Consider the following 115,343-nt stretch of genomic DNA (forward strand, 5'->3'; position numbering starts at 1 on the left):
CTTGATGAACTCGTCGATCCGGCCGTCGTCGGCGTTGTCGACCTTGAGCTGGAAGCCCCACGCCTGGAGGGAGATCGGCTTGTCCAGCCCCTCGTACGGGCTGAGCATGAGCTTCTCCTTGCCCTGCACCTTGGCCTTGAGCTTCTCCACCTGGTCGGCGGGCAGGTCCGGGCGGTAGGTGATCCAGACGGTGCCGTGCTCCAGGCTGTGCACCGCGTGCTCGTTGGCGATCGGGGCGTCGTAGACGTCGCCCATGCAGTTCTGCCAGGCCTGGTTGTGCGGGCCGGCGACCGGCGGGGACACGTCGTACTTGATCGTGCCCGGCTGGTGGTTGCCGCCCTTGACCAGGTTCTTGTCCTTCTTGCGGAAGTCGACCATGCCGTTGATGGCGTCGGCCCGCTTCTGCCACGGCTGCGAGCCCTGGTAGACCGCCCACGCCCCGACACCGATGATGCCGGCGGCCAACACGCCCACCGCGACGAAGAGGGCGATCGGACCCCACGAGCGACCCTGGCTCACCTTCACCGGGGTGACCGGCTTGCGGCCCTTGCCGCCGGTCTGCCGGGGGGTGCCCTTGCCGGCCCCGGCCTTGCCGCCGGCGGGCTTGTCGGCAGCGGCGGGCCGGCCGGCGGCCGGCTTCTTGCCGGTGCTGACCACGGTCGGACGGCGCTCCGGGCCGCCCGGGGTGCTGATGCTCATCGTGCCTCGTCAGGTCGGTCGGTCAGGGGAGCCGCGGGGCCGGTTCACATGCTGGGTCGCCGCCGCGGGGACCGAGTCTACCCCCGATAACATGGTTCGGTGACTCCCGCAGAACTCGCCGAGGTCGTCCTCGCCGCAGCCCACGCCGTCTTCGTAGACCGGGGACTGGATCGCTCCGCGCTGCCCGCGCAGACCACCGTCGAGCGGCCCCGCAACCCCGAGCACGGCGACTACGCCTCGACGCTGGCGCTGCAGCTCAGCAAGAAGGTCGGCGTGCCCTCGCGGGAGCTGGCCGCCGCCCTGGCCGACCAGCTGGGCCGGGCGCCGGGGGTCAAGTCGGTGGAGATCGCCGGCCCGGGCTTCCTCAACATCCGGCTCGACGCGGCCGCCGCCGGCCAGCTCGCCAAGGTCATCGTCGAGGCCGGCCCGGAGTACGGCCGCAGCGACGCCCTCGCCGGCCAGCGGATCAACCTGGAGTTCGTCTCGGCGAACCCGACCGGCCCGGTGCACATCGGCGGGGTTCGCTGGGCGGCCGTCGGTGACGCGCTCAGCCGGCTGCTCCGCGCCACCGGCGCCGACGTCGGCACCGAGTACTACTTCAACGACGCCGGCTCCCAGATCGACCGGTTCGCCCGCTCGCTGCTCGCGGCCGCCCAGGGCCAGCCGGCGCCGGAGGACGGCTACGGCGGCGCGTACATCGCGGAGATCGCGGCCGAGGTGGTCAAGCGCCGGCCCGAGGTGCTCGACCTCGACGAGGCCGCGGCCCAGGAGGTGTTCCGGGTCGAGGGCGTCCAGCTGATGTTCGCCGAGATCAAGTCGTCGCTGCGCGACTTCGGCGTCGAGTTCGACACCTACTTCAACGAGAAGGACCTGCACGACCGGGGCGAGCTGGACAAGGCGCTCGACCGGCTGCGGGAACAGGGCCACCTCTACGAGTCCGAGGGCGCCACCTGGCTGCGCACCACCGACTTCGGCGACGACAAGGACCGGGTGCTGCGCAAGTCCAACGGCGAGTGGACCTACTTCGCCGCCGACTGCGCCTACTACCTGGACAAGCGCGAGCGCGGCTTCGAGCGCGTGGTGATCATGCTGGGCGCCGACCACCACGGCTACATCGGCCGGATGAAGGCCATGGCCGCCTGCTTCGGCGACGACCCGGACCGCAACCTGGAGATCCTCATCGGCCAGCTGGTCAACCTCCTCCGCGACGGCGCCCCGGTGCGGATGAGCAAGCGGGCCGGCACCGTGGTCACCCTGGAGGACCTGGTCGACGCGATCGGCGTGGACGCCTCCCGCTACGCGCTGGCCCGCTACTCCAGCGACTCGCCGATCGACATCGACGTGGAGCTGTGGACCCGGGCCACCCGCGACAACCCGGTCTACTACGTGCAGTACGTGGCCGCCCGCACCGCCAGCGTGGGCCGCAACGCCGCCGAGGTCGGGCTGACCCGGGGCGAGTCCGCCGCCTTCCACGCCGAGCTGCTCTCCCACGAGAAGGAGAACGAGCTGCTCAAGGCGCTCGCCGAGTTCCCCGCCGTGGTGTCCTCGGCGGCCGAGCTGCGGGGCCCGCACCTGGTCGCCCGCTACCTGGAGCGGCTGGCCGCCGCCTACCACCGGTTCTACGACAACTGCCGGATCCTGCCGCGCGGCGACGAGGAGGTCACCGACCTGCACCGGGCCCGGCTCTGGCTCAACGACGCCACCCGGGTGGTCATCGCCAACGGCCTGCGCCTGCTCGGCGTCTCCGCCCCGGAGCGGATGTAATGCGGGCGCACGAGGCCGGTGCCCTGCACGGCGACATCGGCAACCGGTCACCGGCCTGGCTGCGTACCCCGGTTGACGTCAACGACCTGGTCCCGCAGCTGTGGCCGCGCAACGTGGCGCGCGGCGCGGCCGGCGCGCTGGCGGTCGCCGGCCTGGACGTCCGCGACCTGGCCGCCGAGTTCGGCACCCCGGTGTACGTGCTCGACGAGGACGACCTGCGCGCCCGCGCCCGCGAGTTCCGCGACGCCTTCCCGGACGCCGACGTCTACTACGCCGGCAAGGCGTTCCTCTGCCGCGCCGTGGTGCGGATGATCGCCGAGGAGGGCCTGTTCCTCGACGTCTGCACCGGGGGCGAGCTGGCCACCGCGCTGTCGGCCGGGATGGAGCCCGCGCGGATCGGCTTCCACGGCAACAACAAGTCCGTGGCCGAGCTGACCCGTGCCGTGGACGCCGGGGTGGGCCGGATCATCGTCGACTCGTTCGCCGAGATCGACCGGCTCACGGCGCTGGCCCGCGAGCGCGGCGTACGCCCGAAGGTGCTGGTCCGGGTGACCGTCGGCGTGGAGGCGCACACCCACGAGTTCATCGCCACCGCGCACGAGGACCAGAAGTTCGGCTTCTCCCTGGCGGGCGGGGCGGCCGCGGCGGCCGCCTTCAAGATCCTCGACGAGGACGTGCTGGAGCTGCGCGGGCTGCACTCGCACATCGGTTCGCAGATCTTCGACGCCAGCGGCTTCGAGGTCTCCGCCCGCCGGGTGCTGGCCCTCCAGGCGCAGATCCGCGACGCGCGCGGGGTCGAGCTGCCCGAGCTGGACCTGGGCGGCGGCTTCGGCATCGCGTACACCACCCAGGACGACCCGGCCGCGCCGCACGAGCTGGCCAAGCGGCTGCGCAAGATCGTCGACGGGGAGTGCGCGGCGGAGAACCTGGCCGTGCCGCACCTGTCCATCGAGCCGGGCCGCGCCATCGTCGGTCCCGCCGTGTTCACCCTCTACGAGGTGGGCACGGTGAAGGACGTCGACGGGATCCGCACCTACGTGAGCGTGGACGGGGGGATGAGCGACAACATCCGCACCGCGCTCTACGACGCGTCCTACTCGGCGACGCTGGCCAACCGGGTCTCCGGGGCGGAGCCGATGCTCGCCCGCGTGGTGGGAAAGCACTGTGAGTCCGGGGACATCGTGGTGAAGGATGAATTCCTGCCCGCCGACGTGCAGCCCGGAGATCTTGTCGCGGTGCCCGGCACCGGGGCCTACTGCCGGAGCATGGCCAGCAACTACAACCATGTCCCGCGGCCCCCGGTCGTCGCCGTCCGCGACGGTCGGGCGCGGCTGATCGTCCGCCGGGAGACCGAAGACGACCTGCTCGCATTGGATGTCGGATGACCTCACCCGTTCGCTTGGCGCTGCTCGGCTGCGGCACGGTCGGCAGCGACGTGGTGCGGCTGCTGCACGAGCAGTCGGCCGACCTCGCCGCCCGGATCGGCGCCCCGCTGGAGATCGCCGGCATCGCCGTCCGCCGGCTCGGCCGCGACCGCGGCGACCTGCCGGTCGACCCCGCCCTGTTCACCACCGACCCACTCGGCCTGATCAAGCGGGACGACGTGGACGTCGTGGTGGAGGTCGTCGGCGGGATCGAGCCGGCCCGGACCTGGCTGGTCGAGGCCCTGCGCGCCGGCAAGAGCGTGGTCACCGCCAACAAGGCGCTGCTCGCCGAGGACGGCGCGACGCTGCACGACGCGGCCGCCGAGGGCGGGGCGGACCTCTACTACGAGGCCAGCGTCGCCGGGGCCATCCCGCTGCTGCGGCCGCTGCGGGAGTCGCTGCACGGCGACCGGATCAACCGGGTCACCGGCATCGTCAACGGCACCACCAACTTCATCCTCTCCGCCATGGACGCCACCGGCGCCGGCTTCGCCGAGGCCTTGGAGGAGGCCACCGAGCTGGGGTACGCCGAGGCCGACCCGACGGCCGACGTGGAGGGCTTCGACGCCGCCGCCAAGGCCGCCATCCTGGCCTCGCTGGCGTTCCACACCCGGGTCACCGCCGCCGACGTGCACCGGGAGGGCATCACCGAGGTGACCGCCGCCGACGTGGCCAGCGCCAAGGCCATGGGCTGCACCATCAAGCTGCTCTGCATCGCCGCCCGGGGCGCCGACGCGGCCGGCCGCGAGACGGTGAGCGTCCGGGTGCACCCCGCGATGATCCCGCTGACCCACCCGCTGGCCAGCGTCGGCGACGCGTTCAACGCGGTCTTCGTGGAGGCCGAGGCGGCCGGGCAGCTCATGTTCTACGGCCGGGGCGCCGGTGGCGCGCCGACCGCCAGCGCCGTCCTCGGCGACGTGGTGGCGGTCGCCCGCAACCGCCTCGCCGGGGTGCACGCGGCCAGCGAGTCGGCGTACGCGGACCTGCCGGTGCGGCCGATGGGCGAGGCGCTGACCCGCTACCACATCAGCCTCGACGTGGCCGACCGCCCGGGTGTGCTGGAGGCGGTGGCCGGGGTCTTCGCCCGGCACGAGGTCTCCATCGCCACCGTGCGGCAGGGCCCGGCCGGTGGCGGCTCCGACGCCGAGCTGGTCATCGTCACCCACGTGGCGACGGACGCCGCGCTCGCGGCCACCGTCGGCGAGCTGCGCGGGCTGGACATCGTCCGCTCGGTGACGAGCGTGCTGCGGGTCGAGGGCGGGGCGTAGCCGCGCGTCCCGCCTGATGGTTAACCGGAGGTGTGCCGGCGGCCGGTCGGGAAGGCTGGTCCACGCTGGTAGGGGCCCCGCGCCGGCCGGGGCGGCAGAGGCGAGGAGTGCGACATGTGGCGGGGTCTGATCGAGGCGTACCGGGACCGGCTGCCCGTCACCGACGCCACTCCCGTCGTCACCCTGCACGAGGGGAACACGCCGCTGCTGCCGGCGCCGGTGCTCTCCGCCCGGGTGGGCGCCGACGTGTGGCTCAAGGTCGAGGGGGCGAACCCGACGGGCTCGTTCAAGGACCGGGGCATGACGGTCGCCGTCTCCAAGGCCGTCGAGGCCGGTGACAAGGCGATCATCTGCGCCTCCACCGGCAACACCAGCGCCTCCGCCGCCGCGTACGCGGCCCGCGCCGGGATCACCTGCGCCGTGCTGGTGCCCCAGGGCAAGATCGCGCTGGGCAAGCTGGCCCAGGCGCTGGTGCACGGCGCGAAGCTGCTCCAGGTGCAGGGCAACTTCGACGACTGCCTGGCGCTGGCCGGCAAGCTCGCCCAGGACTACCCGGTCGCGCTGGTCAACTCGGTCAACATCGACCGGCTGCACGGGCAGAAGACCGCCGCGTTCGAGATCGTCGAGGCGCTCGGCGACGCGCCCGACATCCACTGCCTGCCGGTGGGCAACGCCGGCAACATCTCCGCCTACTGGATGGGCTACTCGGAGGACCTGCGCGACGGCAACGCCACGAAGGCCCCGACGATGTACGGCTTCCAGGCCGCCGGCGCGGCCCCGATCGTCACCGGGCAGGTGGTGCCGGAGCCCTCCACGATCGCCACCGCCATCCGGATCGGCAACCCGGCGAGCTGGACCAAGGCGATCGACGCCCGGGACGCCTCGGGCGGGCTGATCTCGGCGGTCACCGACCGGGAGATCCTCTCGGCGTACCGGCTGCTGGCCCGCGAGGTCGGGGTCTTCGTCGAGCTGGGCAGCGCGGCCAGCGTGGCCGGCCTGCTCCAGCAGGCCGCCGCCGGCCGGGTGCCGGCCGGCGCCACCGTGGTCTGCACGGTCACCGGCCACGGCCTCAAGGACCCGGAGTGGGCCATCTCCACGGCCCCCTCCCCGCTGACCATCGCCAACGACGCCCTGGCCGCCGCCCGCTCCCTCGACCTGGTCTGACCGGCCCGCGCCCGGCCGGAGCGGGCGGCGTCACGCCGCCCGGGGTCCGTGCGTGGGAGCGTGATCGGGTGCGGCAGACTCTGGACACCCCGTACACCCCTTTGCAGGAGTGAGTAACGCCGATGTCGCGGCTCGCCAGATTCAGTCTCGCCAACCGGGGGCTGATCGCCCTCATCGCACTGGTGACCACGGCGTTCGGGGCGTTCGCCGTGCCGTCGCTGAAGCAGCAGCTGCTGCCGTCCCTGGAGTTCCCGGCGGCGTTCATCGTGGCGCCGTACCCGGGCGCCGCCCCGGAGATCGTCGAGTCGCAGGTCGCCGAGCCGATCGAGAACAGCCTCCAGGGCATCCCGGGGCTGGAGAAGGTGACCTCCACCTCGCGCGAGGGCTCCGCCACGGTCCAGGTGCAGTACGAGTTCGGCACCGACCTGGACGACGTGGTCAACAAGATGCAGACCGCGCTGAGCCGGATCGACGCCCAGCTCCCCGAGGGCGTCGACCCGCAGGTGATCGCCGGCAGCACCGACGACCTGCCCGCCGTGGTGGTCGCCGCCACGGGCGGCGGCGACGAGCGGGCCCTGGCCGAGAAGCTGCGCGGCACGGTCGTGCCGGAGCTGGAGGGGCTGGACGGCGTCCGCACCGTCGACGTCACCGGCGCCCGCGACCAGGTCGTGACAATCGTTCCCGATCCGGCGAAGCTGGCCGCGGCCCGGCTGGCCCCGACCGCGATCGCCCAGGCGTTGAAGACGAACGGCGTGGCGCTGCCGGCCGGCACGGTGATCGACGGCAGCCGGTCGTTGCCGGTGCAGGTGGGCACCCCGATCCGCACGGTGGACGACCTGCGCGGGATCGTGCTCAGCACCGCCCCCGCCGCCCCGGTACGCCTCGGCGACGTGGCCCGGGTGGAGCAGCAGCTCGCCCCGGCCACCGCGTTCACCCGCACGAACGGCAAGCCCAGCCTCGGCATCGCCGTCACCGCCTCGCCGGACGGCAACGCGGTGGCCATCTCGCACGACATCCGGGATCGCCTGGACGAGCTGGAGGCCGCCTCCGGCGCCGACCTGACCGTGGTCTTCGACCAGGCCCCGTTCGTCGAGCGGTCCATCGAGAGCCTCACCACCGAGGGCCTGCTCGGCCTGCTCATGGCGGTCGTGGTGATCCTGGTCTTCCTGCTCTCGGTCCGCTCCACCGTGGTCACCGCGGTCTCCATCCCGCTGTCGGTGCTGGTCGCCCTGATCGTGCTCTGGGCCGGCGACTACTCGCTGAACCTGCTCACCCTGGGCGCGCTGACCATCGCCGTGGGGCGGGTGGTCGACGACTCGATCGTGGTGCTGGAGAACATCAAGCGGCACCTGGAGTACGGCGAGCCGAAGCGGGACGCCATCCTGGCCGCGGTCCGCGAGGTGGCCGGCGCGGTGACCGCCTCCACCCTCACCACGGTCGCCGTCTTCGCGCCGATCGCGCTGGTGGGCGGCTTCGTGGGGCAGCTCTTTGCGCCGTTCGCGATCACCGTGACGGTGGCCCTGCTCGCCTCGCTGCTGGTCTCGCTGACCGTGATCCCGGTGCTGGCGTACTGGTTCCTCAAGCCGCCGCGCGGTGGGGCCGACGAGGCCGCCGACCGGCACGCCGCCGAGGAGAAGGAGCTGCGCAGCCCGTTGCAGCGCGGGTACCTGCCGGTGATCGGCTTCGCGACCCGGTCCCGGGGCACCCGCTGGGCGACCGTGGCCCTGGGGCTGCTGGTGCTCTTCGGCACCTTCGGGCTGGCCCAGAAGCTGGAGACCAACTTCCTGGACGACTCGGGCCAGGACACCCTGGCCATGCAGCAGCAACTGCCGGCGGGCACCGGGCTGACCGGCACCGACCAGGCCGCCGCGCGGGTCGAGGAGATCCTCCGGCGCACGCCGGGGGTGGCGACGTACCAGGTCAGCGCGGGCGGTGGCGACAACCCGTGGGCGGGTGGCGGCAACGACACCGCCTCCTGGTCGCTGGCGCTCACCGACGACACCGACGCCGCGGAGGTCCGCGAGAAGCTGCGCAAGGAGTTCGACGCGCTCGGCCCGGAGGCCGGCGAGGTGACCTTCGGCGGCGGGCAGAACGCCTCCGCCAACCAGCTCGAGGTGGTCGTGCAGGCCGCCGACCAGGAGACGCTGACCCGGGCCGCCGAGGCCGTCCGGGACGCGATGGCCGGCACGCCGGGCGTCGAGGACGTCACCACCGGCCTGGCCACCCGGGTGCCCCGGGTGGAGGTGACCGTGGACCGGGTCGCCGCGGCCCGGGCCGGGCTGACCGAGGCGGCGGTGGGGCAGGTCGTGGCCCAGGCGTACCGGGGGGCGCCGCTCGGCCAGGTCACCTTGGACGGCGGCCCGCAGAACGTGGTGCTGAGCACCGGGGCCCGGCCCCCGCTGAGCGTGGCCGAGCTGCGGGCGCTGCCGGTCGGCCCGGTGAAGCTGGACGACATCGCCGACGTCAACCAGGTCGAGGGCCCGCAGCAGGTGACCCGGATCGACGGTGAGCGGAGCGTGTCGGTGACCGGCACGGCGACCGGCTCGAACCTCGGCGCCACCACCCAGGAGCTGCAGAAGAAGCTGGACGCGCTGGACGTGCCGGGGGCGACGTTCGTCATCGGCGGCGTGAGCGCGGACCAGGCGGACGCCTTCGCCGACCTGGGGCTGGCGGTGCTGGCCGCGATCGCGATCGTCTTCCTGATCATGGTGGGCACGTTCCGCAGCCTGACCCAGGCGCTGATCCTGCTCATCTCCGTGCCGTTCGCGGCGACCGGCGCGATCGGGCTGCTGCTGCTCACCGGCACCCCGCTGGGCGTGCCGGCGCTGATCGGCGTGCTCATGCTGGTCGGCATCGTGGTGACCAACGCGATCGTGCTGCTCGACCTGATCAACCAGTACCGCGGGCAGGGCATGGGCGTGACCGAGGCGGTGGTCGAGGGTGGCCGGCGCCGGCTGCGGCCGATCCTGATGACCGCGGTCGCCACGGTGTTCGCGCTGCTGCCGATGGCGTTCGGCCTGACCGGCGAGGGCGGCTTCATCTCCAAGCCGCTGGCCGTCGTGGTGATCGGCGGGCTGCTCAGCTCGACGCTGCTGACGCTGATCCTGGTGCCGACCCTCTACACGATGGTGGAGCGCACCAAGGAGTCCTTCCGCGAGCGCCGGGCCCGGCGGCGCGGCACGCCGGTGCCCGCGGAGCCGCCGGCGCCGGTTCCGGTGACCGTCGGGGGCGGGGAACGCCCGGCCGAGGCCGCTGAAGGGGCGCCGGCCCGTCCGGCGCCGTCGGCCGCCCTGGTCGACGGCACGGACCAGTTCGAGGTGCTGCGCCTGCCGAAGAGCCGCCGGTCCCCGCTCCCGCCGACCGAGTAGCCGCGCGATCCCCGCAGTGGGTGGCCGTCCCCATGGTGGGCGGCCACCCGCTCCGTACGGGGCAGTGGGAAACGGCCCGGCGCGGTACGGTGAGTTAGCTGACACCTACTTTAGGTGGCAGCCCGTCCCGTGCGGGCGGCCGGCCGGAGCGGAAGCGGGGGCGATGGCGGACGGCGTGGCCCGTTGGGGCAGGCGTGCGATGCTCCGCCGGGCCGCGCTGCTGGGCGGGGGCGCCGCTCTGGGTGTCGCCGGGACCATGCAGACCGCCTGGGTCGCCGACCGCCGGCTCCCACTCGGCGGCGGACCGGCCAGCGCGACCCTGGGCAGCCGCCACCAGCAGGTCGACGGCGGCCTGGAGGTCGTCTGGGGCGTCCGCACCGGCATACCGCTGGTCGCGCTCACCTTCGACGACGGGCCGCAGCCGCACTGGACCCCCATGGTGCTGGACACCCTGGCCGAGCACGGGGTGCCGGCCACCTTCTTCCTGGTCGGCGAGCGGGCCCGGCGGCACGCCGCGCTCGTCCGCGACCGGCTCGCCGGGCACGAGGTGGGCAACCACAGCTGGGCGCACCACGACCTGGCCCGGATGGACGCCCGCACCGCCTACGACGACCTGCGCCGCAGCCACGACGCGATCACGGCGGCCACCGGGACGGCCCCCCGACTGCTCCGCCCGCCCTGGGGGCACCTGGGCGGCGCCGTGCTCCACGCCGCGGCCCGGCTCGACTACCGGCTGGTGCTCTGGACGCTCCAGATGGTCGAGGGGGAGTACCCGCACGACCCCGCGGGGCACGCCCGGCGGATCGTGGCCGACGTGCGGCCCGGCACCATCCTGCTCGGCCACGACGTCGGCCCCGAGCGGCGGCTGGTCGCGCTCCGCGGCCTGCCCGACATGATCACCGGGCTGCGCGCCCGCGGCTACACCTTCGTGACCGTGTCCGAACTGCTGCACCGCGCTGCCGTCCTCGGAGCGGCCCGATAGGGTGCCCGCGTGTCACCCACCGTCTCGGTCCTCGTCCGCAACCGCGACTTCCGCAACCTCTTCCTCGCCGAGCTGGTGGTCTTCGGCGCCGACTGGTTCGTCATGGTGCCGCTGCTCGTGCTCCTGCCGGCGCTGACCGGCAGCGGGGTGTGGGGTGCGCTGGTGCTCGCCGTGGACACCGGCATGACCGCCCTGCTGCTCCCGTACACCGGCACCATCGCCGACCGGTTCGACCGCCGGAAGATCATGATGGCGGCCAACCTCGCCGCGCTGGCCGGCATCCTGCTGCTGCTCGGCGTCCGGAACGCCGGCACGGCCTGGCTGGCGCTGGTGTCGATCGCCGCCGTGGCGGTGGCGAAGGCGTTCTACTCGCCGGCCGCCCAGGCCGCCCTGCCCAACGTGCTCGACCCGGCCGACCTGGCCGCCGGCAACGCCATCGCCGGTTCGGCCTGGGGCACCATGACCGTGGTCGGCGCCTCGCTCGGCGGGGTGCTCAGCGCCGCCGCCGGCCCGTACGCCAGCTTCTGGGTGGCGGCCGTGGCCCTGGCCGGCGCGGCGGGCCTGGCCGCGCTGATCCGCCGGCCGTTGCAGGCGCCCCGCGACCCGGCGGCGGTCGTCCCGCGCACCTGGCCGGCGATCCGCGAGGCGCTGGGCTACATCGCCCACCGGCCCCGGGTGCTCGCCCTGGTCACCGTGAAGTCGGCGGTCGGCCTGGGCAACGGCGTGCTGACCGTCTTCCCGCTGCTCGCCGGGCTGTACGGGGTCGGCGCGATCGGCACCGGCCTGCTCTTCGCCTCCCGCGGCGCCGGCGCGCTGGTCGGCCCGATCCTGATGCGCCGGGTGCTCAGCAACCGGGCCTGGCTGCTCACCGGCCTGGCCCTGTCCATGTCCCTCTACGGCCTGGCCTACGTCGGCGTCTCGCTGGCGCCCTGGTTCCCGCTGGTGCTGGTGCTGGTCTTCCTGGCCCACCTGGGCGGCGGCAGCAACTGGGTGCTGTCCAACTACGCCCTCCAGGGCGAGGTGCCGGACCGGTTGCGCGGCCGGGTCTTCGCCACCGACATGATGCTGGCGACGCTGGCCATCGCGGTCAGCCAGCTGGTCGTGGCGCTGGTGGTCGACGCGGTCGACGAGCGGACCGTGCTGGCCGGGTGCGGGCTGGTCACCGTGGTCTACGCGGTGGGCTGGCGGTTCGCCACCCGGCGGCTGTCGCTCACCGACCCGGTCGAGGAGGCGGCGCCCAGCCGCACCCCGTGACGGCGCGCCGTTCCCACGGTCCGGGCGATCCGGCGCGCTGTCGGTGCCGGGTCCTAGCATGAGCCGGTGCCGATGACTTTCACCTCCGGTCCCGTCCGGGTCCGGGTGCCCGCGACCAGCGCGAACCTGGGCCCGGGCTTCGACGCGCTCGGGCTGGCTCTCGGGCTGCACGACGACGTGGCGGCCGAGGTGACCGCCGGCGGCGTCCGGGTTGCGGTGACCGGCGAGGGCGCCGGCGAGCTGCCCGACGGCGACCGGCACCTGGTGGTGACCGCCATGCGGGCCGCCTTCGACGTGTTGGGCGCGCAGCCGGCCGGGCTGGCCCTGGAGTGCGTCAACCGGATCCCGCAGGCCCGGGGCCTCGGGTCCTCCTCGGCGGCCATCGTGGCCGGCGTGCTGCTGGCCCGCGCGCTGGTCGCCGACGGCGCGACCCGGCTGGACGACGCCGCCGCGCTCCGGCTGGCCTCGGAGCTGGAGGGGCACCCCGACAACGTGGCGCCCTGCCTGCTCGGGGGCTTCACGGTGGCCTGGACGGAGCCGGCCGGCGCCCGGGCCGTCTCGCTGCCCGTGGCGGCGGCGGTCCGCCCCACCGTCTTCGTGCCCGGCGAGCGCGGGCTGACCTCGGTCGCCCGGGCTGCGCTGCCGGCCACGGTGCCGCACGGCGACGCGGCCCTGACCGCGGGGCGGGCGGCGCTGCTGGTGCACGCGCTGACCGCCGACCCGGGGCTGTTGCTGCCGGCGACCGTCGACCGGCTGCACCAGGACTACCGCGCCGCGGGCATGCCCGCCACGGCGGCCCTGGTCAGCGCGTTGCGTGCGGCGGGTGTGGCGGCTGTGGTCAGTGGGGCGGGGCCGACCGTGCTGGCGTTGTCCGAGGTCCCCGCGGGATTCGACGCGGGAACAGATTGGCGCCGGTGGGAGTTGCCGATAGACGTCAGCGGTGCCCGGGTCGCCCGGGGTAGACTTGGACACGCCGAGCGGGACCCTGTTGCCGCAGGTCGGAAGAGTTGATTACGCTCTACACCTAGCACAGCCGCGAAGCATGCGATCTCCTGCGGGTCGGCGCACCCCCGAAGCTCTCGGCGGTCAGCCCGTCACCCCTGCCAAAGGCCCACGCCGCACCGCAGTTTCCACAGGTCGCCGCAGACGGCGAGACCTGCTCACCGACGTTGGTGAGTCGGGAAACCGACCGGCTGCTGTGTCACAGACTCCCGCGACGCGTCCTTGCGAGGCGGGTGCACCGAGGCCGCCCGGCCACCTGTTCTCGACTCCGGGCAGCCCCGGCCTATCGAGGGAAGGAATCCATTGAGCGACACCACCGACGTGACGTCGGATGTTTCCAACGTCGCTGGCGATGCCACCACTGCCGCCCCCACACGCCGTCGGCGCAGCGGTACCGGCCTGTCGGCGATGCTGCTGCCTGAGCTCCAGAGCCTGGCCGCGTCGCTCGGTATCTCCGGTACGGCTCGCATGCGCAAGGGCGAGCTGATCAGTGCGATCACCGAGCGGCAGGGCGGCGCCGCCGCCGGAACCCCTCGACCGCGGGCCGAGGTCGCGGCCGCGGCCGCTCCCGCCCGCGAGGAGGTGCACGCCGAGGTCCGCGAGGAGCGGGCCGAGACCGAGCGGCGCACCGCCGAGCCGGCGCCGGCCGCCGAGGCGACCGAGGGCCGCACCCGCAGCCGCCGCTCGCGGGCGGCCACCACGGCCGCCGAGGCGCGGCCGGCCGAGACGCGCGTCGAGGAGGCTCCCGCCGAGACCGGCGAGCGGGCCGAGCGCGGCGAGCGGGCCGAGGGCCGGGGCCGTGAGCGGGCCGAGCGCGGCGGCGAGCGAGCCGAGCGCGGCGGCGAGCGGACCGAGCGCGGCGGCGAGCGGACCGAGCGCGGCGGCGAGCGGACCGAGCGCGGCGGCGAGCGGGCCGAGCGCGGTGGCGAGCGGGCCGAGCGCGGTGGCGAGCGGGCCGAGCGCGGTGAGCGTGGCGGTGACCGGGCCGAGCGCACCGATCGGGGCGAGCGTGGCGAGCGTGGCGAGCGCAACGAGCGCACCGACCGGGGCGAGCGCGGCGAGCGCAACGACCGGGGCGAGCGGGGCGACCGCAACGACCGGGGTGACCGCAACGACCGGGGTCAGCGCGCCGAGCGCAATGACGACGGTGACGACGACGGCGAGGGCGGCGGCCGGCGCGGCCGGCGCAGCCGGTTCCGGGACCGCCGGCGTGGCCGCGGCGAGCGCCCCGAGGGCGGCGACGGTGGCGGCCGCGAGCCGCAGGTCAGCGAGGACGATGTGCTCGTCCCGGTGGCCGGCATCATCGACGTGCTCGACAACTACGCCTTCGTCCGGACCACCGGCTACCTGGCCGGCCCGAACGACGTGTACGTCTCGATGTCCCAGATCAAGAAGTACGGCCTGCGCCGCGGCGACGCGATCACCGGCGCCGTGCGCGCCGGCGCCCGCGAGGGCGAGCAGCGGCGCGACAAGTACAACCCGCTGGTCCGGCTCGACACCATCAACGGGATGGAGCCGGACGAGGCCAAGCGCCGGCCGGAGTTCTACAAGCTCACTCCGCTGTACCCGCAGGAGCGGCTGCGGCTGGAGACCGAGCCGCACATCCTGACCACCCGGGTCATCGACCTGGTGATGCCGATCGGCAAGGGCCAGCGGGCGCTGATCGTCTCGCCGCCGAAGGCGGGTAAGACGATGGTGCTGCAGGCGATCGCGAACGCGATCACCCGCAACAACCCGGAGTGCCACCTGATGGTGGTGCTGGTGGACGAGCGGCCGGAAGAGGTCACCGACATGCAGCGGTCGGTGAAGGGCGAGGTCATCGCGGCCACGTTCGACCGTCCGCCGCAGGACCACACCACGGTGGCGGAGCTGGCGATCGAGCGGGCGAAGCGCCTGGTCGAGCTGGGCCACGACGTGGTCGTGCTGCTCGACTCGGTGACCCGGCTCGGCCGGTCGTACAACCTGGCGGCGCCGGCCAGCGGCCGGATCATGTCGGGTGGTATCGACTCCACCGCGCTCTACCCGCCGAAGCGCTTCCTGGGCGCGGCGCGGAACATCGAGAACGGTGGCTCGCTGACCATCCTCGCGACGGCGCTGGTGGAGACCGGCTCGATGGCCGACACGGTCATCTTCGAGGAGTTCAAGGGCACCGGCAACGCCGAGCTGAAGCTGGACCGGAAGATCGCCGACAAGCGGGTCTTCCCGGCGATCGACATCAACCCCTCCGGCACCCGCAAGGAGGAGGTCCTGCTCGCGCCGGAGGAGCTGGCGATCGTCCACAAGCTCCGCAAGGTGCTGCACTCGCTGGACTCGCAGGCGGCGCTCGACCTCCTGCTGGACCGGCTCAAGCAGTCCCGCACGAACATCGAGTTCCTGATGCAGATCGCGAAGTCCACACCGGGCGAGTGAGCTGAGGGATCTCCGACAGAGGGGCACGGCCTGCGGGCCGTGCCCCTCTGCGCGTACCGGGCAGGGGAGCGGATGAAGTTTTTCTTCGGTTAAGCCGGAGGGTATTGAAACTTCTGTTCAGTCTCGGGTTGACTGTGGTCCATGCGAATCCGCAGTCGATCCGCCCGTCTCGCCGGCGTCCTGCTGCTGACGCCGCTGCTCACCCTCACCGCTCCGGTCCCGCCCGGTGCGGCGGCGGCCGCGGCCGAGCCGCGTACCCCCGCCGAGGACGCCCCGGCGGCGTCCTCCCGTCCCGACTCCGCAGTCGCCCTCGTCGACGGGACCGGCCTGGAGCCGGCCGGCGGCCTGGAGACCGCGAAGACCAGCCGTCCGGTCGCCCCCGGACTCGACCTGACCTCCTTCGACAGGTACGACGCCGACGGCTGGCTGCGGGCCGACGCCCTCACGGCCGACCTCTCCGGCGGCGTCACCGTCGACTACGTCAACTCCGGCGCGGTCACCCGGGACGAGCCGCTGCGCGCGGCGGTGGACCGCTCCCGGGCGGTGGCCGCGGTCAACGGCGACTTCTTCGACATCAACAACTCCGGCGCGGCGCAGGGCATCGGCATCCGCTCCGGCGAACTGGTCCAGTCGCCGGTCGCCGGGCACACCAACGCCGCCGCGATCAGCGCCGAGGGACTCGGCCGGGTCGTCCAGGTCGGCTTCGAGGGCACCGCGAGCCTGCCCGCCGGGCCGGTGCCGTTGACCCAGTTCAACAACATGGTGCAGCGCGACGGCGTGGGTGTCTTCACCCCGCTCTGGGGCTCGTACACCCGGAACCGGGCCGTGGAGGGCGCCGCGCGGGTGGCCGAGGTGACGGTGACCGGCGGCCGGGTCGCGACCGTGGCCGGCACGGCGGGGGAGGGCCCGATCCCGGCCGGGACCACGGTGCTGCTCGGCCGGGAGGCCGGTGCCGACGCCCTCGCGGCGCTGCGCCCCGGCGACCCGGTCGACCTGACCTGGCGGCCGAAGGCGTCCGACGGCAGCAGCCCGCGCGCCGCGGTCGGCGGCGGCAGCGTGTTGGTCCGCGACGGCGTGGTGCAGGCCATCGCCGACCAGAGCCTCGCCCCGCGCACCTCGGTCGGGTTCTCCTCCGACGGACGCAAGATGATCATGTTGACCGTGGACGGCCGGCAGGTGGACAGCCGGGGCGTCACCCAGACCGAGATGGGCCGGATGATGGTCGAGCTGGGCGCGTGGAGCGCGCTCAACCTCGACGGCGGCGGCTCCTCGACGCTGCTGGCGCGGGAGCCCGGCGCGGCGGCCGTCCAGGTGGAGAACAGCCCCTCCGACGGCAGCGAGCGGCCGGTGCCGAACGGCCTGGCCATCTACGCGCCCCAGGGCAGCGGCCGGCTCACCGGCTACTGGCTGGAGACCGCGAGCGACCCGACCGCCGCGCCGGGCGTCGCCCCGATCCGCGGCGGCCGGCCGGACCGGGTCTTCCCCGGCCTCACCCGCCGGCTCACCGCGGCGGGTCACGACGAGACGTATGGTCCGGCCGCCGGCACGCCGTACTGGCGGGCCAACCCGGCCGCCCAGGGCACCGTGGACGACGGGGTGTTCCGGGCCGGCCGGCCCGGCCGCAGCACCGTCACCGCCTGGCGCGACGAGGCGCGCGGCACGCTCGACCTGACCGTGCTGGGTCCCCTCGCCCGCATCGACTCCACGGTGGACCGACTCGGCCTCAACCAGCAGGGCGACACCGGGCTGTTCGGCGTGGTCGGCTACGACGCGGAGGGGAACACCGCGCCGATCGAGCCGGCCGACCTGAAGCTGGAGTACGACGAGGAGCTCCTCGCCGTCACCCCCACCGCCGACGGCAACCTCTCCGTCCGGGCGCTCGGCGGCACCGGCGCCGCCCTGGTCACCGTGAAGGTCGGTGCGAGGACCACAGTCCTCCCGGTCACCATCGGGCTCACCGACGTGCCGGTGGCCGGCTTCGACGACGCCGCCTCCTGGAAGTTCAGCCAGGCGCGGGCCAGCGGCGCGGTCGCCCCGGCCGAGGGCCACACCGGCACCGGCCTGCGGATGTCGTACGACTTCAGCCAGTCCACCGGCACCCGCGCCGCGTACGCGGACCCGCCCGCCTGGATCGAGGTGCCCGGGCAGCCGCAGGCGTTCGGCATGTGGATCAAGGGCAACGGCACCGGTGAGTGGCCCAGCCTGCACCTGCACGACGCCCAGGACACCCAGTTCGTGCTGCGCGGCCCCTACCTGACCTGGACCGGCTGGCGCTACGTCGAGTTCACCGTCCCGCCCGGCGTGCAGTACCCGGTCCGGGTCCGCCGGTTCTACGTGGCCGAGACCGACCCGGCCAAGCAGTACAAGAGCGAGGTGGTCATCGACGACCTGGTGGCCCGGGTGCCCCCGACGGCGCACGCGCCGGAGGAGCCGAACATCACCGACCGGGTGGTGCTGCGCGACGGCACTGTGGACGGTGCGCCCTGGCGCTTCGCGGTCATGTCCGACGCCCAGTTCGTGGCCGCCAACCCGGACAGCGACCTGGTCGCCCAGGCCCGCCGCACGCTCCGCGAGATCCGCGCGGCGAAGCCGGACTTCCTGGTCATCGACGGGGACTTCGTGGACACCGCGTACCCGGCGGACTTCGCGCTGGCCAAGCGGATCCTGGACGAGGAGCTGGGCGGCGAGCTGCCGTACTACTACGTGCCCGGCAACCACGAGATCATGGGCGCCCCGATCGGCAACTTCCGGAACGTGTTCGGGGACACCTCGCGGGTCTTCGACCACCAGGGCACCCGGTTCGTCACCCTGAGCACGGCCACCGGCTCGCTGCGCGACGGCGGGTTCGACCAGGTGGAGCTGCTGCGGAAGACGCTCGACGCGGCGGCCGCCGACCCGGCGGTCGGCTCGGTCACCGTGCTCTTCCACCACCCGCCCCGCGACCCCAGCCCGGCCAAGGCCAGCCAGCTCGGCGACCGGAAGGAGGCCGCCCTCGTGGAGCAGTGGCTGGCCGACTTCCAGCACCGCACCGGCAAGGGCGCGCTCATGGTCAACGGGCACGTCGGCACGTTCCACGCCGACCGGGTGGACGGCGTGCCGTACGTGATCAACGGCAACTCGGGCAAGGACCCGTCCACCCCGGCCCAGCTCGGCGGCTTCACCGGCTGGACCGAGTTCGGCGTCGACCCGGTGACGCCGCAGGAGGCCGAGCAGGCCCGCCGGGACCCGCTCGCCGAGGGGCCGCGCTGGATCGCCGCGGAGTTCCACGCCCACGTCGACCGGCTCGCCCTGGCCGCACCGACCGAGGTCGCGGTCGGCGCGCCGGCCGCCGTCACGGCCACGCTCACCCAGCCCGCCGGCCGCACCGTCCCGGTGGCCGCCCCGGTCAGCGCGGACTGGTCCGGCTCGCCGAACCTGCACATCGGCGCCGCCGACGGGGTGAAGCCCTGGCACGTGGCCCGGTTCGACCCGGCGACCGGGCAGTTGACCGCGCTGCGCCCCGGCGGACAGGTGCTGCTCGCGGTCACCGTGAACGGCGTCCGCGCCGAGGCGACGGTGGCCCTCACGGCGGCGGCGGAGGCGCCCGCCGCCTGACCGGCCCCGGGGGCGCGGAAGGTGCGTCCGTGCCCCCGGACCGGTGGCCCCGCCGGCGGGCTCCTCGACCTGGGGGAGGAGCCCGCCGGCGGAGGCACGTCAGAAGTCGCCCTCGGCGACCTGGAAGACGGTCAGGCCGAGCGACCGCCACATCCGGACCACCTGCTGCCGGTCGTCGAAGACACCCACCACCCGGTACCGGTCCCGGATCTCCCGCTCGTAGATCTCCTGCTTGACCACGGCGTCCTTGCGGTGATCCCCGACGGCCCGCAGGTGCAGCGCCAGGTAGGGCACCGTCACGTGCCGGGCCAGCCAGGCCTCCGTGTCGGCCCGGGCGGTGGCGTCCCGGCCGGAGCAGAAGACCACCCCGTGCCCGGCCGCGTGCATGGCCCGCACCGCCGCGATGACCGCCCCGTTCGGCGCGTCCTCGCCGACCCGGGTCATGTCGTACGGGCTGCGCGACACGTTCAGCGCCACCGTGCCGTCGATGTCGACAAGCACGATGTCGGGGCGCTCGGCGCCCTCCCGCTCCACCCGCGCCGGGCCGCCGGTCCGGGCGGTCGGCACCGGCAGCGGCAGCGGCCGGTTCGCCAGGTAGCGCTCGTGCAGCCGGCGGATCGCCGCCTCGCCCACCCGGTCGGCCTCGGGGCGCGCGGCGTCCCGGCGAAGGCACTCCTCCAGCGGGACGTCGGTGAAGTCGTGCACCTCGAACGCCGCGCCGTGCCGGGCGGCCAGCTCGGCCCAGTCCCGCAGGGTGCGCGAGCGCAGGTTGGTGTCGTCCACGCAGACGCTCACCCGGGCCGCCAGCAGCGCCTCCACCTGGGCCCGCTGCGCCCGGCTGACCTGCCCCTCGGCCCACTGCGTGAAGAGCCGCTCGCCGTGCAGCATCCGGCGCAGGTCGTCCCGGTTGACCCGGACCACGCCGGGCTGGAGCCGGCGGGCGAAGGTGGTCTTTCCGGAAGCGGGCAGCCCGCGGGTGGCGATCAGGCGGAACATCCCGTACCTCCCGTTCATCCCTCGGCCACTCCACGAATGCCCGCGCGGCGCGCGGGAATGCGTACGGGGCGGTGAGCGTTGCGCCTGCCGGACCTGGTGTGCGGCCCGCTCGACGGGTCGGTGGAAGCCCATGGCACACTGGTCAATCGGCCACCGGTTCCGGTTCACGCCCGAGCCCGTCGAGACGACGGGGAGCACGACGGCGACCCGGCGACCACCGACGAAAGGACCGAGGCGACATGAAGCCCAACATCCACCCGGAGTACGTGACCACCGAGGTCCGCTGCTCCTGCGGCAACTCCTTCACGACCCGCAGCACCGCCAAGGGCGGTTCGATCAGCGTCGAGACCTGCAGCGCCTGCCACCCGTTCTACACGGGCAAGCAGCGCGTCCTGGACACCGCCGGTCGGGTCGCGAAGTTCCAGCAGAAGTACGCCAAGGTTCAGGCCAAGAAGGCCAAGTAGCTCCGTCGACGACGCCCGTGTCCGGCTCTGTGCCGGGCGCGGGCGTTCGTCCGTTTCCGCCCACTTCCGTCCCTCCCCGCCCGGTCCCCGTCGAAGGAGCACCCGCAGCATGAGCAGTGAGCGCCTGGCCGCCCTCCTCGACGAGTACGCCGAGCTGGAGCAGCGGCTGGCCGACCCCGCCATCCACGCCGACCAGGGCGCCGCCCGACGGGTCGGCCGGCGCTACGCGGAGCTGGTCCCGCTGCACAAGGCCGCCGGCGAGCTGGAGCAGGCCCGGGCCGACCTGGCCGCCGCCCGCGAGCTGGCCGCCGAGGACCCGGCCTTCGCCGCCGAGGCGGAGGCGATCGCGGCGTCCCTGCCGGCGCTGGAGGAGAGGCTGGCCGAGCTGCTCATCCCGCGCGACCCGCACGACGCCAAGGACGTCATCGTCGAGATCAAGGCCGGCGAGGGCGGCGAGGAGTCGGCGCTGTTCGCCGGCGACCTGCTGCGGATGTACACCCGCTACGCCGAGCGGCACGGCTGGGTCACCGAGGTGATCGACGCGCAGGACTCCGACCTCGGCGGGGTCAAGGACGTCTCCCTGGCGATCAAGACCAAGGGCGTGCCGGACGGCGGCAACGGGGTCTGGTCCCGGCTCAAGTGGGAGGGCGGCGTGCACCGGGTGCAGCGCGTCCCGGTGACCGAGTCGCAGGGCCGGATCCACACCAGCGCGGCCGGCGTGCTGGTGCTGCCCGAGGCCGAGGACGTGGACGTCACCATCGACCCGAACGACCTGCGGATCGACGTGTTCCGCTCGTCCGGGCCGGGCGGCCAGTCGGTCAACACCACCGACTCGGCGGTCCGGATCACCCACGTGCCCACCGGCATCGTGGTCTCCTGCCAGAACGAGAAGTCGCAGCTGCAGAACCGCGAGCAGGCCATGCGCATCCTGCGGGCCCGGCTGCTGGCCGCCGCCCAGGAGCAGGCCGACGCGGCCGCCTCGGACGCCCGCAAGGCGCAGGTGCGCACCGTGGACCGGTCGGAGCGGATCCGCACCTACAACTTCCCGCAGAACCGGATCACCGACCACCGGATCGGCTACACGGCGTACAACCTCGACCTGGCGCTGGCCGGCGAGCTGGACGGGGTGCTCGACGCGCTGACCGAGGCCGACCGCGCGGCCCGCCTGGCCGGGGAGACGGAACTCAGCCGCCGCTGACCGGCCCCGCGTCAGCAGGCGCGCAGACGGTCCTTGGCGCGCAGCATCTCGCGGTCGGCCAGCTCGAAGGCGGCGCCCAGCGCCTCCCGGACGCTCACCCCGGTGCCCCCGTCGACCTCGGCGAAGCCGATGCTCACCCCGACCGGGGTGCCGGGGACCAGCGACTCCCAGTCCTCGGTGTGGACGGCGGCCTGGATCCGCCGGGCCACCTCGGCCGCCTCCGCCATGCCGGTCTCGGGCAGCACCACGACGAACTCGTCGCCGCCGTAGCGGGACACGAAGTCGCCCCGCCGCATCACCCGGTTGATCACCCCGGCGATCCGTTGCAGCACCAGGTCGCCCGAGTGGTGCCCGTGCCGGGTGTTCACGGCCTTGAACCCGTCCAGGTCGCAGACAGCGATCACGACCCGTTCGCCCCGGGCCACCACCGCGCCGATGTAGCGCTCCAGCCGGCGCCGGTTGGGCAGCCCGGTGAGCGGGTCGGTCAGCGCCTCGCCCTCGTACCGGGCGGCCTCGCGGCGCATCTCCTCGTGGTCGATCCGGGCGGCGATGCCGTCGATGTAGACGTCCCGCAGCCGGTCGCTGCGCTGCGCGGCCAGCCGGAACGCGTGCCGGTCGGCCCGGTGCGCGGCGGCGTGGTCACCGGCCCGGGCCAGCGCCACGCTGCGCAGCCGGGGCGCCTCGGCGGCGCCCAGCGTCTCCTCGGAGACCCGGATGGTGTCCAGCCGGGCGACCGCCTCGATGGGGCGGCCCTCGGCGACGGCCAGGCAGACCTGGCCGAGCTGGCGCAGGTCGCGGGCGCGGGCGCTGTCCCCGCCGTGCCCGAGCAGGCGGGCCGGGTCGGCGTCCCCGCCGGAGTCGACCCGGTCGCCGAGCGCCGCCCGGCGGGCGGCGGCGTAGCCGTAGGCGGCCAGGCTGCTCGGCCGCAGGTTCCCGGCCCGGCCGCTGCGCAGGAAGCGGGCGAGGTCGCCGGCCACGTCCCGGAGCACGCGCAGGCAGCCGTCGCTGTCGCCGTTGTGGTCCAGCGCCACGGCGTTGCGCAGCCGGATGCCGGGCGCGGCGAAGGTCTCCTCGGGGATGCCCGCGGTCAGCCCCACCTGGCGGGCGCGCTCGATCGCGCCGAGCGCGTGGCCGTGGAAGCTCAGGTAGGAGTAGGCCATGGCCAGGTCGTGCCAGCCCCAGGCGGTGTCCCGGTCGGGGTCGTCGTCGGCGCTCAGCGCCCGGGCCGCCCGGACCAGGTGCGTGACGCAGCGGTCCAGCGCGCCCTGGTGGTGGGCGGCGAGCGCGGCGAGGGCGTTGAGGTGCCCGTGCAGGTACGGCTCGGCCAGGTCCCGGACGGCGGCGGACGCCTCCTCGATGGCCCGGGTGAACTCCGCCGTCCGACCGAGATTGATCAGCGCGGAGAGGCGCTGCACCAGCGCGTCGGCCCGCGCGCACGGGTCCGTGGTGGTGCGGATGACCCGGTCCAGCAGGGCGCACGCCTCCGCCGAGCGGCTGGCCTCCTGCAACGCCCGGGCGCGCCGGAGGGCGTCAACCTGGTCCTCGACCCGGTCGAGCCAACCCACTCGCGACCTCCCTGTGTGTGCGTCCGGACGCACCCGCTCGTGAGGTGACCCGCGACGCTTCATGATTATGTCGTGACCTCCCTACCGCAACACCCGTCCGAAGGGTCAGAACGCGAGCGCCCCTCGCGGGCGGTCGCCCGGGCGGCCCGGGCCCTGGCGGCGGCGGGCGTCGAGGCGCCCCGCGCGGAGGCCGAGCTGCTGGCCGCGTACGTGCTGGAGGTGCCGCGCGGCCGGCTGGCGCTGGCCGACGGCCTGACCCCGGCGCAGCGCGACCGCCTCGACACGCTTGTCGACCGGCGGGTGGCCCGGGAACCCCTCCAGCACCTCACCGGCGCCGCCGGCTTCCGGCACCTGGAACTGGCGGTCGGCCCGGGCGTCTTCGTGCCCCGGCCGGAGACCGAACTGCTCGCGGGCTGGGGGATCGAGCAGGCGCGCCGCCGGCCCGCGCCGGTGGTCGTCGACCTGTGCAGCGGGTCCGGCGCGATCGCCCTGGCGGTCGCCCAGGAGCTGCCGTCGGCCCGGGTCGTGGCGGTGGAACGCTCGCCGGCGGCGCTGGACTGGCTGCGCCGCAACGCCGCCGGGCGGGCCGCCGCCGGGGACCGGCCGATCGAGGTGGTCGCCGCCGACGTCACCGACCCGGGGCTGCTCGCCGACCTGGTGGGCCGGGTCGACGTGCTGCTCTGCAACCCGCCGTACGTGCCCCGGTCGGTGGTGGTGGCACCCGAGGTGGCCGGCCACGACCCGGACGAGGCGGTGTTCGGCGGCGCGGACGGGCTGGACGTGATCCGCCCGGTGGTGGGCCGGGCCGCCGCGCTGCTGCGCCCGGGCGGGGTGCTCGGCGTCGAGCACGACGACACCCACGCCACGGCGGTGCCCGCGCTCCTCGCCGCCGACGGCCGCTACGAGCGGGTCGAGGAGCACCGTGACCTGGTCGGGCGGCCCCGGTACGCGACCGCGTCCCGCCGGGCGGACGGCCACCACGCCGACACCGGCCCGGCGTGGCAGACTGGCTCCTCGTGATGCTCTACGACTGTCGGTCGCCCGCCGACCGGGACCGCGGCATCGCCGCTGCGATCGAGGCGGTCAAGAACGGGGAACTCGTCGTCCTGCCGACCGACACGGTCTACGGCATCGGCGCCGACGCCTTCACCCCGTACGCGGTGAAGGCCCTCGCCGACGCCAAGGGCGGCGCCCGGCAGGCGCCCCCGGTGCTGATCGGTTCCCGGCACACCCTCGACGGCCTGGTCTTCTCGCTGCCCCGCTCGGCCCGCGAACTGGTCGAGGCGTTCTGGCCGGGCGCGCTGACCATCGTGGTGGAGCACTCGCCGAGCCTGGCCTGGGACCTGGGCGACTCCAGCGGCACGGTGGCGGTGCGGATGCCGCTGCACCCGGTGGCGCTGGAGGTGCTGCGGGAGACCGGCCCGATGGCGGTGGCCTCGGCCAACAAGGTCGGCCAGCCGGCCGCGCTCACCGCCGAGGAGGCCCGCGACCAGCTCGGCTACGGCGTCCGGGCCTACCTGGAGGCCGGCCCGGCGCCGGACCCGGTGCCCAGCACCATCGTCGACCTGACCGGCGAGGTGCCCCGGGTGCTGCGCCAGGGCGCGGTGAGCCTGGAGAAGCTGCGCGACGTGGTGCCGGACATCCTCGACGAGCGGGGGGTCTGAGTGCCCCCGTTCACCGTCCTGCACGTCTGCATGGGCAACATCTGCCGGTCCCCGATGGCCGAGCGGCTGCTGGTGCTCGCCGTCCGGGAGCGGCTGGGCCGGCTCGGCGTCGACCCGGCCCGCTCGGACGAGCTGGTGCACAGCCACAGCGCCGGCACCGGCGGCTGGCACGCCGGCGAGGAGATGAACCCGCCGGCCGCCCGGCAGGTGACCTCCCGCGGCGGCGCGGTGGACGGGTTCGCCGCCCGGCGGCTGCGCTCCGACCTCATCGACGCCGCCGACCTGGTCCTCACCGCCACCGCCGACCAGCACGAGTACGTGGTGGCGCTGCGCCCGGACGCCGCCGCGCGCACCTTCGTGCTGGGCGAGTTCGGCCGGCTCCTCGGCACGGTGGACCGGGGCGGGCTGCCGCCCGTGGAGGCCACCCCGGAGGCGGTGTACGCCCGGGGCGTGGCGCTGGTCGAGGCGGCGGACGCGGCCCGGCAGGGCAGCACCACGCTGCCCACCGACGACCTCGACGACCCCTGGGGCCGGGGCGACCAGTGCTTCAGCCGGGTGGCCGACGAGATCGAGGAGACCGTCCAGCCGCTGGCCGCCGCGCTCCTTCCCTGAGGTTCATCCTTTCTCGCGAACTTCCTGCGCGTTTCGTCGAAGATTGCGGCGAAACCGCCGATTCCGGTCATTCTGAACGGGTCCGTACGGCCGGCTCCTGCGGGGAGAGCTGATGAACCGGGCCCATCTCAACAAGCTGTTCACCGTCCTGCTCGCCGGCGTGCTCGCCGGGCTGGCCCTGGGCGCCGCCGCGCTTCCGGCGGCGCTCGTCTTCGGGCTCGGCTTCAAGAACCTGATGCCCTACGCCGCGCTGCCGGAGTCGCTGAAGGCGCCGCAGCCGGCCCAGCGCTCCAACCTGTACGCCAGCGACGGCCGCACCCTGATCACCTCCTTCTACGTGGAGGACCGGGTGGACGTGCCGGTCGGCGAGGTGGCGCCGGTGATGCGGCAGGCCATCGTGGCCGCCGAGGACGTCCGGTTCTACCAGCACCACGGCGTCGACGTGCGCGGCGTGGCGCGCGCCTTCACGGCCAACCGGCGGGACGGCACCCGGCAGGGCGCCTCCACGCTGACCATGCAGTACGTCCGCAACGCGCTGGCCGGTGACCCCCGGCTGACCGAGGAGCAGCGGGCCCGCGCCACCGAGATCACCGTCGGCCGGAAGATCCGCGAGATGCGGTACGCGCTGGCCCTGGAACGCCGGATCAGCAAGGACGAGATCCTCGGGCGCTACCTGAACATCGCCTACTTCGGCGCCGGCGCGTACGGCATCGCGGCGGCCAGCAAGCGCTACTTCTCCACCACGCCGGCCCAGCTCACCCTGGCCCAGGCGGCACTGCTCGCCGGGCTGGTCCGCTCACCGGACACCGACGACCCGATCAACGGCGACGCCGACGCGGCGCTGGGCCGCCGGGCGTACGTGCTGGACCGGATGGTGGAGACCGGCCAGGTGGCCGAGGCGGACGCGGCCCGGGCCAAGGGCGAGCAGCTCAACCTCAAGCCCAGCGCCACCCCCAACGACTGCACCGCGGTGCCCGCCGAGCACAACGACTGGGGCTTCTTCTGCGACTGGTTCACGCAGTGGTGGAACGCCCAGCCCGCGTTCGGCAAGACGGCGGACGAGCGGCAGCGCACGCTGCGCCGGGGTGGCTGGTCGATCGTGTCCTCGCTCGACCCGGACGTGCAGGCCAAGGCCACCGAGCAGGTGCTGCGGATCTATCCGGTCACCAACCAGCGGGCCGCGCCGACCGCGGTGGTGCAGCCGGGCACCGGGCGGGTGCTGGCCATGGCGGTGAACCGCAACTACAGCGTGGCCCCGAACCCGGACGCCCGGCAGAACCACCCGAACACGGTCAACCAGCTGGTCGCCGGCGGCGCGGGCATCGAGGGCTACCAGGCCGGCTCGACCTTCAAGCTCTTCGCCCTGCTCGCCGCGCTGGAGTCCGGGCTGCCATTGAGCACCGAATTCGACGCGCCCGGCGTCTACGTCACGAAGTATCCGATCGACGGCGGCCCGGCGAGCTGCGGCGGCCACTGGTGCCCGGAGAACGCCAACCCGGTCTGGATGGACGGCGACCGCACCATGTGGGACGCGTTCGGCCGGTCGGTGAACACCTACTTCGCCTGGCTGACCGAGCGGGTCGGCGCGGACCGGGTGGTGGAGATGGCCGAGCGGCTGGGCATCGTGTTCCGCTCGCCCGAGGACGCCAAGCTGGCCCGGGACGGCGCGAAGAACTGGGGGCCGTTCACCCTCGGCGTCTCCTCCACCACCCCGCTCGACCTGGCCAACGCGTACGCCACGGTGGCCGCCGAGGGGACCTGGTGCCGGCCCACCCCGATCGCCTCGATCACCGACCCCACCGGGCAGAAGATCGCGGCCGGCAACCCGGACTGCCGCCAGGTGCTCGACACCGAGGTGGCCCGGGCGGCGGCGGACGCCTCCCGCTGCCCGGTCGGTGACCAGTCGATGTACCGGCGGTGCAACGGCGGCACCGCCGAGCAGCTGGCGCCCGGCCTGCGCCGCCCGCTGGCCGGCAAGACCGGCAGCTCGGAGCGGAACGCCACGGAGACCGTGGTCGCCTTCACCCCGCAGCTCTCCGTGGCCACCATCGCCGCGAACCCGGACGACCCCCGGGACGCCGTCGGCGGCGGGGTCCAGGTCCGCCAGATCGAGGCCGTGGGCCGCCTCCTCGCGTGGGCCCTGCGGGACCAGCCGGTCCTGGACTTCGTCCCGCCGGGCCAGACCGTCGCCTTCGAGCGGACCAGCCCCCGCACCGGCGACTGAGGGGGTCAGTGGTGGCCGCGGCGTTCGGCGCCGCGGGCGATGTTGCGGGCCATGCCGCCGAAGACGACGGCGTGGAACGGGGCGACCGAGGCCCAGTAGAGGTGGCCGGGGAGGCCGTGCGGGAGGAACACGGCGCGCTGGACGTAGCGGCTGTGGCCGTCGCCGGCCGGCTCGACGCGCATCTCCAGCCAGGCCCGGCCGGGCAGCCGCATCTCGGCGCGCAGCCGCAGCAGCTCGCCCGGCACGATCTCCTCGACCCGCCAGAAGTCCAGCGCCTCGCCGACCTGGAGGTGGTGCGGGTCGCGCCGGCCCCGGCGCAGCCCCACCCCGCCGACCAGCCGGTCCAACCAGCCCCGGACCGACCAGGCCAGTGGGAACGAGTACCAGCCGTGCTCGCCGCCGACCCCCTCGACGACCCGCCACAGCGCGGCCGTCGGGGCGTCCACCGCCCGTTCCCGCACGTCGGTGTACGCCGTCCCACCCGACCACCGCGGATCGGTGGGCAGCGGCTCGGCCGGGGCGTCCGGCCCGCTCGCGGTCGACCACCGGGTCTCGACCTGGCCGTCGCGGACCTTCGCCAGCGCCAGGGCCACCGCCTCGTCGAAGCCGGTCAGCCCGCCCGGCGGGTCCGGCACGTACCGGGCGATGTCGTGCTCGTGGGCGACCGCCTCGTGGACCAGGCTCTCCACCAGCGGCCGGGCGATCGAGTTCGGCACCGGCGTCACCCAGCCGACCCAGTGCGAGGAGAGCGACGGGGTCAGCGGCCGCACCGGCAGGATGATCCGCCGGCGCAGGCCGGCCACCCGCGCGTACCGCTGCATCATGTCCTGGAAGGTCAGCACCTCCGGGCCGCCGATGTCGAAGCCCCGGTTCACCTCGGGCGGCAGGTCCGCGCAGCCGACCAGGTAGCGCAGCACGTCACGGACGGCGATCGGCTGGATCCGGTTGCGCACCCAGCGCGGCGTGACCATGCCCGGCAGCCGCTCGGTCAGATAGCGCAGCATCTCGAACGAGGCCGAGCCGGACCCGATGATCACGGCGGCCCGCAGCACCGCGGCCGGCACCCCGCTGGCCAGCAGGATCCGGCCGACCTCCGCGCGGGACCGCAGGTGCGGCGACGGAACCTTCCGGTCCGCCGCCGGCTCCGGCCCGCCCAGGTAGACGATCCGGCGTACGCCGGCGGCGCGGGCCGCCTCGGCGAAGTTCACCGCGGCCTCCCGGTCGGCCGCCTCGAAGCCGCGCTGGCCGAGCGAGTGGACCAGGTAGTACGCCACGTCCACGCCCTCGAACGCGGCCGGCAGCGTCTCCGGTTTCCGCAGGTCGCCCTCGGCGATCTCGGTCCGGGACGCCCACGGCACGTCGCGCAGCCGCCCCGCCTTGCGGGCCAGGCAGCGGACGGTGTGCCCGTCGGCCAGCAGCCGGGGCGCGAGGCGGCCACCGATGTAACCCGTGGCGCCGGTGACGAGGCATCTCACGGCTTCCAGTCTGGGGCTCCGTAGACTCCTTCGCTGTGGAGAACGCGAGGAACACCTTCTGGGGGCCGGACTTCCAGCAGCTCAGCACCACCGATCCGGAGATCGCCGAGGTGGTGCTCGGGGAGCTGGCGCGGCTGCGCGGCGGGCTGCAACTGATCGCCAGCGAGAACCTCACCTCGCCCGCGGTGCTGGCCGCCCTCGGCTCCACGCTGACCAACAAGTACGCCGAGGGCTACCCGGGCCGGCGCTACTACGGCGGCTGCGCCGAGGTGGACCGCGCCGAGGAACTCGGCATCGCCCGGGCGAAGGAGCTGTTCGGAGCCGAGCACGCCAACCTCCAGCCGCACTCCGGCGCGAGCGCCAACCTGGCCGCGTACGCGGCCCTCGTGCAGCCGGGCGACACCGTGCTGGCCATGGACCTGCCGCACGGCGGGCACCTCACCCACGGCAGCCGGGTGAACTTCTCCGGCAAGTGGTTTCACCCGGTCGGCTACACGGTGCGGCCCGACACCGAGCTGATCGACTACGACGAGGTCCGCGAGCTGGCCCTCGCGCACCGGCCGAAGCTCATCATCTGCGGCGCGACGGCGTACCCCCGGTTGATCGACTTCGCCCGGTTCCGGGAGATCGCCGACGAGGTCGACGCCTACCTCATGGTGGACGCGGCGCACTTCATCGGGCTGGTGGCCGGCCGCGCCATCCCGTCCCCGGTGCCCTACGCCGACGTCGTCACCTGCACCACGCACAAGGTGCTGCGCGGCCCGCGCGGCGGCATGATCCTCTGCCGGGAGCCGCTGGCCGCCCGGATCGACAAGGCGGTCTTCCCGTTCACCCAGGGCGGCCCGCTCATGCACGCCGTCGCCGCCAAGGCGGTCGCCCTGCGCGAGGCCGCCCAGCCCGAGTTCCGGGCGTACGCCTCCCAGGTGGTCAGCAACGCGCAGGCGCTCACCGACGGGCTGGCCGCCGAGGGCATGCGGCCGGTCTCCGGCGGCACCGACACCCACCTGGCCCTGATCGACCTGCGCGAGACCGGGGTGACCGGGGCCGCGGCCGAGGCGCGCTGCGACGCCGCCGGCATCACCCTGAACAAGAACGCCATCCCGTACGACCCGCAGAAGCCGATGGTCGCCTCCGGCATCCGGGTGGGCACGCCGAGCGTCACCACCCAGGGCATGCGCGAGGGGGAGATGCGCCGGATCGCCACGCTGATCGCCCGGGCGGTGCGCACCGACCCGGAGTCGCCCGGTGGCGCGGACGAGCTGGGCCGGATCGCCGGCGACGTGACCGAGCTGGTCGGCGCCTTCCCGGCGTACCCCCGTGGCTGAGCCGGGGACGCGCGCGGCGGAGGCGGCCGCGGACCGGGGCTGGCGACTGCGCCACCTGCCCGTGCTGATCATCGCCTCGGTGCTGCTGGCCGCGGTCGCGGCCGTGGCCGGCGGGCTGGCGCGGGGCGCGGACGGCGCGCTCGGCGCGGCGGCCGGGGTGGCGGTCACCGCGGCCAGCTACACGCTCACCACCGTCGTGCTGGCCTGGGCCGACGCCCGGGACCCGCAGCTCGTTCTCCCGTTCGGGCTGGGCGTCTACATCGCCAAGATGACCCTGCTCGGCGGGGTGATGGTGCTGGTCGCGTCGACCGGCTGGCCGGGGCTGGTCCCGTTCGTCCTGGGCATCGCCGCCGGCGTGGTGGTCTGGACCGGGGTGCACATCTGGTGGCTGACCACGGTGCACGCCCGCCGCGTCCACAACTGAGCCATCCCATCCTTCGGACGACGCGCCGATGTGTCCGCGATCGGTCATTCTCTCAGTGGCGGAGGGGGAGTAGCGTGCCTCCAGACGACTTCGCCCACCCGTGTCCCACACAACCAGGTTGTGCGGGGGGTGAGGCACAGCCTCTTCGGCTCGACTGATATCGTTCGCCCCGTCATGGCCGGTGACCAGAAACCCCCCAGCGCTGGCGGCCCGGGCGACACTCCGTCCGGTGCCGGTCAGGGTTGGACCGCGCTCTCGTACCTCATCGGGGGCATGCTCGTCTGGGGCTTCATCGGCTGGCTGGTCGACCAGTGGCTCGACACCGGCGGCATCGCCACCGGGATCGGCGTCGTGCTCGGCATGGCCGGGGGGATCATCCTGGTCGTCCGCCGACTCGGCACGCCTACTTAGGAAGGGACGCGGTGTTCGGACAGGCGAACGTCCTGGCAGCGGGCCAGGCGGAATTCCCACCCAGTGTGGAGGACTTCTACCTGCCCAGCATCCTGCCCTGGGGTGCGCACGACAACTACTGGTTCACCAAGATCACGGCCATGGTCTGGCTCGCCGTCGGCGTCCTGATCATCTTCTTCCTGGCCAGCTACCGGAACCCGAAGCTGGTACCGACCAAGAAGCAGTGGTTCGCCGAGTCGATCTACGGCTTCGTGCGGAACAACATCGCGGTCGACATGATCGGGCACGCGGGGGTGCGGTTCGCGCCGTACTTCACCACGCTCTTCTGCTTCATCCTGCTGACGAACGCGTTCGCGATCATCCCGTTCTTCCAGATCTCGCCGAACTCGCACATCGCCTTCCCGGCGTTCCTCGCCGTGATCAGCTACGTGCTGTTCAACTGGATCGGCATCCGGCACCACGGCTTCGTCAAGTACTTCAAGAACTCCCTGGTCCCGCCGGCGCCCTGGTACATCCTGCCGCTGCTGATCCCGATCGAGTTCTTCTCGACCTTCCTGGTCCGGCCGTTCTCGCTCGCCGTCCGTCTCTTCGCGAACATGTTCGCCGGTCACATGCTCCTGCTGGTCTTCACGCTCGGCGGGTTCGCCATGATCAGCGCCAACGCCTGGCTGGCGCCGGTCTCGGTGCTGTCCTGGGTGATGACGATCGCGCTGACCTTCCTCGAGTTCCTGGTGATCTGTCTGCAGGCCTACGTCTTCACGGTCCTGACCGCCAGCTACGTGCAGGGCGCGCTCGCCGAAGAGCACTGATCACACTCTTTCGCACCAACCGTTGTCGTCCCGCGTGACCGTCACGCGTGATAACCAGGAGGAACCGCAATGAGCATCCTTGCCGAGGTAACGGGCAGCACCGCTGCCATCGGTTACGGCCTGGCCGCCATCGGCCCGGGCATCGGCGTGGGCCTGGTCTTCTCGGCCTACATCCAGTCGACGGCCCGCCAGCCGGAGTCGTCCCGGATGACCCTCCCCTACGTCTGGATCGGCTTCGCCGTCATCGAGGCCCTGGCGCTGCTCGGTATCGCCTTCGGCTTCATCTGGGCCGGCACCGCCTGATCCAGCCCTTCTGACCGGGAGGTTTTCCCATGTACTTCCTCGCCGCGGAGGGTGGTGAAGCGGCCCACAACCCGATCATTCCTGCCTGGCAGGAGATCGTGGTCGGTGGCATCGCCTTCATCGTGCTCTGCTTCGTGCTGATGAAGTTCGTCTTCCCGCGCATGGAGCAGACGTTCCAGGCCCGGGTCGACGCGATCGAGGGCGGCATCAAGCGTGCCGAGGCCGCCCAGGCCGAGGCGAACCAGCTGCTCGAGCAGTACCGGGCCCAGCTCGCGGAGGCGCGTACCGACGCCGCCAAGATCCGCGACGACGCCCGGGCCGACGCAGAGGGCATCCGCCAGGACATCCTCGCCAAGGCGCGCGAGGAATCCGACCGGATCATCGCGGCCGGCAAGGAGCAGCTCGCCGCGGAGCGGGCCACCATCGTGCGCGAGCTGCGCACCGAGGTGGGCACCATCGCGGTGGACCTGGCCAGCAAGATCGTCGGTGAGTCGCTCGCCGACGAGGCGCGTCGCAAGGGCACCGTGGACCGGTTCCTGAGCGGTCTCGAGAGCACGGGGGCCCGCTGATGCAGGCCGCCAGCCGGGAGTCGTACAAGGTCGCGGCCGAGCGCCTCGACGCGTACGCCCGCGGCGCGGAGCCGTCGGCGGTGGAGGCCACCGCCGACGACATCCTCTCCGTCGCCGCCCTGCTGCGGCGTGAGCCGCGGCTGCGCCGGGCACTCTCCGACCCGGCCCGCCCCGGTGCGGACCGGGCCGGCCTGCTCGGCGACATGCTGCGCGGCCGGATCGGCGCGGAGGCGCTCGACCTGGTCACCTCGCTGATCTCCGGCCGCTGGTCGGCTCCGTCGGAACTGCTCGACGGCGCCGAGCGGCTGGGCGTCGAGGCGCTCCTGGCGAGCGCCGACAAGGCCGGCGAGCTGGGCGAGGTCGAGGACGAGCTGTTCCGCTTCGGGCAGGTCGTCTCCGGCTCCCCGGAGCTGTCCAACGCGCTCTCGGACCCGATGGCCTCGGCCGAGCAGCGGGCCAGCCTGGCCAACCAGTTGCTCGCCGGCAAGGCCCGGCCGATCACCGGCTACCTCGTCGGGGCCGCGCTCGCCGGCTTCGGTGGACGCTCCTTCACCGGGGCGCTCACCCGGCTGGTCGAGCTGGCCGCCGACCGGCGGGACCGTGAGGTCGCGTACGTGACCGTGGCGGCCCCGCTGAGTGACGAGGAGGAGCGACGCCTGGGTGCCCGCCTCTCCCAGATGTACGGTCGGGAGGTCTCCGTCAAGCAGACGGTCGACCCCGACGTGCTCGGCGGGGTGAGTGTGCGGGTCGGCTCCGACCTGTACGACGGCACCGTCCTGCGCCGCCTCAACGAGACCCGCAACGCGCTCGCGAAGCGCTGACCAGCGTCTTAGCAGCCCTGATTCGACGCCATCGGACCGGTCGGTACTAGGTATCCCGGGCCCCTGATACTTAAGGAAGCAGAGGATGGCCGAGCTGACCATCTCGACGGAGGAGATCCGCGGCGCCCTGGAGCGCTACGTCTCCTCCTACTCGACCGACGTCTCCCGCGAGGAGGTCGGCACCGTCGCCGACACCGGTGACGGCATCGCCCACGTCGAGGGCCTGCCCTCGACCATGACCAACGAGCTCCTGGAGTTCGAGGACGGCACGCTCGGCGTGGCGCTGAACCTCGACGTCCGGGAGATCGGTGTCGTCGTTCTCGGTGACTCCGCCAAGCTGGAGGAGGGGCAGCGCGTCAAGCGCACCGGCCGGGTGCTCTCGGTTCCGGTCGGTGACGCCTTCCTCGGCCGCGTGGTCAACGCGCTCGGCCAGCCGATCGACGGGCTCGGTGACATCCCGAACGAGGGCTTCCGCGAGCTGGAGCTCCAGGCCCCCAACGTGATGGCCCGGCAGTCGGTGTTCGAGCCGCTGCAGACCGGTATCAAGGCCGTCGACGCCATGACCCCGATCGGTCGGGGCCAGCGTCAGCTGATCATCGGCGACCGGAAGACCGGCAAGACCACGGTCGCCCTGGACGCGGTGCTCAACCAGCGCGACAACTGGCGCTCCGGCGACCCGAAGAAGCAGGTCCGCTGCATCTACGTCGCCATCGGCCAGAAGGCCTCCACGATCGCCTCGATCAAGGGCATCCTGGAGGAGGCGGGTGCGATGGAGTACACCACCATCGTCGCCTCCCCGGCCTCCGACCCGGCCGGCTTCAAGTACCTCGCCCCCTACACCGGCTCGTCCATCGGGCAGCACTGGATGTACGGCGGCAAGCACGTCCTGATCATCTTCGACGACCTGAGCAAGCAGGCCGAGGCGTACCGCGCCGTGTCCCTGCTGCTGCGCCGCCCGCCGGGCCGCGAGGCGTACCCGGGTGACGTCTTCTACCTGCACTCCCGCCTGCTGGAGCGCTGCGCCAAGCTCTCCGACGAGCTGGGTGGCGGTTCGATGACCGGTCTGCCGATCATCGAGACGAAGGCCAACGACATCTCGGCCTTCATCCCGACCAACGTCATCTCCATCACCGACGGTCAGATCTTCCTCGAGACCGACCTGTTCAACCAGGGCGTCCGGCCGGCCATCAACGTCGGCACCTCGGTCTCCCGGGTCGGTGGCGCGGCGCAGGTCAAGCCGATGCGCAAGGTCGCCGGTTCGCTGCGGCTCAACCTGGCCCAGTACCGCGAGCTGGAGGCGTTCGCCGCCTTCGCCTCCGACCTGGACCGGGCCTCCCGCGCCCAGCTGGAGCGCGGTGCCCGCCTGGTCGAGCTGCTCAAGCAGCCGAACTACTCGCCGTACCCGGTGCAGGAGCAGGTCGTCTCCGTCTGGGCCGGTGTCGAGGGCAAGCTGGACGACATCCCGGTGGGCGAGGTCCGCCGCTTCGAGTCCGAGTTCCTCCAGTACCTGCGGCACAAGCACGAGGGCGTCCTCGCCGGCATCGCCGACAACAAGTGGGACGACGACATCATCGCCTCGCTCGACTCGGCCATCACCGAGTTCAAGAAGGTCTTCCTGGGCAAGGAGGACGAGCCTCGGATCAACGAGCCGGCGGCGAAGCCGATGGAGGGCGAGGAGAACCGCGAGACGGTGACCCGCTTCCGCGACGGCTCGACCGACCGCCCGGCAGAGAGCTGATCCATGGCGGCCCAGGTTCGCGTTCTTCGCCAGCGGATCCGCTCGGCGAAGGGGATGAAGAAGATCACCAAGGCGATGGAGCTCGTGGCGACGAGCCGGATCGCCAAGGCCCAGGCCCGGGTGGAGGCGTCGCTGCCGTACGCCAACGCCATCACCGGCGTGCTCACGGCGCTGGCGTCCAACGCGCGGATCGACCACCCGCTGCTCACCCCGCGTGAGCGGGTGCGGCGGGCGGGCGTCCTGCTGGTCACCAGTGACCGGGGCCTGGCCGGCGGCTACAGCTCCAACGCGATCAGGACCGCGGAGTCGCTGATCGCCCGGCTCAAGGCCGACGGCAAGGAGCCGGTGCTCTACGTCATCGGTCGCAAGGGCGTGGGGTTCTACCGGTTCCGTAACCGGGAGATCGCGGCGAGCTGGACGGGCTTCTCGGAGCAGCCCTCCTTCACGGACGCCCGCGAGGTGGGCGAGACGCTGATCAAGGCGTTCTCGGCCGGCGCGGACGACGTGGACGGGCAGGCCGGGGCGGACGGGATCGTCGGCATCGACGAGCTGCACATCGTCTACACCGAGTTCCACTCCCTGATGACCCAGACGCCGGTTGCGAAGATCATCGGCCCGATGCAGGTCGAGGACCGGCCGCGGTCCGAGGGGCTGCTGCCGGCGTACGAGTTCGAGCCGGAGGCGGAGGCGCTGCTCGACGCGCTGCTGCCGAAGTACATCAACACGCGGATCTACGCGGCGTTGATCGAGTCGGCGGCGAGCGAGTCGGCGTCCCGGCGGCGGGCGATGAAGAGCGCCACCGACAACGCCGAAGAGATGATCGAGAAGTACACGCGTGAGATGAACTCGGCCCGCCAGGCCGGGATCACCCAGGAGATCAGCGAGATCGTCGGCGGCGCGAACGCGCTGGCCGCGTCGGGAAGTGAAGTGTGATGACTGCCCCAGTAGAGACCAAGACGGCCACGGGTCGCGTGGTCCGGGTCATCGGCCCGGTCGTCGACGCCGAGTTCCCGCGCGACGCCATGCCGGCCCTGTTCAACGCCCTGAACGTGGACGTGACGCTCTCCGGCGGCGAGAAGACGCTGACCCTGGAGGTCGCTCAGCACCTGGGCGACAACCTGGTCCGCGCCATCTCGATGCAGCCGACCGACGGCCTGGTCCGCGGTGCCGAGGTGCACGACTCCGGCTTGCCGATCACCGTTCCGGTGGGCGACGCCGTCAAGGGTCACGTGTTCAACGCGATCGGCGAGTGCCTGAACCTCACCGAGGGTGAGACCATCCAGGCCGACGACCGGTGGGGCATCCACCGCAAGGCCCCGGACTTCGCGGACCTGGAGCCGAAGACCGAGATGCTGGAGACCGGCATCAAGGTCATCGACCTGCTCGCCCCGTACGTCAAGGGCGGCAAGATCGGCCTGTTCGGCGGCGCGGGCGTCGGCAAGACGGTGCTCATCCAGGAGATGATCACCCGTGTCGCCCGGAACTTCGGTGGTACCTCGGTCTTCGCCGGCGTGGGTGAGCGCACCCGCGAGGGCAACGACCTCATCGCCGAAATGACCGAGTCCGGCGTCATCGACAAGACCGCGCTGGTCTACGGCCAGATGGACGAGCCGCCGGGCACCCGGCTGCGGGTCGCCCTCTCCGCGCTGACCATGGCGGAGTACTTCCGCGACGTGAAGAAGCAGGAGGTGCTGCTCTTCATCGACAACATCTTCCGCTTCACCCAGGCCGGTTCCGAGGTCTCCACGCTGCTCGGCCGCATGCCGAGCGCCGTGGGTTACCAGCCGACGCTGGCCGACGAGATGGGCGAGCTCCAGGAGCGGATCACCTCCGTCCGGGGCCAGGCCATCACCTCGATGCAGGCGATCTACGTGCCCGCCGACGACTACACCGACCCGGCGCCGGCCACCACGTTCGCCCACCTCGACGCGACCACCAACCTGGAGCGGTCGATCTCCGACAAGGGCATCTACCCGGCCGTGGACCCGCTGGCGTCCTCGTCCCGGATCCTCGCCCCGGAGTTCGTCGGCCAGGAGCACTTCCAGGTCGCCACCGAGGTGAAGCGGATCCTGCAGCGCTACAAGGACCTGCAGGACATCATCGCCATCCTCGGCATCGAGGAGCTCTCCGAGGAAGACAAGATCACCGTGCAGCGCGCCCGGCGGATCGAGCGCTTCCTGTCGCAGAACACCTACGCGGCCGAGCAGTTCACCGGCGTGCCGGGCTCGACGGTCCCGATCAAGGAGACCATCGAGGCGTTCAAGAAGATCAGCGAGGGCGAGTACGACCACTTCCCCGAGCAGGCGTTCTTCATGTGCGGCGGTCTCGAGGACCTCGAGAAGAAGGCCAAGGAGCTGATGGAGGGCTGAGAGCCCGCTCACACTCCACAGAGGCCGCCCCGACGGATGTCGGGGCGGCCTCTGCCTGTTCAGGCCCCCTCGCTACCAGATGCCCGGTTCTCCGGCAAGCGGTTCGGCAGACCGCGCGGTACCGTTCGTGACACGACGTTCACGTCATGACCGTTGATCTCTTGCAACGAAACGGACCCGTGCGCCCGTCTACCAGTCGTGGGCGTGACGATGGGAGATGCTCGTGGGTGGTAAGGCCGGCACGGACCGCGGCAAGCGGTCCATGTGGCGCGGCGTGCCGCGGTGGGCCCGGGTCTGCACCATCCTCGGCGTCGTCATGATGGTGCTCAGCGGCTCCGTGCTGGTGGGCTACCACGCGCTGGTCGCCCGCTACGAGGGCGCGGTCGGCAAGGGCGACCTCTTCGGCGACCAGGCGGCCGGGGCCAACGAGAAGAAGAGCGACATCAAGGGCCCGCTGAACATCCTGCTGGTGGGCATCGACCCCCGCAACCCGACGGCCCGCCCCCTCGCCGACTCGATCATGATCCTGCACGTGCCGGCCGGCATGGACCGGGGTTACCTCTTCTCGCTGCCCCGCGACCTGCGGGTCGAGATCCCCGCCTTCCCGAAGGCCGACTACTCCGGCGCCACCGACCGGCTCAACGCCGCCATGTCGCACGGCAGCGCGGTCCCCGGGCAGAACCCGAGCGCGGCGCAGGGCTTCGAGTTGCTCGCCAAGACCGTGCAGCAGGTCACCGGGATCAAGCGCTTCGACGCCGGCGCGATCATCAACTTCACCGGCTTCAAGAAGATCGTCGACGCCATGGGCGGCGTCGACATGTACATCGAGCGGGACGTCAAGTCCGAGCACCTCCAGCCTGACGGCACCCCGCGCCAGCTCAAGCCGGGCGGCGGGAGCTACCTCGGCCCGCAGGCCGTCTACAAGAAGGGCAACGCCCACCTCAAGGGCTGGCAGGCGCTGGACTACGTCCGGCAGCGCTACCCGCGCAACGGCGTGCCGGACGCCGACTACGGCCGGCAGCGGCACCAGCAGCAGTTCGTCAAGGCCATGGTGAGCCAGGCGTTCAGCGCGGACGTGGTCGCCAACCCCGTGAAGCTGGACCGGGTGCTCCGCGCGGCCGGCCAGTCGCTGGTCTTCAACGGCCGGGGCAACAGCGTGGTCGACTTCGCGCTCGCCCTCAAGGGCATCCGGGCCGACTCGATCGAGACGATCAAGCTGCCCGGCGGCCCGGTCGAGACCGGCCGGGGATACCAGGGGGAACAACTGCTGCCCCCCGCCGAGGACTTCTTCGCGGCGCTGCGCAACGAGCAGGTCGACGCGTTCCTGCTGGAGCACCCCGACTTCAAGCAGAAGAGCAAGTAGCGTGAGCGCCAACGGGCCCCGGCGGGTGCCGGGGCCCGTTGGCATGACCGTGGCACAGCTCTCGCCACCCGCGTTGGGTGGGCCCGGGGGGCGCGACTAGACTTTCGGCAATCCGCCGCCGCAGCAAGGAGACAGCGTGGCACAGCAGCTTCACGTCGAGCTCGTAGCCGTCGAGGAGAAGGTCTGGTCCGGTGAGGCCGAGATGGTCGTCGCCCGGACGACCGAGGGTGAGCTGGGTGTCCTGCCGGGGCACGCGCCCCTGCTCGGTCAGCTCGCGGAGCCCAGCCAGGTACGCATCAAGCAGGCCGGCGGCGAGCAGCTCGCGTACGACGTGGCGGGCGGCTTCCTGTCGGTGTCCGGTGAGGGCGTGACCGTCCTCGCCGAGAGCGCCACCCCGGCCACTCCGGCGCGCTGAGCCGACCCGCCGATGGAGATCGTGGAAGGGATCGGAATCGGCGTCGCGGTCGTCCTCGCGGCGCTTCTGATCCTCTTCATCCGGCGGGCCCTCTACACCCGCAGCGGAGGCATCATCCGGCTCAGCGTCCGGGTCTCCACGATCCTCGACGGCCGAGGCTGGTCTCCCGGCTTCGGCCGTTTCGTCGGCGACGAACTCCGCTGGTACCGCATGTTCAGCTTCGCCCTGCGTCCCAAGCGGGTGCTCTCCCGCAAGACGCTGGCCGTGGAGCGGCGCCGGCTGCCCGAGGGCCAGGAACGGCTCTCCATGCCGGCCGACTGGGTGATCCTGCGCTGCACCAGCAACCACGCCCCGGTCGAGATCGCCATGGCGCGGTCCACGGTCACCGGCTTCCTCTCCTGGCTCGAGGCCGCCCCACCCGGGGCGGCCTCGCCGCGTCTGGCCTCCCAGGACTGGCCCGCCGCCTGACCCGAGCCCGCGCGTGGGGTCGATGTCCGTTTTCCGCCCGGTGGCCGGCCTCGGTGGAACGCAACGTGTGTCTCCGGCGCCCGGTTACCTCCATGGCGTTCCACTCACCGGGGTCGTCTGCGCCGGATGTCCGTTTCCGGGGTGGTCGGCCGCACCATGACGGCGGAATGGCCGCCGGGCCGGGGTCGTTGTATCCCCGTGAACGACCGAGGAAGGCGCCCCGCCAGGCGGGGTGGCCGGGCCCGGAATGATGGTGGCCCGCCGGTCGTTGTACCTGGTCCCGGCGCGACGAAGAGGCTCTGCCCCGCACGCCGGATCCCCCAAGACTTTCCCCTTTTTGAGCGCCCTGACGGTGCTTGCGCACCGCCGACCCCCATCGGCGTGGTGCGCCAACCCCCGAATGGAGCTTCCCCCCATGAACACGATGCTGCGTAAGAGCGTGCTCGGTATTGCTGGTCTGGCCTTCACCGGTGGCATCTTCGCCGGTCCCGTCGCCGCCCACGCCGATGCCGGCCCCGTGCAGGGCACGAAGCCGGTCGCGGTGAGTGTGCAGGGCGCGCAGTCGAAGATCGACCTGAACGACGAGCAGACCGCGAACGCGAAGGCGATCATCGCCGCGACGAAGAAGGCCGGTCTGCCGGAGCGGGCGGCGGTCATCTCGATCGCGACGTCGCTGCAGGAGTCGAAGTTGGAGAACCTGGGCCACCTCGGCGACCGCAACGATCACGACTCGCTGGGTCTGTTCCAGCAGCGGCCGTCCTCGGGTTGGGGCACGCCGGAGCAGATCACCGACCCCGAGTACTCGACCCTGGCGTTTCTGAAGGGTCTGAAGCAGGTTGACGGCTGGCAGGACATGCCGCTGACCGAGGCCGCCCAGACCGTGCAGGTCTCGGCCTACCCGGATGCGTACGCGCAGTGGGAGCAGCAGGCCGCCGACATCGTCGCCCACAACTGGAACAGCTGACACACACGAACGAACGCTGGCCGGCACCCCGAACCATGGGGTGCCGGCCAGCGGCGTCTCCGGTCAGTCGACAGCGGCGACCAGCTCGACCTCGTACCCCTGGGTGTCGGAGAGGTAGGCGGCGTAGGTCTCCGGGCCGCCGGCGTGCGGGTGCCGGTCCGGGAAGAGCAGTTCCCACCCGTGCCCGGGCGCGGCGGCGACCAGCCGGTCCACGGCGGCCGGCGGGCCGGCATGGAAGGCCAGGTGGTTGAGGCCCGGAGCGCACCTGTCGTGCGCGCGCCCGGTGAGCGCCGGCGACTCCTCCAGGACCAGGTACGTCGGGCCGAGCCGCCAGGAGCGGCCGGCCGGCCAGTCCTGGTACGGCGTCCAGCCCAGTTCGCCGAGGAGCCAGCCCCAACTACGCCTGGCAGCGGCGAGATCGGGTACCCACACCTCCACGTGGTGCAGCGCGCCGACGGTCAGCGCTTGCCGCCCGGCACCCATAGCACATCCCCATCCGGATTTGCCGTTCTTGACAGGATAAAGAGCAGATCGGAGAGCCGGTTGAGATACTTTGCCGGGAGCGTGTTGGTCCGGTCCGGGTCGTGCGCGACAAGCGCCCACGCCGCACGCTCGGCGCGCCGGGCGGTCGTCCGTGCCACGTGCAGCAGCGCCGCGCCAGCGGTGCCGCCGGGGAGGATGAAGGAGTCGAGCTTGCTCAGGCGCGCGTTGTACTCGTCGCACCAGCCCTCGAGGCGCTCCACGTACTCCTCGGTGACCCGCAGCGGCGGGTACTTCGGGTCCGGCTCCACGGGGGTCGCCAGGTCCGCGCCGACGTCGAACATGTCGTTCTGGATCGACCCCAGCACCGCCCGCAGCTCGTCGGGGAGCTGCCCCAGGGCGAGCGCGACGCCGATGGCGGCGTTGCACTCGTCCACGTCCGCGTACGCGGCGATCCGCGGATCGGTCTTCGGCACCTGCTCGTTGTTGCTCAGCCTGGTCATGCCGGCGTCGCCGGCCTTGGTGTAGATGCGCGTGAGGTGGACGGCCATGACGCACAGCCTACGGATACCGGACCTGACGATCCCGGCGCGGCCGGCCCGCGCCGGCTGGCCGGTCGGGGTGGGGCCGGGCGACGCCGGCGACCCGGCGGTCAACGACGTCGACGTCATCCGGGTGCTCGGTGAGGCCCGGCTGGCCGGCACCGTGCACGTGGTCGGGGCGAAGAACTCGGCGTTGAAGCTGATGGCGGCGGCACTGCTCGCCCCGGGGCGCAGCGTGATCACCAACGTCCCGCGGATCACCGACATCGCCATCATGGGGGAGGTGCTGCGCCGGCTCGGCTGCGTCGTACGCTTCGCCGCCGACGACCCGGTCGACCCCATGGTGGCCCGCGGCGGGGTGGAACGGTCCCGGTCGGTGGTGATCGACGTGCCGGAGCAGCCGGGCGCGGAGGCCGACTACGACCTGGTCCGCCGGCTGCGCGCGTCGATCTGCGTGCTCGGGCCGCTGCTGGCCCGCCGGGGGTACGTGCGGGTGGCCCACCCCGGTGGGGACGCCATCGGCTCCCGGGGTCTGGACATGCACATCGCCGGGCTCGCCCGGATGGGCGCGGAGATCTCCGGCGAGCACGGCTTCGTCATCGCCGAGGCACCGGACGGACTGCACGGCGCGGACATCCTGCTGGACTTCCCGAGCGTCGGCGCCACCGAGAACCTGGTGATGGCGGCGGTGCTGGCCCGGGGCACCACGACGATCGACAACGCGGCCCGGGAGCCGGAGATCGTCGACATCTGCACCATGCTGAACCGGATGGGGGCCCGGATCGAGGGGGCCGGCACGTCGACCCTGCACATCACCGGGGTGCCCGCGCTGCGCCCGGTCCGGCACGCCACGGTGGGGGACCGGATCGTCGCCGGGACGTGGGCGTTCGCCGCCGCCATGACCCGCGGCGACGTGACCGTGACCGGAGTGGACCCGGCCTACCTGGAGGTCGCGCTGGACAAGCTGGTCTCGGCCGGCGGCCTGGTGGAGACCCGGGGCGGCGCCTTCCGGGTACGCATGGACGACCGGCCGAAGGCCGTCGACGTGGTCACCCTGCCCTTTCCGGGCTTCGCCACCGACCTGCTGCCGATGGCGATCGGGCTGGCCGCGGTCAGCGACGGGGCCTCGCTGATCACCGAGAACATCTTCGACGGCCGGTTCATGTTCGCCAACGAGATGATGCGGCTCGGCGCGGACATCAGGACCGACGGCCACCACGCCCTGGTCTGCGGCCACGAGCGCCTCTCCGGCGCCCCGGTACGCGCCACCGACATCCGGGCCGGCGCCGGCCTGATCATCGCCGGGCTCTGCGCCGACGGGGTCACCGAGGTCTCCCACGTGCACCACGTCGACCGCGGCTATCCGGACTTCGTGGCCGACCTGCGGGCCCTCGGCGTCGAGGTGGAACGCGGCACCGCCCCGGAGGAGCCCGACCTCGCCATCTGAGAGGGCCGCCTTAGCAGTCGTTCAGCCTCGCGGATTAGGGTGCTCGCAGACACTCATTTCAGCGAGGGAGAAGCAGATGGCGGGTCGACTCGCGGTCGTCGGTGCCGGGTTGATGGGCTCGGGCATCGCCCAGGTGGCGGCGCAGGCGGGCTGGCAGGTGACGCTGCGCGACCTGGACGACGCGGCCACCAAGCGGGGCGTCGACGGCATCCGGAAGTCGCTTCAGAAGTTCGCCGAGAAGGGGAAGATCGAGGAGTCCGAGGTCGAGGCGACCCTGGCCCGGATCACCCCGACCACCGAGCTGGAGGCGGCGGCCGACGCGGACATCGTCGTCGAGGCGGTCTTCGAGAAGATCGAGATCAAGCACGAGGTGTTCCGGGCGCTGGACAAGATCTGCAAGTCCGACGCGGTGCTGGCCACCAACACCTCGGCCATCCCGGTCACCCAGATCGCCACCGCCACCGAGCGCCCGGAGTCGGTCGTCGGCACCCACTTCTTCTCGCCGGTGCCCATGATGAAGCTGTGCGAGCTGGTCCGCGGCTACAAGACCAGCGACGCGGCCCTGGCGACGGCCAAGGCGTTCGCCGAGGAGATCGGCAAGACCGTCGTGGTGGTCAACCGGGACATCGCCGGCTTCGTCACGACCCGGCTGATCTGCGCCCTCGCCATGGAGGCCGTCAAGCTGGTCGAGGCCGGCGTGATCTCCGCCGAGGACCTGGACACCGCCTGCAAGCTGGGCTTCGGCCACGCCATGGGCCCGCTGGCCACGGTCGACCTGACCGGCGTGGACGTGCTGCTCAACGCCACCCGGAACATCTACACCGACACCGCCGACGAGAAGTTCTTCCCGCCGGAGTTGCTCCAGCGCATGGCCACCGCGGGCGACCTGGGCCGCAAGACCGGCCAGGGCTTCTACAGCTACTGATCCGTGCGCGTGACGCCCCCGGCCGCCCCGGTCGGGGGCGTCACGCCTTCCGGGGCGGGGTGAGGGCCGCGCCGAGCAGGGCGAACGCGTCCGGGATGACGGTGCCCCAGTAGGCGAAGTTGTGCCGGCCGTCGGCCCAGGCGGCGCGTACCGGGGGTTCGGGCAGCGCCCGGGCCAGCGCGCGGACGTCCTTGAGGAAGTTGTCCTGCCGGCCGCACCAGAGGCCGACGGGGGTGCCGCGCAGCCGGTCCACGCCGGTGAAGACCGCGTCGCCCGGGCGGACCGCGGGGGAGAAGGCGGCCACCGCGCGCAGCCATTCCGGGTACGCCTCGGCGAGAGCAACGCCCCGAACCCGCCCATCGACCAGCCCCACACGGCGAGCCGGCCGCTGTCGAAGCCGCGCCGGGCGCACCAGGTGGGCACCTCCTCCCGGACCATCCGCTGCGGGTCGTCGTCGCCGGAGCGGCGCCAGGAGAGCCGGCCGCCGGTCGCCCCGGCCAGCGCGAAGGGCGGGGCGCCGCGGCGTACCGCGTCGGTGAGGAACCGGGCCAGCCCGAACCGGCCGTAGTCGCGGGGCGTGGCCGAGGCGCCGTGCAGCACCAGGCAGACGGGCAGGCCGCGGCCGTCGCCGTACCCCTCGGGCACGGCCGTCCAGAAGTCCACCTCGCTGCCGCGGGCCCCCGACCGGATGCGGATCAGGCGCTCGTCCCCGGCCGGCGCGTCGGGCACGGCGGGCGCCGGCCCGGGCCGGGGCTCGGCCAGTTGCCGTGCGGCGAGCCCGCCGACCACCGCGGCGCCGGCCACGCCGGCTGCGGCGCCCAGCAGCGTGCGCCGGGTCAGGATGTGCGCCATGCCGGCGAGTGTGCCACCTGCGGGTGACCACCGGGTGGCCGTCGTTCACCGGACCGTCGTGGCCGGCCCCGACCTGGTCGGCTCGCCGGAGTCGCCACCGCCCGCGCGGGGCAGCGGGGCGGTTCCGGGTGCGGTCCGGCGCAGGCCGGGGGTGAGCGCGACGGTGGCGGCCAGCGCCGCGGCGGCCACCAACGCGACGGCACGGGACGGCGCGACGAGGTCTGCGGCCGCGCCCGCGAGCGCGGCGCACACCGCCTGCGCGGCCAGCATGCCGTTGCCGTGCAGGCCGAGCACCTGGCCACGCGCCTCGGGTGGCGAGTGGGCGATCAGCCGCTCCTGCAACGGCAGGGTGGCGGCGTAGCCGACCGACGCGATCAGCGCGACGGCCATGGCCACCGGCAGCGGAGGCGACAGCAGGATGGCCAGGTACGGAACGGCGAGCAGCAGCCGCAGCGGGTGGACCCACCGCTCGCGGCGGGCCGGCGTCAGAAACCGCCCCACCACCACGTCCCCGATCAGCATGCCGAGGGCGGCGGCGGCGAGCAGGAAGCCGGCGCGCTCGCCCGCGTACGGGACGAACAGTGCCTCGCAACCGACGATCAGGCCGCCGGGCACCCAGAGGTTGAGGAGAAGCGACCGGCGACCGGGGTCGGCCCAGAGAGTCCGGGTGACGAGGTGGGTACGCGCGACCGTCACCCGCCCGGTGGCCCGGGCCGGACGCTCGGCGAGCCCGAACCAGCCCACCGCCGCGGACACCGCACGCAGGGCCAGGGCGAGCAGGAACACCTGGTACGGGCTGAGCCAGACGAGCAGGACGCCGGCCAGCCCGAACCCGGCGATCTGCATGACTCCGACGCTGGTGTTCATCGTGGCGCGGGCCAGCACGTAGGCGTCGACCGGCACGATGTCGGTGAGCAGTGCCCACCGGGCACCGCCGGCGATCGAGCCGACGTACGCGATGGCGAAGATGACCGCGAAGCGGGCCCACAGCGGCAGCCCGGGCACGGCCTGCAGCGCCGCTCCGGCGGTGGCCAGGAGGGCGGCGAGGGTCAGCGCCCGACGGGGCGGCACGCTGTCCGCGGCGGACAGCAACGTCAGGCTGCCGAGGACACCTGCCAGCGGTGCGCCGAACATGCTCAGGGCGGTGAGCAGCGCCGAGCCGGTCGCCGCGTAGGTCAGCGCGCCCAGGGCCAGCGCCGACGTCGTGTGGGCGGCGATCCCGGCGCAGTTCGCCAGGAACAGGTTGCGGAACTCCCGGACCGCGAACAGTTCTGCGTACGTTCTCACCCGGGCATGGTCCGCAGGCCCCCGGCCGATCCCCTAGAGTTACGTCTGGAGGCGAAACGTGGGCGTCTGGCAGGTGCCGTCCGATCTGGTCGCGCGGAGCCGGTTCACGGTCTCGCCGATGGCCGAGACGGTCGCGGCGCTGAAGGCGCTCCTTTTCCCGCATGTCCCGTGGGAGCACGCCTGGCGACGACCTCACGTCGACGCGTTCCGGGGGATGCTGGCCGCCCGGCCGGTGGCCAGCGCGCTGGTGACGGCGTCGTTCAACCTCCGGTGGATCGCGGACTTCCTCACCATCGCGCCCGCCTCGGCGGAACCCACGTTCGCGGCGGAGCTGGCGGCCGTCGAGGGGTTGCCCGACGAGCGGATCCGGTCCGACCTGCATGCCACCCGCCCGGGACCGCTCGCGGCCGAGCTGCTGGCGGCCGGCCTCACCGGGCAGGTGGTGGAACTCCTCCAGTGGGTCTGGACGCACACCGTCGCGCCGGAGTGGCCGGAGCGGGAACGCCGGCTGCGGGCGGACATCGTGGCCCGCACCGCCGCCCTGAGCGCCCGCGGCTGGGCCGGGGCGCTCGCCGACATCAACCGCAACGTGCGGTGGCTGGGCGACGGTCGCCTCCAGGTCAACGACTACCCGGAGCCGCCGCTGTCGCTGCACGAGGCCGAGCAACTGATCTTCCTGCCGGCCCACTGCCGCCGCGGCTGGGTGGTGTGGGACATGCCCACCCGGTTCGGGATGGTCTATCCGGCGCGCGGGATCCTGGTCGACCCCACCTCACCGGCGCCCGACGGCCTCGCCCGGTTGATCGGCGCGAACCGGGCCGACATCCTGGCCCGACTCGACGCGCCACTGAGCACCTCGCAGCTCGTGGTGGTGACCGGGCTGTCCCTCGGCACGGTGAGCGATCACCTGCGGGTGCTGCTCGACGCGGGCGCGGTCGGCAAGCGGCGGTCCGGGCGCGAGGTGCTCTACTGGCGTACGCCGCTCGGTGCCACGCTCGTCGCGGGCGGGTGAATCAGCCGTCGCGCTTGGTGGTCCAGCGGAAGGTCGTCAGGCAGAGCACCAGGCCGATCACGCACCACAGCCCGAGGACCAGGGCGACGCGGCCCAGCTCGAACGAGCCACCCGGTTCCTGCGCGCCGAAGCTGTCCGGCAGGAACACCGACCGCAGGCCCTGGCACATCCACTTGAGCGGGAAGAGCGCGGCGACCTGCTGCATCCAGCTCGGCAGGCTGGTGAAGACGAAGAACACGCCGGAGATGAACTGGAGGACCAGGGCCACCGGGGTGACCACCGCCGAGCCGCTGCGGGCGGTGCGGGCCAGCGAGGAGATGGCGATGCCGCACAGGGTGCAGGCGGTGACGCCGAGGACGGCGACCCAGCCGAAGGTGGCCCACTTGGCGGCGGTGGCCGGCAGCTTCAGGTCGAACAGCGCCACCGACACGGCGAGCAGCAGCGCGGTCTCGGCGATGCCGATGGCCACCACCATGAGCACCTTGCCGGCGAACCAGACCCACTTCGGCATCGGGGTGCCCCGGTAGCGCTTGAGCACGCCCCGGTCCCGCTCGATCGGGATCCAGATGCCGAGGTTCTGGAAGCTCACCGTCATGAGGCCGGTCGCGATCATGCCGGTGATGAAGTACTGCGTGTAGCTGACGCCCGGGGCGATCTCGTCGTTGAAGATCGCCGCGAAGATCAGGATCATGATGACCGGGAAGCCCATCGTGAAGACGACGGACTCCCGGGAGCGCAGGAACTGGGTGATCTCCAGCCGGCCCTGCCGCAGGGCGAGCGCGGCCCCGCCCGGCCGGCGACCCGGGGCGGCGGCGACCGGGGCGGCCGGCTTCGTGGTGGTCGTCATCAGTGTCCGATCATCCGCAGGTAGACGTCTTCCAGGGTCGGCCGGGTCACGGTGAGGCCGGGGACCTCGCCGCCGAAGCGCGCGGCCAGCTCCGCCACGAGCGCCGTCGGCGTCGCGGTCTCCGCCGTCTCCGGCGTCCCGTCCGGGGTACGCCAGGAGACCGTCGCCAGCGCCTCCTGCCGGTTGCCCAGCCGGTTCGGTGGGGCCACCTCGATCACCCGGCCCGCGGCGATCACGCCGACCCGGTCGGCCAGGGCCTCGGCCTCGTCGAGGTAGTGGGTGGTGAGCACGATGGTGGTGCCGGCGGCGGAGAGGTCCCGGATCAGCTCCCAGAACTCCCGCCGGGCCTCCGGGTCGAAGCCCGTGGTGGGCTCGTCGAGGAAGAGCAGCTCGGGGCGGCCGACGATGCCCAGCGCCACGTCGAGCCGGCGCTTCTGCCCGCCGGAGAGGGTGTGCGTGCGCGCCTTGGCCTTGGCGCCCAGCCCGACCCGCTCGACCACCTTGTCCGGGTCGTCGGCGTCGGGGTAGAAGCCGGCGAAGTGCCGGACCACCTCGCCCACGGTCAGCTCGTCGAACTCGCCGGTGCCCTGGAGCACGATGCCGACGCGGGACCGCCAGCCGGCGGCCGGGTGGGCCGGGTCGGCGCCCAGCACGCGTACCTCGCCCGCGTCGCGCCGCCGGTAGCCCTCCAGGATCTCCACCGTGGTGGTCTTGCCCGCGCCGTTCGGGCCGAGCAGGGCGAACACCTCGCCGCGGCGGACGTCGAGGTCCACCCCCGCCACCGCGACGGTGTCGCCGTACGCCTTGCGCAGTCCCCGTACGGAGATCGCGAGCTCGTCATCCATGACGTCCAGTGTGCGACTCCGGCGGGGCGACCGGCGGCCCGGGGTGTGGTGGTGTCGGCCATGTCGCGCCGCTCGTGCCCGTCGGTCCGCTCCATGGACCTGTGTGGTTTTCCACAGCCCGTTTTACTGAACGGTAACTTAAACTCCGGCCATGGACGAGAAGGCTCCTTCGGGGCGGCTGCCCGAGCGCGACCGGCCCTGGGTGATGCGCACCTACGCCGGGCACTCCTCCGCCACGGCCACCAACGCGCTCTTCCGCCGCAACCTGGCGAAGGGGCAGACCGGTCTCTCGGTCGCCTTCGACCTGCCCACCCAGACCGGCTACGACCCGGACCACGAGCTGGCCGCCGGTGAGGTGGGCCGCGTGGGCGTGCCGGTGGCGCACCTCGGCGACATGCGGGCCCTCTTCGACGGCATCCCGATCGCCGAGATGAACACCTCGATGACCATCAACGCGCCGGCCATGTGGCTGCTCGGCCTCTACGGCACGGTCGCCGCCGAGCAGGGCGCCGAGCTGGCCCGCTGCGCCGGCACCACGCAGAACGACATCATCAAGGAGTACCTGTCCCGCGGGACGTACATCTTCCCGCCGGCGGCGTCGCTGCGGCTGACCGCCGACATCATCGCGTACACGCTGCGCGAGATGCCGAAGTGGAACCCGGTCAACATCTGCTCGTACCACCTCCAGGAGGCCGGCGCGACGCCGGTGCAGGAGGTCGGCTTCGCCCTGGCCACCGCGGTCGCCGTGCTCGACCAGGTACGCGACTCCGGCCAGGTGCCCGCCGAGCGGATGGGCGACGTGGTCCAGCGGATCTCCTTCTTCGTCAACGCCGGGGTGCGCTTCGTCGAGGAGATCGCCAAGATGCGCGCGTTCGGCGCGCTCTGGGACGAGATCACCCGCGACCGGTACGGCGTGGAGAGCCCGAAGCAGCGCCGCTTCCGGTACGGCGTCCAGGTCAACTCGCTGGGCCTCACGGAGGCGCAGCCGGAGAACAACATCCAGCGCATCGTGCTGGAGATGCTCGGCGTCACCCTGTCCCGGGACGCCCGGGCGCGGGCCGTGCAACTGCCCGCCTGGAACGAGGCGCTCGGCCTGCCCCGCCCCTGGGACCAGCAGTGGTCGCTGCGCATGCAGCAGGTGCTGGCGTACGAGTCGGACCTGCTCGAATATCCGGACCTGTTCGACGGCTCGCACGTGATGACCGCGCTTGTCGACGACATCGTCGCCGGGGCCCGGGTCGAGCTGGAGAAGGTGCTGGAGATGGGCGGCGTGGTGGCCGCCGTGGAGACCGGCTACCTGAAGAGCGCCCTCGTCGCCTCGCTGGCCGACCGGCGCCGGCGGATGGAGTCCGGCGCCGACGTGGTGGTCGGCGTCAACCGGTTCACCGAGACCGAGCCGTCGCCGCTGACCGCGGCCGGCGCCGAGGCCATCGAGCAGGTCGACCCCGCCGTCGAGGCGGCCGCCACCACCGCCGTACGCGAGTGGCGGGCCGGCCGGGACACGGCGGCCGTGGACGCGGCACTCGCCCGGCTGCGCGCGGACGCCGCGACCACGCAGAACCTCATGCCGGCGACGCTGGAGTGCGTGCGGGCCGGCGTGACCACCGGCGAGTGGGCCGGCGCGCTGCGCCAGGTGTTCGGCGAGTACCGGGCGCCCACCGGTCTGGCCGGCGCGGCCGGCGCCGGCGGCGACGCCGGCCTGGGCGCGGTCCGGGAGCGGGTCGCCGCCACCGCCCGCGAGCTGGGCAGCGGTCGGCTTCGGCTGCTCGTCGGCAAGCCCGGCCTGGACGGCCACTCCAACGGCGCCGAGCAGATCGCGGTACGCGCCCGCGACGCCGGCTTCGAGGTGGTCTACCAGGGCATCCGGCTGACCGCCGGGCAGATCGTCGCGGCCGCCGTGGAGGAGGACGTCGACCTGGTCGGCCTCTCCGTGCTCTCCGGCTCGCACCTGGCCGCCGTGCCCGCCGTGCTGGACGGGCTGCGCGCCGCCGGGCGGGCCGACCTGCCCGTCGTGGTCGGCGGCATCATCCCGGCGGTCGACGCGGACGCGCTCCGGGCCGCCGGGGTGGCCCGGGTGTTCACGCCGAAAGACTTCGCGCTGACCGGCATCATCGACGACCTGGTCACCGTCATCCGCGAGTCCAACGGCCTGTCCTGAGCTCGCGTCCGCACCTTCCGCGCGGCCCGGCGCCCCCGATGTCCGTCGGGGCCGGCGGCGTCGGGGCCGGCGGAGGCGGACCCGACCCCGGTCAGCGGCTGGCGTAGGTCTGGCAGTCCGCCAGGTCCATGTCCGGACCGACGGTGATCGCCGGGGCGTGACACTCCAGGTCGGAGTTGTGGCGGCAGTCCGCCCGCTGGCAGGCGCCCACCTGGGCGAGCGTCTGCTCGACGCCGCCGCGCACCGGCATCTCGATGAAGGTGTGGCAGTGCGCGTGGTCGCTGCTGCCGATCGTGATCGCGAAGGCGTGGCAGTCGTTGGTGTGGTTGTAGGCGCAGGACCTGACGGCGCACTCCTGGACCCGGGGCATCTCCATCGACGCGGTCATCTCTCCGGCCCTCCTCTGGACGTCAGCCACAAATGTAGGCATTCGTCCGGTCTTGGACCGCCGATCCGCCCCGGGGTCACGCTGTCGAGTGCCCCTCCCGCCGGACCGACTCCAGCAACGCCGAGACGCCGGGTATCGGGCCGGTGCCGCACTCCCACCTCGGCGATCTGCAGTCCATCTTCCGGCCGACCACACGCAGTGGCCGCCAAATGGGCGTCCCGGCCGGCGTCCCGGGGCGAAGGGCGGTGACCGCCGGTAGACGCGCGAGGTCGAAACCCGGCATTCCGCCCAACTGCATGGGCTCCCGACCAACTCCGGTCCGGAGCGGATGTCCGGTTCCCACCCCTGCCCACCGAGCGGCTGGAACGCCATGGATGTCTCCGGGGCCGGGATACCTCCATGCTGTTCCACCGAGGGTGGTGCGCCGGCGTTGGGTGGAACGTCATGGGTGTCTCCGGGGCCCGGTTGCACCCATGGTGTTCCACTCGACTGGTGCGGCCTGGGCGGGGTGTCCGTTTTGGGGGTGGTCGGCGGCACCCTGGCGGCGGAATGGCGGGCGGGTGGGCGTCGTTGTATCCGGGTGAACGACCGAGGAAGACGCCTCGCCCGGCGAGGTGGCCGCCGCCCCCCGGTGGACCGCCCCGCCGGGGAGGTGGGTGTGCCGGCCCCGGAATGATGGTGGGCCGCCGGTCGTTGTACATGGTCCCGGCGCGACGAAGAGGCTCTGCCCCGCACGCCGGATCCCCCAAGACTTTCCCCCCTTTTTGAGCGCCTGACGGTGCTTGCGCACACCGGTCGACCCCCATCGGCGTGTGCGCCAACCCCCGAATGGAGCTTTCCCTCATGAACACGATGCTGCGTAAGAGCGTTCTCGGTATTGCTGGTCTGGCCTTCACCGGTGGCGTCTTCGCCGGTCCGATCGCCGCCCACGCCGACGCCGCCCCGGTGCACAGCACGAAGCCGGTCGCGGTGAGTGTGCAGGGCGCGCAGTCGAAGATCGACCTGAACGACGAGCAGACCGCCAACGCCAAGGCGATCATCGCCGCGACGAAGAAGGCCGGCCTGCCGGAGCGGGCGGCGGTCATCTCGATCGCGACCAGCCTGCAGGAGTCGAAGCTGGAGAACCTGGGCCACCTCGGCGACCGCAATGACCACGACTCGCTGGGTCTGTTCCAGCAGCGCCCGTCCTCGGGTTGGGGCACGCCGGAGCAGATCACCGACCCCGAGTACTCCACCCTGGCGTTCCTGAAGGGTCTGAAGCAGGTCGACGGCTGGCAGGACATGCCGCTGACCGAGGCCGCCCAGACCGTGCAGGTCTCGGCCTACCCGGACGCGTACGCGCAGTGGGAGCAGCAGGCCGCCGACATCGTCGCCCACAACTGGAACAGCTGACATCCACGACACGAAGGCCGGCACCCCAGCGGGTGCCGGCCTTCGGCGTCTCTAGACCCGGAACCCGGCGGCCCGAGCCGCCTGCCGTTCCCGGCGCCGATCACGACGCCGCCGCAGGAACCAGAAGAAGAACGCCACGAGCAGGACCAGGAACACCAGCACCAGCACCGGCAGCAGGATTGCCACCACCGACATGACCGCGCTGGTCGCGTCCTCGGCGGTGCTGGCCACCGGGGCGCCGAACCCCGCGGTGGTCGCGTTGATGACCGGCCGGGCCGCCGACTTGAGCAGGTGCACGCCCAGCGCGATGAGCACGCCGACCACCACGGGCACCCACTGGTGCGAGGAGAAGAAGGTGTCCGGGTCGCTGACCGTCACCGTCTCCGAGCTGGAGCCGGCGCCGAAGGCCAGCCCGCCGGCGGTGGGCCGGACCACGGTCTGCACCACGTCGTTGACGTGGTCGACCACCGGCACCTTGTCGGCCACCACCTCGACGGCGAGCAGCACGGCGAGGATCAGCAGGACCCACCCGTTGCCCAGCCACTGCCAGCCGCTCGGCAGCTCCATGAGGTCGGTGTAGCGCGCGAGCAGACCCATCAACAGGAGGGGGATGTAGGCGTTCAGGCCCGCCGAGGCGGCGAGGCCGGAACCGGTGAGGACTTCGAGCACGATCTCAATATCGCACCGGTACGCCAGTGGCGCTCGTCGGCGACCGCCGGGTGCTCCGCTACCCTCGTCGGGTGCGGTTGGTGATTGCGAAGTGCTCGGTGGACTACGTCGGACGACTGTCGGCACACTTGCCGCCGGCCACCCGGTTGCTCATGGTGAAGGCGGACGGGTCGGTGTCGATCCACGCCGACGACCGGGCGTACAAGCCGTTGAACTGGATGAGCCCGCCGTGCCGGCTGGAGGAGGCCCCCGGCGTGTGGCGGGTGGTCAACAAGGCCGGCGAGGAGCTGCGCATCACCCTGGAGGAGGTCTTCCAGGACACCTCGTACGAGCTGGGCGTCGACCCGGGCCTGCGCAAGGACGGCGTCGAGGCGCACCTGCAGGAGCTGCTGGCCGCGAACCCGGAGACCCTCGGCGAGGGCTTCACGGTGGTGCGGCGGGAGTACATGACGGCGATCGGCCCGGTCGACCTGCTCTGCCGGGACGCCAACCAGGGCGCCGTGGCGGTCGAGGTGAAGCGGCGCGGCGAGATCGACGGCGTCGAGCAGCTCACCCGATACCTCGAACTGATGAACCGCGATCCGCTGCTCGCCCCGGTCACCGGGCTGTTCGTGGCGCAGGAGATCAAGCCGCAGGCCCGGGTGCTCGCCACCGACCGTGGCATCCGCTGCGTGGTGGTCGACTACGACCGGCTGCGCGGCATCGAGCGCGACGAGCTGACCCTGTTCTGAGCGGGCGGGCCGGGGTCGTCAGCGGCCCCGGCCGTACATCAGCTTGGCGGCCTTGACCAGGCGGGCGACGTCGGCCGGCGTGCGCTCGAAGGTCATGGAGGGCAGCAGCGACCGGGCCCGGCGGCGGGTGACCGACTTGGCCCGGCCGAACTCGCGCAGCCCGTCCTCGCCGTGGATGCGGCCGAAGCCGGAGTCGCCGACACCGCCGAACGGCAGCGTGGACATGCCGGCGAAGGTCAGCGCCGAGTTGACCGAGGCCATCCCGGAGCGCAGCCGCCGCGCGACGGCCACGGCCCGCTTGCGGCCGAAGACCGAACCACCGAGACCGTACGACAGGGCGTTGGCCCGCTCGACGGCCTCGTCCACGTCGCGGACCCGGTTGACGGTCAGCGTCGGCCCGAAGGTCTCCTCGCGCACCGCGGCCGAGTCCTCGGGCACGTCGACCAGCACGGTCGGGTGCACGTACGGCGGCTGGACCGCCTCGGGGCCACCGAGCACCGGCCGGCCGCCGCGGGCCACCGCGTCGTCGATGTGCCGGCGGATGACGTCGACCTGGGACGGCATGGTGATCGGGCCGATGTCGGCGCCGTCGGGGCCGACGGTGAGCCGGCCGGCCTTCGTCACCACCTTGTCGACGAACGCGTCGAAGATCTGGTCGACCGCGTAGACCCGCTCGATGCCGATGCAGGTCTGGCCGGCGTTGGTCAGCGCGCCCCAGACGCACGCCTCGGCGGCGGCGTCCAGGTCGGCGTCGCTGTCGACGATCATGGCGTCCTTGCCGCCCGCCTCCAGCAGCACCGGGGTCAGCGTCTCGGCGCAGGCGGCCATGACCTTCTTGGCGGTGGCTGTCGAACCGGTGAAGGCCAGCTTCGCCACGCCGGAGCGGCACAGCGCCGCGCCCACGTCGCCGAGCCCGTGCACCGCCTGGAAGACGGGCTGCTCCGGCACCACCTCGGCGAACCGGTCCACCAGCCACTGCCCGACGGCCGGGGTGTACTCGCTGGGCTTGAACACCACCGCGTTCCCGGCGGCCAGGGCGTACGCGGCGGAGCCGATGGGGGTGAAGACGGGGTAGTTCCAGGGGCCGATCACCCCGACCACCCCGTACGGCTGGTATTCCAGGTGGCCGGTGAACTCGGCGAGGATCAGCCGGGAGCGGACCCGGCGCGGCCCGAGCACCCGGCGGGCGTTGCGGGCGGCCCAGTCGATGTGCTCCAGCGCGGTGAGGATCTCCACCACGGCGTCGCCGACCGGCTTGCCGCCCTCGGTGTGCACCAGGTCGGCCAGTTCCTCCATCCGGCGGGCGAGCACGCCGCGCCAGCGCAGCAGCCGGTCGCGCCGGCCGGCGAAGCCCAGCCCGGCCCACCAGTCGCCGGCGGTGCGGGCCCGCTCCACCGCGGCCCGCACGTCGGCCTCGGTCGCCACCGGGAGCCGTCCGGCCTCCTCGCCGGTCGCCGGGCTCGTCGACACCAGTCGACCGTCCTCGATGAGCGGGGTTCCCGGGACACGCACAGCCGTCATGGCCGAAGTCTAGACCTGAGCGTTACTCACCGGTAGGTCCCGAGCGGCCCGTACTCTGCCCAGGTCGGCGGTGCCGCGGGCCCGGCGGGATCGACGGACGTGCCGCCGATTGAACCGGTGGCGCCCGCCGAAACGTTGAACAGGAGATGGCCGGCCGGGGTCACGGGGGTGACCGCGCGGTGGTGGGAGCGATTACCGTGAGGTGGCAGGCTGACGCCGCGGAGCGACGGTGGGGTGGAGGTCGACTGTCCATGGAGGAGCATCCGGAACTGATGCCGCTGCTGACGGTGTCGGGCGGGGCGATGCGGGGGCTGAGTTTCCGGGTGGGTCGGGATCCACAGCTGGTCGGCCGGGCGCCGAGCGCCGACATCGTGCTGGCCGACCCGCACCTGAGCCGCCGGCACGCCACGGTGCAGGCCACCCCCGACGGGGTGGTGCTCACCGACCTCGGCTCGACCAACGGCACCTGGCTCAACGACCAGCGGATCGCCGGCAGCGTCCCGCTCGCCGACGGCGACGTCATCCGGCTGGGCCGCACCGACCTGCGCTTCTTCGACCCGGGCGTGGCCCGCACCGACCCGGTGGGGATGAGCTTCGGGCAGCCGCGCCGCGACCAGCGGCCCACCCTGCCCCTGCCGGTCCCGCCGACGCCGCGGCCGCCGGTCGAGGCCCGCGGCGCGCTGCCCCTGGCGGTCGAGGCGCACCGCTGACCCGGGGTCCCACCACACCCTCCGCCGATGCCGGATGGGGACCGCCCACATGGACCGGTCGCGGACGGCCGTGCCAGCATGCGCGGATGCGGAGCGAGCGACACACCGTCCACGCCAACGGCATCAACCAGGCGGTCCGGGTGGCCGGCCCGCCGGACGGCGTGCCGGTGCTGCTGGTGCACGGCAACGTGTCGTCCGCCGCGTTCTGGGAGCCACTGCTGCCCCGGCTGCCGGAGACCCTCCGGGTGGTCGCCCCCGACCTGCGCGGATACGGCGAGACCGACACGGCCCCGGTCGACGCCACCCGGGGCCTCGGCGACTTCGCCGACGACGTGGCCGCGCTGCTCGACGCCCCCGGGCTGTTCGCCCCCGGCGCCCGGCCGGTCGTCGTGGGGCACTCGCTCGGCGGCGGGGTGGCCATGCGGCTGCTGGTCGACCGCCCGGACCGGGTGGCCGGGCTGCTGCTGGAGGCGCCGGTCTCCCCGTACGGCTTCGGCGGGACCCGGGACCTCGACGGCACCCCCACCACGCCCGACTTCGCCGGCACCGGCGCGGGCACCGCGAACCCCGACTTCGTGGCCCGGCTGGCCGCGCGGGACCGGGGCGCCGACGGCCCGACCAGCCCGCGCAACGTGCTGCGCTCGGCGTACGTGGCCGACCCGGCGTCACTGGGCGCGGACGAGGACCTGCTGCTGGAGAGCATGCTGACCACCGCCACGGGGGACGACAACTACCCCGGCACGGCGGTCGCCTCGGCGCACTGGCCGGGCACGGCCGCGGGGGAGCGCGGTGTGCTCAACGCCCTGGCGCCGGCCCACTTCCGGCTCGCCGACGAGCTGGTCGCCGTCCCGGCCAAGCCGCCGGTGACCTGGGTACGCGGCGACGCCGACGTGATCGTCTCGGACACCTCGCTGTTCGACCTCGCGTACCTGGGGTCGCTCGGGGTGGTGCCGGGCTGGCCCGGGTCGGCGGACTGCCCGCCGCAGCCGATGGTCGGGCAGACCCGGGCGGTCCTCGACGGGTACGCGGCGGCCGGCGGGACGTACCGGGAGGTGGTGCTGCCCGGCTGCGGGCACAGCCCGCACCTGGAGCGGCCGGCCGAGTTCGTGGCCGCGCTGCTGGCACTGGCGGGGGTGCCCACGGGCGTCTGACCGGCGTGGTGCGTGAAATATCCCACGGCGTCTCGACAACTCAGCGTCACGTGGCAGACTCCGGCGCATAACCTTAGCCGCCGTTCAATGCCGGCGGAGTTGACCAAGGGGAGGCCGGTCGTGGCGCGCGAGTTCACCAGTGTGGGTGTGGTGGGTCTGGGCACCATGGGTGCCGGCATCGTCGAGGTGTTCGCCCGCAACGGCATCGACGTGGTGGCCGTCGAGATCTCCGCGGCCGCCGTGGAGCGCGGCCGGGTCACCCTCACCGGCTCGACCGACCGGGCCGTGGCCAAGGGCAAGCTCGCCGAGGCCGACCGCGACGCGCTGCTGGCCCGGGTCGACTGGCAGGTCGGGCTGGACGCCCTGCACTCGGTGGACCTGGTGATCGAGGCGGTGCCCGAGCACCTGGACCTGAAGCAGCGGATCTTCGCCGAGCTGGACCGGGTCTGCAAGCCCGAGGCGATCCTGGCCACCAACACCTCCTCCCTGAGCGTCACCGAGATCTCGGTCGCCACCACCCGGCCGAACCAGGTCATCGGCATCCACTTCTTCAACCCGGCGCCGGTGATGAAGCTGGTCGAGGTGGTCCGCACCGTGGTCACCTCCGCCGACGTGGTGGCCGACGTGGAGGCGCTCTGCGAGCGGCTCGGCAAGGTCGACGTCACCATCAGCGACCGGGCCGGGTTCATCGCCAACGCGCTGCTCTTCGGCTACCTGAACCACGCGGTCAGCATGTTCGAGTCCCGGTACGCGACCCGCGAGGACATCGACGCCGCCATGAAGCTCGGCTGCGGCCTGCCCATGGGCCCGCTCGCGCTGATGGACCTGATCGGTCTGGACACGGCGTACGAGATTCTGGACACCATGTACCGGCGCGGCGGCCGCGACCGCCGGCACGCCCCGGTGCCGCTGATCAAGCAGATGGTCACGGCCGGCCTGCTCGGCCGGAAGTCCGGCCGCGGCTTCTACACCTACGAGCGGCCGGGCTCCCCGGTGGTCGTACCCGACGAGCACACCCCGGTCACCACGGGCGCCGCGCTCGCCGACGGCGCCCGGGCGATCGCCAAGGTCGGCATCGTCGGCTCCGGGACCATGGCCACCGGCATCATCGAGGTCTTCGCCAAGGCCGGCTACGAGGTCATCTCGGTGACCCGCGGCGCGGAGAAGTCTGCCAAGGTCTGCGAGGCGGTCAAGACCTCGCTGAACAAGGGCGTGGTGCGGGGCAAGCTCAGCGAGACCGACCGGGACGCGGCGCTCGGCCGGGTCACCTGGTCGGCCACCCTGGACCACCTGGCCGACGTCGACCTGGTGGTCGAGGCGGTGGTCGAGGAGCTGAGCGTCAAGAAGGCCCTCTTCGCCAGCCTCGACGAGATCTGCAAGCCGGGCGTCGTGCTGGCCACCACCACCTCGTCGCTGCCGGTGATCGACGTGGCGATGGCCACCCAGCGGCCCGCCGACGTGATCGGCCTGCACTTCTTCAACCCGGCGCCGATCATGCCGCTGGTGGAGATCGTGCAGACCATCCGCACCTCGGCGGAGACCAGCGCCACCGCCCGGGCGGTCTGCGCGGCGCTGGGCAAGACCGGCGTGGTCTGCGGCGACCGGTCCGGCTTCATCGTCAACGCATTGCTCTTCCCGTACCTGAACGACGCGGTGAAGATGCTGGAGGCCAGCTACTCGACGGCCGACGACATCGACTACGCCATGAAGCTCGGCTGCGGTTACCCCATGGGCCCGTTCGAGCTGCTCGACGTGGTCGGCCTGGACGTCTCACTGGCCATCCAGCGGGAGCTCTACCTGGAGCTGCGCGAGCCGGGCTTCGCCCCCGCGCCGCTGCTGGAGCACCTCGTGACCGCCGGCTACCTGGGCCGCAAGAGCGGCCGCGGTTTCCGCGACCACACGAAGCGCTGATCCGGGTCAACACCGGGCGCCCGTGACGGCGTCTTCAGGGCGTGACCTTCGAGGAGTACGTCGGCAGCCGCGGCCCGGCCCTGTTGCGCCTGGCCCGGCTGCTGACCGGCGACGAGCACCGCGCCGAGGACCTGACCCAGGACGTCCTGGCCCGCGCGTACGTGCACTGGCGGAAGATCGCCCGGGCCGACCGGCCCGACGTGTACGTGCGGCGGATGCTGGTCAACGCCAACACGTCGTGGTGGCGCCGGCGGTCCAGCCGGGAGCTGGCCGTGGACACCTTCGCCGAGCGGCCGCAGCGCGGTGACCTCGGCGGCGAGGCGGCCGACCGGGACGAGATGTGGCGGCTGATCCGCGCCCTCCCCGACCGCCAGCGCGCCGTGCTGGTGCTGCGCTACTACGAGGACCTGGACGACGCGACCATCGCCCAGATTCTCGACTGCTCGCCGGTCACCGTCCGCACCCACGCGATGCGGGCGCTCGCCCACCTCCGGGAGCGCTGCGGCGTCCCGACGACCAAGGGGAGCCGGCCGTGACCGACCTCGACCAGCGGATCGCCTCGGTGCTGCGGGAGCGCGCCGAGGGGGAGACGAACACCCATCGCCTGCTGCGGGAGTCCCGCGCCCTCGGCCGGCGCCGCCAACTGCGCCGCCGTGCCGCCACCGGAACCGCCCTGGCCCTGGTCGGGGTCCTCGGCTTCGTCGGGGTGGGCGGCACGGACCTCGGCGGGCTGTCCGGGCGGCTGCCCTGGGGCGCGGCCACACCGGCCGCCCCCGCCGCGGTGCCGCCCCGCGCCGACGGGGTGCCCGGGGCGGCCCGGCGCCCCGACCTGGTCGGCAGCGACCCGCAGGTGCTGCACCTGGGGGTGGACACCGGCAAGGCTCGTTACCTCCGCTGGTCCACCAACGTGTCGGCCCAGATCGAGTCGGTGCGGTTCAGTGTCGGGGCCGGACATCCGGTCCGGGTCGAGGTCGCCCGGTCCGCGGAGCGGTTCACCGACCTCGGGATCGAGGACTTCCCGCTCCAGGCGGCCCCGGGGCGGCTGACCTTCGACGGTGCGGTCCGGCAGGTCGCCGGCACGGCCAACGGGCTGGTCAAGGCCTGGCAGCCCGCTCCCGGCCTGTACGCCAGGGCGACCATGCTGGGCGGGGGAGGGGCCGCCCTGGACCGGGCCGTGGCTGCCGTCCGCTGGGACGAGGCACGACGGTGCGGGGGGCCGCTGCGACTGCGCACGGTGCCCGAGGGCGCGACGGTGAGCGGGTGCTCCGTCGACGCGACCAGCTACCCGGGAAGCCTCTCGGTGCAGCTCACCGTCGTCCGACAACCGTCCCAGGTCATGTGGGTGCAGTTGGTGTACGGGGAGCAGATCTCGGGTGGCCGCGCTGAGAGCAATCGCACCGTGGGTGGCCGTCCCGCCTTCCTCTACCCGGCCGGTACGAAGCTGGAACTCCTCGGCATCCCGAAGGCGCACCTGACCGCCGATCTCGGCCCGGAGTGGACCGACGGCTACCTCAAGGACAAGCCGAAGTTCACCGAGGCCGACATGACGACCGTGCTGGCCGGGGCGCGGGTGGCGAAGGACCTGACGGACCCGGAGACCTGGAAGTGAGATCCGCCGGCCGGGCCGCCCGACACGGGCCGGCCCGGCCGGTGGACCGTACGCTTGGTGACCGTGAGCCCCCGTCGCAACCGTCCCCGCCGGGACGACACCACGCACCTGGACTCCGAGCGGGCGCGCCAGGGCGTGCCGACCGTCCAGCAGTGGCGCGACGGCGACTGGCAGGTTCGCGGGATCACCGGCGGTGCGTCGGTCAAGACGTACCGGTGCCCCGGCTGCGACCAGGAGATCCGCCCCGGGGTGGCGCACGTGGTGGCCTGGCCGGCCGACGACCGGGGTGACCTGACCGACCGCCGGCACTGGCACAGCGGCTGCTGGCGGGCCCGGGACCGGCGCGGGCCGAACCTCCAGCGCGGACGCGGCGCCCCCCGCCACGGCTGAGCGATCTGGATCACGCTGTTTCCGCCCCGGCGGGCGGCGCGGGCGGCGGCGCGGGAGACTGGGACCGTGAGCACACGGATCCGTGCGTCGTCGATCCTGCCCGGCCGCCGGGAGGACATCGAGCTGCACACCGCCGACGGGCTGACGCTGGTCGGCGAGCTGGCCCGGCCGCTGGACCGGGAGCCGGTCGGCACCCTGGTCTGCCTGCACCCGCTGCCCACCCACGGCGGGATGATGGACAGCCACGTGTTCCGCAAGGCGGCCTGGCGGCTGCCCGCCCTGGCCGACCTGGCCGTGCTCCGCTTCAACACCAGGGGCACCAGCAGCGTCCGCGGCACCAGCGAGGGGGCCTTCGACGCCGCGGTCGGCGAGCGCTTCGACGTGGCCGCCGCCATCGAGTACGCCGAGTTCCACGAGCTGCCGAACATCTGGCTGGTCGGCTGGTCGTTCGGCACCGACCTGGTGCTCAAGTACGGCTGCGACCCGGCGGTGGCCGGGGCCATCCTGCTCTCCCCGCCGCTGCGCTTCTCCCAGCCCGAGGACCTGACCGTCTGGGCGGAGTCCGGCCGGCCGCTCACCGCCCTGGTCCCCGAGTTCGACGACTACCTGCGCCCCGAGGAGGCCCGGCAGCGCTTCGCCGCGGTGCCGCAGGCCGAGGTGGTCGGGGTGCCCGGCGCCAAGCACCTCTGGGTCGGCGACGCGGAGACGGTGCTCAACGAGATCGTCAGCCGGGTGAACCCGGCCGTGCCGGTCCCGCTGCCGACCACCTGGGACGGCCCCATGGAGACCGGCGACGCCAGCGCGTACGCCGACCGGACCGTGGCCGCCTTCGCCGACACCCCGGTGGCCGGGCCGGAGCAGCGCCGCGCCGGCTGACGGTCAGCGGGACTCCTGCCGGGGCAGCACCACCTCGCGCAGGATGAGCTGGAGCGCGGCCACCGTGGGGATGGCGATCAGCGCGCCGACCACGCCCAGCAGCGACACCCCGAGCAGGGCGGCGAGCAGCGCCGCCACCTCGTTGACCGAGACCGCCCGCCGCATGATCTTCGGGTAGATCAGGTAGTTCTCCACCTGCTGGTAGACCAGGAAGAAGCCCAGGCAGGCGATGCCGACCGGCAGGTCGGTGGCGAGGCCGACCAGGGTCACCACGACGGCGCCCAGGGTCGCCCCGATCTGCGGGATCAGGTCGGTCACCGCGACCACCACGGCCAGGGCGAAGGGGTACGGCAGCCCGACCACCAGGGCGAACACGAAGGTGCTCGCCCCGGCCAGCACCGCGATGGTCAGCGCCCCCACCATGTACGCGCCGACCCGGGTGAGGATCTCGTCGCCGATGAGGCGTACCCGCTCCCGGCGGGACCGGGGCACCAGCGCGTACCCGAGGTCGCGCAGCTTGTTGAAGTAGGCCAGGAAGTAGATCGTCAGCACCAGCACGGTCAGCGCCCGGAAGATGGTGCCGAAGATGAGCTGCGCCCCGCCGAGCACCCCGCCGAGGGCCCGGCCGATGGTGTCCGCGTTCGCCGCCGACTGGACCCGCTGCATCACGTCGTAGCGCTCGACGAGGTCGTTGACCGTGGGGTTGCGGCGCAGGTCGTCGACGTAGCCGGGGAGGTGCTCGATGAACTGCCCGGACTGCGTCACCACCGGCGGCACCAGGGCGAGCAGCCCGCCGACGATCAACAGCAGCACGGTCAGCGTCACCACCGCCACCGCGAGCCCGTGCGGCAGCCCCCAGCGGCGCAACCGGACCACCGCCGGGTGCAGGCCGACGGCGAGGAAGAGCGCGATCACGACCAGCACCAGGATGCCGGCCGAATTCCGTACGCCCAGGAAGGCCGCGTACGCCAGCAGCACGCCGAGCGCCCCCGTGAAGCCGACCAGGAAGCTGCTGCGCCGCAGCGGCCGGCCCGGTACGCCGAACCGCCCGCTCGGCTCGAACTCGGCCGGCTCGGTCTCCACGCCGACCTCGGCCAGCGCGGGCTCACCGCCCGGTTCGCTGCTGGCGACCGGTCGTGCGCTGTCCTCCGGTCCTGCGCTGCCGGCCCGGCCTTGATTGGCGGCTCGTCCTGCGCTGCCGGCTCGTCCCGCGCTGCCGGGCGGGTCCTCGGCGCCGGTGCGGCGGGGGTCGGGGCCCGCGTCGGCGGGATCGGGTTCGGGGCGCAACGCGTCGAGCGGGTCGTCGTCCGGGGCGGCGGATCCCTCCTGCGACACCCGTGCCTCCCCGGCTTCCCGCTCCGGCCCGGCGGAGCGCCCCTGCGGCGGACCGTGAGCACCGGACGGGTCCTCGACGGCGCAGCCCTTCTGCCCGCAGGCTAGCGGTAGACGCCCGCTCCGACCATCCCTCCGCCACTTCCCGCCACCCGGTGCCCGGGATCGGCGGCGGGTCAGTCCTTGTCGACGGTGACGGTGCTCGGCTTGGCGCTGCGCTCGTCGGTGGTCGGCTTGGTCGGGCGCTTGCCGTTCTCGCCGGTGCTGGTGATCTTCGTGGGGGTGGCGCCCCGGCCGCCCTCACCGGGCACGGCGGCCACGGTCGGCTCGCCGTCCACCCCGGCGCTGGCGCCGGCGCCGTCCACGGTGGTCACCGGCTCGCCGACCGGCCGAGCCTTCGCGGCGTCCGCCGCCGGCTCTCCGGCCTCCGCGGCCGGTGCGGGGGCGGCGCCGTCGGGCGAGACCGTCGCGGTGCCCTTGGCGGCAACGGGCGTCGGGGCCCGGTCACCCGCCGGTGCGCCACCCGCCGGCCCGTCACCCGATCGTGCGCCACCCGCCTCGCCGCCGGCCGCGGTGGCCAGCTCGGTCGGGTCGACGGGGGTGGCGGCGAGGCCGGCCGGCCCGGCCTCGGTGCGCAGTTCGGCGATCCGGCGCTGGAGGTCGTCGGACTCCTGCCGGGACTTCCAGGTCTCGGTACGCAGGTCGGCGAGTTCCTGCTGGGCGTTGGCGATCTCCAGCATCACCTGGGCGAGCTGCTGCCGGCCCGCGGCCACCTCCTGCTGGGTGGCGGCGAGGTGCTGCTGGGTGGTGGCCAGGTGCTGCTGGGTGGTGGCCGCGTACTCCTCGAACTGCCGGCGCGAGGCGGCCACGTGCTCATCGGCCTTGCGGTGCTTGTCGCCGGCGTCCGCCTCGGCCCGGCGCAGCAGCTCGGCGGCCTCCTCCTCGGCCCGCCGGCGCATGGCGAGCGCGTCCTGCTCGGCCGCCTGCCGGAGCTCCGCGGCGCCCTGCTCGATCTCCGCGCGCCGGGCCGTGTACGCCTTCTCCAGCTCGTCCTGCCGCTTGGTGTGCTGCTTGTCCAGCTCGTCGCGGCGCTTGGCGAACTCCTGCTCGGCGGTGGCCCGGCGCTGGGCCAGCTCCTTGTCGGCCGTCTCCCGCCGGGCGTTGACCTCCTTCTCCACGCCGGCCCGCCAGGCGCCCAGCTCCTGCTGGGTCTGGGCCCGGGCCTGCTGGACGTACGCCTCGGTCTCGCTGCGCATCCGCTGCACGTACGCCTCGACCTCGCCGCGGTTGCGCTTGCCCGCCTCGGCGGCCTCGGTGGTGAGCCGGTTGGCCTCGGTCCGGGCCCGGCCGCGGGTGACCTTCGCGGCCTCTTCCGCGTCGTCGACGATCTTCTTGGCCTCGGCGAGCGCCTTGGCGTGGGTGGCCCGGCCGGCCTCGGCGGCGGAGTCGGTGAGCCGCTTGGCCTCCTGCTGGGCCTTGGCGTGCACCTCCTTGGCCGCCTCGCGCAGCTGGGTGGCCTCCTGCTGGGCCTTGGCCAGCGCCTCCTTGGCGGTTTCGCGCAGCCGGCTGGACTCCTGCTGGGCGCGGGCGTGGATCTCCTTGGCGGTGTCCCGGAGCTGGGTGGCCTCCTGCTGCGCCTTGGCCAGCGCGTCCTGGGCGTTCTTCCGCAGCTTCTCGGCCTCGTCCCGGGCGGCCTTGAGGGTGGATTCCGCCTCGGCCTTGCGGGCGGCCGTGTGCCGCTCCTCCTCGGCCCGGCGGGCGGCGAGGGCGATCTCGAAGTCCTTGAGGGCCTGGGCGGCCTGCTCGCGGGCCTCCTCGATGATGTGTTCGGCGGCCGCGCGCCGGGCCTCGATCTCCTCGTTGGCGGCGGCCAGGATCTCGTCGGCCTGCTCCTCGGCCATGGCGAGGATCTGCTCGACCCGGGGACCGAGGTGCCGGAACGAGGCCCGGTCCACCACGCCCACCTGCTTGCGCACCTGGGCGAGGTCGCGTTGCAGCACCTCGACCTGGCCGGCCAGCTTGTGGATCTGGGTGTACGCCTGTTCCCGCTCGGTTGTCAGCGCCGAGATCTCGTGCTCCGCACGAGCGACGTAGCGGTCGACCTGTCGTTTGTCGTACCCCCGCAGAGCGGACTCGAAGCTGGGCTCCGTGGTCACGTCCCCGCCGAGGGCGAACAGTTCCTCGCCGTGCGACATGCCCCCATCCTCACACGCATCCGGCCCTGCTGGGGCGATACGGACTCCCCTGTTCGGAGGTGCACTTCACTGAACAGGCGAAACGGCCGGGAAAGCGTGACGGCGCGGGGCGGCACCGGTCACCCGGTGTCACCCCGCGCCGTGGCTCATGCCCCGTCAGCGGGTGGTTGTTCAGCCGGCCGACTCGGCCGTGACCTTCTGCTCGGAGCCGCCGGCCTTGGGCGCCTCCGGCTTGTTGGCGCCGGCCGCCGGCACGCCCGGCACGATGCCGGCGAGACCGGAGAGCATCTGCCCGAGCTGCGAGGTGACCGCGTCCTTCTGCCGGGTGAGGTCCTCGACCTCGCGGCGGGCCGCCTGGGTGGTCAGCTCGGCCTCGGTGCGGGCCTCGCTGAGCAGGCGCTGGGCCTCGGCCCGGGCCTCGGACACCGTCTTGTCGGCCAGCGCCTTGGCCTTCTCCACCGTGTCGGTGGCGGTGCGCTCGGACTCGACCCGGCGGGCCTCGGCCCGCTGCTCGATCTCCTTGGCCCGCTCCTGGGCGGCCCGGGCGCGCTGCTCGGCCTCGCTGACCAGCTTCTGGGTCTGCGCGACCTGGGCGGCGTGCCGCTCGGACTCCTCGCGTTCGGCCTTCTCGCGCCGCTCGGCGAGCTGGAGCTCCAGGGCCTGGAGGTCCTTGTCGCGCTTGTCGCGCGCGTCGGTGAGGAGCTTGGTGGCCTCGGCCCGCTTCTCCTCCGCCTCCCGGGCGGCCTTCGCCCGCTGCTGGGTGATCTCCCGCTCGGCGGTGGCGCGCAGGGTGGCGACCTCGCGCTCGACCGTCGACTTCAGCTCGGCCACCTCGTGGGCGGTGACCGTGCGCAGCTGCTTGGTCTCCCGGTCGGCGTCGGCGCGCAGGGTGTCCGCCTCGCGGCGGGCCTGCACGCGCACCTCGGCGGCCTCCCGCTCGGCGGCGGTGCGGACGCTGCCGGCCTCGCGCTCGGCGGAGGCCTTCATGGCGGCCGCCTCGGCGCGCGCCTTGTCGGTGATCTCCCGCGCCTCGAGGCGGGCGGCGGAGAGGATGCCCTCCGACTCGCGCTTGGCCTCGTTGCGGTGGTCGTTGGCCTGCTCCTCGGCCAGCCGGAGGATCTGCTCGACGCGGGTGCCCAGGCCGGAGAGCGTCGGCCGGCTGTTCTCCTCGAGCTGCTTGTTGGTCTCGGTGAGCTTCTGCTCGAGCGCGCCCTGGCGCTGCTCGGCCTGGCGCAGCCGGCGCTGCGCGTCGTTCATGCGCTGCTCGGCCTCGGCGCGGGCCTGCTCGGACTGGCTCAGGGCGGCGGTCAGCCGGCCGATGAAGTCGTCGACCTGGTTGGTGTTGTAACCACGCAGGCCAACGGTGAAATCGGGCTGTGAGTTCGCGTTATCGAAGAACGCAAGAGGGGAGGACTGCTGCTGGGGCATTGGGACATACTCGCAGACGCCCCAGGGTGCTTCGCAAGAGCGGTGCGGACCTTTCGTGTCCTGTTTACATGGTCAACTTCGCGCCGCGGTGAGACCGGACCAACCGGCGATCTTGGCAGGTCCCGGGCGCGTCGGGCGACCCGGAGTGGAGGGCGCGAAAAGGGCCGCGGGCGGGTGCCCGCGGCCCATTGTCGGACAGCAATCGAATGGTGTTCCGGCTTACCGGAAAGGCAATGCCGGCGGTCAGTGCCCGCGGAACCGGTTGATCGCGGTTTCGTGCCGGGCCCGCAGCGCGGTGTCCCGGACGCCGAGGCCGTCGGTGGGCGCCAGGCAGCGCACGCCGACCTTGCCCTGGTGCGCGTTGCGGTGCACCTCGTACGCGGCCTGGCCGGTCTGCTCCAGCGGGTAGGTCTTCGACACGGTCGGGTGCACCTTGCCGAGCGCGACGAGGCGGTTGGCCTGCCACGCCTCGTGGTAGTTGGCGAAGTGGCTGCCGACGATCCGCTTGAGGTGCATCCACAGGTAGCGGTTGTCGTACTGGTGCAGGTAGCCGCTCGTGGAGGCGCAGGTGACGATGGTGCCGCCCTTCTTGGCGACGTAGACGCTGGCGCCGAAGGTCTCCCGGCCGGGGTGCTCGAAGACGATGTCCGGGTCCTCGCCGCCGGTGAGCTCGCGGATCCGCTCCCCGAACCGGCGCCACTCGTCCTGGTCCTGGGTCTCCTCGTCCTTCCAGAACCGGAAGCCCTCGGCGGTGCGGTCGATGACCAGCTCGGCGCCCATCTTCCGGCACAGCTCGGCCTTCTCCGGGGAGGAGACCACGCAGACCGGGATGGCCCCGCCGTTCAGCGCCATCTGGGTGGCGTAGCCGCCCAGGCCGCCGGAGGCGCCCCAGATCAGCACCACGTCGCCCTGCTTCATGTTCGCCCCGTGGTGGGACACGAGCTGCCGGTACGCGGTGGAGTTGACCAGCCCGGGGCTGGCCGCCTCCTCCCAGCTCAGGTGGCGCGGCTTCGGCATGAGCTGGTTGGCCTTGACCACGGCCAGCTCGGCAAGGCCGCCGAAGTTGGTCTCGAAGCCCCAGATCCGCTGCTGCGGGTCGAGCATGGTGTCGTCGTGGCCGGCGGCGTCCTCCAGCTCCACCGAGAGGCAGTGCGCGACCACCTCGTCGCCCGCCTTCCAGCGGGTCACCCCCGGACCGGTCCGCAGCACCACGCCGGCCGCGTCCGACCCGACCACGTGGTACGGCAGGTCGTGCCGGCGGGTCAGCTCGGAGAGCCGGCCGTAGCGCTGGAGGAACTTGAAGGTGGGCAGCGGCTCGAAGATGCTGGTCCACACGGTGTTGTAGTTGATGGCGCTGGCCATCACGGCGACGAGCGCCTCGCCGGGGGCCAGCTCGGGGGTGGGCACCTCCTGGACGTGCAGCGCCTTGCGCGGGTCCTTGTCCCGGGTGGCCATGCCGTCGAACATGCGGGTGTCCTCGGCGCGGACCACCACGCCCCGGTAGCTCTCCGGTACCGGCAGGCCGGCGAGGCCGGCGAGTTCCCGCTCCGGCTGCGCGGAGCCCTCCGCCGCCATGATCGCTTCAAGGATGTCCTGCACGGTGACCTCCCGTTCGTTGCGCACCCGCACCGGGCGGGCAGGGGTGCTGCCATCGTCGGCGCCGGTGCGACGGGACCGCCATGTCGGCAATCGACACATCCGGCACCGGTCGCACTCCTGTGGGGCGGGACGTTACTGAACGGTAGCTAGGGCCGGAAGTCCTCTGTGAAAAACTGCATCCGCCGATGCGTGGAGGTGTCCGTGGGAACGTGAAAACGCGCAGTGCCGCGCTGCGTCCCAGGAAGCAGGAAGGGGCCCCGGCCGCCACGGCCCGGGACCCCTCCGCGCAGCTCAGTGACCGGTGGCGGCCGGCTCGACCAGCTCGACCAGGACGCCGCCGGCGTCCTTCGGGTGGACGAAGTTGATCCGCGAGTCGGCGGTGCCCCGCTTCGGCTTCTCGTAGAGCAGCCGCACGCCGCGCTCGCGAAGCGCCGCGCAGGCCGCGTCGATGTCGGCCACCGTGTACGCGACCTGCTGCACGCCCGGCCCGTTGCGGTCCAGGAACTTGGCGATCGTCGAGGACGGCGACAGCGGGGCGAGCAGTTGCACGCAGCCGCCCTCGGCGGTCGGCCCGACGGCCAGCATCGCCTCGCGTACGCCCTGCTCCTCGTTTGTCTCGGTGTGCACGCAGCGCATGCCGAAGGTGCGCTGGTAGAAGTCGATCGCGGCGTCCAGGTCCGCCACCGCGATCCCGACGTGGTCGATGCGGCGCAGACCGATGTCGGTGGCGTGGTCGGCAGCGGGCTCGACGGGGGAGTTCTCAGCCATGGCGCCAGTCTGACCGAACAGTCGTTAAGGCGTACAGGTCGGCAATCTCACGCCGCCGGATCGGACCACGCCCAACCTCTCCGCCCCGCGCCTCCGCCGAACGGGCCACCCCGGACGAGGTCCTGGGGCGGACATCCGCCGTACACCCGAGCCGGCGGCGTGCCGCGCCCCGATCGTCGTGCTGGACGGACGATGCCCCGCTACCAGGTTGCGAGCACGATTCGAACAGGCGCGCCACCAGCAGAATCGCCCCCGGCCCAGGCTCGGGGGCCGTGATCGGACTCGGGAGGAGCGGTCGGCATGACGCTGGAACAGTGGGCGGCAGCCGGCGTCGTGCTGGGCGCGATTCTCAGCGCGCTGACCCTGGCCGTGACGGTGAGCCGGCCCTTGCGCCGCCTGGCCCGGCAGAACGAGGAGTTCCGGCAGGACTGGTACGGGGTGCCCGCCAGACCGGGCCGCGACGCCGTCCCAGGGGTGCCGGAGCGGTTGCGGCGCATCGAGACCGAGTTGCACCCGAACGGGGGCGGGACGCTGCGGGATGCGGTCAACGATGCGGAGGACCGTCTCAAGGAGGCGGAGAGCCGCCTCGACGACCACCTCCGATCGCCGCACGGCGGTTAGCCCAGCTCATCGATCGTTCGGCATATGCGAACCCGGACGAGGCAAGGTTGATCTGCAACTTGCGCACGGTGAAGAGTACGCATGGTGAGTTCACTGTCACGCCCCGTCGCCGCCATCTGGATCCCCTCCCACGTCGACCCGATCGAACCCCACCTCATGGCCTGCCTGGACCACACGAGGCGCTGCCGCTACGACCTCCTCGGGATCGTCACCACGGCGCCGTGGGGCGAGGTCAGGCAGATGATGATCGACGGCACGGTCGACGTGGTGGTGGTCGCCGAGCGGGAGCACCTCCCGCCGGACCGGACCCCGCGGATCGAGGTGGCCGCCCGAGGGGCCCACCCGTCACCGGCGTCGTCGCCCCGGGGCCCGGTGCCGCCGCGCCGCCGCCGCCCGCGCCAGGGCTGAACGCCATCGACCGACGTGACCTGGAGCGCATTGCGAACGTGCTCGGGGTCACCGTACCGTCGCTGTTCCCGGCAGATATGGTGCGTCCTAACAATCGTTAAGGCGTACAGGTCGGCACCCCCTCGGAGGCAGGCATGGCTTCGGTGATCGTCAGCGGCGCGCGGACCCCGATGGGGCGCCTGCTGGGCAACCTCAAGGACCTCCCCGCGACGAAGCTCGGCGGCGTCGCGATCAAGGCGGCGCTGGAGCGCGCCGGCGTGGCCCCGGACCAGGTCCAGTACGTGATCATGGGGCAGGTGCTCCAGGCCGGCGCGGGCCAGATCCCGGCCCGCCAGGCCGCCGTCGAGGCGGGCATCCCCATGTCCACCCCGGCGCTGACCATCAACAAGGTCTGCCTCTCCGGCCTGGACGCGATCGCCCTGGCCGACCAGCTCATCCGGGCCGGCGAGTTCGACATCGTGGTGGCCGGCGGCATGGAGTCCATGACCAACGCCCCGCACCTGATGCTCGGCCAGCGCGCCGGCTACAAGTACGGCGACGTGACGGTCAAGGACCACATGGCCCTCGACGGCCTCACCGACGCCTGGGACTGCTGCTCGATGGGCGAGTCCACCGAGCGGCTCGGGGCGAAGCACGGCATCACCCGCGAGGAGCAGGACGCGTTCGCCGCGGCCAGCCACCAGCGCGCCGCCGCCGCCCAGAAGAACGGCCACTTCGCCGACGAGATCACCCCGGTGATCATCCCGCAGCGCAAGGGCGACCCGCTGGTGATCAGCGAGGACGAGGGCATCCGCCCGGACACGACGGCGGAGTCGCTGGGCAAGCTCCGCCCCGCGTTCACCAAGGACGGCACCATCACGGCCGGCAGCTCCTCGCCGATCTCCGACGGCGCCGCCGCGGTGGTCGTGATGAGCAAGGCCAAGGCCAAGGAGCTGGGGCTCACCTGGCTGGCCGAGATCGGCGCCCACGGCAACGTGGCCGGCCCGGACAACTCGCTGCACTCGCAGCCGTCCAACGCCATCAACCACGCGCTGAAGAAGGCCGGGCTGGCCGTCTCCGACCTCGACCTCATCGAGATCAACGAGGCGTTCGCCCAGGTCGGCATCCAGTCCGCGCGGGACCTCGGCGTCAGCACCGACAAGGTGAACGTCAACGGCGGCGCCATCGCGCTCGGCCACCCGATCGGCATGTCCGGCGCCCGGCTGGTGCTCACCCTGGCGCTGGAGCTCAAGCGGCGGGGCGGCGGCACCGGCGCGGCCGCGCTCTGCGGCGGCGGCGGCCAGGGCGACGCGCTGATCATCCACGTCCCGAACGGCGCCGAGAGCTGACACCTGTGAGCGCGAGGATTGAGCCGGTTCTGCGAGCCCCGCAGTCGCGAACGAAGGCAGCGCTGTGACGAATGTCGAGAACGTCCCGGCGGCGGCCGCCGGCTCGGTGCGCCGCAGCCGGGACGTACCCCTGCTGGTCGAGCGGGCCCGCGCGGGCGACCCCCGCGCGGTGGCCCGGCTGATCACCCTGGTCGAGTCCGGCGACGAGGTGCTGCCGCAGGTCGCGGCGGCCCTCGCCCCCTACGCCGGGCACGCCCAGGTGGTCGGCCTGACCGGCTCGCCGGGCGTGGGCAAGTCGACCACCACGAACGAGCTGGTCCGGGCGCTGCGGGCCCGCGGTCACCGCGTGGGCGTGCTGGCCATCGACCCGTCCAGCCCGTTCACCGGCGGGGCGATCCTCGGTGACCGGGTCCGGATGCAGGACCACGCCACCGACCCCGGCGTCTACATCCGCTCGATGTCCAGCCGGGGCCACCTCGGCGGGCTCTCCGCGGCCACGCCGCAGGCGGTGCGGGTGCTGGAGGGCGCCGGCTGCGACGTGGTGCTGGTGGAGACCGTCGGCGTCGGCCAGGCCGAGGTCGAGGTGGCCTCGCTGGCCGACACCACGCTGGTGCTGCTGGCCCCGGGCATGGGCGACGCCATCCAGGCGGTCAAGGCCGGCATCCTGGAGATCGCCGACGTCTTCGTGGTCAACAAGGCCGACCGGGACGGCGCCGACGCCACCGTGCGCGACATCCAGGGCATGATCGCCCTGGGCGAGCGGGGGCCGGGCGAGTGGCGGCCGCAGGTGGTCCGCTCGATCGCCGCGCGCGGCGACGGCATCGACGACATCGCCGCCGCGATCGACAAGCACCGCGACTGGCTGGAGCGCCACGGCGAGCTGCGCCGCCGCCGGGAGGCGCGGGCCGCCGCCGAGATCGAGGCCATCGCGCTGGGCACCCTGCGGAACCGGATCGGCTCCCTGCGCGACGGTACGCAGCTGCCGACCCTGGCGGCCAAGGTGGCCGAGGGCGCCATCGACCCGTACGCCGCCGCCGCGGAACTGCTGGAGCAGTTGGGCACCTGACCGCCGGCGGGTTTCGACCGGCTGCCCCCGAGGGCACAGTGCCACCGACGGCCCGGAGGCGGGGGGTGGCGCATGGCGGCGGACGAGACCCCGGCGGGGCCGGACCGGGCACCCGCTCCCGACTGGAGGGGCCGGCGACTGCCGATGTCGGCACTGCCGGGCCTGGTCCTCTTCGTCGTGCTGGCGGCCTGCGGGCTGGTCGGGCTGGCCGGCGGGATCGCGGACGGCGACGGGGCGCTGATCGTGGGTGGGGCTTTCCTGCTCCTGCTCTTCGGGTCCCTGGTCGCGTTCCTCGTCGTGGCCTCGTCCCCCGGTTCCGGCACGGCGACGACCCTGGTGCCGTGGCCGGGCGGTGGCGACCGTGCGGTGCGCTTCGGCTATTCGACCGTCACCTACGTCTGGTTCGGCGCGGTGGTCGTGGCCTGCGCCGTCGCCCTGCTCGGCTTCGCGGTGCCGCTGGCGGTCCGGGGAGGCGTCCTCAGCCGGGTGATCGCGGTCGTCCTGGCCGGTGCGGCCCTGCTGCTCGGCTGGTACGTCGTGGTGACGGTCCGCCACGCCCCCGGCGGGCTGCTGCTCTCCCCGGCCGGGATCGCGCACGTGGGGCTGACCAACTTCTACTCGGTGCCGTGGGCCGCCGTGCACGCCGTGGAGGCGCGGCGACTCGGGACGACGGTGCTGGTGGTGAAGGCGGAGCCGTCGCCGCAGAGCGTGCTGCGCCGGTACACGGGCCGGTTCGACACCGGCGAGCTGAGGTTCCTGCCCTTCCTGGTCGTGCGCACCTACTGGCTGGCTGTCGACCGGGAGGCGGTGCTGTCCGCGCTGGCCTTCTACCTCGCCCATCCGGAGCTGCGGGGCGAGCTGGCGACCCCGGAGGGGGTACGCCGGATCGCCGAGGGGCGCACCCGGGCCTGAGGGGTCCACTCCGGATCCCGGCCGACTAGTACGCTCGCACCGCCCGGCGACGGTCGTGGGGCTGGAAACGTGGGCGGGTAGGGCATGGCTGACGAGACCCAGGAGCTGTCGGTGCTGCCGAACGCGGTGGCGGGCGGTGCGACGCACGTCTCCGACGAGGTGGTGGAGAAGATCGCGGTGGCCGCCGCGAAGTCGGTTCCCGGGGTGGCCGAACTCGGCGGCGACGTGGCCCGCTTCTTCAACGCCGTGCTGGACCGGGTCGGGCTGGACCAGGTCGGCGACGCCCGGCGCGGCTGCTCGGCGCACGTCACCGACGGCGCGGCCGTGGTCAACCTGGTCATCGTGATCGGCGGCGGCCGGCCGGTGCCCGAGGTGACCGACGCGGTCCGGGTCGCGGTGACCTCGGCGGTCGAGGCGTACGGGCTGCGGGTCGACGAGATCAACATCCGGGTCGACGACGTGGCGCTGGGCGGGCTGGCGGCGCCCTCGGCCTGACCCGGGTTACCGGCCGGTACGCACTTCCTTAGCGATCGTTCAGGCTGGCGTTCTACACTCGGTCTGATCCCTGGACTCGAGGAGGAGCTCCGCGCATGGACGCCGACGAGATCGCCGCCGGTCGGGCCCGCTGGCAGGCCCGCTACGACGCCGCCCGCAAGCGCGACGCGGACTTCACCACGCTCTCCGGGATGACCGTGGACCCGGTGTACGGCCCTCCGGAGGGGGTGCCGTACCCGGGCTTCGAGCGGATCGGCTGGCCGGGCGAGTTCCCGTACACCCGGGGGCTGTACCCGACCGGCTACCGCGGGCGCACCTGGACCATCCGGCAGTTCGCCGGGTTCGGCAACGCCCAGCAGACCAACGAGCGCTACAAGATGATCCTCGGGGCCGGTGGCGGCGGTCTCTCCGTCGCCTTCGACATGCCGACCCTGATGGGCCGCGACTCCGACGACCCGCAGTCGCTCGGCGAGGTCGGCCACTGCGGCGTGGCGGTCGACTCGGCCGCCGACATGGAGGTGCTCTTCGACGGCATCGACCTGGCCGGCGTGACCACCTCGATGACCATCTCCGGCCCGGCCGTGCCGGTCTTCTGCATGTACCTGGTGGCCGCCGAGCGGCAGGGCGCCGACCTGTCCACCCTGGACGGCACGCTCCAGACGGACATCTTCAAGGAGTACATCGCGCAGAAGGAGTGGCTCTTCGACCCGGAGCCGCACCTGCGTCTCATCGGCGACCTCATGGAGTACTGCGCCCGGGAGATCCCGCGGTACAAGCCGCTGTCGGTCTCCGGCTACCACATCCGCGAGGCCGGCTCGACCGCCGCGCAGGAGCTGGCGTACACCCTGGCCGACGGGTTCGGCTACGTCGAGCTGGGGCTCTCGCGCGGGCTGGACGTCAACGTCTTCGCCCCGGGCCTGAGCTTCTTCTTCGACTCCCACGTCGACTTCTTCGAGGAGATCGCCAAGTTCCGGGCCGCCCGCCGGATCTGGGCCCGCTGGCTGCGCGACGTCTACGGCGCCACCAGCGAGAAGGCCCAGTGGCTGCGGTTCCACACCCAGACCGCCGGGGTGTCGCTCACCGCCCAGCAGCCGGTCAACAACGTGGTGCGGACCGCAGTGGAGGCCCTGGCGGCCGTCCTCGGCGGCACCAACTCGCTGCACACCAACGCCCTCGACGAGACCCTCGCCCTGCCCACCGACGAGTCGGCCGAGATCGCCCTGCGCACCCAGCAGGTGCTCATGGAGGAGACCGGGGTCGTCAACGTCGCCGACCCGCTCGGCGGCTCCTGGTACGTCGAGGCGCTCACCGACAAGATCGAGGCCGAGGCGGAGGAGATCTTCGCCCGGATCCGGCAGCTCGGCGGGGAGGGGCCGCACCAGATCGGCCCCATGACCTCGGGCATCCTGCGCGGCATCGAGGACGGCTGGTTCACCGGCCACATCGCCGAGTCGGCCTTCGTCTACCAGCAGGCGCTGGAGAAGGGCGACAAGCGGATCGTCGGGGTCAACTGCCACACCGGCACCGTCGCCAAGGACCTGGAGATCCTGCGCATCTCGCACGAGGTCGAGCTGGAGCAGCGCCGGGTGCTCGCCGAGCGCAAGGCGGGCCGCGACGACGCCGCGGTCAAGGCCGCCGTGCAGCGGATGGTCGACGTCAGCCGGACCGGCGAGAACATGATCCCGGCCATGCTGGACGCCGTCCGGGCCGAGGCCACCCTGGGCGAGATCTGCGACGCCCTCCGTGGCGAGTGGGGCGTCTACCGGGAGCCCGCCCGGTTCTGACCCGTCGCGCCGGTGCCGGGTCCTCCCGGCACCGGCACCGACCAGGCGTGAGAGTCGCAACTGTCGCCGTCGCGGTTGATCTGAGTTCCGCGGGACACGTGCGAGACTAGATAACCATGAGCGACCCACGGATCACCTCGTCGATCTTCACCCGCGGCGCGGTCGACCTCAGCGCGTTGCGCGGCACCCCGGAACCCTCCCGTCCCACCACCCCGAGCCAGGCCGGCCCCCCGGCCGGCGTACCCGGCGGACCGCCGGCGGGTGGCGGCGTGGCCGTCATCGACGTGACCGAGGCGACCTTCCAGTCCGAGGTGTTGGAGCGGTCGCTGACCACGCCCGTGGTCGTGGACTTCTGGGCCGAGTGGTGCGAGCCCTGCAAGCAGCTCTCGCCGGTGCTGGAGCGGCTGGCCGCCGAGGGCGAGGGTGCCTGGGTGCTCGCCCGGGTCGACGTCGACGCCAACCCGCGGCTCGCCCAGATGTTCCGGGTCCAGGGCATCCCCATGGTCTACGCGGTGGTCGGCGGCCAGCCGATCGACGCCTTCTCCGGCGTGGTGCCGGAGGCGCAGCTCCGCCAGTGGATCCAGGCCATCCTCAAGGCCGGCGGCGTCACCGTCGCCGAGCCGGAGGACCCGCGGCTGACCGAGGCCGACGACGCGCTGATGTCCGGCGACCTGGAGGCGGCCGAGGCGGCGTACCGGAAGATCCTGGCCGAGAGCCCGGCGGACGCCGCGGCCGAGGCCGGCCTGGCCCAGGTCGGGGTGGCCCGGCGGGTGGCCGGCGCCGACCCGCGCGCCGCGCTCGCCGCCGCCGAGCAGGCCCCCGACGACATCGAGGCACAGCTCCTCGCCGCCGACATCGAGATGCTCAGCGGCCTCGCCGAGCAGGCGTACGCCCGGCTCGTCGGCCTGGTCCGCCGCACCTTCGGCGACGACCGGGAGAAGGTCCGCCAGCACCTGGTGTCGCTGTTCACCATCGCCGGCCCGGACGACCCCGCCGTGGCGTCCGCCCGACGGGCCCTGGCCAGCGCCCTGTTCTGAGTTCACCGCACGCCAGCGCGGGCCGGCGTACCGGCCGGCCCGCCCGACCACCGAGGACGGGAGCCCATGATGCGCCGGATCGCCGTCCTCGACGCGCCGACGAACCTCGGCCTGCGCCCACCCACGTCCACCTCCGTCCCAGGCTGCGGCAAGGCGCCCGGCGCGCTGCGCGACCACGGCCTCCTCGCCCGGCTGCGGGCCCGCGACGCCGGCTGCCTCACCCCGCCCCGGTACGACCCCGGTGACTGGCGCCCCGGCGACGGGGTCTGCCACGCCCGGGAGATCTCCGGCTACTCGGTGGCGCTGGCCGACCGGATCGGGGCGATCATCGACCGGGGCGAGTTCCCGCTGGTGCTCGGCGGGGACTGCTCGGTGCTGCTTGGCTCGGCGCTGGCCATGCACCGGCTCGGCGAGGCGGTCGGCGGGCGGGTCGGGCTGGTCTTCGTCGACGGCCACTCCGACTTCCGGCACCCCGGCAACGCCTCGTACGTGGGCGCGGCGGCGGGGGAGGACCTGGCCCTGGTCACCGGGCGGGGGCAGGCCGACCTGGCCGCCATCGAGGGACGGCGCCCCTACTTCCGGGACATCGACGTGGTGGTGCTCGGCATCCGGGCGCAGGACGAGTACCGGCTCGACCTCCAGGCCGCCGGCATCACCACCCGCCCCGTGCCGGCGCTGCGCGCCGAGGGGGCGGCCCGCACCGCCCAGTGGGCGCACGAGCAGCTGGCCGACTGCGCCGGCTACTGGGTGCACATCGACGTGGACGTGCTCGATCCGGCGGTGATGCCCGCGGTGGACGCGCCCGACCCGGGCGGGATCGCCTTCGCCGAGCTGGAGATCCTGCTGGCCGGCCTGGTGGACACCCCGCACTGCCTCGGCGTCGAGCTGACCGTCTTCGACCCCGACTACGACCCCGACGGGTCGTACGCCGCCGAGATCGTCAACACCGTGGTGGCCGGGCTCGCCCCGGTCGCCGCGCCCGGCGCCATGCCGCCCCGGCTGCTGCCGGCCGCCCCGGTCGCGCCGGCGCCCCGCCCCGGCAACGGCCGGCCGCCGGCCCGCGACGTGCTGCCCGGCCCGGCGGCCGTCCCGGCGCCGGCCGTGGCCGTGGAGCCGATCGGCCCGGCCCCGACCGGGGACGGCGGTGATCCCTCCGGCGCCAACGGCGACCGCCCGGCCGAGCCCGCCCCCGGCCCGTCCGGTCCCGGCCTGCTGCGCCGGGCACCGGACACGGACCGCCCGGACGCGCCGGAGCCGGTCGGGCCGCTCGCCTCGACCGGTCCCGGCCTGCTGCGCCGGGTGGCCGGGCCGGAGGAGGCGGACGAGGCGGCACCGGACGAGGCGGAGCCGGACGCGACCCGACCGGGCGCCGACATCGCCTGACCGCGCCGGCTCCGGTCAGCGGGCCGCGAGGCCGCGGAGGAACCGCTCGGCGATCGGGACCGCGCTGGTGGTGCTCGACCCGCCCTGCTCGACGAAGACCGCGAACGCCACGTCGCCCTGCCAGCCGACGAACCAGGCGTGGGTGTGCGCCGGGTTGTTGTCGTACTCGGCGGTGCCGGTCTTGCCGTACACCGGCTCGCCGGGGACGTCGGCCAGCGCGGCGCCCGTGCCGCCGGTGACCACCGCGCGCATCATCGTCTTCAGCGCCGTCACCGACTCCGCCCTGAGGGCCGGGCCGGCCGGGGCCGGCTTCGCCGGGGCGGGATCGAGCAGCAGCCTGGGCTGCTCCCAGTGGCCGCGGGCCACGGCGGCGGTGGCCCCTGCCATGGCGAGCGGGCTGACCACGGTGGTGCCCTGACCGATCGCGGCGGCGGCCTGCTCGGTGGCCGAGCCGTTGGCGGAGACCTTGCCGGTGAAGACGTCGGCGCCGAGGTCCCACTCGCTCTCCAGGCCGAGCGTGCGGCCGGCCTGGGCCAGCCCGTCGGGGCCGAGCTTGGGGGCCAGGGAGGTGAAGGCGGTGTTGCAGGACTTCGCGAAGTCGGTGGTGAACGGGACGTCGCCCAGTTCGAAGTTGTCGGAGTTCTTGAAGGAGCGGCCGTCGACCTCGAACGTCTTCGGGCAGCGCACCGTCGCCTCCGGGGTCACCGCGCCCTTGTCGAGCAGGGCGAGCGCGCTGACCATCTTGAACGTCGAGCCGGGCGGCACCTGGGCGGTGAAGGCGAGGTTCTCGCCGGCCGCGCCGGGGCCGTTGGCGGCGGCCAGCACCGCGCCGTCGCTGATCCGCACGGCCACCAGGGCGGAGCGCCGGGTCTGGCCACGCAGCGCCGCGTCGGCGGCGTTCTGGGTGGCCACGTCGAGGGTGGTCTTCAGCGGCTGGCCGGCCTTCGGCTCGCCGCGGAACACCTCGACCCCGGTGGGTGCGGCGGTGCCGTCCGGCGCCGGGTGCTGCGTGATCACGGTGATCCCCGGGGCGCCGCGCAGCCGGTCGTCGTAGCGGCCCTGGAGGCCGCCGTGGCCGACCAGGTCGCCCTGGACGTACTTGTCGGGGTGCGCCTTGAGGTCGTCGGCCTGCGCCGGGTCGACCGAGCCGAGCAGGGCCCGGGCGAACTCCCGGGTCGGGGCCAGGAAGAGCTGGTCGGACTGGAACCGGGTGCCGGGCAGGTCGTAGATCCGGGGCTTGATCTGCCGGTAGGCCTCCTCGCGCAGGGTCACCACCTCGACCAGCGCGCCCCGGTCCGCCTCCTTCAGGCGCTTGGGCAGGTCGGTGAGGTCGACCGGCGGGGTGAGCGCGGGCCGGATCGCCTTGAACGCGGCGTCGAGCTTCCGGACCAGGGCCTTCACGTCGGTGACCTCGCCGGGGGTGACCTGCACCCGGACCACCGGGCGGGGCGCCACGACCGGGGCTCCGGCGGAATCCAGCACGCCGGCCCGGGGCGCGGCCTCCCGACGCAGCGCGAACCGGTCGCCGGCCTCCAGCTTCTCGTGCACGACGGTCGGCTCCCAGATGACCTGCCACTGGTCGTCGGTGCCGTGCCGGAGGCGTACCGGATTCTCGTAGACCCAGGTGGTGCCGCCCGGCAGCGGCCAGGTGAGCCTGACCCGCGCGGTGGCGATGTCGCCCTCGACCTTCACGTCGCCGGTGCGCTCGAGCTTCGGCGGGGTGTCGGCCAGCTCGCCGGCGAGGGACCGGAGCTCCTTGGTCACCTCGCCCGCGGCCACCTTGGCGCCGGCCGGGTCGATGAAGCCGACGGCCTGGAGGTCGCCGGAGCGCCAGCCCTTCAGGAAGGCGTCGACGCTCTGCTCCGGCCCGTCCTCGCCCGAGCATCCGGTCAACGCGCCCGCCGCCAGCACGGTGGCGGCCAGCGCCGCGAGGACGCGGCGGCGAGGGGAGAGGCGGCGGCGGACGGGGTACGACAGGAGCATGAAGGAGTTCCTCCGGTTCGAGACTGCCCTGCACGCTAGTACGACGCGCGGCTCCGCACGGCCCCGGCACGGCCCTTGCGCAGGCAAAGATCGCCCTGTGGCAGTGTGATGAACATCGCCAGTCCGGGTACTCCGCGACCGGCCGACCACATACCCGCAACGGGTGAAAGGACAGAGTCCCGATCCGGACGTCCGGCCAGTGGTCCGCCGACAAAGGGGCACAGCGGCAGGGCCTAGGCTGGGCGGCAGAGTGACCCACAACGCGGTGGGTCGAGGGGAGTGGCACCGATGGACCGGCGTCCGGCGATCAAACCGGGACCCGACCTCCGGCAGGCTGACACCAGCCGGGACGATGACAGCTTCGATTCGGCGACCGACGGGGACGGTTTCAGCCGTCTCGACACAGGAGTGACCGGGATGACCGGTTCCAGCATCGACACCCTCTACGACCTGGGCCTGCCCGCGCAGGCACTGGGCGACGAAACAGAGGATGCCGAGCTGGACGAGCCGGTACCCAACGCGGAGCGCCTGGTCGCCCAGGCGGTCGCGCTGGCCGGGGACGACCACGACGCGGCCACCCTGGTGGGCCGCTTCTGGCGGTTCGCGCCGGACGAGGAGCTGATCGGCTTCACCGCCGAGGAGATGCTCGACGCGGCCCGGGCCCACCGGGACCTCGCCCAGCAGCGGGTACCGGGCGAGCTGAAGCTGCGCATCCACGAGCCGGACGCCGAGCAGCACCACACCGTGATCGAGATCGTCACCGACGACATGCCGTTCCTGGTCGACTCGGTGACCGCGCTGCTGAACTCGCACCACCTCGACGTGCACCTGCTGGTGCACCCGTTGGTCGTGGTGCGGCGCGAGCCGCTGGGCCGGCTGACCGAGGTCTCCGCGGACGTGGAGCCGGACGACGCGATCGCCGGCGACCTGGTCGAGAGCTGGATGCGGATCGAGATCGACCCGGTCCGTGACGCGGCCGAGCGGGAGAAGCTGCGCCGGGAGCTGCAGCGGGTCCTCACCGACGTTCGGGAGGCCGTCGAGGACTGGCCCAAGATGCGGCAGCGTGCCCTGGCCCTGGCCGACGAGCTGGCCTCGGCGCGCACGTCGGACAACCGTCCGCCGGTGCCGGAGAAGGACATCACCGACTCCGTGGAGCTGCTGCGCTGGCTGGCGCACGACCACTTCACCTTCCTCGGCTACCGCGAGTACCGGCTGGTCGACACCGACGGCGCGGACGGTGGCCAGGCCCTGGAGGCCGTCCTCGGCACCGGGCTGGGCATCCTGCGGTCCGACTCGCCCGAGGCGCGGTCGCTGAACTCGATGACCCCCGAGGCGCACGAGAAGGTGCTGGAGAAGCGCCTGCTCATCATCACCAAGGCCAACTCGCGGGCGACCGTGCACCGGTCGGCCTACCTCGACTACATCGGCTTCAAGATCTTCAACGACTCCGGTGAGGTGGTCGGGGAGCGGCGCTTCCTGGGCCTGTTCTCCACGGCGGCGTACCGGACCAGCGTGCAGGAGCTGCCGGTGGTCCGGCGCAAGGTCGCCGAGGTGCTCGACCGCTCGGGCCTGAGCCTGCGCAGCCACTCCGGCAAGGACCTGCTCCAGATCCTGGAGACCTACCCCCGCGACGAGCTGTTCCAGATCAAGACCGACGACCTCTACCACGCGGTGATCGGCGTGCTCCGCATGGCCGGCCGCCGGCAGCTGCGGGTCTTCCTGCGCCGGGACGCGTACGGGCGGTTCATCTCCTGCCTCATCTACCTGCCCCGGGACCGGTTCACCACGCAGAACCGGCTGCGGATGCAGGACATCCTGCTGCGCGAGCTGAACGGCGTGGGGGTGGACTACACCACCCGGGTGACCGAGTCGATGCTGGCCCGGGTGCACTTCATCGTCCGGACCGACCCGAACAACCCGCCCGGGGACATCGACGCGGACCTGCTCGCCGAGGAGCTGGCCGACGCGACCCGGCTCTGGGACGACGACTACCGGCTGGTGCTGGAGCGCAAGCTCGGCGACGAGCAGGCCAAGCACCTGTTCGCCCGGTACGCCGACGCCTTCCCGGAGGGCTACAAGGACGGGCACACGCCGTACGAGGCCATGAAGGACCTGGCCAAGCTGGAGCTGCTGGAGGAGTCCGGCCAGCTGGAGATGCACCTGTTCCGCAAGCAGCTCGCCGGGCGCACCAACGGGGCCGGCCGGGCAGTCGAGGTCGACGAGACCATGGACGTCCGGTTCAAGGTCTACCGGTACGGCGAGCCGATGATGCTCTCCGCCGTGCTGCCGGTGCTGCACTCGCTCGGCGTCCGGGTGGTCGACGAGCACCCGTACGAGGTGGAGCGCGTCGACGGCCGGATCTGGCTGTACGACTTCGGGCTGCAACTGCCCGAGGCCCACCAGGAGCTGGCCGAGGTCCGCCCGCACGTGGAGAACGCCTTCGCCGCCGCCTGGCGGGGCGAGGCCGAGGTGGACGGCTTCAACGAGCTGGTGCTCCGGGCCGGGCTCACCTGGCGGCAGGTGGTGGTGCTGCGGGCGTACGCGAAGTACCTGCGGCAGGCCGGCACCGTGTTCTCGCAGGAGTACATGGAGCAGACCTTCATCGCGTACCCGAAGATCGCCTCGTTGCTGGTGGAGCTCTTCGAGACCCGGTTCCGGCCGGGCGCGTCCACCCTGGACGAGCGGCGGCAGCGCGGCGGCGAGCTGGTCTCGGCGATCGGCGAGGCGCTGGACGACGTGGCCAGCCTCGACCAGGACCGGATCCTGCGCTCCTACCTGACGTTGATCCAGGCCACCCTGCGCACCAGCTTCTACCAGAAGCCGGTCGGCGGGCGGCCCAAGTCGTACGTCGCGTTCAAGCTGGACCCGCAGGCGATCCCGGAGCTGCCGGCGCCGCGGCCCAAGTTCGAGATCTTCGTCTACTCGCCCCGGTTCGAGGGCGTGCACCTGCGGTTCGGGCCGGTGGCCCGGGGCGGGCTGCGCTGGTCCGACCGGCGTGAGGACTTCCGCACCGAGGTGCTCGGCCTGGTCAAGGCGCAGATGGTGAAGAACGCCGTGATCGTGCCGGTGGGCGCCAAGGGCGGCTTCGTGCTGAAGCAGAAGCCGGGCGACCGGGACGAGGCGGTGGCCTGCTACAAGGAGTTCGTCGGCGCGCTGCTCGACGTCACCGACAACATCTCCAGCGGCGAGATCGTGCCGCCGGAGGACGTGGTCCGGCACGACGCCGACGACCCGTACCTGGTGGTGGCGGCGGACAAGGGCACCGCGACCTTCTCCGACATCGCCAACGAGATCTCCGCCGCGCACAACTTCTGGCTGGGCGACGCCTTCGCCTCCGGCGGCTCGGCCGGCTACGACCACAAGAAGATGGGCATCACGGCCCGGGGCGCCTGGGAGTCGGTGAAGCGGCACTTCCGGGAGCTGGGGCACGACACCCAGACCCAGGACTTCACCGTGGTCGGCGTCGGCGACATGTCCGGCGACGTGTTCGGCAACGGGATGCTGCTGTCCAAGCACATCCGGCTGGTGGCCGCCTTCGACCACCGGCACATCTTCCTGGACCCGGACCCGGACGCGGCCACCTCGTGGGACGAGCGGAAGCGGCTGTTCGACCTGCCCCGGTCGTCCTGGGAGGACTACAACGCCGAGCTGATCTCGGCCGGCGGCGGCATCTACCCGCGTGCTGCCAAGTCGGTGCCGATCTCGCCGCAGGTGCGGGAGGTGCTCGGCCTCGACGGCGACGTCACCCAGCTCAGCCCGCAGGACCTGATGAAGGCGATCCTCACCGCGCCGGTGGACCTGTTCTGGAACGGCGGCATCGGCACCTACGTGAAGGCGTCGACGCAGACCAACGCCGAGGTCGGCGACAAGTCCAACGACGCCATCCGGGTGGACGGCAAGAGCCTGCGCTGCCGGGTGGCCGGCGAGGGCGGCAACCTGGGCTGGACCCAGCAGGGCCGGATCGAGTACGCGGCGGCCGGCGGCCGGATCTACACCGACTTCATCGACAACGCGGCCGGGGTGGACTGCTCCGACCACGAGGTGAACATCAAGATCCTGCTGAACACGGCGGTCGCCGACGGCGCGCTGGACATGCCGGACCGCGACGAGCTGCTGGCCCAGATGACCGACGAGGTCGCCGAGCTGGTGCTGCGGGACAACTACGACCAGGCCCGGGCGCTGAACAACGCCCAGGCCCAGGCCGCCTCGCTGCTCCCGGTGCACCGCCGGATGATCAGCGAGCTGGAGCGGGCCGGTCAGCTCGACCGCGCGCTGGAGGCGCTGCCGTCGGACGAGGAGCTGGCGGTACGCGGCGAGAGCGGGCTGACCGCGCCGGAGTTCGCGGTGCTGCTGGCGTACGTGAAGATCGTGCTGGAGCGGGAGATCGTCAGCGAGGGGCTGGCGGACGAGGAGTGGACGACCGACGTGCTGGTCAACTACTTCCCGACCCCGCTGCGGGAGCGGTTCGCCGACCGGATGGGCCGGCACCGGCTGCGCCGGGACATCGTCACCACGGTCCTGGTCAACGAGGCGATCAACCGGGGCGGCATCACGTTCCTCTTCCGGGTGGTCGAGGAGACGGCCGCCTCCGCGGCGGACGTGCTGCGGGCGTACGTGGTGGTCCGCGAGGTGTTCGGGCTGCGCGAGCTGTGGGACGCGGTCGAGGCGCTGGACAACAAGGTCTCGCCCGAGTTGCAGACCAGCGTCTACCTGGACACCCGCCGGCTGCTCGACCGCGCGGTGCGCTGGCTGGTCACCAACCGGCGCTCGCCGATCGACGTGCCGGGGGAGATCGCCCGGCTGCGGGACGGCGTGGCCCAGCTCCTGCCGGAGCTGGAGAACCTCTTCTACGGCACCGAGCGGGAGGCGATCGCCGCCCACATCGACTCGCTGACCGGCAAGGGGCTGCCCCGCGACCTGGCCGAGCAGGCGACCCGGCTGATGTACAGCTTCGGCCTGCTCGACATCGTGGAGACCGCGCAGTCGACCGGCCGGGACGTGAGCGAGGTGGCCTCGGTCTACTTCGTCCTCTCCGACCGGTTCCGGGTGGACGCCCTGCTGTCGAAGATCTCCCTGCTGCCGCGGGAGGACCGCTGGCAGACCCTGGCCCGGATGGCGCTGCGCTACGACCTGTACGCCGCGCTGGCCGCGCTCACCGCGGAGGTCCTCGGCTCCACTTCGGAGAGCCTCCCGCCGGTCGAGCGGGTGCAGGAGTGGGAGCAGGCGAACGCCACCTCGATCCACCGGGCGCACCGGGCCATGGGGGAGTTCGACGAGTCCCGGGCCGACCTGTCCGCCCTGTCCGTGCTGCTGCGGCAGATCCGCACCCTGGTGCGGACCTCGGCGGCGGCCTGACGGAGTAACTAACGCACGCCCGCGCGGCGGCCCGGTGGTCGGTGACCCGACCACCGGGCCGCGCCGCTTCACGCCATGCTGGCGAAGGCGATGACGTTGTCGACGTAGCTTCGGCTGCTCTCGTCGAACGCCCCACCGCAGGTGACCACCCGCAGGCCGGGCGTGGCGGAGGGGCCGTAGACCAGCTCGGTGGGGAAGGCCGTCTTCGGGTACGACTTCACCTCGGTCACCGTGAACGTGACGGCCGAGCCGTCCTCCCGGGCGATCGAGATGGTGTCACCCTTCCGGAGCGCGCCGAGGTTGAAGAAGACTGCCGGCCCGAGCTTGGCCGAGTCGACGTGGCCGACGATCACCGAGTTGCCCTCCTCGCCGGGACTGGGCCCGGGGGAGTACCAACCCGCCTTCATGGCCTGCTCCAGCGGGGGCACCTGAGCCGTGCCGTCCGGGTTCAGGCCGAGGGTCATGATCTCGGCCTGCACGCCGATCCGGGGGATCGAGATGGTCGTCGGGGTCGACCGGGGCAGTCCGGCGGAGGTGAGGTCCGGGTGCGCCGTGACCGGGGACTGGTCGTCGACGGACGCCTGGTCGGCGGTCTCCGCGCCGACGCCGCCGCTGGGGCCCGGGATGGCGGACGGCGACGGGGACGGATCGGCGGGCCCGGCCTGGGCGAGCGGCTGGGGCGGGCGGGGTGGCGGCACGGTCCGCACCGACGCCCCGATCATGCCGGCGCCCACCATGGCGAGCAGGACGACGACAGCGGCGCCGGCGGCGCGCCACGGTTTCCCGTGACGGCCGCCGGCCCGTGTCGCCGTCCGGTCAGACGAGGTCATCGCCCCGGCGCCGGCGCAGCAGGATCATGCCGCCCAGGGCGGCGGCGCCGATGACGCCCACCCCGCTGGCGGCCATGTTGCGGTCCAGGCTGGTGGTGGTCATGCCACCGTCACCGCCGTCGACGTGGCCACGCGGCATGCAGTCCTTGCGGTCCTCGTCGTTGCGGCCGTGGTCCTTGCCGTCGTGGTCCTTGCCGTCGTGGTCCTTGCCGTCGTCCTTGCCGTCCCAGCTCCGGTTGTCCCAGTCCTTGCGGTCCTCGTCCTTGGAGCCGTGGTCCTTGCGGTCCTCGTCGCGCTGGTCCCGGTCCTTGGCGTCGTGGTCCTTGTTGTCCCGGTCGTTGCGCTCGTCGTTCTTGCGGTCCTCGTCGCGCTGGTCCCGGTCCTTGGCGTCGTGGTCCTTGTTGTCCCGGTCGTTGCGCTCGTCGTCCTTGCGGTTCTCGTCCTTGCGGTTCTCGTCCTTGCGGTCCCGCTCGTCGCCGGGCTGGTCGGCGACCATGCCGCCGCCCTGGCCGTCGGCGCCCGGCTGCCAGGAGTCGCTGCCCTGCCAGGAGTCGCTGCCCTGCCAGTCGTCGCGCTCCTCGCCCTTGCCGTCGTCGTGCTTGCCGTCCCGGTCCTTGCCGTCGTCGTGCTTGCCGTCCTGGTCCTTGCCGTCGTCGTGCTTGCCATCGTCGTGCTTGCCGTCGTCGTGCTTGCCGTCGTCGTGCTTGCCATCGTCGTGCTTGCCGTCCTGGTCCTTGCCGTCGTGGCCCTTGCGGTCCTCGTCCTTGCGGCCGTGGTCCTCGCGGTCCTCGTAGCTCCGGTCCCAGTCCTTGCGGTCCCAGTTCTTGTGGTCCCAGTCCTCGTGCTCCCCAGAGCAGGTACCGGGAAGGCTGATCTGCGGCTTGGCGACGGCGTTCGCGCTGGCCGCGTTCGCCGCCCCGGGCGAGAACAGCAGCAGGGACGCGCCACCGAGAGCGGCACCCGCGACGAGCTTCCCGAGCATCTTCTTAGCCATGACCTGCGTCACTCCATCCCTTTTTGTCCTGAGCCCGCCTTCAGTCGAGCTACGACCGACGTTAGACCGTTTCATGACTTATCCGGGGAAAGATTCGTGTTTAGGAGTTTATTGGCTTTGGGAGCGTTACGGGTGCTAAGCCGCTTTGGTGCTTGGGCGTACCGGAGGGGCCGGACCATGACGGTCTGAGCCGGCATGCCCCGCCTTCGGGCGTCCCGCGCCGCTTGCGACGCGCCCGGGGGGATTCGGTGCCCGGTCGGAGCGCGACGGGCTCGCATCGAGCCATTGCCATGGAAGCGCTCCCATGCAAGAATCGCTGCACGCGGTTCGGGGAGCCACACCGCGAGTTCAGACGTCGAGGGCAGCCGGGTCACCGGAGCGGCGTCCGACTCCTCGACCGGTCCCGCGGCCGGTCGTCCACCACCACCATCACGCCCGTCCGGGTCGGGCACCCCCGAGAAACCCGTGGCGCCGGCCGTCCCCCTGCGGACGTCCGAGTGCCCTTCCACCGGGCCGTACGCGGATCCGGTCTCGCCCAAGGAGATCAGTGGCATGAATCTGTGGAGAAGGCTGTCCGGCCGCAGCCGGGCGCTCGCGCTGACCGGCGCGGGCGTCCTGGTCGCCGGTGGACTGGTGACCCTCCCGGTCACGGCGGCGCAGGCCGCGACCCAGTGCAGCGTGGACTACACCACCAGCGACTGGCCCGGTGGCTTCACCGCCACGGTGACCATCAGGAACATCGGTGACCCGCTCAGTTCGTGGAACCTCGGCTTCACCTTCCCGAACAGCAGCCAGAAGGTGCAGCAGGGCTGGTCGGCGAAGTGGTCGCAGAGCGGCCAGAACGTCACCGCGCAGAACGAGTCCTACAACGGGGCGCTGGCCACCGGGGCCAGCACCAGCATCGGGTTCAACGGCGCCTGGAGCGGCAGCAACCCGAAGCCGACCCAGTTCACGCTGAACGGCACGGTCTGCAACGGCGGCACGCCGCCCACCTCGACCCCGCCGACCACGACCCCGCCCCCGACGACCCCGCCGCCCACGACTCCGCCGCCGACCACCCCTCCGCCGACCACCCCTCCGCCGGGGCAGAAGGTCGACAACCCGTACGCCGGGGTGAAGGGGTACGTGAACCCGGAGTGGAAGGCCAAGGCCGAGTCGGTGTCCGGCGGCAGCCGGGTGTCGAACAACCCGACCGCGGTGTGGATCGACCGGATCGCCGCCATCAACGGCACCCCGGACAGCAGCTCCAACGGCGCGATGGGGGTCCGTGACCACCTGGACGCCGCGCTCGCCCAGGGCGCCGGCTACATCCAGTTCGTCATCTACAACCTGCCCGGCCGGGACTGCTCCGCGCTCGCCTCCAACGGCGAGCTGGGCCCCGACGAGCTGCCCCGCTACAAGGCCGAGTACATCGACCCGATCGCCGCGATCCAGGGCGACGCGAAGTACAAGAACCTGCGCATCGTCAACATCATCGAGATCGACTCGCTGCCCAACCTGGTGACCAACACCTCGGGCAACGCGGGCGGCACCGCGATGTGCGACACGGTCAAGGCCAACGGCGCGTACGTCAACGGCGTGGGTTACGCCCTGGCGAAGCTCGGCGCGATCGGCAACGTCTACAACTACATCGACGCCGCGCACCACGGGTGGATCGGCTGGGACAGCAACTTCGGCCCGGTCGCCGACCAGCTCAAGGCCGCCGCCGTCGCGTCCGGCAGCACGGTGCGCAACGTGCACGGCTTCATCGTCAACACCGCCAACTACTCGGCGCTGAAGGAGCCGTACGTCAAGGTCACCGACTCGGTGAACGGCCAGACCGTGCGGCAGTCCAAGTGGATCGACTGGAACCAGTACGTCGACGAGCTCTCGTTCGCCCAGGCGTTCCGGCAGAAGCTGGTCTCGATCGGCTTCGACAGCGGTATCGGCATGCTGATCGACACCTCCCGCAACGGCTGGGGTGGGTCCGCCCGGCCCACCGGCCCGGGCCCGCTGACCAGCGTCGACGCCTACGTCGACGGGGGTCGGATCGACCGGCGCTACCACACCGGCAACTGGTGCAACCAGGCCGGCGCGGGCCTCGGCGAGCGGCCGCGGGCCAACCCGGAGTCGGGAATCGACGCCTACGTCTGGGTGAAGCCCCCGGGTGAGTCGGACGGCTCCAGCACGGCCATCCCGAACGACGAGGGCAAGGGCTTCGACCGGATGTGCGACCCGACCTACACCGGCAACGCCCGCAACGGCAACAACCTGTCCGGCGCCCTGCCGAACGCGCCGATCTCCGGTGCGTGGTTCGCGGCCCAGTTCCAGCAGCTGATGCAGAACGCCTACCCGCCGCTCTCCTGATCCGGCGGCCGGCCCACCCGCGGCGGCGGGAGTGAGGCACCGCCGCGCGGGTTCCCCGGGCCCCTGGTCGACCCCACGTCGACCAGGGGCCCCCGGGCGTCAGGGGACCGTCTTCTCGATCGCCGCCCGGCCCAGCTCGGCCAGGTCGCGGCGGGCCCGCTCCAGGTTCTCCGCGGTCATGTCCTGGCCCCGGGCCATCACCAGGTCCTCGGGGTCCCACGGCTGCTCCGCCCCGGTTCGGATGTTGTCCCCGCCCGCCCCCGTGCCGGTGCCGGTCGCACCGGTCCCGGCCGCGTACGGGTCGCCGAGGATGTCCGGCGAGCCGGTGTCGGGCACCGCGCCGTCGGGCTCGGTGAAGACGGGATTGTCCGGGTCGGTGCCACCGGTGCGCAGCTGCGGCACCGTGCTGTCGTCGTCCACCGCGGCGGCCACCTCGGGGGTCTCCTCCAGCGGCCGCTCGCCACCGCGGTCACGATCCGTCATGCTGCTGCCCTCCTGTCCCGTTCCCTGATCCCCACGGCGTACCCGATGCGGCCCCGGCCATGCCGCCCGGGGCGGCGTCCCGGCCGGCGGTCAGCGCTCGTCGGCGGCGTGCGGCTCCGGCGGCTCGGTAGGGCGCAGCCGCTGCCAGAGCAGCATCAGCAACCCGAAGACGAGCATCGCCAGGCCGGCCCAGAGGTTGATCCGGACGCCCTGCGCCTTGTCGATCTCGGCGGACGAGTCGAAGAGCCCCATGAGGCCCACGATCAGCCCGTACGCGACGAACAGGCCGCCGATCACCCGGCGGATGTCGAAGAGCCGGGCCGCCGCGGAGCGCGCCTCCCGCGCGTCCTCGGTCTCGTCGACCAGCGGGTCGTGGGCCTCGCCGTGCTGGTACCGGTCGGCGTCGTCTGCCATGGCGTGCGTCCCTTCCTCAGAAGACCGGGATGTAGAAGAGGGCGGCGAGGACCACGGCGATCACGCCGAGCAGCACCGGGGAGCGGTACCAGGCGGCGTCGCCGGCCAGCGAGTCGTCCTTGAGCGTGGAGTCGGACAGGCCGTAGACCAGCCCGGTGAGCTCGTCGGCCGGCTTCGGCCGGGTCAGCGGCGTCACGATCGCGGCGACCACCGCCACGGTGACGAAGGCGAGGCCCGCCCCCCAGAAGCTCTCCTCCAGGTCGGAGTTGAAGTGGATCACGCCGGCCCGGTAGAGCAGGTAGGTCCCGAGCGCCACCACGGTGCCCGACAGCAGCGACCAGAAGCCGGCCAGCGCGCTCATCCGCTTCCAGAACATGCCGATGATGAAGGTGCCGAAGAGCGGGGCGTTGAACACCGAGAAGAGCGCCTGGATGTAGTTCATGATGTTGCTGAACCCGGCGGCGATGAAGGCCGTGCCGATGCCGATCACCACCGCGACCACGGTGGCGATCCGGCCCACCCGCACGTAGTACTCGTCCGAGCGGTCCCGCTTGAAGTACGCCTGCCAGATGTCGTACGTGAACACCGTGTTGAAGCCGCTGACGTTGGCGGCCATGCCGGCCATGAACGAGGCCACCAGGCCGGTCACCGCGATGCCGAGCACCCCGTTGGGCAGCAGGTCGCGCATGAGCAGCGGGATGGCGTTGTTGTAGACCATGTCGCCGCTCTCGGCGCCGAGACCCTTGACGGTGATCAGGGCGATCAGGCCCGGGATCACGGTCACCACGGGGATGAGCAGCTTCGGGTACGCCGCGATGATCGGCGTACGCCGGGCCGCGCTCATGTTCCGCGCGGACAGCGCGCGCTGCACCTCGGCGAAGTTGGTGGTCCAGTAGCCGAACGAGAGCACGAATCCGAGGCCGAAGACGATGCCCAGCCAGTGCGCGCCGAGCGGGTTGTCCGTGCTGCCGGTGCCCTGCCAGGCGTGCAGCCCGGCCTCGCCCAGCTTCGAGCCGCGGACCGCGTCCATCAGGCCGCTGACGCCGCCGACCTTCACCAGGCCGAGCACGGTGATCGGCACCAGACCCGCGATGATCACGAAGAACTGGAGCACCTCGTTGTAGATCGCGCCGGAGAGGCCGCCGATGGTGATGTAGACCAGCACGATGAACGCGCCGATCACGATCGCCACCCAGAGCGGCCAGCCGAGCAGCAGCTGCATGATCAGGGCCAGCGCGTACAGGTTCACGCCGGCGATGAGCACCTGGGCGATCGCGAAGCTGAGCGCGTTCAGCAGGTGGGTCGGGCGGTTGAAGCGCAGCCGCAGGTATTCGGGGACGCTGCGGACCTTCGAGCCGTAGTAGAAGGGCATCATCACGATGCCCAGGAAGACCATGGCCGGCACGGCGCCGATCCAGTAGTAGTGGACCGTCATGATGCCGTACTGGGCGCCGTTGGCGGCCATGCCGATGATCTCCAGGGCGCCCAGGTTCGCCGAGACGAACGCCAGGCCGGTGACCCAGGCGGGCAGCGACCGCCCGGAGAGGAAGAAGTCGACGCTGGTGCGGATGGCCCGCCGTGCGGCGAAGCCGACGCCGAGCACCGTGACGAAGTAGAGCGCCAGGATCACGTAGTCCAGGGCGTTCATGTTCAACCGCAGACCGTCACCCATCCCGTGCTCCCTCCGTGGCGACTGCGCCCGCAGATACCCACTTTGCGAAATTCCATGCGGGTAGATCGATCCGTGGACGCGGTGGAGCCCCGGCCGTCCACCGGCCGGGGCTCCGTGTGAGGTGGGTCAGCGGCCCAGGACCCGGTCCAGGAAGTCCCGGTAGCCGCGCACGGCGACCCGGAGCTGCTCGGTGTCCGCCGAGCCGGACTCCTGCCAGCCGCCGAGCTTGGTCTTCTGCTCGCGCAGCGCGGCGGAGAGCGCCTCGATGGCCTCCTCGACAAGCGACTGCGCCTCGCCGACCGCGGCACGCGGGTCGTCCACGAAGCGGAGCTGGACGTCACGCCAACGGTCCCGGAAGCCCTGGGCGATCTCCGGGGTGAAGAGCGTGGCGGCGTCGGTCGGCACGGCGCCCGGGGTGGGCCGAGCCGCGCCGGCGACCGCCGCGGCCGCCCCGGCCGCGCCCGCGCCGGCCGCGGCCGTGCTGGTGTCCGGATCGACCATCGCCGGCTCGGCGCTGCCGTAGCCGGCGCCGCCCGCGGCCGCCGCCTCGTCGGCCGCCGCGCCGGAGTGGGCGGCCTCCCAGCGGTCCGGGTCGTGCAGCCGGTCGCCCGCCGTGGGGTCGGCCCGCTCGTCGTCGAACGCGTCGGTCCGGCCCGGTGCGCCGTCGCCCGGCGCGACGGTGTCCTCGCCGCGCGGGTCCCGCTCGTCCTCCGGCCGCCCGCTGGCCATCGCCGAGGCGGCCACCGCGTCGCCCACGGAGGCCGCCCCGAACGTCGTCGGCAGCGGCGCCGGGTCGTGGTACACGGGCCGGTCGTCGGCGTCGGCGGCCTCCGCGTCGCGGAGGTCCCCGGCTTCGTACGCCCGGGTCTCGTCGAGCTCCGCCTCCCGGCGGTCGGCGCGCTCGCCGGCCACCGCCGGGTCGTCGAAGGTGCCCCGGTCGTCCAGCGCGTCCTCCGGCACCTCGGCCCGGTCGGCCCTGTCGGTGTCGGGCCCGTCGCCGTCAGCGCGGTCGGTGTCGGGCCCGTCGCCGTCGGCCCGGTCGCCCGGGGGCGGGACCGGCACCGGAGCGGACCGGACGGACTCGGGGTGGTCCTGCGTGACCTGCTGCTCTTCCTGACGCATGGCGGCGGCCTCCTCAGCGGCTCGTGGCGTCGTGCTCGGGATCGGGGTGGTGCTGGTCCGGCGCCCGGTGCCCGACCGGGTCCTCGCCGAGCAGGTCGGCGAAGAGGGCCCGGTAGTGCACCAGCGCCTGCCGGAGGTCCTCGGTGCCGGCCTCGCCGCGCTCGTTGCGCAGCCGGATGTCGTGGGCGTCCCGGTAGTGGGTCAGGGTCCGGGCGTGCTCGACGGAGAGGTGGGCGATCTGGTCGGAGAAGTCCCCGATGGGGTAGCCACGCTCGGCGATCAGCCGGCTGACCAGTTCGTCGGCCTCGCCGACGGTTTCCGCCGGGGAGTCGACGAAGCGGACCTGGAGTTCCTCCCAGGCGGCGGCGTAGCGGGCCCGGGACTCCGGGCTGAGCGGGGTCAGCTCCAGCTCCGCGTGGCGGCGCTCCCGCTCCCGCAGCTCCCGCTCGGCCGCGCCGCGGCTGTCCTGCTCGGCGACGGCCCGGTCGTACTCGGGGCCGAAGCGCTGCTTGAGGGCTCGGCGGCGGCTGGCGACCACGGCGAGCGCGGCCAGTGCGGCGAGCACGATGACGACGATGACTATGACGACTACCTGCGTGGGCGACATGGCTCCTCCTTCGCCCGCTGTATTCCCTCCCGCGCGTGATCGCCAATCCCGATCGGCGGCACTTTCCTGCGCGATGACACCTCAGACCTCCCTACGGCACTGCGGGGCAGGTGTGGTCCGGCTTCGCCAAAAGTGGACTCATTCCAATAAGCCCGCCGGCGGGTTCCGGCCACCGCGCGCGGGACGCCGACTCCGTGTGCCCCTTTTGGACGAACCTTCCGCCGGTCCCTTCCGGCCGGGCCTTCCCGTCCAACGGTGTCCACAGCGAACATTCCGGTCCGTAGTGAGGGGCGAGACGGCCGGTAGTGCATCGGCTGGGGATTACGTATCCTGCCCAAGGCGCCCGGGCCGGGGCCCGGCGTCGCGGCCCTTCCGGCGGGTGCCGGCGCCACCCCTGCGACACCTTCCCCCGGGCGAGGTCTGATGAACACCCGAGACTGGCCGATCCGCGCCAAGCTGACCGCGCTGGTCGTCGGTCCGGTGACCGGGCTGCTGGCACTCTGGATCTTCGCCACCACGCTGACCTTCGGCCCGGCCCTCGACCTGCTCGCCGCGCGCACCCTCCTCTACGACCTGGGCCGGCCCGGCGAGAGCGTGGTCGCCGAGCTGCAACGGGAACGCCGGCTCTCGGTCGTCCAGCTCGCCGACGACACCGCCCTCCCGGCGCTGGCCGAGCAGCGCGCCCGCACCGACCAGGCCGTCGCCGAGCTGCGGCGCCGGGTCAACGGGGAAAAGTTGCGCGACGCCGCGGACGACCTGCTCGACACCCGGCTCGACCAGCTGGTCTCCGCGCTCGACGCGCTGCCCGCCGGCCGCGGCTTCATCGACAGCCGGAAGGTCGACCGGGCCGGCGCCGTCGGGCTCTACAGCGGGATGATCGGCTCCGCCTTCCAGGCGTTCTCCGGCATGGCCACGCTCCCCGACGCCGACCTCAACCGGGAGGCGCTGGCGCTCACCGCGCTGGGCCGGTCCCGGGAGCTGCTCGGCCAGGCCGACGCCCTGCTGGCCGGCGCGGTGACCGCCGGCCGGTACGCCGAGGGCGAGCACGAGCAGCTGGTCCGCACCATCGAGAACCAGCGCTTCCTGGCCGAGAACGCGGTGGCCGACCTGCCGCCCGCCGAACGCGCCGGATACCAGCGGCTCACCGAGGGGGAGGGGTTCGTCCGGCTGCGCGCCCTCCAGGACACCCTGGTCCGCGCCCGCGACCTGCCGGCCGGGCTCGACGTACGGGCCTGGGAGACCAGCTACGCCGCGGTGTCGCAGGGCCTGCGGGACTTCGAGCTGCGCGGCGCCGACACCCTCGCCGAGCGGTCCGTGCCCATGGCGGTCCGCATCCTGGTCCGGCTCGCCGCCGCCGGGGTGCTCGGCCTGCTCGCCATCGTGGTCTGCGTGCTGGTGGCGCTGCGGGTCGGCCGGTCGCTGGACCGGCGGCTCACCGGCGTCCGCACCGCCGCGCTGGAGATGGCCGAGCACCGGCTGCCCGACGTGGTGGCCCGGCTGCGTCGCGGCGAGGAGGTCGACGTCGCCCGCGAGGCGCCCGAGCTGGACCACGGCGGCGACGAGATCGGCCAGGTGGGCCGGGCCTTCAACGAGGTACGCCGTACCGCCGTCCAGGCCGCCGTCGACGAGGTCACCCTGCGCCGCGGCCTCAACGAGGTGTTCCTCAACATCGCCCGGCGCAGCCAGGGCCTGGTGCACCGGCAGTTGGCGCTGCTGGACCGGCTGGAGCGGCGGACCGAGGACCCGGACGAGCTGGCCGGCCTGTTCCAGGTCGACCACCTCGCCACCCGGCTCCGGCGGCACGCCGAGGACCTGGTCATCCTGGCCGGCGCGGCCCCCGGGCGGGGCTGGCGCAACCCGGTCGCCGCGGTCGACGTGGTGCGCGGGGCGATCTCCGAGGTCGAGTCGTACGACCGGGTCGACGTGGGCGAGGTGCAGCCGGCCGGGGTGCTCGGCCGCGCCGTCGGTGACGTGATCCACCTGCTCGCCGAGCTGATCGAGAACGCCACCGTCTTCTCCCCGCCGGGCACCCGGGTGGACGTCACCGGCCGGAGCGTGCCGGGCGGCTACACCATCGAGATCACCGACCGGGGGCTCGGCATGTCGCCGCCGGCCCTGGCCGAAGCGAACCGCAAGCTCTCCCGCGCCCCGGAGTTCGACCCGACCGACAGCGCGCGGCTGGGCCACTTCGTGGTCGCCCGGCTGGCCGCCCGGCACGGCGTCCGGGTCGAGCTACGGCCGGCCGTCCCCGGGGGGACCACCGCCGTGGTGCTCGTCCCGTCGGACCTGGTCACCGACGAGCCGGCGCTCGGCCCCGCCGCCCCGGACGGAGCCGCCGGGCCCGACGACCGGCGGATGGCCAAGGTGACCCGCCTGGCCACGGTTCCCCGGACGCGGGCCGCCCGGCCCGGCCGGGACCGGCCCGAGTCGGCGGTGCTGCCGCTGCCCGCCGGTCGTACCTCGTCGGTGGAGACGCCGGCGGACGGCGACGGCCTGCCCCGCCGGGTCCGCCGGCGCGGGCCGGTGGCCCGCCCCCGGCCGGTCGCCGTCGACAACCCGGCGCACCGCACGCCCGAGGAGGCCCGCCGGGCCATGTCCGCGCTCCAGGCCGGCACCGCCCGCGGCCGCCGCGACGGCGCCCGCCGCGCCGTCGAGCCCTCCCCGCCGGAGCCGCCCGCGGCTCCGGACCACCCAACCGCGACTGAGAGGGACGCCTAGTGGTGCACACGACGCGGCAGAACGCCGATCTCGACTGGTTGCTCGACGACCTGGTGGAGCGGGTGCCGGCCGCCCGCCAGGCGGTGGTGCTGTCGGCGGACGGGCTCCTGCTCGGCGCCTCCGCCGACCTGGACCGCTCCGACGCGGAACACCTCTGCGCCCTGGCCTCCGGGTTCTCCAGCCTCGCCAAGGGAGCCACCCGCCACGTTGGTGGCGGCGCGGTCCGGCAGACCGTGGTGGAGATGGAGTCGGCGTACCTGTTCGTCACGGCCGCGGGACAGGGCGCCTGCCTGGCGGTGGTGAGCGAGGCCGACGCCGACATCGGCCTGGTGGCGTACGAGATGGCGATGCTTGTCATCCGGGTCGGCGAGAACCTCAGCGCACCGGCTCGCACGGCGGCGACCGATGCGGGCTGAGTCGCCGGGCCCGCAGCACGAGTGGCTGGACGCCGCCGCCGGCCCGGTGGTCCGCCCGTACACCCTTACCGGCGGCCGGGTGCGCCCGCCGGTCGACGGCTTCGACCTGGTGGCGTTCGTGCTGACGACGCCGGGGGCCGACCCGGCCGGGGTGCCCGGTCTCCAGCCGGAGCACCGGCGCCTCGTCGACCTGGCCCGGCGGCCGGTGGCCGTGGCCGACCTCGCCGCGGACCTCGATCTCGCCGTCGGCGTGGTCCGGGTGCTGCTCGGCGACCTCCTCGCCCGTGGGCTCGTCACGGTACGCCGGCCGCCGGCCGCCGCCCACCTGCCCGACGACAACATCCTCAAGGCGGTGGTCAGTGGACTCCGTGCGCTTTGACCGGGAGCCGGCCGCGCCGCGGGTGCCGCTGGCTCTGAAGATCCTCATCGCCGGTGGCTTCGGCGCCGGCAAGACGACGCTGGTGAGCGCGTTGAGCGAGGTCCGCCCGCTGCAGACCGAGGAGGTGCTGACCGGCGCCGGCATCGGCACCGACGACGTCTTCGGGGTGGAGCAGAAGTCGACCACCACGGTGGCCATGGACTTCGGCCGGATCACCATCAACGACGACCTCCAGGTCTACCTGTTCGGCACCCCGGGCCAGGACCGGTTCTGGTTCCTCTGGGACGAGCTGGCGTTCGGTGCGCTCGGGGCGGTGGTGCTCGCCGACACCCGTCGGCTGGCCGACTGCTTCCCCTCGATCGACTACTTCGAGCAGCGGGGTATCCCGTTCGTGGTGGGGGTGAACTGCTTCGACGGGTCCCGCCGGTTCGGCCTGGAGGCGGTCCGCGACGCCCTGGACCTGGATCCGGACGTGCCGCTGGTGCTCTGCGACGCCCGGGACCGGCAGTCCGGGAAGCTCGTGCTGATCTCGCTGGTCGAGCACGTCGCGCGGCAGCGGGGCGAGCCGGTGCCGGTGGGCTGATCCGTCCCTCCGTCCGCCGGCGCGGCCCGGCCTGCCCGGAAGCCGGGCGTTCCGGGCGCCCGGAAAACCGGTGCCCGGATGACGCCTAACCGGCCGGCTCCCCGGGAAGCCTCTGGTTTGATCGACGGTGGAGACGGCGGAAGGTGGGAGCGGTGACCGGGCAGGACGCGATCGTCCACATCGGGGGCTACACGGCGGAGTCGGACGGGCGGGCCGAGGGCATCGTCGCCGCCCGGCGCGACCCGGCGACCGGCGCGCTGACGCCGCTCGGCACGGTGGCGGTGACCCCGTCGCCGTCGTTCCTCGTGCGGCACCCGGCGCTGCCGGTGCTCTACGCGGTCAACGAGTTGGCCGAGGGGCAGGTCAGCGCCTTCCGGGTGGGTCCGGGCGGCTACCTCGACCCGCTGGGCGTCCGCCCCACGGGCGGGGCGGAGCCCTGCCACCTGGCGGTCGCCCCGGACGGGCGGCACCTGTTCGTGGCGAACTACGGCGGCGGGAGCGTGGCGGTGTTCCCGCTGGACGCCGACGGCGCGCCGGGGGAGCGCAGCGACCTGGTCCGGCACGAGGGGCACGGCGCCGACCCGGAGCGGCAGGAGCAGGCGCACTGCCACATGGTCTCGCCGGACCCCGGCGGCGGGCCGCTGCTCGCCGTCGACCTGGGCACCGACTCCGTCTACCGGTACGACCTCGACGCGCCCTCCGGGCGGCTGGTGCCCCGCGCTCCCCGGCTGCGGACGCCGGCCGGCACCGGGCCGCGGCACCTGGCGCGGCACCCGGACGGGCGGCGGTGCTGGCTGGTCGGCGAGCTGGACGGGACGGTCACCGCGTACGACCTGACCCCGGACGGGCTGCACCAGCGGGTGCGGGTGGACGCGAGTGGCCGGGTCGGGCACGTGCAGCCCTCCGAGGTCGCCGTCGGGCCGGACGGCCGCTTCCTCTACGTGGGCAACCGGGGGGTGGGCACGGTGGCGGTCTTCGCGCTGGCCGGGACGGCGCCCGAGCTGGTGGCCGAGGTGGACACCGGGGGCGAGTGGCCGCGGCACTTCGTCCTGACCGGCGAGCACCTCTACGTGGCCGACGAGCGGGCCGGCATGATCAGGATCTTCCGCGTGGATCCGGGCACCGGGGTGCCCGAGCCGGTGGGCGAGCCGGTGCCGGTGGCGAGCCCCACCTGCGTCTGTCCGTGACCGATCGGTGACCGCAACACTGTCCCCAGTGGACTTTGATCACCCGGGATGACTGATCGCTCACTCAACGTAATGATTTGGCGATCAACTGTTTCTCCTGCGTAACTTTCGTCCGAACGGTTGTGGCAGTAACCCCACGAGATACGCAAGATGGTCACCGTGTCTGGCCGCCATCGCATGCGTTCACGCCTCCACGGGGCAGGTGCCGTCGCCGCGGCGACCGCTCTCGCTGTCGTCGTAGCCGGCTCCTGGTTCGGTTACCGGCAGCTGGCCGGCCCGAGCTGCTCGGGCCGGATCGAGCTGTCCCTCGCGGCGGCCCCGGAGATCGCCCCCGCCGTACGCTCGGCGGCCGACCAGTGGGTCTCCGACGGCGCGGCGGTCGGCGACACCTGCATCGCCGTGAACGTCTCCTCCGCCGAGCCGGTCGACGTGGCCGCCGCGGTGGCGAGCAAGCACGGCGCCACCCTGGCCGGGGTCGGGCAGGCCAGCGGCACCGCGATCACCCCGGACGTCTGGGTGCCGGACTCCTCCACCTGGCTGCTGCGGCTCAAGAGCGGCGGCGCCACCGCCTTCGCACCGGCCAACGGCGCCTCGATCGCCCGCAGCCCCGTGGTGGTGGCCCTGCCGGAGCCGGTGGCCTCCCGGATCGGGTGGCCGGACAAGAAGCTCACCTGGACCGACCTGCTGGGCCAGGTCACCAGCAGCAAGCCGCTGCGCGCCGGGATCGTCGAGCCGACCCAGGACGCGGCCGGCCTGTCCGGGCTGCTCTCGCTGACCGCCGCCGCCAGCGCCACCGGCGCGGCCGGCTCGCCGAAGGCGCAGGAGGCCATGGTCGGGGCGCTGCGGGCGCTGGCCACCAACCGCTCCTCGCTGCGGCAGGACCTCCTCGCCCGCTTCCCGCGCTCGTCCGACCCGACGGCCATCGCCAACGGTCTCGGCGCGGCGGCGCTGTCGGAGGAGGACGTGATCGCCTACAACAACACCAAGCCGCCGATCCCGCTGGCCGCGCTCTACCTCGAGCCGGCGCCGATGCCGCTGGACTACCCGTTCGCGGTGCTGCCCGGCATCGAGCCGACCAAGGCGTCGGCGGCCCGGGTGCTCTTCGAGGTGCTGCGGACGTCGAGCTTCAAGAACCGGCTGGCGGCGCAGGCGCTGCGGGCCCCGGACGGCAACTGGGGCGACGGGTTCAAGGCGCCGCAGGGCGCGCCGAGCCCGGCGAACGGCGGCGCGAGCGCCGTCCCGCCGTCCGGCCAGGGCGGCGCGGCCGACCTGGACCCGAAGGCCATCCAGACGGCGACCACCACCTGGTCGGTGGCCACCCAGTCCGGCCGCATGCTCTGCGTCGTCGACGTCTCCGGCTCGATGAAGAAGCCGGTGGCCACCGCCGGCGGCGCCAGCCGGGAGCAGGTCACCGTCGCCGCCGCGAGCCAGGGCCTGGGGCTCTTCGACGACTCCTGGTCGATCGGCCTGTGGACCTTCTCCACCAACCTGAACGGTTCCCAGGACTACCGGGAAGTGATCGGGATCAAGCCGCTGTCGAGCAACCGCGGCGCGCTCCAGCAGGGCCTGGGCTCGATCCGGCCCTCGGACGGCGACACCGGTCTCTACGACACCATGCTCGCGGCGTACAAGAAGGTCCAGGAGGACTGGGAGCCGGGCAAGGTCAACTCGATCGTGCTGTTCACCGACGGCAAGAACGACGACGCCAGCGGCATCTCGCAGAAGGCGCTGCTCGACCAGCTCAAGAAGCTGCGGGACGAGGAGCAGCCGGTCCAGGTGATCATCATCGGCATCGGCACCGAGGTCAGCCGGGCCGAGCTCAAGTCGATCACCGACGTGACCGGTGGTGGCTCGTTCGTCACCACCGACCCGAGCAAGATCGGCGAGATCTTCCTGCAGGCGATCGCGCTGCGCCCGCCGGCGCCGCGCTGATCCGAGACTCAGCGCACGCGTTCCGCCGTACCGGCGAGATCCGGTACGGCGGAACGCTTCCCGGCTCCGGCGGCCGGGCGAAAACTGACGGTAATGCGTCCGAATCAATCGGTAACCATAATTGTCGAGGCATGATGACCGGGTGCTCCGAACCGCGGCCTCCCCACCGGGAACGCGCGGCGCGGGGTCGTCCTGAGCGAAGTGGGGAGGGCCGGTGACCTCGGCGACGCTGTTGACCCCCGCCAGCAAGTCGTCGCGACCGGGTGGCGACCGCCCCGGTCCGGCGACCCGCGCGGCGGAGCGGGCCTACATCCGGCTGCTCGTGGTGCTGGACACCGCCGTGCTGGCCGTGGCCATCCTGATCGGCTACGTGGCCCGGTTCGGCGACGAGCAGCCGAGCGGCTCGGAGATCCCGTACGTGGTGGTCGCGCCCGCCCTGCTGCTGGTCTGGCTGGTCTCGCTCAAGGCGATGCGCTGCTACGACGACCAGGTGCTCGGCTACGGCGCCGACGAGTACCGGCGGGTCAACGCGGCGAGCCTGCGGCTGGCCGGCGGCATCGCCATCGCCGGCTACATCGCCGACGTCGGGGTCTCCCGGGGCTTCCTGGCCATCTCCTTCGCGGTCGGCACGGTCGGCCTGGAGGTGGCCCGGTTCGCCGCCCGCAAGCGGCTGCACCGCGCCCGCGACCGGGGCGCCGGCTGGTCCCGCAAGGTGCTGGTGGTCGGCGACACCGCGCACGTGCTGGAGCTGGTGCACACCCTGCGTCGCGAGCCGTACGCCGGCTACCAGGTGGTCGGCGCCTGCATCCCCGACGCGCTGCTCGCCCCGGTGCCGCAGCGGCTGGGCGACGTGCCGGTGGTCGGCTCGTTCCGGGGCATCCCCGAGGCGGCCACCGCGATCGGCGCGGACACCGTGGCGGTCACCGCCTCGGGTGAGCTCACCGCGACCCGGCTGCGCCGGCTGGGCTGGCAGCTGGAGGGCACCGGGGTCGAGCTGGTGGTGGCGCCGGCGCTGACCGACGTCGCCGGCCCGCGCATCCACACCCGGCCGGTCGCCGGCCTGCCGCTGATCCACGTCGAGGCGCCCGAGTTCCGGGGCGCCCGCAAGCTGGTCAAGGGGCTGGTCGACCGCTCGATCTCGCTGATCGCCCTGCTCCTGCTGGCCCCCCTGCTGGCGGTGATCGCGCTCGCCATCAAGCTGGACAGCCGCGGCCCGGTGCTGTTCCGCCAGACCCGGGTCGGCCAGGGCGGCGAGGAATTCGGCGTCTTCAAGTTCCGCACCATGGTGATCAACGCCGACGCCCTCCTCGCCGAGCTGGCCGCGCGCAACGAGACCGACGGCCTGATGTTCAAGATGCGCGACGACCCCCGGGTGACCCGGGTCGGCCGGCTGCTGCGCAAGTGGTCCCTGGACGAGCTGCCCCAGCTCGCGAACGTGCTGCTCGGCCAGATGAGCCTGGTCGGCCCCCGCCCGCCACTGCCCTCCGAGGTGGCCCGGTACGACGGCGACGTGGCCCGCCGGCTGCTGGTGAAGCCCGGCATGACCGGCCTGTGGCAGGTCAGCGGTCGTTCCGACCTGAGCTGGGAGGACGGCATCCGGCTGGACCTCTACTACGTGGAGAACTGGTCGCTCGCCGCCGACCTGACCATCCTCTGGAAGACCTTCGGCGCGGTGGTCAACAGCCGCGGCGCCTACTGAGCCGGCGGCCGGCCGGGGCGGGTCAGGGCTGCGGGCCGAGCCAGTCCAGGCAGACCACGACCGCGTCGTCGACCAGGTCGCCGGCCACGAAGGCGCGCAGGTCGCCGATCAGCGACCGGACCGCGTCCAGCGGCTCCATCGGGCCCGTCCGCCGCAGGAAGCGGTCCAGCGCGGTCTCGCCGTAGCGGATCCGCTCGGAGGTGGCGTCGATCACCCCGTCGCTCACCACGAAGAGCCGGTCGCCCCGCTGCAGCTGGAACTGCTGCTCCCGGTAGTCGGTGCCCTCGAACATGCCGAGCGGGAACTGCTTGTCCAGGACCTGCTCGGTTACCTCGCCGTCGCGCAGCAGCACCAGGCGGGGTGAGCCGGCGTCGACCACGGTGAGCGTCCCGGTGGCCAGGTCCAGCGCCAGCAGCAGCGCGGAGAGGTGCTGCTCGCCCCGGTGCAGCGCGTAGATCGCCTGGTCGGCCAGGGCGGCCTGGTCGGCCAGCCCCAGCCGGGCGCGGCGGGCGTTGCGCAGCGCGTGGGTGGCCAGCGAGGTGAGCATGGAGGCGGCGACCCCCTCACCCGAGCCGTTGACGACCGAGAGCCACAGCCGGTGGCCGTCGTCGGACCAGTCGAAACCGTCGCCGCGCACCGCGTACGCCGGCTCCAGCTGGCCGGCCAGGCTGAACGAGGGGCGGATCCGGCTGCGGCCCGGCAGCAGCTCCCACTGCATCTCGGCGGCCAGGGTGAGCCGCCGGCTGCGCCGGGCGGTCAGGTAGATGTCGGTGGTGGCCGCCACGGCGGCCAGCTCGTGGCCGAGCGCGGTGGCGACGGCGTCCAGCGCGCCCAGGTCGGCCGGGTCCGCGGGCACCGGCGAGAGCCGCAGCACCCCGCGCCGCTCGCCGCGCATCCCCACCGGGAACCAGCCGGTGCCCTCCGAGACGATCGGCTCCTGGTGGTCGAAGCACCGCCACGCCGGATGCCCGGGAGTGACGATCGGCTCACCTCCGGACAGCGGCAGCAGCGCGGCCAGTCGGTAGTCGACCTGGTACAGCTCGGTGCGGGTGATCCCGTACGACTGTTCCAGCTCGGCGGCGAGCCGGTCGACGAGCTGGTCCGTCGGCGCCTCGGTGAGGCTCCGCCGCGCCCGATCCACCGGTCCGCTCATCTTTGCTCCTTTGCACAGGTCGCCGGCCTGATGAGCCGGGTAGTCTCGGGCGCACCATGGCCGAAGAACGCGGTCCCGAGGGACCTGATCTGAGTATGGCCGCTGCCCTGGACGAGGCGGCGGGCACCCTGCTGGCTGTCTGGGAGGCGGCTCGGGAGCGGACCACCAGTCGGCTCTCCGGCGCCCAGTTACGTGCGGTCATGGTGGTCGAGCAGTACGACGGGATCAACCTCCGCCGCCTCGCCACCCTGACCGACATGCTGCTCTCCTCCGCCAGCCGGCTCTGCGACCGGCTGGTGGCGGCCGGGATGCTGGAGCGCGAGCCGGGCCGGTACGACCGCCGGGAGATCGCCCTGCACCTCACCCCGACGGCCACCCGGCTCCTCGCCGAGCTGCGTGCCGACCGGCGCCACCGGCTGGACCGGATCCTGGCCGGGATGAGCGCGGAGGGGCGTGCCGCGCTGCTGCGCGGGATGCGTGAGTTCGACGAGGTCGGCCGGCGCGGGGAGGCCGCCCCGGCGGAGGGCTGGCCGGTGCTCCAGCCCTCGGGGGAGCGGATCGGCGACCCGCTGACCGGGCCGGAGTCACCGGGCGAGCCGCCGGTGGCCCGCACCGCCTGACCGGCCGGTCAGCCCGCCGCCACGACCAGCATGGCGATGTCGTCGTGCACCTGGCCGTCGAGCCACTCGTCGACGAGCTGGAGCAGCCGGTCGATCAGCGCGGCCGGCGGCAGGCCGGCCCCGGCGGCGAGCGCCTGCCGCAGCCGGGCGTCGCCGAACATCTCCAGCTCGGTGGGGCCACCCCGGGCCTCGGTCACCCCGTCGGTGTAGGCGACCAGCAGGTCGCCGGGGGCGAGGCGTGCCTTCGCCTCGACGAAGCGTGCCGCGCTCAGCGCGCCGACCGGCATGCCGCCGACGGTGACCGGCTCGACCCGGCCGTCGGTCCGGAGCACGAGCGGGGCCGGGTGCCCGCCGCCGGCCACCCGGACCAGCAGCCCGCCGGCCGGCTCGCGGCTGAGGGTGCCCAGCAGGAGGGTGGTGAACTGGGCCCGGCGAGCCGCGTCGGGGGCGTCCAGCAGCGCGCGGTTGAGCAGCACCATGAGTTCCCGCGGGCGCTGCTCGACCAGCCGCAGGGTCTGCAACGACTGCCGTACCCGCCCGGTCAGCACGGCCGCGCCGACGCCCTTGCCGCAGACGTCGCCGAGCGCGAAGAGGCCGCCGTCGGCGGTGGGGAAGAGGTCGTAGAAGTCACCGCCGATGCGCAGGCCGTCCCCGGCGGCCCGGTAGCCGCCGGCCAGCGTCATCCCGCGCAGCGGCGGCAGGTCCGGCGGGAGGAGGCTGTTCTGGAGCACACGGGCCAGGTGGGCCTGCTCGCCGTAGAGCTCGGCGGCGGCCAGCGCCGCCCCCGCCCGCGCGGCGAACTCCCGGGCCAGCTCGGTCTCCCGCGGGTCGAAGCCCGTCCGCTCGGGCCGGCGGACCAGGATCAGGGCGCCGGCCGGCCCGCCGGCGCTGCGCATCGGGCTGATCAGCACGGTGCCGGGCCGGCCGAACCCCGCGGGCAGCACCTCGCCCAGGTCGGCCAGCTCGGCGTCGAGCCAGGGGCTGGGTTCGGTGGGTTCCCCCGCGAGCGCCTCGATCAGCCCGGGCACCGACTCGGCGGCCCGCCACCCGGCGATGCCGGTGGCCGGGCCGGGGTCGTCGGTGGAATACCGAACCCAGTGGGGCTCGTCCTCGGCGGGCGGGGCCGGCCGGTGCACGACCACGGCGGCGTCGGCCAGGTAGGGCACGGGCAGGGTCACGGCGGCGTGCAGCGTCTGGTCCCGGTGCAGGGACAGCCCGAGCCGGCTGCCGGCCCGGGCCAGGAACGCGGTCCGGGACCGTTCGGCCGCCAGCGCCTCGGTGCGTGCCTGCTCCTCGGTGGCGTCCCGCACGTACCAGGCGCAGTGGCCGCCGGCCAGGCCACGGCGGACGCCGTGCAGCCGCCGGCCGTGGTGCTCGGTGTCGAAGGTCCCGGCGCCGTCCCGGACCGCGCCGGCCAGCGCGGGCACGGGGCAGGCGGCCAGGTTGACGCCGGGGGAGAGTTCGGGGAGGAGTTCCGCGGCCATCGCGTTGACCAGGGTCACCACGCCGGCCCCGTCGGTGGTCACGACGGCCTCGGCGAGCCCGTCCAGCAGCTCGCGGGCGAGCCGGTCGTCGGCCTGCTCCACGGTCCCCGGGGAGGTCTGCTCCTCGCCGGCGACCCCACCCCGTCGGGCGGTCGTCACCGCCGGTGGCCGGGCGCTTCGGTCAGTCGACCTGTGCGCATGCTGTCGGTGCACTCCTCGGTTGCGGGTCGGTTGCCTGGCGGCAAGCGTACCGAGCGGGGCTGTCGAACGCCCATCGAGGAGGGCCGGGGTCACCCGGAGCGGGCCAGCCAGCCGACCGGCCGCTCGACGATCCGGCGGATCACCGAGGCCGCCCCGCCGACCGCCGCCGACCGCGCCCCGAGCGCCGCGGGGCGCACCGTCACCGGCGACCAGGCGGCGGTGAGCACCCGCCGGGAGATCTCCGCGACCACCGGCGGGCGCAGCCAGGGGGCCAGTGGGGCGTATCCGCCGCCGAGCACCACGGTGTCCAGGTCGAGCAGGTTCACCACGCCCGCCACGGCCACCCCGAGGGCCGTCCCGGCGTCCGCCAGCGCGGCCAGGGCGGCCGGGTCGCCCGCCCCGGCCAGGTCGGCCAGCCGGGTGGCGGCGGTGTCCGCCGGGAGGTCCGCGCCGGCCAGGCCGGCGGCGGCCAGGATCGCCTCCTGGCCCGCGTAGCGCTCCAGGCAGCCCTGGCCGCCGCAGCGGCACGGCCGCCCCTGCGGCTGGACCGGGATGTGACCGATCTCGCCGCTCCAGCCGCGCGCGCCCCGGTAGAGCACCCCGTCGAGCACGATGCCCGCGCCGATGCCGATCTCGCCGGTGATGTGCAGGAAGCTGGCCGAGCCGGGCGGGCCGGCGTGCAGTTCGCCGAGGGCGGCCAGGTTGGCCTCGTTGTCGACCACCAGCGGGGGGATCCCGTCGACCGGCGCGGCGAGGGGGTGCCCGGCGAGCAGGGCGGGCACGTCGACGTCGCGCCAGCCGAGGTTGGGCGCGAGCCGGACCAGGCCGCCGTCGCCGACCAGGCCCGGGACGGCGAGCGCCGCGCCGGCCACGGTCAGCCCGTCGCGGACGGCGGCGGCGCGGGCCTCGGCGGCCAGCGCGGCGAGCCGGTCCAGGGCGTCGGCGGGGGGCACCGGGCGCAGGTCGGCGCGGCGCACCAGGTGGTGCCGGACCGTCCCGGTCAGATCGACCACGCAGGCGGCCAGGTAGTCGACGTTCACCTCCAGGCCGAGCCCGGCCGGGCCGTCCCCGGCCAGTACCAGGCCGCGGGCGGGCCGGCCGGCTCCGGTACGCGGCGCGGGCTCCGCCTCGGCCACCAGCCGGCCGGCGATCAGGTCGTCGACCACGGCGGACACGGTGGCCCGGGTCAGGCCGGTGCCGGCGGCGATCTCGGCCCGGGACGGTGGCCGGTCGGCGGCGGCGATCCGTCGGAGCACGACCGCGAGGTTGAGCTCGCGGAGGCTGCCCTGCCGGACCGCCCCGGCGCTGCTGGTGCTGTTCACCGCTTGACACTGCCACACGACCGCCATTTAATTCAACCACTGAACAAATTGCGGACGACGCCACCACCCGGAGGTCCCCCATGGCACCCAGTCCCACCCCCGCCGACAAGTTCTCCTTCGGTCTCTGGACGGTGGGCTGGCCGGCCCGCGACCCGTTCGGGGACGCCACCCGGCCCGCCCTGGACGCCGTCGAGGCCGTGCACCGGCTCGCCGAGCTCGGGGCGTACGGGATCACCTTCCACGACGACGACCTGGTCCCCTTCGGCGCGGACGCCGCCACCCGCGACCAGCACATCGCCCGGTTCCGCAAGGCCCTCGACGAGACCGGCCTCGTCGTGCCGATGGTCACCACAAACCTCTTCAACCACCCGGTCTTCAAGGACGGCGGCTTCACGAGCAACGACCGGGACATCCGCCGGTACGCGCTGCGCAAGGTGCTGCGCAACGTCGACCTCGCCGCCGAACTGGGCGCCCGCACCTTCGTCATGTGGGGCGGCCGGGAGGGCGCCGAGTACGACGTGGCCAAGGACGTCCGCGCCGCGCTGGACCGCTACCGCGAGGCGGTCGACCTGCTCTGCCAGTACGTCGTCGACCGCGGCTACGACCTGCGCTTCGCCCTGGAGCCGAAGCCGAACGAGCCGCGCGGCGACATCCTGCTGCCGACCGTCGGGCACGCGCTGGCGTTCATCTCCACCCTGGCCCGCCCGGAGCTGGTCGGGCTGAACCCGGAGGTCGGCCACGAGCAGATGGCCGGACTGAACTTCGCGCACGGCATCGCCCAGGCGCTCTGGCAGGGCAAGCTGTTCCACATCGACCTCAACGGCCAGCGCGGCATCAAGTACGACCAGGACCTCGTCTTCGGCCACGGCGACCTGCTCAACGCGTTCGCCCTGGTGGACCTGCTGGAGAACGGCGGGCCGAACGGCGGCCCCGCGTACGACGGGCCGCGGCACTTCGACTACAAGCCCTCCCGGACCGAGGACATGACCGGGGTGTGGGCGTCGGCGGCGGCGAACATGCGCACCTACCTGTTGCTCAAGGAGCGGGCCGCGGCGTTCCGGGCCGACCCGGAGGTGGCCGAGGCCCTGGCCGCCAGCAAGGTGGCCGAGCTGGCCACCCCGACCCTGAACCCGGGCGAGGGCTACGCCGACCTGCTCGCCGACCGCTCGGCGTTCGAGGAGTTCGACCCGGACGCGGTCGGTGCGAAGGGCTTCGGCTTCGTCCGGCTCAACCAGCTCGCCGTCGAGCACCTGCTCGGCGCGCGCTGAGGCGGCCCGCCATGCCGCTCGTCGCCGGGGTCGACTCGTCGACCCAGTCCTGCAAGGTGGTGGTCCGGGACGCGGAGACCGGCGCGCTGGTCCGGCAGGGCCGCGCGCCGCACCCCGAGGGCACCGAGGTCGACCCGCACGCCTGGTGGGACGCCCTGCGGGCGGCCGTCGCCGAGGCCGGCGGGCTGGCCGACGTGGCCGCCGTCGCGGTCGGCGGCCAGCAGCACGGCATGGTCTGCCTGGACGAGGCGGGGCAGGTGGTCCGCCCGGCGCTGCTCTGGAACGACACCCGCTCCGCCGACGCCGCGCGGGAGCTGGTCGAGGAGGCCGGCGGCGGGGAGGTCGGCCGCCGGTTCTGGGCCGACGCGACGGGCGCCGTGCCGGTGGCCAGCTTCACCGCCACCAAGCTGCGCTGGCTGGCCCGGCACGAGCCGGCCAACGCCGAGCGGGTGGCCGCTGTCTGCCTGCCGCACGACTGGCTCACCTGGCGGCTGGCCGGCGCCCCCGGCCTGGCCGCGCTGCGCACCGACCGGGGCGACGCCAGCGGCACCGGCTACTGGTCGCCGCGCACCGGCGAATACCGCCTCGACCTGCTGGAACGCGCCTTCGGGCGGCGGCTGCGGGTGCCGGTCGTGCTCGGCCCGGCCGAGGTGGCCGGGCACCTGGACCCGGCGGCGCTCGGCGGCGGGCCGGGCGTGTCCGGCGCCGGCGACCCGGTGCTGCTGGGTCCGGGCACCGGGGACAACGCCGCCGCCGCGCTCGGCGCCGGGGCCGGCCCGGGCGACGTGGTCGTCTCGATCGGCACCTCGGGCACCGTCTTCGCGGTCGCCGACACGCCCGCCGCCGACCCGTCCGGGGCGGTGGCCGGTTTCGCCGACGCCACCGGCCGGTTCCTGCCGCTGGTCTGCACGCTCAACGCGGCCCGCGTGCTCGACGCCGCCGCGACGCTGCTCGGCGTCGACCTGGCCACGTTGAGCGAGCTGGCCCTGGCCGCCCCGCCCGGCGCCGACGGGCTGGTCATGGTGCCGTACCTGGAGGGCGAGCGGACCCCGGACCGGCCCACGGCCACCGGCGCGCTGCACGGCCTGACCCTGGGCACCTCGACGCCCTCCCATCTGGCCCGGGCCGCCGTCGAGGGCATGCTCTGCGCGCTCGCCGACGGCCTCGACGCGCTGACCGCGCAGGGCGCCCGCGCCGACCGGATCATCCTGGTCGGCGGTGGGGCCCGCTCCGCGGCGGTCCGGCGGATCGCCCCGCAGGTCTTCGGCCGGCCCGTGGTCGTGCCCCCGCCCGGGGAGTACGTCGCCGACGGCGCCGCCCGCCAGGCCGCCTGGGTCGCCCTCGGTGGGGCCGCGCCGCCCACCTGGTCGGTCGGGGACACCGAGGAGTACGCGTCGCCGGGCGTCCCCGCCATCCGCGAGCGCTACGCCCTCGCCCGGGACCGGGTCGTGGACCGGGGATAAACCGGATGCCGGGCGGCCGACCGGCGGGGATCATCGTGGCGTGCCGCCACCTTCCCCGCCCGGAGACGCCGCCCGGCCCGGCCCGCTGCCCGTCTTCCAGTACGACGACGTCGACAGCCCGGGCGACGTCATCGACACGCTGCTGCTGACCGACTTCGTCACCGGCCGCCACCCCTGGGCCCGGACGGTCCGGCTGGCCAAGGTCCGTGCCGGGGCGCGGCTGGTGCCCGAGCGGGCGGCGCTGACCCGGACGGCCATCGAGCGCAACCGGGTGGCCCGGCTCGCCGGTGGCGACGGCTGGACGGTGCGGGTGGTGAGCTGGCGCGGCCGGGGCGCGGAGGTGACGGTCACCGCCGTCGACGAGGCGACCGGCGCGGCCGTCCTGGACGAGATCGTCACGGGCGGGGCCGAGCCGGCGCGACGGGACACCGGCCCGATGGGCTTCTGGCACCAGAACGCCCGCCGGGGAGCCCAGCGCGACACCCGGCGGATCACCACGCCGACCTGGGCCGACATCCGGGCCAACTATCCGGCCGCGGCGGCGGCCCGGCTGGACGCCCTCATGGTGGCCACGCCCGAGACGGTCGCCGGTCGGCTGCTGCTCATGCACGGGCCGCCGGGCACCGGGAAGACCACGGCGCTGCGCGCGCTCGCCCGCGAGTGGCGCGAGTGGTGCCAGGCGGACTGCGTCCTCGACCCGGAGGTGCTCTTCGGCGATCCCGCCTATCTCGCCGAGGTGGCGGTGGGGGAGCACGAGGAGGACGACGACGGCGAGGAGGCCCGTCGCTGGCGGCTGCTGATCCTGGAGGACTGCGACGAGCTGATCCGGGGGGAGGCCCGGCAGGCGACCGGGCAGGCGCTGTCCCGGCTGCTGAACCTGACCGACGGGCTGCTCGGCCAGGGGCGCAACGTGCTGGTGGCGATCACCACCAACGAGGACCTCTCCCGGCTGCACCCGGCGGTGACCCGGCCCGGGCGCTGCCTGGCCCGGATCGAGGTGGGCCCGCTGTCGCACGCCGAGGCGGCCGACTGGCTCGGCACCTCCGCGGGCGTCCCGCCGCAGGGCGCCACCCTCGCCGAGCTGTACGGGCTGCGCGCCGGGACCTCGCCGGCCGGCGCGGTGCCGGTGGAGATCGGCGGCTACCTCTGACCGGGTGGGGGCCCGTGTTCCGGCCGTGACCCGCACCTGATTGGCTGCCCGGCATGAGCAGCGGCACGAGGGTCTCCCGGCGGGGGAACGCGGCGCACCGGTTCTACAGCGTGGTGGTGTTCGTGGTCCTCGCCTCGCTGGACAACGTGGCCATCGGCCTGGTTCCGCCGCTGTACGGGTCGATCTCCGGCGCGCTGGGCGTGTCGCAGCGGCTGCTCGGCCTGGTCACCGCGGTCAGCTTCCTGGTCAGCGCCGTCGCCGCGGTGGCCTGGGCGTACGTCGGGGACCGGACCGACCGCAAGCCGCTGCTCATGGTCGGCACGCTGATCTGGGCGGCCGGCACCGGGGGCAGCGCCCTCGCCCAGCACTACTCGATCTTCCTGGTCGCCCAGCTCGTCGCCGCGGTGGGGCTGGGCGCGGTCGGCTCGGTCGGCTTCTCCGTGGTCACCGACCTGATCTCGCCCCGCCGTCGCGGCCTGGTGATGAGCTTCTGGGGCCTGTCCCAGGGCGTCGGCACGCTCGCCGGCACGCTGACCGGGGGGCTGCTCGGCGCCACCGACTGGCGGCGGCCGTTCCTCGTGCTCACCGTGGTCGGCCTGGCCGCCACCGTGGCGTACCTGTTCACGTACGACATCCGGCGCGGCCAGAGCGAGCCGGAGCTGGCCGCGGCGCTCGACGCCGGCGGGGAGTACGACTACCGGATCGGCCGCGCCGACCTGCCCCGGATCCTGGCCCGGCGGACCAACCGCTGGCTCGTCCTCCAGGGGCTGACCGCGCAGGCGGCGTTCGGGTCGCTGGTCTGGTTGCCGGTGCTGTTCAGCCAGCGGGCGGAGGCGCAGGGCTACTCGGCGGCCACCGCCGTGGTGGTGGGCAGCGTCTTCGCCACCCTGTTCCAGCTCGGCGGGGTCCTGTCGATCGTGGGCGGCCTGGCCGGTGACGCGCTGCAACGGCGTACGCCTAGCGGCCGGGCCCTGGTCGCGGCGGTGGGCATCCTCGCGGCCGTGCCGTTCTACCTGGTCCTGTTCCTCGTGCCGATCCGGATCGACGTGCCGGACGGCGGCAGCTCCGGCGCGGTGATCGCGGCGGTGCTGGCCAGCGTGTTCACCGAGCCGACGGTCGGGCTGAGCCTGCTCACCGCCGTGCTGGCCCTCGCGCTGACCTCGGCCAACTCGCCCAACTGGTTCGCGCTGATCGCCGACGTCAACCCGCCCGAGCACCGCGGCACGGTCTACAGCCTCGGCAACCTGGTCAACGGGGTCGGCCGGGCGGCCGGCAACGGGCTCGTCGGGGTGGCCTTCCAGGCGCTGCGGGCGGCCTTCCCGCCGCCGCTGAACTACGCCGTCGGGCTGGCCGCGTTCCAGCTCTTCTTCATCCCGACCGGCGTCATGTACTGGCTCGCCGCCCGCACGTCGCCCCGGGACATCGCCCAGGTCCACGACCTGCTGCACGCCCGCGCCGACCGGATCTGACCCTCCGACGCCGCAGGAGTGGCCGCCCGGCGGCGGGCGGCCACTCCTGCGGGATGTCGGACGGGCGTCAGGCGCGGAACCAGACGGTCACGTCGGTGGGCACGGCGTCGCCGTCCAGCGGGGCGCTCGACGCCAGCACCTCGGCGCCGGCCGGCAGCGGCGCCGGGTCCGCGCCGAAGTTGGTGAGCACGGTGAGCCCGCCGTTGGTGAAGGTGAGCACCTCGTCGCCGGAGGTGAGCCAGCGCATCGGCCCCCGGGCCAGGCCGTGCTCGCGGCGCAGCCGCAGCGCGGTCCGGTACAGCTCGTAGGTGGAGCCGTCGACCCCGCGCTGCCGGTCGAGCGCGTACTCGGCCCAGACCGGCGGCTGGGGGAGCCAGCTCGCGTCGGTCGGCCCGAAGCCGTACGACGGGGCGTCCGCCTCCCACGGGATCGGCACCCGGCAGCCGTCCCGGCCGCGCTGGGTGTGCAGGCTGCGCTCCCAGGTCGGGTCCTGCCGGGCCTCGTCGGGCAGCGTCGTGTGCTCCGGCAGCCCCAGCTCCTCGCCCTGGTAGAGGTAGGCCGAGCCGGGCAGGGCGAGCATCAGCAGGCTGGCCGCCCGGGCCCGGCGCAGGCCGAGCGCGGCGTCGGGCTGCGGGTCGCCGATGCCGATGCCGTTGGGGCGGCCGCCGCCGACGGCCAGCCCGAGCCGGGAGGCGTGCCGGACCACGTCGTGGTTCGACAGCACCCAGGTGGTCGGGGCGCCGACGCTGTCGGTCGCCTCCAGCGAGCGGGTGATCACCGCGTACTGGGCGGGAGCGGTCCAGGCGGCGAGCAGGTACTCGAAGTTGAACGCCTGGTGCATCTCGTCCGGCCGCACGTAGCGGGCCAGCCGCTCGGCCGGCTCCACCCACGCCTCGGCGACCAGGATCCGCTCCCCGTCGTAGGAGTCGAGCAGCCGCCGCCACTCCCGGTAGATCTCGTGCACGCCGTCCTGGTCCCACATCGGCGGGCGCGGCTTGTCCACGTCCTGGCCGGAGAGGATCTCCTGCGGCTCCTGCCAGTCGGCCAGGTCGGCCTGCTTGATGAGGCCGTGCGCCACGTCCACCCGGAACCCGTCGACGCCCCGGTCGAGCCAGAACCGGAGGATGTCCAGGAACTCCGCGCGCACCTCCGGGTTGCCCCAGTTGAGGTCGGGCTGGCCAGTGTCGAAGAGGTGCAGGTACCACTGGCCGTCCGGCAGCCGGGTCCAGGCGGGGCCGCCGAAGACGCTCGTCCAGTCGTTCGGCGGCTCGGCGCCCTGCGGGCCCTTG

The 115,343-nt window shown here is 73.4% G+C and carries 95 protein-coding genes and 1 pseudogene (2 of these 96 running past the window's edge); 66 read left to right on the top strand and 30 right to left on the bottom strand.

The window, feature by feature from the left end:
• Positions 1-699, bottom strand: partial view of a DUF3105 domain-containing protein gene (locus NLX85_RS14055; protein ID WP_254335145.1) — the 5' portion only. Its footprint begins 123 nt before the window's first position; the window shows 699 of its 822 coding nt (coding positions 1-699); the start codon lies at positions 697-699; its stop codon lies off the left edge, out of view.
• A gap of 99 nt (positions 700-798) precedes the next feature.
• Between NLX85_RS14055 and argS the strand changes: the two genes are divergently transcribed.
• From argS to NLX85_RS14105, 10 genes are all read left to right on the top strand, one after another.
• Positions 799-2,463 (top strand): arginine--tRNA ligase, encoded by a 1,665-nt coding sequence (argS, locus tag NLX85_RS14060; protein ID WP_254335147.1) that lies wholly within the window; start codon positions 799-801, stop codon positions 2,461-2,463.
• A complete protein-coding gene (gene lysA, locus NLX85_RS14065) occupies positions 2,463-3,848 on the top strand; it encodes a diaminopimelate decarboxylase (protein WP_254335149.1) in 1,386 nt (461 codons plus the stop codon). The genes argS and lysA overlap by 1 nt, the downstream gene beginning before the upstream one ends.
• Complete coding sequence (locus tag NLX85_RS14070; protein ID WP_254335151.1) at positions 3,845-5,155, top strand: homoserine dehydrogenase; 1,311 nt, start codon at positions 3,845-3,847, stop codon at positions 5,153-5,155. Before lysA ends, NLX85_RS14070 begins: the two co-directional genes overlap by 4 nt.
• A 114-nt stretch (positions 5,156-5,269) precedes the next feature.
• The gene (gene thrC / locus NLX85_RS14075; protein ID WP_254335153.1) at positions 5,270-6,319 is read left to right on the top strand and encodes a threonine synthase; all 1,050 of its coding nucleotides are present in this window, start codon (positions 5,270-5,272) and stop codon (positions 6,317-6,319) included.
• A 122-nt stretch (positions 6,320-6,441) separates the two neighbouring features.
• Positions 6,442-9,687 (top strand): efflux RND transporter permease subunit, encoded by a 3,246-nt coding sequence (locus NLX85_RS14080; RefSeq protein WP_254335154.1) that lies wholly within the window; start codon positions 6,442-6,444, stop codon positions 9,685-9,687.
• A 163-nt stretch (positions 9,688-9,850) separates the two neighbouring features.
• Positions 9,851-10,669, top strand: coding sequence for a polysaccharide deacetylase family protein (locus tag NLX85_RS14085; protein ID WP_254335156.1), 819 nt, complete (start codon positions 9,851-9,853; stop codon positions 10,667-10,669).
• Positions 10,670-10,678: 9 nt separating this feature from the next.
• Entirely contained in the window at positions 10,679-11,923 is a 1,245-nt protein-coding gene (locus NLX85_RS14090; protein ID WP_254335158.1) for an MFS transporter, read from the top strand.
• Positions 11,924-11,995: 72 nt separating this feature from the next.
• Positions 11,996-12,934: a homoserine kinase gene (gene thrB / locus NLX85_RS14095; RefSeq protein ID WP_254335572.1), complete on the top strand. Its 939-nt coding sequence runs from the start codon at positions 11,996-11,998 to the stop codon at positions 12,932-12,934.
• Positions 12,935-13,228: 294 nt separating this feature from the next.
• A complete protein-coding gene (gene rho, locus NLX85_RS14100) occupies positions 13,229-15,334 on the top strand; it encodes a transcription termination factor Rho (RefSeq protein ID WP_254335160.1) in 2,106 nt (701 codons plus the stop codon).
• A gap of 141 nt (positions 15,335-15,475) precedes the next feature.
• The gene (locus NLX85_RS14105) at positions 15,476-18,928 is read left to right on the top strand and encodes a phosphodiester glycosidase family protein (RefSeq protein ID WP_254335167.1); all 3,453 of its coding nucleotides are present in this window, start codon (positions 15,476-15,478) and stop codon (positions 18,926-18,928) included.
• A gap of 99 nt (positions 18,929-19,027) precedes the next feature.
• Here NLX85_RS14105 and NLX85_RS14110 read toward each other — a convergent pair whose 3' ends face one another.
• Positions 19,028-19,924 (bottom strand): AAA family ATPase, encoded by an 897-nt coding sequence (locus NLX85_RS14110; protein ID WP_254335169.1) that lies wholly within the window; start codon positions 19,922-19,924, stop codon positions 19,028-19,030.
• Positions 19,925-20,163: 239 nt separating this feature from the next.
• Here NLX85_RS14110 and rpmE point away from each other — a divergent pair, with 239 nt between their 5' ends.
• The gene (gene rpmE / locus NLX85_RS14115; RefSeq protein ID WP_254335171.1) at positions 20,164-20,388 is read left to right on the top strand and encodes a 50S ribosomal protein L31; all 225 of its coding nucleotides are present in this window, start codon (positions 20,164-20,166) and stop codon (positions 20,386-20,388) included.
• 109 nt (positions 20,389-20,497) lie between these two features.
• A complete protein-coding gene (gene prfA / locus NLX85_RS14120) occupies positions 20,498-21,586 on the top strand; it encodes a peptide chain release factor 1 (protein WP_254335173.1) in 1,089 nt (362 codons plus the stop codon).
• 11 nt (positions 21,587-21,597) lie between these two features.
• On the opposite strand, the gene NLX85_RS14125 is transcribed toward prfA, so the two are convergent.
• On the bottom strand, positions 21,598-23,151 hold the full coding sequence (locus NLX85_RS14125) for a diguanylate cyclase (protein ID WP_254335175.1): 1,554 nt from the start codon (positions 23,149-23,151) through the stop codon (positions 21,598-21,600).
• A gap of 72 nt (positions 23,152-23,223) precedes the next feature.
• Between NLX85_RS14125 and prmC the strand changes: the two genes are divergently transcribed.
• The 4 genes from prmC (at position 23,224) to NLX85_RS14145 (ending at position 27,651) form a co-directional block, all read left to right on the top strand.
• Positions 23,224-24,171: a peptide chain release factor N(5)-glutamine methyltransferase gene (gene prmC, locus NLX85_RS14130; RefSeq protein WP_254335177.1), complete on the top strand. Its 948-nt coding sequence runs from the start codon at positions 23,224-23,226 to the stop codon at positions 24,169-24,171.
• The gene (locus NLX85_RS14135; RefSeq protein ID WP_091322297.1) at positions 24,171-24,815 is read left to right on the top strand and encodes an L-threonylcarbamoyladenylate synthase; all 645 of its coding nucleotides are present in this window, start codon (positions 24,171-24,173) and stop codon (positions 24,813-24,815) included. Before prmC ends, NLX85_RS14135 begins: the two co-directional genes overlap by 1 nt.
• A complete protein-coding gene (locus tag NLX85_RS14140) occupies positions 24,816-25,427 on the top strand; it encodes a phosphotyrosine protein phosphatase (protein WP_254335179.1) in 612 nt (203 codons plus the stop codon).
• 112 nt (positions 25,428-25,539) lie between these two features.
• Positions 25,540-27,651 (top strand): transglycosylase domain-containing protein, encoded by a 2,112-nt coding sequence (locus tag NLX85_RS14145; protein ID WP_254335181.1) that lies wholly within the window; start codon positions 25,540-25,542, stop codon positions 27,649-27,651.
• A gap of 5 nt (positions 27,652-27,656) precedes the next feature.
• Here NLX85_RS14145 and NLX85_RS14150 read toward each other — a convergent pair whose 3' ends face one another.
• A complete protein-coding gene (locus tag NLX85_RS14150; RefSeq protein ID WP_254335183.1) occupies positions 27,657-29,126 on the bottom strand; it encodes an SDR family oxidoreductase in 1,470 nt (489 codons plus the stop codon).
• 35 nt (positions 29,127-29,161) lie between these two features.
• On the opposite strand from NLX85_RS14150, the gene glyA reads away from it, so the two are divergent.
• The 14 genes from glyA to NLX85_RS14220 all read left to right on the top strand — a co-directional run bounded on the left by glyA (position 29,162) and on the right by NLX85_RS14220 (position 41,105).
• On the top strand, positions 29,162-30,451 hold the full coding sequence (glyA, locus tag NLX85_RS14155) for a serine hydroxymethyltransferase (protein ID WP_308210724.1): 1,290 nt from the start codon (positions 29,162-29,164) through the stop codon (positions 30,449-30,451).
• The gene (locus NLX85_RS14160; protein ID WP_254335185.1) at positions 30,444-30,875 is read left to right on the top strand and encodes a hypothetical protein; all 432 of its coding nucleotides are present in this window, start codon (positions 30,444-30,446) and stop codon (positions 30,873-30,875) included. The genes glyA and NLX85_RS14160 overlap by 8 nt, the downstream gene beginning before the upstream one ends.
• A gap of 174 nt (positions 30,876-31,049) precedes the next feature.
• Positions 31,050-31,286, top strand: a complete 237-nt coding sequence (locus tag NLX85_RS14165) for an AtpZ/AtpI family protein (RefSeq protein WP_254335187.1) — start codon at positions 31,050-31,052, stop codon at positions 31,284-31,286.
• Positions 31,287-31,297: 11 nt separating this feature from the next.
• Positions 31,298-32,095 (top strand): F0F1 ATP synthase subunit A, encoded by a 798-nt coding sequence (gene atpB, locus NLX85_RS14170; protein ID WP_254335189.1) that lies wholly within the window; start codon positions 31,298-31,300, stop codon positions 32,093-32,095.
• Positions 32,096-32,164: 69 nt separating this feature from the next.
• On the top strand, positions 32,165-32,398 hold the full coding sequence (locus tag NLX85_RS14175) for an ATP synthase subunit C (protein WP_046563803.1): 234 nt from the start codon (positions 32,165-32,167) through the stop codon (positions 32,396-32,398).
• A 29-nt stretch (positions 32,399-32,427) separates the two neighbouring features.
• Positions 32,428-32,967, top strand: a complete 540-nt coding sequence (locus tag NLX85_RS14180) for a F0F1 ATP synthase subunit B (protein WP_107075722.1) — start codon at positions 32,428-32,430, stop codon at positions 32,965-32,967.
• The gene (locus NLX85_RS14185; protein ID WP_254335191.1) at positions 32,967-33,788 is read left to right on the top strand and encodes a F0F1 ATP synthase subunit delta; all 822 of its coding nucleotides are present in this window, start codon (positions 32,967-32,969) and stop codon (positions 33,786-33,788) included. Before NLX85_RS14180 ends, NLX85_RS14185 begins: the two co-directional genes overlap by 1 nt.
• Before the next feature lie 85 nt (positions 33,789-33,873).
• On the top strand, positions 33,874-35,526 hold the full coding sequence (atpA, locus tag NLX85_RS14190; RefSeq protein WP_254335192.1) for a F0F1 ATP synthase subunit alpha: 1,653 nt from the start codon (positions 33,874-33,876) through the stop codon (positions 35,524-35,526).
• Between the two features lie 3 nt (positions 35,527-35,529).
• Positions 35,530-36,459: a F0F1 ATP synthase subunit gamma gene (locus NLX85_RS14195; protein ID WP_254335194.1), complete on the top strand. Its 930-nt coding sequence runs from the start codon at positions 35,530-35,532 to the stop codon at positions 36,457-36,459.
• Positions 36,459-37,895, top strand: a complete 1,437-nt coding sequence (gene atpD / locus NLX85_RS14200) for a F0F1 ATP synthase subunit beta (protein ID WP_254335196.1) — start codon at positions 36,459-36,461, stop codon at positions 37,893-37,895. The genes NLX85_RS14195 and atpD overlap by 1 nt, the downstream gene beginning before the upstream one ends.
• Positions 37,896-38,112: 217 nt before the next feature.
• Entirely contained in the window at positions 38,113-39,258 is a 1,146-nt protein-coding gene (locus tag NLX85_RS14205; protein ID WP_254335198.1) for an LCP family protein, read from the top strand.
• Between the two features lie 136 nt (positions 39,259-39,394).
• Complete coding sequence (locus NLX85_RS14210; protein ID WP_091318756.1) at positions 39,395-39,673, top strand: F0F1 ATP synthase subunit epsilon; 279 nt, start codon at positions 39,395-39,397, stop codon at positions 39,671-39,673.
• A gap of 12 nt (positions 39,674-39,685) precedes the next feature.
• Positions 39,686-40,141, top strand: a complete 456-nt coding sequence (locus NLX85_RS14215; protein ID WP_254335199.1) for a DUF2550 domain-containing protein — start codon at positions 39,686-39,688, stop codon at positions 40,139-40,141.
• Between the two features lie 415 nt (positions 40,142-40,556).
• Entirely contained in the window at positions 40,557-41,105 is a 549-nt protein-coding gene (locus tag NLX85_RS14220) for a hypothetical protein (RefSeq protein ID WP_254335200.1), read from the top strand.
• Positions 41,106-41,168: 63 nt separating this feature from the next.
• On the opposite strand, the gene NLX85_RS14225 is transcribed toward NLX85_RS14220, so the two are convergent.
• Together NLX85_RS14225 and NLX85_RS14230 are read right to left on the bottom strand one after the other, a co-directional pair.
• The gene (locus NLX85_RS14225) at positions 41,169-41,588 is read right to left on the bottom strand and encodes a VOC family protein (protein ID WP_254335201.1); all 420 of its coding nucleotides are present in this window, start codon (positions 41,586-41,588) and stop codon (positions 41,169-41,171) included.
• Positions 41,564-42,136, bottom strand: a complete 573-nt coding sequence (locus NLX85_RS14230; protein ID WP_254335202.1) for a cob(I)yrinic acid a,c-diamide adenosyltransferase — start codon at positions 42,134-42,136, stop codon at positions 41,564-41,566. The genes NLX85_RS14225 and NLX85_RS14230 overlap by 25 nt, the downstream gene beginning before the upstream one ends.
• Between NLX85_RS14230 and murA the strand changes: the two genes are divergently transcribed.
• Together murA and NLX85_RS14240 are read left to right on the top strand one after the other, a co-directional pair.
• Positions 42,135-43,574: a UDP-N-acetylglucosamine 1-carboxyvinyltransferase gene (gene murA / locus NLX85_RS14235; protein WP_254335203.1), complete on the top strand. Its 1,440-nt coding sequence runs from the start codon at positions 42,135-42,137 to the stop codon at positions 43,572-43,574. The genes NLX85_RS14230 and murA overlap by 2 nt on opposite strands.
• 76 nt (positions 43,575-43,650) lie before the next feature.
• Entirely contained in the window at positions 43,651-44,499 is an 849-nt protein-coding gene (locus NLX85_RS14240) for a 3-hydroxyacyl-CoA dehydrogenase family protein (RefSeq protein ID WP_107079575.1), read from the top strand.
• A gap of 40 nt (positions 44,500-44,539) precedes the next feature.
• On the opposite strand, the gene NLX85_RS33665 is transcribed toward NLX85_RS14240, so the two are convergent.
• Together NLX85_RS33665 and NLX85_RS14250 are read right to left on the bottom strand one after the other, a co-directional pair.
• Positions 44,540-44,872: a hypothetical protein gene (locus tag NLX85_RS33665; RefSeq protein WP_374628082.1), complete on the bottom strand. Its 333-nt coding sequence runs from the start codon at positions 44,870-44,872 to the stop codon at positions 44,540-44,542.
• 524 nt (positions 44,873-45,396) lie between these two features.
• The gene (locus tag NLX85_RS14250; RefSeq protein WP_254335207.1) at positions 45,397-46,638 is read right to left on the bottom strand and encodes an MFS transporter; all 1,242 of its coding nucleotides are present in this window, start codon (positions 46,636-46,638) and stop codon (positions 45,397-45,399) included.
• Between the two features lie 58 nt (positions 46,639-46,696).
• Here NLX85_RS14250 and NLX85_RS14255 point away from each other — a divergent pair, with 58 nt between their 5' ends.
• On the top strand, positions 46,697-47,650 hold the full coding sequence (locus NLX85_RS14255) for a helix-turn-helix domain-containing protein (protein WP_254335208.1): 954 nt from the start codon (positions 46,697-46,699) through the stop codon (positions 47,648-47,650).
• A 1-nt stretch (position 47,651) separates the two neighbouring features.
• Here the strand turns inward: NLX85_RS14255 and NLX85_RS14260 are convergent, their stop codons facing one another.
• Both NLX85_RS14260 and NLX85_RS14265 read right to left on the bottom strand, forming a co-directional pair.
• Complete coding sequence (locus NLX85_RS14260; RefSeq protein ID WP_254335210.1) at positions 47,652-48,497, bottom strand: ABC transporter permease; 846 nt, start codon at positions 48,495-48,497, stop codon at positions 47,652-47,654.
• Positions 48,497-49,342 (bottom strand): ABC transporter ATP-binding protein, encoded by an 846-nt coding sequence (locus NLX85_RS14265; protein WP_254335212.1) that lies wholly within the window; start codon positions 49,340-49,342, stop codon positions 48,497-48,499. The genes NLX85_RS14260 and NLX85_RS14265 overlap by 1 nt, the downstream gene beginning before the upstream one ends.
• Positions 49,343-49,493: 151 nt before the next feature.
• Here NLX85_RS14265 and NLX85_RS14270 point away from each other — a divergent pair, with 151 nt between their 5' ends.
• Positions 49,494-51,500 (top strand): protein meaA, encoded by a 2,007-nt coding sequence (locus NLX85_RS14270; RefSeq protein ID WP_254335214.1) that lies wholly within the window; start codon positions 49,494-49,496, stop codon positions 51,498-51,500.
• Positions 51,501-51,591: 91 nt separating this feature from the next.
• On the opposite strand, the gene NLX85_RS14275 is transcribed toward NLX85_RS14270, so the two are convergent.
• Entirely contained in the window at positions 51,592-51,888 is a 297-nt protein-coding gene (locus NLX85_RS14275; RefSeq protein ID WP_091318783.1) for a DUF1540 domain-containing protein, read from the bottom strand.
• Between the two features lie 843 nt (positions 51,889-52,731).
• On the opposite strand from NLX85_RS14275, the gene NLX85_RS14280 reads away from it, so the two are divergent.
• The gene (locus NLX85_RS14280; RefSeq protein ID WP_254335216.1) at positions 52,732-53,280 is read left to right on the top strand and encodes a hypothetical protein; all 549 of its coding nucleotides are present in this window, start codon (positions 52,732-52,734) and stop codon (positions 53,278-53,280) included.
• Between the two features lie 51 nt (positions 53,281-53,331).
• On the opposite strand, the gene NLX85_RS14285 is transcribed toward NLX85_RS14280, so the two are convergent.
• On the bottom strand, positions 53,332-53,949 hold the full coding sequence (locus NLX85_RS14285) for a DUF4126 domain-containing protein (RefSeq protein WP_254335218.1): 618 nt from the start codon (positions 53,947-53,949) through the stop codon (positions 53,332-53,334).
• A 71-nt stretch (positions 53,950-54,020) separates the two neighbouring features.
• On the opposite strand from NLX85_RS14285, the gene nucS reads away from it, so the two are divergent.
• Positions 54,021-54,680: an endonuclease NucS gene (gene nucS, locus NLX85_RS14290; protein WP_254335220.1), complete on the top strand. Its 660-nt coding sequence runs from the start codon at positions 54,021-54,023 to the stop codon at positions 54,678-54,680.
• Between the two features lie 18 nt (positions 54,681-54,698).
• Here the strand turns inward: nucS and NLX85_RS14295 are convergent, their stop codons facing one another.
• Positions 54,699-56,201 carry an aldehyde dehydrogenase family protein gene (locus tag NLX85_RS14295; protein ID WP_254335222.1) on the bottom strand — a complete coding sequence of 501 codons (1,503 nt, stop codon included), beginning with the start codon at positions 56,199-56,201 and terminating at the stop codon, positions 54,699-54,701.
• A gap of 251 nt (positions 56,202-56,452) precedes the next feature.
• Here NLX85_RS14295 and NLX85_RS14300 point away from each other — a divergent pair, with 251 nt between their 5' ends.
• From NLX85_RS14300 to NLX85_RS14330, 7 genes are all read left to right on the top strand, one after another.
• Positions 56,453-56,911 carry an FHA domain-containing protein gene (locus NLX85_RS14300; protein ID WP_254335223.1) on the top strand — a complete coding sequence of 153 codons (459 nt, stop codon included), beginning with the start codon at positions 56,453-56,455 and terminating at the stop codon, positions 56,909-56,911.
• Between the two features lie 86 nt (positions 56,912-56,997).
• Positions 56,998-58,062: an alpha/beta hydrolase gene (locus tag NLX85_RS14305; protein WP_254335224.1), complete on the top strand. Its 1,065-nt coding sequence runs from the start codon at positions 56,998-57,000 to the stop codon at positions 58,060-58,062.
• A 120-nt stretch (positions 58,063-58,182) separates the two neighbouring features.
• Positions 58,183-59,973 carry a 3-hydroxyacyl-CoA dehydrogenase family protein gene (locus NLX85_RS14310; RefSeq protein WP_254335225.1) on the top strand — a complete coding sequence of 597 codons (1,791 nt, stop codon included), beginning with the start codon at positions 58,183-58,185 and terminating at the stop codon, positions 59,971-59,973.
• A 41-nt stretch (positions 59,974-60,014) separates the two neighbouring features.
• Positions 60,015-60,509: a SigE family RNA polymerase sigma factor gene (locus NLX85_RS14315; protein WP_254335226.1), complete on the top strand. Its 495-nt coding sequence runs from the start codon at positions 60,015-60,017 to the stop codon at positions 60,507-60,509.
• The gene (locus NLX85_RS14320) at positions 60,506-61,582 is read left to right on the top strand and encodes a hypothetical protein (RefSeq protein WP_254335227.1); all 1,077 of its coding nucleotides are present in this window, start codon (positions 60,506-60,508) and stop codon (positions 61,580-61,582) included. Before NLX85_RS14315 ends, NLX85_RS14320 begins: the two co-directional genes overlap by 4 nt.
• Positions 61,583-61,645: 63 nt before the next feature.
• On the top strand, positions 61,646-61,972 hold the full coding sequence (locus NLX85_RS14325) for a hypothetical protein (RefSeq protein ID WP_254335228.1): 327 nt from the start codon (positions 61,646-61,648) through the stop codon (positions 61,970-61,972).
• Positions 61,973-62,038: 66 nt separating this feature from the next.
• Complete coding sequence (locus NLX85_RS14330; RefSeq protein ID WP_254335231.1) at positions 62,039-62,848, top strand: alpha/beta hydrolase; 810 nt, start codon at positions 62,039-62,041, stop codon at positions 62,846-62,848.
• Between the two features lie 3 nt (positions 62,849-62,851).
• Here NLX85_RS14330 and NLX85_RS14335 read toward each other — a convergent pair whose 3' ends face one another.
• From NLX85_RS14335 to mce, 5 genes are all read right to left on the bottom strand, one after another.
• Positions 62,852-63,946, bottom strand: a complete 1,095-nt coding sequence (locus tag NLX85_RS14335; protein WP_254335575.1) for an AI-2E family transporter — start codon at positions 63,944-63,946, stop codon at positions 62,852-62,854.
• A gap of 410 nt (positions 63,947-64,356) precedes the next feature.
• Complete coding sequence (locus NLX85_RS14340; protein ID WP_254335233.1) at positions 64,357-66,375, bottom strand: hypothetical protein; 2,019 nt, start codon at positions 66,373-66,375, stop codon at positions 64,357-64,359.
• A 171-nt stretch (positions 66,376-66,546) separates the two neighbouring features.
• Positions 66,547-67,803: a DivIVA domain-containing protein gene (locus NLX85_RS14345; RefSeq protein WP_254335234.1), complete on the bottom strand. Its 1,257-nt coding sequence runs from the start codon at positions 67,801-67,803 to the stop codon at positions 66,547-66,549.
• Positions 67,804-68,046: 243 nt separating this feature from the next.
• Complete coding sequence (ccrA, locus tag NLX85_RS14350; protein WP_254335236.1) at positions 68,047-69,402, bottom strand: crotonyl-CoA carboxylase/reductase; 1,356 nt, start codon at positions 69,400-69,402, stop codon at positions 68,047-68,049.
• A gap of 291 nt (positions 69,403-69,693) precedes the next feature.
• Positions 69,694-70,170, bottom strand: coding sequence for a methylmalonyl-CoA epimerase (gene mce, locus NLX85_RS14355; protein ID WP_254335238.1), 477 nt, complete (start codon positions 70,168-70,170; stop codon positions 69,694-69,696).
• Between the two features lie 300 nt (positions 70,171-70,470).
• Between mce and NLX85_RS14360 the strand changes: the two genes are divergently transcribed.
• The 9 genes and pseudogenes from NLX85_RS14360 to NLX85_RS14400 form a co-directional block, all read left to right on the top strand.
• A complete protein-coding gene (locus NLX85_RS14360) occupies positions 70,471-70,791 on the top strand; it encodes a hypothetical protein (RefSeq protein WP_254335240.1) in 321 nt (106 codons plus the stop codon).
• 84 nt (positions 70,792-70,875) lie between these two features.
• Positions 70,876-71,199: a hypothetical protein gene (locus NLX85_RS14365; RefSeq protein ID WP_254335241.1), complete on the top strand. Its 324-nt coding sequence runs from the start codon at positions 70,876-70,878 to the stop codon at positions 71,197-71,199.
• 134 nt (positions 71,200-71,333) lie between these two features.
• Positions 71,334-72,527, top strand: coding sequence for an acetyl-CoA C-acetyltransferase (locus NLX85_RS14370; protein WP_254335242.1), 1,194 nt, complete (start codon positions 71,334-71,336; stop codon positions 72,525-72,527).
• 64 nt (positions 72,528-72,591) lie between these two features.
• Positions 72,592-73,593 (top strand): methylmalonyl Co-A mutase-associated GTPase MeaB, encoded by a 1,002-nt coding sequence (gene meaB / locus NLX85_RS14375; RefSeq protein ID WP_254335243.1) that lies wholly within the window; start codon positions 72,592-72,594, stop codon positions 73,591-73,593.
• Between the two features lie 144 nt (positions 73,594-73,737).
• Positions 73,738-74,505, top strand: coding sequence for a hypothetical protein (locus NLX85_RS14380; protein ID WP_254335244.1), 768 nt, complete (start codon positions 73,738-73,740; stop codon positions 74,503-74,505).
• A gap of 84 nt (positions 74,506-74,589) precedes the next feature.
• On the top strand, positions 74,590-75,000 hold the full coding sequence (locus NLX85_RS14385) for an Asp23/Gls24 family envelope stress response protein (RefSeq protein ID WP_254335245.1): 411 nt from the start codon (positions 74,590-74,592) through the stop codon (positions 74,998-75,000).
• Between the two features lie 95 nt (positions 75,001-75,095).
• Positions 75,096-76,784, top strand: coding sequence for a methylmalonyl-CoA mutase (locus NLX85_RS14390; RefSeq protein WP_254335246.1), 1,689 nt, complete (start codon positions 75,096-75,098; stop codon positions 76,782-76,784).
• A gap of 116 nt (positions 76,785-76,900) precedes the next feature.
• Positions 76,901-77,821, top strand: a complete 921-nt coding sequence (locus NLX85_RS14395) for a tetratricopeptide repeat protein (protein ID WP_254335247.1) — start codon at positions 76,901-76,903, stop codon at positions 77,819-77,821.
• Positions 77,822-77,887: 66 nt separating this feature from the next.
• Positions 77,888-78,997 (top strand): annotated as a pseudogene (locus NLX85_RS14400) (arginase family protein); the annotation flags it as partial.
• A gap of 222 nt (positions 78,998-79,219) precedes the next feature.
• Here NLX85_RS14400 and NLX85_RS14405 read toward each other — a convergent pair.
• On the bottom strand, positions 79,220-81,187 hold the full coding sequence (locus NLX85_RS14405; RefSeq protein WP_254335248.1) for a penicillin-binding transpeptidase domain-containing protein: 1,968 nt from the start codon (positions 81,185-81,187) through the stop codon (positions 79,220-79,222).
• 288 nt (positions 81,188-81,475) lie between these two features.
• Between NLX85_RS14405 and NLX85_RS14410 the strand changes: the two genes are divergently transcribed.
• Positions 81,476-86,542, top strand: a complete 5,067-nt coding sequence (locus NLX85_RS14410) for an NAD-glutamate dehydrogenase (protein ID WP_254335250.1) — start codon at positions 81,476-81,478, stop codon at positions 86,540-86,542.
• Positions 86,543-86,610: 68 nt separating this feature from the next.
• On the opposite strand, the gene NLX85_RS14415 is transcribed toward NLX85_RS14410, so the two are convergent.
• Together NLX85_RS14415 and NLX85_RS14420 are read right to left on the bottom strand one after the other, a co-directional pair.
• The gene (locus tag NLX85_RS14415) at positions 86,611-87,372 is read right to left on the bottom strand and encodes a class F sortase (RefSeq protein WP_254335252.1); all 762 of its coding nucleotides are present in this window, start codon (positions 87,370-87,372) and stop codon (positions 86,611-86,613) included.
• Complete coding sequence (locus NLX85_RS14420; RefSeq protein WP_254335254.1) at positions 87,359-88,366, bottom strand: hypothetical protein; 1,008 nt, start codon at positions 88,364-88,366, stop codon at positions 87,359-87,361. Before NLX85_RS14420 ends, NLX85_RS14415 begins: the two co-directional genes overlap by 14 nt.
• 552 nt (positions 88,367-88,918) lie before the next feature.
• On the opposite strand from NLX85_RS14420, the gene NLX85_RS14425 reads away from it, so the two are divergent.
• Positions 88,919-90,712: a glycoside hydrolase family 6 protein gene (locus tag NLX85_RS14425; RefSeq protein ID WP_254335256.1), complete on the top strand. Its 1,794-nt coding sequence runs from the start codon at positions 88,919-88,921 to the stop codon at positions 90,710-90,712.
• A gap of 99 nt (positions 90,713-90,811) precedes the next feature.
• Here the strand turns inward: NLX85_RS14425 and NLX85_RS14430 are convergent, their stop codons facing one another.
• The 5 genes from NLX85_RS14430 to NLX85_RS14450 all read right to left on the bottom strand — a co-directional run bounded on the left by NLX85_RS14430 (position 90,812) and on the right by NLX85_RS14450 (position 95,010).
• Positions 90,812-91,195, bottom strand: coding sequence for a hypothetical protein (locus NLX85_RS14430; RefSeq protein ID WP_254335258.1), 384 nt, complete (start codon positions 91,193-91,195; stop codon positions 90,812-90,814).
• Positions 91,196-91,285: 90 nt separating this feature from the next.
• The gene (locus NLX85_RS14435) at positions 91,286-91,609 is read right to left on the bottom strand and encodes a hypothetical protein (protein ID WP_091318837.1); all 324 of its coding nucleotides are present in this window, start codon (positions 91,607-91,609) and stop codon (positions 91,286-91,288) included.
• Positions 91,610-91,625: 16 nt separating this feature from the next.
• Positions 91,626-93,281: a sodium:solute symporter family protein gene (locus tag NLX85_RS14440; RefSeq protein ID WP_254335260.1), complete on the bottom strand. Its 1,656-nt coding sequence runs from the start codon at positions 93,279-93,281 to the stop codon at positions 91,626-91,628.
• Positions 93,282-93,407: 126 nt separating this feature from the next.
• Positions 93,408-94,403 (bottom strand): hypothetical protein, encoded by a 996-nt coding sequence (locus NLX85_RS14445; RefSeq protein WP_254335262.1) that lies wholly within the window; start codon positions 94,401-94,403, stop codon positions 93,408-93,410.
• 13 nt (positions 94,404-94,416) lie between these two features.
• The gene (locus NLX85_RS14450) at positions 94,417-95,010 is read right to left on the bottom strand and encodes a hypothetical protein (protein WP_254335264.1); all 594 of its coding nucleotides are present in this window, start codon (positions 95,008-95,010) and stop codon (positions 94,417-94,419) included.
• Between the two features lie 423 nt (positions 95,011-95,433).
• Here NLX85_RS14450 and NLX85_RS14455 point away from each other — a divergent pair, with 423 nt between their 5' ends.
• The 7 genes from NLX85_RS14455 to NLX85_RS14485 all read left to right on the top strand — a co-directional run bounded on the left by NLX85_RS14455 (position 95,434) and on the right by NLX85_RS14485 (position 103,924).
• Positions 95,434-97,728, top strand: a complete 2,295-nt coding sequence (locus tag NLX85_RS14455; protein ID WP_254335265.1) for a nitrate- and nitrite sensing domain-containing protein — start codon at positions 95,434-95,436, stop codon at positions 97,726-97,728.
• Complete coding sequence (locus tag NLX85_RS14460; protein ID WP_254335267.1) at positions 97,728-98,144, top strand: roadblock/LC7 domain-containing protein; 417 nt, start codon at positions 97,728-97,730, stop codon at positions 98,142-98,144. The genes NLX85_RS14455 and NLX85_RS14460 overlap by 1 nt, the downstream gene beginning before the upstream one ends.
• On the top strand, positions 98,134-98,523 hold the full coding sequence (locus NLX85_RS14465) for a DUF742 domain-containing protein (protein WP_091318851.1): 390 nt from the start codon (positions 98,134-98,136) through the stop codon (positions 98,521-98,523). The genes NLX85_RS14460 and NLX85_RS14465 overlap by 11 nt, the downstream gene beginning before the upstream one ends.
• Complete coding sequence (locus tag NLX85_RS14470; protein ID WP_254335269.1) at positions 98,504-99,106, top strand: ATP/GTP-binding protein; 603 nt, start codon at positions 98,504-98,506, stop codon at positions 99,104-99,106. The genes NLX85_RS14465 and NLX85_RS14470 overlap by 20 nt, the downstream gene beginning before the upstream one ends.
• Positions 99,107-99,258: 152 nt before the next feature.
• Positions 99,259-100,293 (top strand): beta-propeller fold lactonase family protein, encoded by a 1,035-nt coding sequence (locus tag NLX85_RS14475; RefSeq protein WP_254335271.1) that lies wholly within the window; start codon positions 99,259-99,261, stop codon positions 100,291-100,293.
• Positions 100,294-100,470: 177 nt separating this feature from the next.
• On the top strand, positions 100,471-102,225 hold the full coding sequence (locus NLX85_RS14480) for a substrate-binding domain-containing protein (RefSeq protein ID WP_254335273.1): 1,755 nt from the start codon (positions 100,471-100,473) through the stop codon (positions 102,223-102,225).
• A gap of 214 nt (positions 102,226-102,439) precedes the next feature.
• On the top strand, positions 102,440-103,924 hold the full coding sequence (locus NLX85_RS14485; protein ID WP_254335276.1) for a sugar transferase: 1,485 nt from the start codon (positions 102,440-102,442) through the stop codon (positions 103,922-103,924).
• A 22-nt stretch (positions 103,925-103,946) separates the two neighbouring features.
• Here the strand turns inward: NLX85_RS14485 and NLX85_RS14490 are convergent, their stop codons facing one another.
• Positions 103,947-105,077: a PP2C family protein-serine/threonine phosphatase gene (locus tag NLX85_RS14490; RefSeq protein ID WP_254335277.1), complete on the bottom strand. Its 1,131-nt coding sequence runs from the start codon at positions 105,075-105,077 to the stop codon at positions 103,947-103,949.
• Positions 105,078-105,172: 95 nt separating this feature from the next.
• On the opposite strand from NLX85_RS14490, the gene NLX85_RS14495 reads away from it, so the two are divergent.
• The gene (locus tag NLX85_RS14495; protein ID WP_254335286.1) at positions 105,173-105,697 is read left to right on the top strand and encodes a MarR family winged helix-turn-helix transcriptional regulator; all 525 of its coding nucleotides are present in this window, start codon (positions 105,173-105,175) and stop codon (positions 105,695-105,697) included.
• Positions 105,698-105,705: 8 nt separating this feature from the next.
• On the opposite strand, the gene NLX85_RS14500 is transcribed toward NLX85_RS14495, so the two are convergent.
• Both NLX85_RS14500 and NLX85_RS14505 read right to left on the bottom strand, forming a co-directional pair.
• On the bottom strand, positions 105,706-107,340 hold the full coding sequence (locus NLX85_RS14500) for a PP2C family protein-serine/threonine phosphatase (RefSeq protein ID WP_254335288.1): 1,635 nt from the start codon (positions 107,338-107,340) through the stop codon (positions 105,706-105,708).
• A 131-nt stretch (positions 107,341-107,471) separates the two neighbouring features.
• Positions 107,472-108,731 carry an ROK family transcriptional regulator gene (locus NLX85_RS14505; protein ID WP_254335290.1) on the bottom strand — a complete coding sequence of 420 codons (1,260 nt, stop codon included), beginning with the start codon at positions 108,729-108,731 and terminating at the stop codon, positions 107,472-107,474.
• Between the two features lie 53 nt (positions 108,732-108,784).
• On the opposite strand from NLX85_RS14505, the gene xylA reads away from it, so the two are divergent.
• Genes xylA through NLX85_RS14525 form a run of 4 tightly spaced genes read left to right on the top strand, consistent with a single transcriptional unit; the run spans position 108,785 to position 114,054 of the window.
• Positions 108,785-109,972 carry a xylose isomerase gene (gene xylA, locus NLX85_RS14510; protein WP_254335294.1) on the top strand — a complete coding sequence of 396 codons (1,188 nt, stop codon included), beginning with the start codon at positions 108,785-108,787 and terminating at the stop codon, positions 109,970-109,972.
• An 11-nt stretch (positions 109,973-109,983) separates the two neighbouring features.
• The gene (gene xylB / locus NLX85_RS14515) at positions 109,984-111,435 is read left to right on the top strand and encodes a xylulokinase (protein ID WP_254335295.1); all 1,452 of its coding nucleotides are present in this window, start codon (positions 109,984-109,986) and stop codon (positions 111,433-111,435) included.
• 40 nt (positions 111,436-111,475) lie between these two features.
• Complete coding sequence (locus tag NLX85_RS14520; RefSeq protein WP_254335297.1) at positions 111,476-112,585, top strand: DUF5925 domain-containing protein; 1,110 nt, start codon at positions 111,476-111,478, stop codon at positions 112,583-112,585.
• Positions 112,586-112,638: 53 nt separating this feature from the next.
• The gene (locus tag NLX85_RS14525) at positions 112,639-114,054 is read left to right on the top strand and encodes an MFS transporter (protein ID WP_254335299.1); all 1,416 of its coding nucleotides are present in this window, start codon (positions 112,639-112,641) and stop codon (positions 114,052-114,054) included.
• Between the two features lie 67 nt (positions 114,055-114,121).
• On the opposite strand, the gene NLX85_RS14530 is transcribed toward NLX85_RS14525, so the two are convergent.
• On the bottom strand, positions 114,122-115,343 hold the 3' portion of the coding sequence (locus NLX85_RS14530; protein WP_254335576.1) for a glycoside hydrolase family 13 protein. The gene runs 422 nt beyond the window's last position; only the last 1,222 of its 1,644 coding nucleotides appear in the window; its start codon lies off the right edge, out of view; its stop codon occupies positions 114,122-114,124.

Source organism: Micromonospora sp. A3M-1-15 (assembly GCF_024213425.1).
In the GTDB taxonomy this organism is placed as follows: domain Bacteria; phylum Actinomycetota; class Actinomycetes; order Mycobacteriales; family Micromonosporaceae; genus Micromonospora; species Micromonospora chersina.

What these genes read in the sequence shown, in the direction of transcription:
- NLX85_RS14185 (WP_254335191.1), top strand. Translation starts at nt 32,967, where the DNA reads ATGCAGGCCGCCAGCCGGGAGTCGTACAAGGTCGCGGCCGAGCGCCTC.
- xylB (WP_254335295.1), top strand. Translation starts at nt 109,984, where the DNA reads ATGCCGCTCGTCGCCGGGGTCGACTCGTCGACCCAGTCCTGCAAGGTG.
- NLX85_RS14445 (WP_254335262.1), bottom strand. Translation starts at nt 94,403, where the DNA reads ATGCGTCAGGAAGAGCAGCAGGTCACGCAGGACCACCCCGAGTCCGTC.
- NLX85_RS14370 (WP_254335242.1), top strand. Translation starts at nt 71,334, where the DNA reads ATGGCTTCGGTGATCGTCAGCGGCGCGCGGACCCCGATGGGGCGCCTG.
- NLX85_RS14340 (WP_254335233.1), bottom strand. Translation starts at nt 66,375, where the DNA reads ATGTCGCACGGCGAGGAACTGTTCGCCCTCGGCGGGGACGTGACCACG.
- NLX85_RS14505 (WP_254335290.1), bottom strand. Translation starts at nt 108,731, where the DNA reads ATGGCGGTCGTGTGGCAGTGTCAAGCGGTGAACAGCACCAGCAGCGCC.
- NLX85_RS14230 (WP_254335202.1), bottom strand. Translation starts at nt 42,136, where the DNA reads ATGGCCGTCCACCTCACGCGCATCTACACCAAGGCCGGCGACGCCGGC.
- NLX85_RS14105 (WP_254335167.1), top strand. Translation starts at nt 15,476, where the DNA reads ATGCGAATCCGCAGTCGATCCGCCCGTCTCGCCGGCGTCCTGCTGCTG.
- NLX85_RS14220 (WP_254335200.1), top strand. Translation starts at nt 40,557, where the DNA reads ATGAACACGATGCTGCGTAAGAGCGTGCTCGGTATTGCTGGTCTGGCC.
- NLX85_RS14270 (WP_254335214.1), top strand. Translation starts at nt 49,494, where the DNA reads ATGGACGAGAAGGCTCCTTCGGGGCGGCTGCCCGAGCGCGACCGGCCC.
- NLX85_RS14265 (WP_254335212.1), bottom strand. Translation starts at nt 49,342, where the DNA reads ATGGATGACGAGCTCGCGATCTCCGTACGGGGACTGCGCAAGGCGTAC.
- NLX85_RS14135 (WP_091322297.1), top strand. Translation starts at nt 24,171, where the DNA reads ATGCTCTACGACTGTCGGTCGCCCGCCGACCGGGACCGCGGCATCGCC.
- NLX85_RS14345 (WP_254335234.1), bottom strand. Translation starts at nt 67,803, where the DNA reads ATGCCCCAGCAGCAGTCCTCCCCTCTTGCGTTCTTCGATAACGCGAAC.
- NLX85_RS14080 (WP_254335154.1), top strand. Translation starts at nt 6,442, where the DNA reads ATGTCGCGGCTCGCCAGATTCAGTCTCGCCAACCGGGGGCTGATCGCC.
- mce (WP_254335238.1), bottom strand. Translation starts at nt 70,170, where the DNA reads ATGGCTGAGAACTCCCCCGTCGAGCCCGCTGCCGACCACGCCACCGAC.
- rpmE (WP_254335171.1), top strand. Translation starts at nt 20,164, where the DNA reads ATGAAGCCCAACATCCACCCGGAGTACGTGACCACCGAGGTCCGCTGC.
- lysA (WP_254335149.1), top strand. Translation starts at nt 2,463, where the DNA reads ATGCGGGCGCACGAGGCCGGTGCCCTGCACGGCGACATCGGCAACCGG.
- atpD (WP_254335196.1), top strand. Translation starts at nt 36,459, where the DNA reads ATGACTGCCCCAGTAGAGACCAAGACGGCCACGGGTCGCGTGGTCCGG.
- NLX85_RS14215 (WP_254335199.1), top strand. Translation starts at nt 39,686, where the DNA reads ATGGAGATCGTGGAAGGGATCGGAATCGGCGTCGCGGTCGTCCTCGCG.
- NLX85_RS14195 (WP_254335194.1), top strand. Translation starts at nt 35,530, where the DNA reads ATGGCGGCCCAGGTTCGCGTTCTTCGCCAGCGGATCCGCTCGGCGAAG.
- NLX85_RS14145 (WP_254335181.1), top strand. Translation starts at nt 25,540, where the DNA reads ATGAACCGGGCCCATCTCAACAAGCTGTTCACCGTCCTGCTCGCCGGC.
- NLX85_RS14425 (WP_254335256.1), top strand. Translation starts at nt 88,919, where the DNA reads ATGAATCTGTGGAGAAGGCTGTCCGGCCGCAGCCGGGCGCTCGCGCTG.
- NLX85_RS14490 (WP_254335277.1), bottom strand. Translation starts at nt 105,077, where the DNA reads ATGAGCGGACCGGTGGATCGGGCGCGGCGGAGCCTCACCGAGGCGCCG.
- NLX85_RS14300 (WP_254335223.1), top strand. Translation starts at nt 56,453, where the DNA reads ATGGAGGAGCATCCGGAACTGATGCCGCTGCTGACGGTGTCGGGCGGG.
- NLX85_RS14070 (WP_254335151.1), top strand. Translation starts at nt 3,845, where the DNA reads ATGACCTCACCCGTTCGCTTGGCGCTGCTCGGCTGCGGCACGGTCGGC.
- NLX85_RS14405 (WP_254335248.1), bottom strand. Translation starts at nt 81,187, where the DNA reads ATGCTCCTGTCGTACCCCGTCCGCCGCCGCCTCTCCCCTCGCCGCCGC.
- NLX85_RS14275 (WP_091318783.1), bottom strand. Translation starts at nt 51,888, where the DNA reads ATGACCGCGTCGATGGAGATGCCCCGGGTCCAGGAGTGCGCCGTCAGG.
- NLX85_RS14395 (WP_254335247.1), top strand. Translation starts at nt 76,901, where the DNA reads ATGAGCGACCCACGGATCACCTCGTCGATCTTCACCCGCGGCGCGGTC.
- NLX85_RS14390 (WP_254335246.1), top strand. Translation starts at nt 75,096, where the DNA reads ATGGACGCCGACGAGATCGCCGCCGGTCGGGCCCGCTGGCAGGCCCGC.
- NLX85_RS14410 (WP_254335250.1), top strand. Translation starts at nt 81,476, where the DNA reads ATGGACCGGCGTCCGGCGATCAAACCGGGACCCGACCTCCGGCAGGCT.
- NLX85_RS14360 (WP_254335240.1), top strand. Translation starts at nt 70,471, where the DNA reads ATGACGCTGGAACAGTGGGCGGCAGCCGGCGTCGTGCTGGGCGCGATT.
- NLX85_RS14205 (WP_254335198.1), top strand. Translation starts at nt 38,113, where the DNA reads ATGCTCGTGGGTGGTAAGGCCGGCACGGACCGCGGCAAGCGGTCCATG.
- NLX85_RS14415 (WP_254335252.1), bottom strand. Translation starts at nt 87,372, where the DNA reads ATGACCTCGTCTGACCGGACGGCGACACGGGCCGGCGGCCGTCACGGG.
- NLX85_RS14180 (WP_107075722.1), top strand. Translation starts at nt 32,428, where the DNA reads ATGTACTTCCTCGCCGCGGAGGGTGGTGAAGCGGCCCACAACCCGATC.
- NLX85_RS14175 (WP_046563803.1), top strand. Translation starts at nt 32,165, where the DNA reads ATGAGCATCCTTGCCGAGGTAACGGGCAGCACCGCTGCCATCGGTTAC.
- NLX85_RS14440 (WP_254335260.1), bottom strand. Translation starts at nt 93,281, where the DNA reads ATGGGTGACGGTCTGCGGTTGAACATGAACGCCCTGGACTACGTGATC.
- murA (WP_254335203.1), top strand. Translation starts at nt 42,135, where the DNA reads ATGACGCACAGCCTACGGATACCGGACCTGACGATCCCGGCGCGGCCG.
- thrC (WP_254335153.1), top strand. Translation starts at nt 5,270, where the DNA reads ATGTGGCGGGGTCTGATCGAGGCGTACCGGGACCGGCTGCCCGTCACC.
- NLX85_RS14435 (WP_091318837.1), bottom strand. Translation starts at nt 91,609, where the DNA reads ATGGCAGACGACGCCGACCGGTACCAGCACGGCGAGGCCCACGACCCG.
- NLX85_RS14380 (WP_254335244.1), top strand. Translation starts at nt 73,738, where the DNA reads ATGTCGGCACTGCCGGGCCTGGTCCTCTTCGTCGTGCTGGCGGCCTGC.
- thrB (WP_254335572.1), top strand. Translation starts at nt 11,996, where the DNA reads ATGACTTTCACCTCCGGTCCCGTCCGGGTCCGGGTGCCCGCGACCAGC.
- NLX85_RS14240 (WP_107079575.1), top strand. Translation starts at nt 43,651, where the DNA reads ATGGCGGGTCGACTCGCGGTCGTCGGTGCCGGGTTGATGGGCTCGGGC.
- NLX85_RS14385 (WP_254335245.1), top strand. Translation starts at nt 74,590, where the DNA reads ATGGCTGACGAGACCCAGGAGCTGTCGGTGCTGCCGAACGCGGTGGCG.
- NLX85_RS14305 (WP_254335224.1), top strand. Translation starts at nt 56,998, where the DNA reads ATGCGGAGCGAGCGACACACCGTCCACGCCAACGGCATCAACCAGGCG.
- NLX85_RS14225 (WP_254335201.1), bottom strand. Translation starts at nt 41,588, where the DNA reads ATGGGTGCCGGGCGGCAAGCGCTGACCGTCGGCGCGCTGCACCACGTG.
- NLX85_RS14495 (WP_254335286.1), top strand. Translation starts at nt 105,173, where the DNA reads ATGGCCGCTGCCCTGGACGAGGCGGCGGGCACCCTGCTGGCTGTCTGG.
- NLX85_RS14280 (WP_254335216.1), top strand. Translation starts at nt 52,732, where the DNA reads ATGAACACGATGCTGCGTAAGAGCGTTCTCGGTATTGCTGGTCTGGCC.
- NLX85_RS14455 (WP_254335265.1), top strand. Translation starts at nt 95,434, where the DNA reads ATGAACACCCGAGACTGGCCGATCCGCGCCAAGCTGACCGCGCTGGTC.
- xylA (WP_254335294.1), top strand. Translation starts at nt 108,785, where the DNA reads ATGGCACCCAGTCCCACCCCCGCCGACAAGTTCTCCTTCGGTCTCTGG.
- NLX85_RS14420 (WP_254335254.1), bottom strand. Translation starts at nt 88,366, where the DNA reads ATGGCTAAGAAGATGCTCGGGAAGCTCGTCGCGGGTGCCGCTCTCGGT.
- atpA (WP_254335192.1), top strand. Translation starts at nt 33,874, where the DNA reads ATGGCCGAGCTGACCATCTCGACGGAGGAGATCCGCGGCGCCCTGGAG.
- NLX85_RS14525 (WP_254335299.1), top strand. Translation starts at nt 112,639, where the DNA reads ATGAGCAGCGGCACGAGGGTCTCCCGGCGGGGGAACGCGGCGCACCGG.
- NLX85_RS14465 (WP_091318851.1), top strand. Translation starts at nt 98,134, where the DNA reads ATGCGGGCTGAGTCGCCGGGCCCGCAGCACGAGTGGCTGGACGCCGCC.
- prfA (WP_254335173.1), top strand. Translation starts at nt 20,498, where the DNA reads ATGAGCAGTGAGCGCCTGGCCGCCCTCCTCGACGAGTACGCCGAGCTG.
- NLX85_RS14450 (WP_254335264.1), bottom strand. Translation starts at nt 95,010, where the DNA reads ATGTCGCCCACGCAGGTAGTCGTCATAGTCATCGTCGTCATCGTGCTC.
- NLX85_RS14165 (WP_254335187.1), top strand. Translation starts at nt 31,050, where the DNA reads ATGGCCGGTGACCAGAAACCCCCCAGCGCTGGCGGCCCGGGCGACACT.
- NLX85_RS14480 (WP_254335273.1), top strand. Translation starts at nt 100,471, where the DNA reads ATGCGTTCACGCCTCCACGGGGCAGGTGCCGTCGCCGCGGCGACCGCT.
- NLX85_RS14110 (WP_254335169.1), bottom strand. Translation starts at nt 19,924, where the DNA reads ATGTTCCGCCTGATCGCCACCCGCGGGCTGCCCGCTTCCGGAAAGACC.
- NLX85_RS14260 (WP_254335210.1), bottom strand. Translation starts at nt 48,497, where the DNA reads ATGACGACCACCACGAAGCCGGCCGCCCCGGTCGCCGCCGCCCCGGGT.
- NLX85_RS14085 (WP_254335156.1), top strand. Translation starts at nt 9,851, where the DNA reads ATGGCGGACGGCGTGGCCCGTTGGGGCAGGCGTGCGATGCTCCGCCGG.
- NLX85_RS14295 (WP_254335222.1), bottom strand. Translation starts at nt 56,201, where the DNA reads ATGACGGCTGTGCGTGTCCCGGGAACCCCGCTCATCGAGGACGGTCGA.
- NLX85_RS14430 (WP_254335258.1), bottom strand. Translation starts at nt 91,195, where the DNA reads ATGACGGATCGTGACCGCGGTGGCGAGCGGCCGCTGGAGGAGACCCCC.